The sequence below is a fragment of the Lysobacter sp. 2RAF19 genome (assembly GCF_052115395.1).
Lineage (GTDB): Bacteria > Pseudomonadota > Gammaproteobacteria > Xanthomonadales > Xanthomonadaceae > Noviluteimonas.
In genome coordinates this window covers 331,580-443,082 of the sequence record NZ_JBFRGO010000003.1, presented here as the reverse complement: position 1 = coordinate 443,082, position 111,503 = coordinate 331,580, and the positions used below count along the sequence as shown (strand labels likewise).

Annotated in this window: 107 protein-coding genes and 1 tRNA gene (2 of these 108 running past the window's edge); 53 read left to right on the top strand and 55 right to left on the bottom strand. The window is 64.9% G+C overall.

Going from position 1 to position 111,503, the window contains the following annotated elements:
• From AB4059_RS13580 to AB4059_RS13560, 5 genes are all read left to right on the top strand, one after another.
• Positions 1-73: the end of a cupin domain-containing protein gene (locus AB4059_RS13580; protein ID WP_498979575.1), read on the top strand. It extends 347 nt beyond the left edge of the window; 73 of the gene's 420 nt are visible here — the last part of the coding sequence; its start codon lies off the left edge, out of view; it ends in the stop codon at positions 71-73.
• A 61-nt stretch (positions 74-134) separates the two neighbouring features.
• Positions 135-1,025, top strand: a complete 891-nt coding sequence (locus AB4059_RS13575) for an RNA polymerase sigma-70 factor (protein WP_498979573.1) — start codon at positions 135-137, stop codon at positions 1,023-1,025.
• Between the two features lie 128 nt (positions 1,026-1,153).
• A complete protein-coding gene (locus tag AB4059_RS13570; RefSeq protein WP_498979571.1) occupies positions 1,154-1,975 on the top strand; it encodes an alpha/beta fold hydrolase in 822 nt (273 codons plus the stop codon).
• 514 nt (positions 1,976-2,489) lie between these two features.
• Positions 2,490-2,864: a hypothetical protein gene (locus AB4059_RS13565; protein ID WP_498979570.1), complete on the top strand. Its 375-nt coding sequence runs from the start codon at positions 2,490-2,492 to the stop codon at positions 2,862-2,864.
• A gap of 78 nt (positions 2,865-2,942) precedes the next feature.
• Positions 2,943-3,314, top strand: a complete 372-nt coding sequence (locus AB4059_RS13560) for a hypothetical protein (RefSeq protein ID WP_498979569.1) — start codon at positions 2,943-2,945, stop codon at positions 3,312-3,314.
• Here AB4059_RS13560 and AB4059_RS13555 read toward each other — a convergent pair.
• From AB4059_RS13555 to AB4059_RS13540, 4 genes are all read right to left on the bottom strand, one after another.
• The gene (locus AB4059_RS13555) at positions 3,311-5,926 is read right to left on the bottom strand and encodes a M14 family zinc carboxypeptidase (RefSeq protein ID WP_498979567.1); all 2,616 of its coding nucleotides are present in this window, start codon (positions 5,924-5,926) and stop codon (positions 3,311-3,313) included. The two genes, AB4059_RS13560 and AB4059_RS13555, sit on opposite strands and share 4 nt — an antisense overlap.
• 105 nt (positions 5,927-6,031) lie before the next feature.
• Entirely contained in the window at positions 6,032-7,222 is a 1,191-nt protein-coding gene (locus tag AB4059_RS13550) for a BaiN/RdsA family NAD(P)/FAD-dependent oxidoreductase (protein ID WP_498979566.1), read from the bottom strand.
• Between the two features lie 15 nt (positions 7,223-7,237).
• Positions 7,238-7,795, bottom strand: a complete 558-nt coding sequence (locus AB4059_RS13545) for a YaeQ family protein (RefSeq protein WP_498979564.1) — start codon at positions 7,793-7,795, stop codon at positions 7,238-7,240.
• 61 nt (positions 7,796-7,856) lie between these two features.
• Positions 7,857-9,668: a hypothetical protein gene (locus AB4059_RS13540; RefSeq protein ID WP_498979563.1), complete on the bottom strand. Its 1,812-nt coding sequence runs from the start codon at positions 9,666-9,668 to the stop codon at positions 7,857-7,859.
• Here AB4059_RS13540 and AB4059_RS13535 point away from each other — a divergent pair.
• Positions 9,667-10,413 (top strand): hypothetical protein, encoded by a 747-nt coding sequence (locus AB4059_RS13535; protein ID WP_498979562.1) that lies wholly within the window; start codon positions 9,667-9,669, stop codon positions 10,411-10,413. The two genes, AB4059_RS13540 and AB4059_RS13535, sit on opposite strands and share 2 nt — an antisense overlap.
• Positions 10,414-10,506: 93 nt before the next feature.
• Positions 10,507-12,705, top strand: a complete 2,199-nt coding sequence (locus AB4059_RS13530; protein ID WP_498979560.1) for a TonB-dependent receptor — start codon at positions 10,507-10,509, stop codon at positions 12,703-12,705.
• Here the strand turns inward: AB4059_RS13530 and AB4059_RS13525 are convergent.
• On the bottom strand, positions 12,657-14,597 hold the full coding sequence (locus AB4059_RS13525) for a winged helix-turn-helix domain-containing protein (protein ID WP_498979558.1): 1,941 nt from the start codon (positions 14,595-14,597) through the stop codon (positions 12,657-12,659). The two genes, AB4059_RS13530 and AB4059_RS13525, sit on opposite strands and share 49 nt — an antisense overlap.
• Positions 14,598-14,710: 113 nt before the next feature.
• On the opposite strand from AB4059_RS13525, the gene AB4059_RS13520 reads away from it, so the two are divergent.
• The 4 genes from AB4059_RS13520 (at position 14,711) to AB4059_RS13505 (ending at position 17,755) form a co-directional block, all read left to right on the top strand.
• A complete protein-coding gene (locus AB4059_RS13520; protein ID WP_498979557.1) occupies positions 14,711-15,190 on the top strand; it encodes a hypothetical protein in 480 nt (159 codons plus the stop codon).
• A gap of 13 nt (positions 15,191-15,203) precedes the next feature.
• The gene (locus tag AB4059_RS13515; RefSeq protein WP_498979556.1) at positions 15,204-16,148 is read left to right on the top strand and encodes an FG-GAP repeat domain-containing protein; all 945 of its coding nucleotides are present in this window, start codon (positions 15,204-15,206) and stop codon (positions 16,146-16,148) included.
• Positions 16,149-16,268: 120 nt separating this feature from the next.
• Positions 16,269-16,826, top strand: a complete 558-nt coding sequence (locus AB4059_RS13510) for a hypothetical protein (RefSeq protein WP_498979555.1) — start codon at positions 16,269-16,271, stop codon at positions 16,824-16,826.
• A gap of 71 nt (positions 16,827-16,897) precedes the next feature.
• Complete coding sequence (locus tag AB4059_RS13505; RefSeq protein WP_498979554.1) at positions 16,898-17,755, top strand: PA4780 family RIO1-like protein kinase; 858 nt, start codon at positions 16,898-16,900, stop codon at positions 17,753-17,755.
• 190 nt (positions 17,756-17,945) lie between these two features.
• Here the strand turns inward: AB4059_RS13505 and AB4059_RS13500 are convergent, their stop codons facing one another.
• From AB4059_RS13500 to AB4059_RS13490, 3 genes are all read right to left on the bottom strand, one after another.
• Positions 17,946-18,425 (bottom strand): hypothetical protein, encoded by a 480-nt coding sequence (locus AB4059_RS13500; RefSeq protein ID WP_498979553.1) that lies wholly within the window; start codon positions 18,423-18,425, stop codon positions 17,946-17,948.
• 21 nt (positions 18,426-18,446) lie between these two features.
• Positions 18,447-18,935 carry a hypothetical protein gene (locus AB4059_RS13495; RefSeq protein ID WP_498979552.1) on the bottom strand — a complete coding sequence of 163 codons (489 nt, stop codon included), beginning with the start codon at positions 18,933-18,935 and terminating at the stop codon, positions 18,447-18,449.
• Between the two features lie 92 nt (positions 18,936-19,027).
• On the bottom strand, positions 19,028-20,773 hold the full coding sequence (locus tag AB4059_RS13490; protein WP_498979551.1) for a tetratricopeptide repeat protein: 1,746 nt from the start codon (positions 20,771-20,773) through the stop codon (positions 19,028-19,030).
• Positions 20,774-21,085: 312 nt separating this feature from the next.
• Here AB4059_RS13490 and AB4059_RS13485 point away from each other — a divergent pair, with 312 nt between their 5' ends.
• Complete coding sequence (locus AB4059_RS13485; RefSeq protein ID WP_498979550.1) at positions 21,086-21,724, top strand: dihydrofolate reductase family protein; 639 nt, start codon at positions 21,086-21,088, stop codon at positions 21,722-21,724.
• 171 nt (positions 21,725-21,895) lie between these two features.
• Here the strand turns inward: AB4059_RS13485 and AB4059_RS13480 are convergent, their stop codons facing one another.
• Positions 21,896-22,783: a pseudouridine synthase gene (locus AB4059_RS13480; RefSeq protein ID WP_498979548.1), complete on the bottom strand. Its 888-nt coding sequence runs from the start codon at positions 22,781-22,783 to the stop codon at positions 21,896-21,898.
• A 125-nt stretch (positions 22,784-22,908) separates the two neighbouring features.
• On the opposite strand from AB4059_RS13480, the gene AB4059_RS13475 reads away from it, so the two are divergent.
• Complete coding sequence (locus tag AB4059_RS13475; RefSeq protein ID WP_498979547.1) at positions 22,909-23,388, top strand: RT0821/Lpp0805 family surface protein; 480 nt, start codon at positions 22,909-22,911, stop codon at positions 23,386-23,388.
• A gap of 17 nt (positions 23,389-23,405) precedes the next feature.
• Entirely contained in the window at positions 23,406-23,780 is a 375-nt protein-coding gene (locus AB4059_RS13470; RefSeq protein WP_498979546.1) for an EF-hand domain-containing protein, read from the top strand.
• Here the strand turns inward: AB4059_RS13470 and AB4059_RS13465 are convergent, their stop codons facing one another.
• On the bottom strand, positions 23,781-25,457 hold the full coding sequence (locus tag AB4059_RS13465; protein WP_498979545.1) for an NAD(P)/FAD-dependent oxidoreductase: 1,677 nt from the start codon (positions 25,455-25,457) through the stop codon (positions 23,781-23,783).
• A gap of 82 nt (positions 25,458-25,539) precedes the next feature.
• Here AB4059_RS13465 and AB4059_RS13460 point away from each other — a divergent pair, with 82 nt between their 5' ends.
• The 5 genes from AB4059_RS13460 to AB4059_RS13440 all read left to right on the top strand — a co-directional run bounded on the left by AB4059_RS13460 (position 25,540) and on the right by AB4059_RS13440 (position 30,939).
• Positions 25,540-26,508 carry a quinone oxidoreductase family protein gene (locus tag AB4059_RS13460; protein ID WP_498979543.1) on the top strand — a complete coding sequence of 323 codons (969 nt, stop codon included), beginning with the start codon at positions 25,540-25,542 and terminating at the stop codon, positions 26,506-26,508.
• Between the two features lie 282 nt (positions 26,509-26,790).
• A complete protein-coding gene (locus AB4059_RS13455; RefSeq protein WP_498979542.1) occupies positions 26,791-27,333 on the top strand; it encodes a demethoxyubiquinone hydroxylase family protein in 543 nt (180 codons plus the stop codon).
• Between the two features lie 61 nt (positions 27,334-27,394).
• Positions 27,395-27,601, top strand: a complete 207-nt coding sequence (locus AB4059_RS13450; protein ID WP_498979540.1) for a VOC family protein — start codon at positions 27,395-27,397, stop codon at positions 27,599-27,601.
• A gap of 110 nt (positions 27,602-27,711) precedes the next feature.
• Positions 27,712-29,847, top strand: a complete 2,136-nt coding sequence (locus tag AB4059_RS13445) for a M36 family metallopeptidase (RefSeq protein ID WP_498979539.1) — start codon at positions 27,712-27,714, stop codon at positions 29,845-29,847.
• 108 nt (positions 29,848-29,955) lie between these two features.
• The gene (locus AB4059_RS13440) at positions 29,956-30,939 is read left to right on the top strand and encodes an MBL fold metallo-hydrolase (RefSeq protein WP_498979538.1); all 984 of its coding nucleotides are present in this window, start codon (positions 29,956-29,958) and stop codon (positions 30,937-30,939) included.
• Here the strand turns inward: AB4059_RS13440 and eptA are convergent.
• Positions 30,923-32,524 carry a phosphoethanolamine--lipid A transferase EptA gene (gene eptA, locus AB4059_RS13435; RefSeq protein WP_498979537.1) on the bottom strand — a complete coding sequence of 534 codons (1,602 nt, stop codon included), beginning with the start codon at positions 32,522-32,524 and terminating at the stop codon, positions 30,923-30,925. The two genes, AB4059_RS13440 and eptA, sit on opposite strands and share 17 nt — an antisense overlap.
• Positions 32,525-33,316: 792 nt before the next feature.
• Here eptA and AB4059_RS13430 point away from each other — a divergent pair.
• Both AB4059_RS13430 and AB4059_RS13425 read left to right on the top strand, forming a co-directional pair.
• Complete coding sequence (locus AB4059_RS13430; RefSeq protein ID WP_498979536.1) at positions 33,317-34,228, top strand: restriction endonuclease; 912 nt, start codon at positions 33,317-33,319, stop codon at positions 34,226-34,228.
• Positions 34,229-34,231: 3 nt separating this feature from the next.
• Positions 34,232-34,726, top strand: coding sequence for a hypothetical protein (locus AB4059_RS13425; protein ID WP_498979535.1), 495 nt, complete (start codon positions 34,232-34,234; stop codon positions 34,724-34,726).
• 154 nt (positions 34,727-34,880) lie between these two features.
• On the opposite strand, the gene AB4059_RS13420 is transcribed toward AB4059_RS13425, so the two are convergent.
• The 4 genes from AB4059_RS13420 to AB4059_RS13405 form a co-directional block, all read right to left on the bottom strand.
• Positions 34,881-35,612 (bottom strand): hypothetical protein, encoded by a 732-nt coding sequence (locus tag AB4059_RS13420; protein WP_498979533.1) that lies wholly within the window; start codon positions 35,610-35,612, stop codon positions 34,881-34,883.
• The gene (locus AB4059_RS13415) at positions 35,609-37,306 is read right to left on the bottom strand and encodes a hypothetical protein (RefSeq protein WP_498979532.1); all 1,698 of its coding nucleotides are present in this window, start codon (positions 37,304-37,306) and stop codon (positions 35,609-35,611) included. The genes AB4059_RS13420 and AB4059_RS13415 overlap by 4 nt, the downstream gene beginning before the upstream one ends.
• A gap of 75 nt (positions 37,307-37,381) precedes the next feature.
• The gene (locus AB4059_RS13410) at positions 37,382-38,266 is read right to left on the bottom strand and encodes a S1 family peptidase (RefSeq protein WP_498979530.1); all 885 of its coding nucleotides are present in this window, start codon (positions 38,264-38,266) and stop codon (positions 37,382-37,384) included.
• 2 nt (positions 38,267-38,268) lie between these two features.
• Entirely contained in the window at positions 38,269-39,564 is a 1,296-nt protein-coding gene (locus tag AB4059_RS13405; RefSeq protein WP_498979529.1) for a hypothetical protein, read from the bottom strand.
• Positions 39,565-39,947: 383 nt separating this feature from the next.
• Between AB4059_RS13405 and AB4059_RS13400 the strand changes: the two genes are divergently transcribed.
• Positions 39,948-40,619 carry a DUF1353 domain-containing protein gene (locus AB4059_RS13400; RefSeq protein WP_498979527.1) on the top strand — a complete coding sequence of 224 codons (672 nt, stop codon included), beginning with the start codon at positions 39,948-39,950 and terminating at the stop codon, positions 40,617-40,619.
• Between the two features lie 56 nt (positions 40,620-40,675).
• On the opposite strand, the gene AB4059_RS13395 is transcribed toward AB4059_RS13400, so the two are convergent.
• The 3 genes from AB4059_RS13395 to AB4059_RS13385 form a co-directional block, all read right to left on the bottom strand.
• Positions 40,676-40,846, bottom strand: a complete 171-nt coding sequence (locus AB4059_RS13395; RefSeq protein WP_498979526.1) for a hypothetical protein — start codon at positions 40,844-40,846, stop codon at positions 40,676-40,678.
• 315 nt (positions 40,847-41,161) lie between these two features.
• Entirely contained in the window at positions 41,162-41,620 is a 459-nt protein-coding gene (locus AB4059_RS13390; protein WP_498979524.1) for a hypothetical protein, read from the bottom strand.
• Positions 41,621-41,800: 180 nt separating this feature from the next.
• The gene (locus AB4059_RS13385) at positions 41,801-42,049 is read right to left on the bottom strand and encodes an XAC0095 family protein (RefSeq protein ID WP_498979523.1); all 249 of its coding nucleotides are present in this window, start codon (positions 42,047-42,049) and stop codon (positions 41,801-41,803) included.
• A gap of 310 nt (positions 42,050-42,359) precedes the next feature.
• On the opposite strand from AB4059_RS13385, the gene AB4059_RS13380 reads away from it, so the two are divergent.
• Positions 42,360-43,277 (top strand): ParA family protein, encoded by a 918-nt coding sequence (locus AB4059_RS13380; protein WP_498979521.1) that lies wholly within the window; start codon positions 42,360-42,362, stop codon positions 43,275-43,277.
• Between the two features lie 400 nt (positions 43,278-43,677).
• On the opposite strand, the gene AB4059_RS13375 is transcribed toward AB4059_RS13380, so the two are convergent.
• The 10 genes from AB4059_RS13375 to AB4059_RS13330 all read right to left on the bottom strand — a co-directional run bounded on the left by AB4059_RS13375 (position 43,678) and on the right by AB4059_RS13330 (position 53,603).
• A complete protein-coding gene (locus tag AB4059_RS13375; protein WP_498979520.1) occupies positions 43,678-44,181 on the bottom strand; it encodes a hypothetical protein in 504 nt (167 codons plus the stop codon).
• Between the two features lie 97 nt (positions 44,182-44,278).
• Positions 44,279-44,572 (bottom strand): hypothetical protein, encoded by a 294-nt coding sequence (locus AB4059_RS13370; RefSeq protein WP_498979519.1) that lies wholly within the window; start codon positions 44,570-44,572, stop codon positions 44,279-44,281.
• Between the two features lie 134 nt (positions 44,573-44,706).
• Complete coding sequence (locus tag AB4059_RS13365) at positions 44,707-45,798, bottom strand: hypothetical protein (protein WP_498979517.1); 1,092 nt, start codon at positions 45,796-45,798, stop codon at positions 44,707-44,709.
• A gap of 136 nt (positions 45,799-45,934) precedes the next feature.
• On the bottom strand, positions 45,935-46,426 hold the full coding sequence (locus AB4059_RS13360) for a hypothetical protein (protein ID WP_498979515.1): 492 nt from the start codon (positions 46,424-46,426) through the stop codon (positions 45,935-45,937).
• A gap of 68 nt (positions 46,427-46,494) precedes the next feature.
• Complete coding sequence (locus AB4059_RS13355) at positions 46,495-49,968, bottom strand: methylmalonyl-CoA mutase family protein (RefSeq protein WP_498979513.1); 3,474 nt, start codon at positions 49,966-49,968, stop codon at positions 46,495-46,497.
• 331 nt (positions 49,969-50,299) lie between these two features.
• A complete protein-coding gene (locus AB4059_RS13350) occupies positions 50,300-50,803 on the bottom strand; it encodes a hypothetical protein (protein ID WP_498979512.1) in 504 nt (167 codons plus the stop codon).
• Between the two features lie 49 nt (positions 50,804-50,852).
• On the bottom strand, positions 50,853-51,437 hold the full coding sequence (locus AB4059_RS13345; protein WP_498979511.1) for a hypothetical protein: 585 nt from the start codon (positions 51,435-51,437) through the stop codon (positions 50,853-50,855).
• Between the two features lie 197 nt (positions 51,438-51,634).
• Positions 51,635-52,120 carry a cupin domain-containing protein gene (locus AB4059_RS13340; RefSeq protein ID WP_498979510.1) on the bottom strand — a complete coding sequence of 162 codons (486 nt, stop codon included), beginning with the start codon at positions 52,118-52,120 and terminating at the stop codon, positions 51,635-51,637.
• Positions 52,117-52,920, bottom strand: a complete 804-nt coding sequence (locus tag AB4059_RS13335; RefSeq protein ID WP_498979508.1) for an MBL fold metallo-hydrolase — start codon at positions 52,918-52,920, stop codon at positions 52,117-52,119. The genes AB4059_RS13340 and AB4059_RS13335 overlap by 4 nt, the downstream gene beginning before the upstream one ends.
• Positions 52,917-53,603, bottom strand: a complete 687-nt coding sequence (locus tag AB4059_RS13330; RefSeq protein ID WP_498979506.1) for a glutathione binding-like protein — start codon at positions 53,601-53,603, stop codon at positions 52,917-52,919. Before AB4059_RS13330 ends, AB4059_RS13335 begins: the two co-directional genes overlap by 4 nt.
• Positions 53,604-53,684: 81 nt before the next feature.
• Between AB4059_RS13330 and pdxR the strand changes: the two genes are divergently transcribed.
• The 9 genes from pdxR (at position 53,685) to AB4059_RS13285 (ending at position 62,784) form a co-directional block, all read left to right on the top strand.
• The gene (pdxR, locus tag AB4059_RS13325; RefSeq protein ID WP_498979505.1) at positions 53,685-55,127 is read left to right on the top strand and encodes a MocR-like pyridoxine biosynthesis transcription factor PdxR; all 1,443 of its coding nucleotides are present in this window, start codon (positions 53,685-53,687) and stop codon (positions 55,125-55,127) included.
• 206 nt (positions 55,128-55,333) lie between these two features.
• Positions 55,334-56,434 (top strand): Glu/Leu/Phe/Val dehydrogenase dimerization domain-containing protein, encoded by a 1,101-nt coding sequence (locus AB4059_RS13320; RefSeq protein WP_498965309.1) that lies wholly within the window; start codon positions 55,334-55,336, stop codon positions 56,432-56,434.
• 67 nt (positions 56,435-56,501) lie between these two features.
• Positions 56,502-57,659, top strand: coding sequence for an isovaleryl-CoA dehydrogenase (locus tag AB4059_RS13315; RefSeq protein WP_498979503.1), 1,158 nt, complete (start codon positions 56,502-56,504; stop codon positions 57,657-57,659).
• A gap of 112 nt (positions 57,660-57,771) precedes the next feature.
• A complete protein-coding gene (locus AB4059_RS13310) occupies positions 57,772-58,947 on the top strand; it encodes a thiolase family protein (protein WP_498979502.1) in 1,176 nt (391 codons plus the stop codon).
• Between the two features lie 120 nt (positions 58,948-59,067).
• A complete protein-coding gene (locus AB4059_RS13305) occupies positions 59,068-59,460 on the top strand; it encodes a hypothetical protein (RefSeq protein ID WP_498979501.1) in 393 nt (130 codons plus the stop codon).
• Between the two features lie 220 nt (positions 59,461-59,680).
• A complete protein-coding gene (locus tag AB4059_RS13300; protein WP_498979500.1) occupies positions 59,681-60,052 on the top strand; it encodes a hypothetical protein in 372 nt (123 codons plus the stop codon).
• A gap of 111 nt (positions 60,053-60,163) precedes the next feature.
• Positions 60,164-61,771 carry a carboxyl transferase domain-containing protein gene (locus AB4059_RS13295; protein WP_498979499.1) on the top strand — a complete coding sequence of 536 codons (1,608 nt, stop codon included), beginning with the start codon at positions 60,164-60,166 and terminating at the stop codon, positions 61,769-61,771.
• Between the two features lie 135 nt (positions 61,772-61,906).
• The gene (locus tag AB4059_RS13290; protein WP_498979497.1) at positions 61,907-62,419 is read left to right on the top strand and encodes a bactofilin family protein; all 513 of its coding nucleotides are present in this window, start codon (positions 61,907-61,909) and stop codon (positions 62,417-62,419) included.
• Between the two features lie 2 nt (positions 62,420-62,421).
• On the top strand, positions 62,422-62,784 hold the full coding sequence (locus AB4059_RS13285; protein ID WP_498979495.1) for a hypothetical protein: 363 nt from the start codon (positions 62,422-62,424) through the stop codon (positions 62,782-62,784).
• 1 nt (position 62,785) lies between these two features.
• Here AB4059_RS13285 and AB4059_RS13280 read toward each other — a convergent pair whose 3' ends face one another.
• From AB4059_RS13280 to AB4059_RS13270, 3 genes are read right to left on the bottom strand one after another with little or no spacing between them, the layout of a single operon-like run.
• Positions 62,786-63,028 carry a DUF6587 family protein gene (locus AB4059_RS13280; protein ID WP_498979493.1) on the bottom strand — a complete coding sequence of 81 codons (243 nt, stop codon included), beginning with the start codon at positions 63,026-63,028 and terminating at the stop codon, positions 62,786-62,788.
• Entirely contained in the window at positions 63,028-64,875 is a 1,848-nt protein-coding gene (gene feoB, locus AB4059_RS13275; protein WP_498979492.1) for a ferrous iron transport protein B, read from the bottom strand. The genes AB4059_RS13280 and feoB overlap by 1 nt, the downstream gene beginning before the upstream one ends.
• Complete coding sequence (locus tag AB4059_RS13270) at positions 64,872-65,120, bottom strand: FeoA family protein (RefSeq protein WP_498979705.1); 249 nt, start codon at positions 65,118-65,120, stop codon at positions 64,872-64,874. Before AB4059_RS13270 ends, feoB begins: the two co-directional genes overlap by 4 nt.
• Positions 65,121-65,228: 108 nt before the next feature.
• On the opposite strand from AB4059_RS13270, the gene AB4059_RS13265 reads away from it, so the two are divergent.
• Genes AB4059_RS13265 through yeiP form a run of 8 tightly spaced genes read left to right on the top strand, consistent with a single transcriptional unit; the run spans position 65,229 to position 74,557 of the window.
• Positions 65,229-66,017 (top strand): enoyl-CoA hydratase-related protein, encoded by a 789-nt coding sequence (locus tag AB4059_RS13265; RefSeq protein ID WP_498979490.1) that lies wholly within the window; start codon positions 65,229-65,231, stop codon positions 66,015-66,017.
• Positions 66,017-68,026, top strand: coding sequence for an acetyl/propionyl/methylcrotonyl-CoA carboxylase subunit alpha (locus AB4059_RS13260; protein ID WP_498979488.1), 2,010 nt, complete (start codon positions 66,017-66,019; stop codon positions 68,024-68,026). Before AB4059_RS13265 ends, AB4059_RS13260 begins: the two co-directional genes overlap by 1 nt.
• Entirely contained in the window at positions 68,026-68,919 is an 894-nt protein-coding gene (locus AB4059_RS13255) for a hydroxymethylglutaryl-CoA lyase (RefSeq protein ID WP_498979486.1), read from the top strand. The genes AB4059_RS13260 and AB4059_RS13255 overlap by 1 nt, the downstream gene beginning before the upstream one ends.
• A complete protein-coding gene (locus AB4059_RS13250; RefSeq protein ID WP_498979485.1) occupies positions 68,916-71,399 on the top strand; it encodes a sensor domain-containing protein in 2,484 nt (827 codons plus the stop codon). Before AB4059_RS13255 ends, AB4059_RS13250 begins: the two co-directional genes overlap by 4 nt.
• A 40-nt stretch (positions 71,400-71,439) precedes the next feature.
• On the top strand, positions 71,440-71,877 hold the full coding sequence (locus AB4059_RS13245) for a GNAT family N-acetyltransferase (RefSeq protein WP_498979484.1): 438 nt from the start codon (positions 71,440-71,442) through the stop codon (positions 71,875-71,877).
• A gap of 1 nt (position 71,878) precedes the next feature.
• Positions 71,879-73,177, top strand: a complete 1,299-nt coding sequence (locus AB4059_RS13240) for a metal-dependent hydrolase family protein (protein WP_498979482.1) — start codon at positions 71,879-71,881, stop codon at positions 73,175-73,177.
• A gap of 38 nt (positions 73,178-73,215) precedes the next feature.
• A complete protein-coding gene (locus AB4059_RS13235; protein WP_498979481.1) occupies positions 73,216-73,986 on the top strand; it encodes an SDR family NAD(P)-dependent oxidoreductase in 771 nt (256 codons plus the stop codon).
• A 4-nt stretch (positions 73,987-73,990) separates the two neighbouring features.
• Complete coding sequence (gene yeiP / locus AB4059_RS13230) at positions 73,991-74,557, top strand: elongation factor P-like protein YeiP (protein WP_498979480.1); 567 nt, start codon at positions 73,991-73,993, stop codon at positions 74,555-74,557.
• Between the two features lie 3 nt (positions 74,558-74,560).
• Here the strand turns inward: yeiP and AB4059_RS13225 are convergent, their stop codons facing one another.
• A complete protein-coding gene (locus AB4059_RS13225) occupies positions 74,561-75,115 on the bottom strand; it encodes an NUDIX hydrolase (protein WP_498979479.1) in 555 nt (184 codons plus the stop codon).
• A 150-nt stretch (positions 75,116-75,265) separates the two neighbouring features.
• Between AB4059_RS13225 and AB4059_RS13220 the strand changes: the two genes are divergently transcribed.
• From AB4059_RS13220 to mtnC, 4 genes are all read left to right on the top strand, one after another.
• The gene (locus AB4059_RS13220) at positions 75,266-76,816 is read left to right on the top strand and encodes an amino acid permease (RefSeq protein ID WP_498979478.1); all 1,551 of its coding nucleotides are present in this window, start codon (positions 75,266-75,268) and stop codon (positions 76,814-76,816) included.
• 75 nt (positions 76,817-76,891) lie between these two features.
• Complete coding sequence (locus tag AB4059_RS13215; RefSeq protein ID WP_498979477.1) at positions 76,892-77,530, top strand: methylthioribulose 1-phosphate dehydratase; 639 nt, start codon at positions 76,892-76,894, stop codon at positions 77,528-77,530.
• Entirely contained in the window at positions 77,527-78,087 is a 561-nt protein-coding gene (locus AB4059_RS13210; RefSeq protein ID WP_498979476.1) for a 1,2-dihydroxy-3-keto-5-methylthiopentene dioxygenase, read from the top strand. The genes AB4059_RS13215 and AB4059_RS13210 overlap by 4 nt, the downstream gene beginning before the upstream one ends.
• A complete protein-coding gene (gene mtnC, locus AB4059_RS13205; protein WP_498979475.1) occupies positions 78,087-78,779 on the top strand; it encodes an acireductone synthase in 693 nt (230 codons plus the stop codon). Before AB4059_RS13210 ends, mtnC begins: the two co-directional genes overlap by 1 nt.
• On the opposite strand, the gene AB4059_RS13200 is transcribed toward mtnC, so the two are convergent.
• The 3 genes from AB4059_RS13200 to hisS are packed head-to-tail and all read right to left on the bottom strand — an operon-like array spanning position 78,776 to position 83,281.
• Positions 78,776-80,032 carry a calcineurin-like phosphoesterase C-terminal domain-containing protein gene (locus tag AB4059_RS13200; protein WP_498979474.1) on the bottom strand — a complete coding sequence of 419 codons (1,257 nt, stop codon included), beginning with the start codon at positions 80,030-80,032 and terminating at the stop codon, positions 78,776-78,778. The two genes, mtnC and AB4059_RS13200, sit on opposite strands and share 4 nt — an antisense overlap.
• Position 80,033: 1 nt before the next feature.
• Positions 80,034-81,917: an HAL/PAL/TAL family ammonia-lyase gene (locus AB4059_RS13195; protein WP_498979473.1), complete on the bottom strand. Its 1,884-nt coding sequence runs from the start codon at positions 81,915-81,917 to the stop codon at positions 80,034-80,036.
• Entirely contained in the window at positions 81,914-83,281 is a 1,368-nt protein-coding gene (gene hisS, locus AB4059_RS13190) for a histidine--tRNA ligase (protein WP_498979472.1), read from the bottom strand. Before hisS ends, AB4059_RS13195 begins: the two co-directional genes overlap by 4 nt.
• Before the next feature lie 168 nt (positions 83,282-83,449).
• Between hisS and AB4059_RS13185 the strand changes: the two genes are divergently transcribed.
• Positions 83,450-83,526 (top strand) — tRNA-Pro (locus tag AB4059_RS13185).
• A gap of 377 nt (positions 83,527-83,903) precedes the next feature.
• Here the strand turns inward: AB4059_RS13185 and AB4059_RS13180 are convergent.
• The 5 genes from AB4059_RS13180 to AB4059_RS13160 all read right to left on the bottom strand — a co-directional run bounded on the left by AB4059_RS13180 (position 83,904) and on the right by AB4059_RS13160 (position 92,634).
• Positions 83,904-84,605 (bottom strand): recombinase family protein, encoded by a 702-nt coding sequence (locus AB4059_RS13180; protein WP_498979471.1) that lies wholly within the window; start codon positions 84,603-84,605, stop codon positions 83,904-83,906.
• Positions 84,606-84,868: 263 nt separating this feature from the next.
• Positions 84,869-85,144 (bottom strand): hypothetical protein, encoded by a 276-nt coding sequence (locus AB4059_RS13175; protein ID WP_498979469.1) that lies wholly within the window; start codon positions 85,142-85,144, stop codon positions 84,869-84,871.
• Positions 85,131-88,559 carry an RHS repeat domain-containing protein gene (locus AB4059_RS13170; protein WP_498979468.1) on the bottom strand — a complete coding sequence of 1,143 codons (3,429 nt, stop codon included), beginning with the start codon at positions 88,557-88,559 and terminating at the stop codon, positions 85,131-85,133. The genes AB4059_RS13175 and AB4059_RS13170 overlap by 14 nt, the downstream gene beginning before the upstream one ends.
• A gap of 99 nt (positions 88,560-88,658) precedes the next feature.
• Positions 88,659-91,364 carry a hypothetical protein gene (locus tag AB4059_RS13165; RefSeq protein ID WP_498979466.1) on the bottom strand — a complete coding sequence of 902 codons (2,706 nt, stop codon included), beginning with the start codon at positions 91,362-91,364 and terminating at the stop codon, positions 88,659-88,661.
• A 193-nt stretch (positions 91,365-91,557) separates the two neighbouring features.
• Entirely contained in the window at positions 91,558-92,634 is a 1,077-nt protein-coding gene (locus tag AB4059_RS13160) for a site-specific integrase (protein ID WP_498979465.1), read from the bottom strand.
• Positions 92,635-92,940: 306 nt separating this feature from the next.
• On the opposite strand from AB4059_RS13160, the gene AB4059_RS13155 reads away from it, so the two are divergent.
• From AB4059_RS13155 to AB4059_RS13140, 4 genes are all read left to right on the top strand, one after another.
• A complete protein-coding gene (locus AB4059_RS13155) occupies positions 92,941-93,462 on the top strand; it encodes a hemerythrin domain-containing protein (RefSeq protein ID WP_498964152.1) in 522 nt (173 codons plus the stop codon).
• A 157-nt stretch (positions 93,463-93,619) separates the two neighbouring features.
• Positions 93,620-94,090 carry a 2,4'-dihydroxyacetophenone dioxygenase family protein gene (locus tag AB4059_RS13150; RefSeq protein ID WP_498979463.1) on the top strand — a complete coding sequence of 157 codons (471 nt, stop codon included), beginning with the start codon at positions 93,620-93,622 and terminating at the stop codon, positions 94,088-94,090.
• Positions 94,091-94,215: 125 nt separating this feature from the next.
• Positions 94,216-94,515 carry a hypothetical protein gene (locus tag AB4059_RS13145; RefSeq protein WP_498979462.1) on the top strand — a complete coding sequence of 100 codons (300 nt, stop codon included), beginning with the start codon at positions 94,216-94,218 and terminating at the stop codon, positions 94,513-94,515.
• 36 nt (positions 94,516-94,551) lie between these two features.
• Positions 94,552-94,944: a hypothetical protein gene (locus AB4059_RS13140; RefSeq protein ID WP_498979460.1), complete on the top strand. Its 393-nt coding sequence runs from the start codon at positions 94,552-94,554 to the stop codon at positions 94,942-94,944.
• Here AB4059_RS13140 and AB4059_RS13135 read toward each other — a convergent pair.
• From AB4059_RS13135 to AB4059_RS13105, 7 genes are all read right to left on the bottom strand, one after another.
• Entirely contained in the window at positions 94,941-95,996 is a 1,056-nt protein-coding gene (locus AB4059_RS13135) for a sulfate/molybdate ABC transporter ATP-binding protein (RefSeq protein ID WP_498979459.1), read from the bottom strand. The genes AB4059_RS13140 and AB4059_RS13135 overlap by 4 nt on opposite strands.
• 6 nt (positions 95,997-96,002) lie before the next feature.
• Positions 96,003-96,863 (bottom strand): sulfate ABC transporter permease subunit CysW, encoded by an 861-nt coding sequence (cysW, locus tag AB4059_RS13130; RefSeq protein ID WP_498979458.1) that lies wholly within the window; start codon positions 96,861-96,863, stop codon positions 96,003-96,005.
• Positions 96,856-97,707, bottom strand: a complete 852-nt coding sequence (gene cysT, locus AB4059_RS13125) for a sulfate ABC transporter permease subunit CysT (protein ID WP_498979456.1) — start codon at positions 97,705-97,707, stop codon at positions 96,856-96,858. The genes cysW and cysT overlap by 8 nt, the downstream gene beginning before the upstream one ends.
• A 3-nt stretch (positions 97,708-97,710) precedes the next feature.
• Entirely contained in the window at positions 97,711-98,712 is a 1,002-nt protein-coding gene (locus AB4059_RS13120) for a sulfate ABC transporter substrate-binding protein (RefSeq protein ID WP_498979455.1), read from the bottom strand.
• Positions 98,713-98,723: 11 nt separating this feature from the next.
• Positions 98,724-100,187 carry an OprO/OprP family phosphate-selective porin gene (locus tag AB4059_RS13115; protein ID WP_498979453.1) on the bottom strand — a complete coding sequence of 488 codons (1,464 nt, stop codon included), beginning with the start codon at positions 100,185-100,187 and terminating at the stop codon, positions 98,724-98,726.
• Positions 100,188-100,253: 66 nt separating this feature from the next.
• Positions 100,254-100,364: a DUF2292 domain-containing protein gene (locus tag AB4059_RS13110; RefSeq protein WP_498964134.1), complete on the bottom strand. Its 111-nt coding sequence runs from the start codon at positions 100,362-100,364 to the stop codon at positions 100,254-100,256.
• A 65-nt stretch (positions 100,365-100,429) separates the two neighbouring features.
• Positions 100,430-100,873 carry an RrF2 family transcriptional regulator gene (locus tag AB4059_RS13105; RefSeq protein ID WP_498979452.1) on the bottom strand — a complete coding sequence of 148 codons (444 nt, stop codon included), beginning with the start codon at positions 100,871-100,873 and terminating at the stop codon, positions 100,430-100,432.
• Between the two features lie 122 nt (positions 100,874-100,995).
• Between AB4059_RS13105 and AB4059_RS13100 the strand changes: the two genes are divergently transcribed.
• Positions 100,996-101,337: a hypothetical protein gene (locus AB4059_RS13100; protein WP_498979451.1), complete on the top strand. Its 342-nt coding sequence runs from the start codon at positions 100,996-100,998 to the stop codon at positions 101,335-101,337.
• A 9-nt stretch (positions 101,338-101,346) separates the two neighbouring features.
• On the opposite strand, the gene argH is transcribed toward AB4059_RS13100, so the two are convergent.
• The 8 genes from argH to AB4059_RS13060 form a co-directional block, all read right to left on the bottom strand.
• Positions 101,347-102,627: an argininosuccinate lyase gene (argH, locus tag AB4059_RS13095; protein WP_498979450.1), complete on the bottom strand. Its 1,281-nt coding sequence runs from the start codon at positions 102,625-102,627 to the stop codon at positions 101,347-101,349.
• Positions 102,624-103,595 carry an N-acetyl-gamma-glutamyl-phosphate reductase gene (gene argC, locus AB4059_RS13090; protein ID WP_498979449.1) on the bottom strand — a complete coding sequence of 324 codons (972 nt, stop codon included), beginning with the start codon at positions 103,593-103,595 and terminating at the stop codon, positions 102,624-102,626. The genes argH and argC overlap by 4 nt, the downstream gene beginning before the upstream one ends.
• On the bottom strand, positions 103,592-104,191 hold the full coding sequence (locus AB4059_RS13085; RefSeq protein WP_498979448.1) for a GNAT family N-acetyltransferase: 600 nt from the start codon (positions 104,189-104,191) through the stop codon (positions 103,592-103,594). Before AB4059_RS13085 ends, argC begins: the two co-directional genes overlap by 4 nt.
• A complete protein-coding gene (locus AB4059_RS13080) occupies positions 104,188-105,522 on the bottom strand; it encodes an acetylglutamate kinase (protein ID WP_498979447.1) in 1,335 nt (444 codons plus the stop codon). Before AB4059_RS13080 ends, AB4059_RS13085 begins: the two co-directional genes overlap by 4 nt.
• Positions 105,519-106,613, bottom strand: coding sequence for an acetylornithine deacetylase (locus tag AB4059_RS13075; protein ID WP_498979704.1), 1,095 nt, complete (start codon positions 106,611-106,613; stop codon positions 105,519-105,521). Before AB4059_RS13075 ends, AB4059_RS13080 begins: the two co-directional genes overlap by 4 nt.
• Complete coding sequence (locus AB4059_RS13070; protein WP_498979446.1) at positions 106,606-107,808, bottom strand: argininosuccinate synthase; 1,203 nt, start codon at positions 107,806-107,808, stop codon at positions 106,606-106,608. The genes AB4059_RS13075 and AB4059_RS13070 overlap by 8 nt, the downstream gene beginning before the upstream one ends.
• Before the next feature lie 29 nt (positions 107,809-107,837).
• Positions 107,838-108,866 (bottom strand): N-acetylornithine carbamoyltransferase, encoded by a 1,029-nt coding sequence (locus tag AB4059_RS13065; protein ID WP_498979445.1) that lies wholly within the window; start codon positions 108,864-108,866, stop codon positions 107,838-107,840.
• 240 nt (positions 108,867-109,106) lie between these two features.
• A complete protein-coding gene (locus tag AB4059_RS13060) occupies positions 109,107-109,565 on the bottom strand; it encodes a hypothetical protein (protein ID WP_498979443.1) in 459 nt (152 codons plus the stop codon).
• A 90-nt stretch (positions 109,566-109,655) separates the two neighbouring features.
• Between AB4059_RS13060 and cysS the strand changes: the two genes are divergently transcribed.
• The 3 genes in view from cysS to AB4059_RS13045 are tightly spaced (each overlapping or abutting the next) and all read left to right on the top strand, a layout consistent with a single transcriptional unit that may run on beyond the window.
• The gene (gene cysS / locus AB4059_RS13055) at positions 109,656-111,032 is read left to right on the top strand and encodes a cysteine--tRNA ligase (protein WP_498979441.1); all 1,377 of its coding nucleotides are present in this window, start codon (positions 109,656-109,658) and stop codon (positions 111,030-111,032) included.
• Positions 111,029-111,478, top strand: coding sequence for a SufE family protein (locus tag AB4059_RS13050; protein ID WP_498979439.1), 450 nt, complete (start codon positions 111,029-111,031; stop codon positions 111,476-111,478). The genes cysS and AB4059_RS13050 overlap by 4 nt, the downstream gene beginning before the upstream one ends.
• A protein-coding gene (locus AB4059_RS13045; RefSeq protein ID WP_498979438.1) for an MFS transporter crosses the window boundary here: on the top strand, positions 111,475-111,503 show its 5' end (the start). The gene runs 1,204 nt beyond the window's last position; the window shows 29 of its 1,233 coding nt (coding positions 1-29); the start codon lies at positions 111,475-111,477; its stop codon lies off the right edge, out of view. Before AB4059_RS13050 ends, AB4059_RS13045 begins: the two co-directional genes overlap by 4 nt.

The window sequence follows — 111,503 nt, the reverse complement described above, 5'->3', positions numbered from 1 at the left end:
GGACAAACCGGCGAAATTCGTCGTGACCCTGATCAAGGACCGCGACAAGCCGGCGCTCATACCGGTGGAGTGAGCGGCGCGCCCGCCGGTCGCGACCGATGTCACAATGCGTCTTTCCAGATCGTCGATCCGGAATGGAAGACGCCACCGCACTTTTCGGCCAACTGCGGCCGCGCCTGGTGGGCGCGGCCTATCGCATGCTCGGCTCCTCGGCGGAAGCCGAAGACATCGTGCAGGACGTTTGGCTCCGCTGGCACGACGCCGACAAGGCCGCCATCGAGAACCCCGAAGCCTGGTTGATCGCCGCCACGACGCGCCGCGCCATCGACCGCCTCCGCGCGGCGCATGCGCAACGCGAGCAGTACGTCGGCATGTGGTTGCCCGAGCCGGTCCTCACCGACGGTCCCGCGACGCCCGAACAGGTCAACGAGATCTCCCACGACCTGTCGATCGCCTTCCTCACCGTGCTCGAACGCCTCGCGCCCGACGCGCGCGCCGCCTTCCTGCTGCATGAAGTGTTCGAGGCCGACTACGCGGACATCGCGCAAACCCTCGGCAAGACCGAAGCGGCGACGCGGCAGATCGTGCATCGCGCCAAGCGGCAACTGGCCGAGGACCGCAAGCGTTACCTGGTCACCGAACAGGCGCACCAGAGCCTGATGCGCCGCTTCGCCGATGCGCTCGCGCGCGGCGATCTCACCGGCCTGAAGGCGATGATGTCCGAATCGGCCGTACTCGTCGGCGACGGCGGCGGTTTCGTCAACAGTTTCCCGAAGCCCATGGTCGGCGGCGATCGCGTCGCGCGACTGTTGTTCGCGCCCACCTTGCGCCGCGCGGAAAACGACCTGCGCATCGAGCTTGCGGAAATCAACGGCACCATCGGCGTGCTGCGCTACATGGATGGCGAACTGGAGTCCGCGCAATCCTTCGTCAGCGACGGACAACGCATCCAGCGCGTCTACGTGCAGCGCAATCCGGAGAAACTCGCACGCATCCGCGCGCACCGGTCCTTGCAGGTCGCCTGAGTTTCACTCATCCGTTTCATTGATGCGCTGCGCGCAATGCATTGCATCACGCGCCATGGCTACCGATGGTCACCTCGCGGGATTACGTTATCCGGGTCGCCCCACGCGACCTACCCGAGGAAATGCACATGTCCTATGTCACCACCCAAGATGGTACCCAGATCTTCTACAAGGACTGGGGCCAGGGCCAACCCATCGTCTTCCACCACGGCTGGCCGCTGTCCGGCGACGACTGGGACGCGCAGATGCAGTTCTTCCTGCTGCAGGGCTACCGCGTGATCGCGCACGACCGCCGCGGGCATGGTCGGTCGTCGCAGACCTCCGGTGGCCACGAGATGGACACCTACGCCGCCGACGTCGCCGCGCTCGTGCAGAAACTCGACTTGCGCGACGCAATCCATGTCGGGCATTCGACCGGCGGTGGTGAAGCGGTGCATTACGTGGCCAGGCACGGCAAGGACCGCGTGGCGAAGCTCGCGATCCTCGGCGCCGTTCCGCCGATCATGGTGAAGTCCGACAAGAATCCGGGCGGCACGCCGCTGGAAGTCTTCGACGGTTTCCGCAGGGACCTGGCCGCGAGCCGCGCGGGGTTGTACTGGAACGTGCCGATTCCTTTCTACAGTTTCAATCGCGAGGGTACGCCGATCATCGAGGCGGTCCGCCAGAATTGGTGGCGGCAGGCGATGATGGGTGCGACCAATGCGCATTACGAGTGCATCAAGGCGTTTTCGGAAACTGATTTCACCGATGATCTCAAGAATATCTCGGTGCCGACGTTGGTGATGCATGGCGACGACGATCAGATCGTGCCGATCGCCGATTCGGCGTTGTTGTCGAGCAAGTTGCTGAAGAACGGGACGCTGAAGGTCTACAAGGGGTTCCCGCACGGGATGGCGACGACGCATGCGGACGTGATCAACAAGGATCTGCTGGCGTTTTTCAAGAGCTGACTTGATTGGCCCCTCTCCTCACTCGGGGAGAGGGGCTTTGTAGTAACGCCCGCTCGAAAACCTATTGGCGCGTCGCCCGAACGTTGATGGTTCCAAATTTTTTTGGAAAAAAAAATTTGAAACCATCAACGCTGGGGCATCACCATTCGTCGTCGCTTCGATCAGGGCGCTTTCGCTCGAGCGCTCATTCGGGGCTGCAAAGCAAGCTTTGCAGGGAGGCGATCGTTTTCGCAAAGCATAAAAGCAAAAAAGCACAGCGGTGCCTCCCCCGCTCTCAATGATCGGCTCCCTGCAAAGCTTGCTTTGCAGCCCCCAGCGACTGCCCCGGCGAAACCCCCTTGATCGAAGCGACCCGCAAGGTGATGCCGCAGCGTGGAGAGTTTCGAATTTTTTTCCCAAAAAAATTCGGAACTCTCCGCGTTCCCGGCGGCGCGCCAATGGGTTCCAGGCGGGCTCTACTACGCCCCCAAATCAGCGACCTCCAACCGCGCACCCGATGCCATAAAATACCCGGATGGCCATCCTCTTCCGCCTCTCCGACGACGCGCGCATGTTCGAAGTGCGTTACGTCGGCGCACTCGATTACGCGATGCGCACGCGCGCCGTGGAGGCCACGCAGCGGCGGCTGAAGGATTGTTGGGTCAAGCAGATCCTGATCGACTTCACCGACTCCTGGACCGTGGACACCCCGACCGAAGACGAGATCGAGCACTTCCGCAAGACGCTCGCGCGCGCGACCTATCCGCGCGGCTCGCGCATCGCCTTCCTCAACCCGCCGGCGCAATACGACGAGCAGGCCATCCAGGTGGGGCGCGCGTCGGCGCACTTCGTCGGCCGGCGCTTCCACGACCGGTCGCATGCATTGGCGTGGTTGCGCGGGCGGCTCTGACCGCGCGTGGCGCGGTGGCCGCTGGCTGCGGCTGCTTGCGTCAAATGGGGTTCAGTCTCCGCGGGCAACGATCCCTTGATGACCACGCTGCTGCGCCTGTCCGATGACGCGAAGTTGTTCGAGGTTTGCTACATCGGTGAAATCGATCACCGCGTGCGCGTGCGCGCCGTGCATGAGATGCAGCAGCGCCTGAAGGATGGCTGGGTCAAGCAGTTGCTGATCGACTTCACGCGCGCGATGCCGACCGGCCCGGTCGACACCGAGCACGCCGATGCCGTTCGCGAGGCGTGGCAACGTTCGACCTTTCCGCGCGGTGCGCGCATCGCGCTGCTCAATCCGCCCGACGATTACGACGGGCCGATGATGCAGGCCGGCGAAACCGCGCACTTCACCCTGCGTCGGTTCCACGAACGCCGGCATGCGCTGGCGTGGTTGCGTGGAACGCTCTAGTAGGGCTGATTCTCGTACGGCGCCACCGACCATGCAGGGCTGACCGGCGCCACCGCCTGCGTCGTGGCGTTGGATCCCTTCTTCCAGATCACGTTCTGGCCGGTCTGCGGATGGCGCCAGAGGATGTCGGCGAAGCGATCGCCGTCGTAATCGGCCACGTTCGCCACGCGCCATGCCGTGGCCACGCTCGCCACCGCGGTCGTCGTCGCGCTGTTGCCGGCGCGCCAGATCGTGTTCGCGCCCGTCGCGGTGTTGCGCCAGAGGATGTCGGACGCGCCGTCGCCGTCGAAGTCGCCGATACCCACCACTTTCCAGTCCAGGTTGGTGGTCGACACGGCCTGTGCGGCGCCGCTGTTGCCCGTGCGCCAGATGACGTTCGCACCGGTGCTCGTGTTGCGCCACAGGATGTCGGCGATGGCATCGCCGTTGAAGTCACCCACGCCGGCGACGATCCAGCCCGCGGCGACGGCCGCGACCGCGCGCGGCGTCGCCGCATTGCCGGACAACCACAGGGTGTTGGTGCCGTTGGGGTGGTGCCACAACACGTCGGTGCGGCCGTCGGCGTTGAAATCGCCGAAGCCCGCCGGTTCCCAACCGCCGGCGACGGCCCTCACCGCGATCGTCGCCGCGCTGTTGCCCGAGCGCCAGATCACGCTCTGCCCGGTCGAGGATTGGCGCCAGAACAGATCCGAATGTCCATCGCCGTCGAAGTCGCCCTGCCCCGCCAGGCGCCAGCCCGCGGCGGTGGCGGTCACGGCGGTCGTGGTGGCGTTGTTCGCGCGGCGCCAGATCTGGTTCTGGCCCGCGGTGCTGTGCCAGAACACATCGGAGCGGCGATCGGCGTCGTAGTCGTCATCGGGAATGTGGCGACGCACGGTGAAATACACCGCGCTCGGCGTGCCGAATTGCCCGGAGGCATCGGTGCCGCGCATGTACACCACGTGGCGCCCGTACGACAGCGCGCTCGTGTCGATGTTGGCCACCGACAGTTCGCGCGAGGTGTTGAACGCGCCATCGAAGGCGCGCATCGCCAGCGGCGCGGCGCCGCTCGCCCAGGGCGCGGCGTCCAGGTAGGCGGCGCCGCTGGTGACGGCCTGCACCGCCTCGGCGCCATTGCTCTGGTTGTATCGCGAGTCGTCGAACCACGCCGAGGCGGCGAAGGCCTGCCCGCGCTCGACCGATTTCGCCGAGGCGCCGACCGACGTCGTATCCGGCCCGCCGGGCGAGGTGTAGGGATTCATCAGGTTGCGCGCCGCGTACTTGAGCGCGTTGAAATTCTGCGGATACGTCGAGGATTCGAACGTCGAGCAGTCCTCGAAGAATTCCTGCCCCAACTCGATGGTGTAACTCGGCGCGCCGCTGACGCCGTACACGGTGTCGGTATTCGTGCCATCGGCCGCGTACATGCCGATCCACTGCACCGGGCGATAGTTGTTGAAATACGCCAGGCGGCGACCGAGGGTGCGCAACGCCGGCCCATTGGGCGCATTGGTCTGCGTGTTCGCCCACGGCCACAGCACCAACTGCGAGAAGCTGTGGATGTCGAGGAACATGCCGCGATAGTCCGCCGGCGCCACGCCCGTGTCGGTGCGACGGTCGGGGAAGATGCCGCCGCTGTAGGTGCCGCCCGCGCCCGGGGTGCCGAGGATGTAACGCACCGCGTTCGCCACTTCGTTTTCCGACTGCGCCGACGGGCCGCGGTAGGTCACGTTGCACGGATCGGGGCTGGATCCATTGGCCACCGTGCCGAAGCTCCAACCGAAATTGCGGTTGAGGTCGACGCCGTAGGCATTGGCGCTGCACGGGCCGTTGTCGGTGTCGGTGTTCTTGCGCCAGGAGAGGCCGGACTCGGCCTTCTTGCGCCCATCCGGATTGGCCTGCAGCAGGAAGTGGAAGCGGAAGTTGTCGAGCATCCACGTCGCTTCGGGGTCGGTGCCGTAGCCCTTGACCAGCCATTCGGCGAAACGCGTGGTGAGTTCGGCGGTGGTGTATTCGCGCGCATGGATGGCGGCGAGCACGACCATGTTCGGCTTGTCGGGGATCGTCGCGTCGGTGGCGGCGTTGTTCAAGCGCAGCACGCGCATGCGATAGCCCTGCGCGCCGCCGGTCTTCGCCCACATCCAGGTCGGGCCGATGTCGACCACGCTGGCGAGCGCGGGATACTTCGCCGAGAGCTGGTCCATCGTGGCGTAGGTTTCCTCGACGGTGCGATAGCACACGAACCCGGGAATGGCGTTCTGCGAGGTCAGGGTCGCCTGCCCCGCCAAAGCCTTCGCCATCTTCGACTCGCCCATGCGCATCTTCTGCGTGGCGGCATCGTCGATGTCCGCGCGCAGGCCCATGCCGCGCAGCATCGCCAGGTCGGCCGCGTTGGCCTCCACCTGTGCGACGTGGCGCTTCTCGTCGATCCGCAGGTGATCGAAGCGGCCGGCGATCTGCTGCAACTGCGCCCGGTCGGCCCAGTGCACGTTGACCAGGACCAGACGATCGGGATCCCCGTTGAACCCGTCGACCGGCGTGGCTGCGGTGAGCAGCCCGACCGCGGGGACCAGGGCCAGGGCGGCCGCGATGCGAGCGGCGAGGAAGCGGCGACGGGGCTGGGGAGCCGGCATGCAGGGACGTCCGCGGGAGGGTGCAGGGGCACGTACTCTTCCGCTGAGCTTGGGAAAGCCAGGTGAAAGCGGCGCCGACCCCGTTCAGGCGGGCGTGGCCGGGCCCTAGACCGCGTTGCCGGCGGCATGCCCCGAGGCCCACGCCCACTGGAAGTTGTAGCCGCCCAGCCAACCGGTGACGTCGACGACTTCGCCGATGAAATGCAGGCCGGGCACGTGCCTGGATTGCATCGTGCTCGACGAGAGTGCGTCGGTGTCCACGCCGCCGAGCGTGACTTCCGCGGTGCGATAGCCTTCGGTGCCGCTCGCGACCAACGCGAAGTCGCCGAGCACTTGCGCGATTTCCCGCAGTTGCGGCGCGTTGAATTGTTTCATCGGCCGATTGGGGAGCCAGTGTTCGCACAGGCGTTGCGCGAAACGCTTGGGCAGCACATCACCCAGCACCGTCTTGAGTTCCGCGGCCGGGCGATCGCGCTGCCATTGCTGCAGTGCTTCGAGTGCATCGCGGCCCGGCAACAGATCCAGGCGCAGGTCGTCGCCGGGTTGCCAGAACGAGGAGATCTGCAGGATCGAGGGACCACTGACACCGCGATGCGTGATCAGCAAATAGTTGCTGAAGCTGGTCCCGTTGCATTGCGCAGTCACCGGAAAGGCAACGCCGCTGAGATCGGCCATGCGCTCCTGGTGTTTGCCGCTGAGCGTCAGCGGCACCAGGCCGGCGCGCGTGGGCAACACCGCATGGCCGAATTGGCGCGCGAGCTCGTAGCCGAACCCGGTAGCGCCCATGCTCGGAATCGACAAGCCGCCGCACGCCACCACCAGCGCCGGCGCGGAAAACACGCCATGCGTGGTGTGCAGGCGGAAGCGCGCCTCGTCGCTGTCGCCGTGCCCCACGCGCTCGATGCTGCAACTGGTGTCCACGCGCACGCCGGCGGCATCGCATTCGTCGAGCAACATCTTCACGATCAGCTTCGACGAGACATCGCAAAACAACTGACCCAGTTCTTTCTCGTGGTACGCGATGCCGTGCCGCTCGACCATCTCGATGAAGTGTCGCGGCGTGTAGCGCGCCAACGCCGATTTGCAGAAATGCGGATTGGCGGACAGATAGTTGTCGGGCGCGGCGCCGGTGTTGGTGAAATTGCAGCGCCCGCCGCCGGACATCAGGATCTTCTTGCCGACCCGGTTGGCGTGCTCGACGACCAACACGCGCTTGCCGCGTCGGCCCGCGGTCAACGCGCACATCAGCCCGGCGGCGCCGCCGCCGATGATCACGACGTCGAAATGCCCGGCCATGCGCGCGGCCCGCGATCAGGCCGCTCTCGCAGCCGGGGCCATGCGAACGCGCGGGCGCAGGTTCACCGTGCCCGCATCGCCCATCAATTGCAGCTCGCCGTCCTGGATCAGCGCGTTGAGTTGCATGCTGCGCTGGAACATCGCGGCCAGCGCGTCGACGGTCGCGCCATCGATGTCCAGGACGGTGAGATTGCCCACGCGCGAGAGCCCGCCGGAAATCTTGTCCCACCACAGGTCGGCGGCGCGGCCGGCGTAGTTCACGACGATGACCTGCCGCGCGCGGCCGCAGGCCTTGCGGATGCGCGATTCATCGGGCTGCCCGAGGTCGATCCACTGTTCGATCTGTCCGGTGTAATCGCGCCGCCACAGATCGGGTTCTTCCTCGTTGCTCAGGCCGCGCCCGAACTCCAGGCGCTCATCGGCATACAGCGCGAAGGCGACCAGCCGCACCATCAGCCGCTGGTCGGTCTCCGAGGGATGCTGGGCAACGGTGAGCGGATAGGTCGCGTAGTGGTGCCGGTCCAGGTCGCTGAGCTGGAGCTCGGCCTTGACGACAGTGGCCTTGAGCGCCATGGGCTTGGGTGCTTTTGCGGGAAACGGGACGCGGAGTTTAGACGCTCGGGGGTGAGGGTGCTCACTCCGCCCACCCCATCATCTCCGGCGATCCATCCGGCCGCGCGTGCCAGAGGACGTCGTTGATGCCGCCCGCGCAGCCCACGCCCGTGTCGGAGGTCGCCAGCACGCCCATCGCCGAGGTTCTCTTCGCCCGGAAGCAGCTGGCGAGCGAATCGACGAACGAATACTCGCGCCGCGACAGCCAACCGCTGTCGGTGCCGGCGAGGAAATCGTGGAAACGCTCCCCGTGGAAGTGGTCGTGCAGGTTGCTGGTGTAGTGCGTGGCGCCGCGCCAGTGCTCTGCGCGGATGTCGCGGGTCTGGTCGGCGAGGACCGCGCCCTGGAGATACGCGCCCCAATAGCCTCCCTCGTCCGTCGGCTCCATGTGGCCGGTCAATGCGTAGAACAGCTGCAAGGGCTGATGGAGCGAGCGCGCGTCGAGCGCGATGATCGAAGCGCCGGACATGCGGACGCTGACTTGGTCGGCCCAGCTGTCCAGCACGGTGTATTGCGCGTAGCCGCGGTAGTTCGGATACGTATCGCCATCGACGTACAGGGCCTGCCAATTGTCGAAGCGGTTGCGCCCCAGCACGCGCGTGGTGATCAGCCCCTCGCTCGTGTCGACGTTGCCTTCGGTCATCCAGGTGCGGTCGTTGTGGGTGACCACCGTGCCCTGCAACACGTCGCCGGTGCGCGTGAACGACTGCGCGCCCGTCGGGCTGGCGATCGCCGGCGCCATGACGTAGGCGGTGAGTTTCCCGGGCACGATCGCGCGCTTGGGATCGCGATAGATGAACATCTTCCCGCTCAGCGTCGCGTTCGACGTGAACGACCCGGCGGTGTCGCCGAACACGCGCAGCGTCAACATGTGGCGCGTGCCGGAATTGAGCAGCGCGGCGAAGGGCGTGATGTCCACGTGGTAGGGCATGAAATTGAGCGCCTGCACGGCGGGCAGCGGCGGATCGAGCGTGTCGGGGAACCGCCGATGCACGTTGTTCGGCAACCACGGCATCAAGGGCGCGGTGCCGACCGGCGCGCCGTCGATCAGCACGATCACCTGTCGATAACTGCCACCCCCGCACCCGTTGTCCGAGCTGCTGAGCACGCCGCCCCAGACATCGCCGATGGCGAAGGGATTCATCAAGCCCGGATGCGTCGCCAGCACGCGATCGGGCAGGCAGGTGTACCAGTAGCGATCGCTGCCGACCGACTCGGTGTCGTCGATCCCTTGCGCGATCACTTCCACGTAGGCGCGCACGATGTTGCGCGGCATCAGGTACGGGAACCCATCGGCGAGCACCGCGTCGGGAACGCGCGGCGCGGGATTGGCGACGCTCGGCGGATAGAACAGGATGCGGGCGCTGCCGACCACTTCGTCGTCGTCGATGCCCACGCCGCTGTTGTCCCAGGTGTGCGAGACCGAACCGAAGAGGTCTTCGGGTTCGGCCAGCAACGCCGCGTAATGCGTGAGATCTCGTTCGACGTGCCATCTCGGCGTGGTCGCACTGATCTGCGGCGCGCCGACGAAGAGGTCCCAGTGGCGCGAGTAGAACGTCGAGCCGACGAGCTCGGCGCCACCGTCCAGCGAAATCTTGATGTTGGCGATGGTCCCGGTGCGGCGAACGGGCGTCATGTCCATCTCGAGCACGATCTTGGACCACGGGCGCGGGCAATCCGCCGGCGGGCTGTAGTCGAAACCCGGATAACTCATCAGGTTCTCGTCGGTGAACAAGGTCACGACGCACGGCTTGGTGTCGGGCCGCGGCACGGTGGGTTCGACCGAGAGCGGGCCCGTCGGCGAACTCAGGATCTCCGCGACGGTGCCGGTCATGCGCGATGGCGCGGCCGGCGTGCGCGGCGTGGCGACTGCGCTTCCCGCAGTGGTTTTTGCACTCGGTGCATCGCCATCGCGAAATGCCGCGAACGCAACGGCCGCCACGATTCCTGCGCATGCGCATGCGAGCGCGGCGCGCACCATTGCATTCATGTTCACTCCTGCCCGCGGTGCGGAACGATTGCCTAGTCCGCACAACGCCGCACTCGGGGCGCGGCGGTCAGGGGTGAACGATTTTCAACAGGGTGAGCTCGGCGCTTGGGCTATGTTGCATGCACGCCCTTCCGGTAGCCTGCGCAGGGTTCAACATCAAGGGGAAGTCATGCGCGTCATGAAAATCGGGTTGTCCCTGCTGCTGTTCGGCACGGGCACGGCCATGGCATCGGTGAATTGCGAAGGTCCCGCGAACCAGGCGGAGACCGCCGCCACCGCGCGCGATCGCGGCGTTCCGCAGGCGATGTTCACGGCGAAGATGCCACCGCTGGACGCCAATGCGTCGGGCCCTACCAAACAAAGTTGGGCGATCCTGCGCGACGTCTACACGCTCAAGGAGCTCGACCCTGCGACGCACACCTTCGTGCGCGCCCGGATTTGCGAACTCGGGGGCGAGTCGACCTCGGCCGCCGATTTCGACAAGTCGGTGAAAAAGGCGATCCTGGATTGCCAGTCGGACAACGCCGATCCCGGCGACCGCGCGGCCTGCATCCGGGACGCGATCCCCGAAAGCGCCGTCTCCGGCTGACCGCCCGCAGCCACCACCGGCCACTGGCCGAGGCCGATGCCAGCCCCCGTTCCTAGTGGACTGTTGGAACCCCTGGCCTTCGGAGAACGTCCCGTGCGCAAGCGCACAGGTGGCTGGATCGCCGCACGACGCGTCTTGCCACTGTTGGCATTCGCGCTCGCGCGCGTTGCACTCGCGCAGGACACCGCGCCTGCGAAGACCGACGCGAACGCAACGCCCGCCGAACTCGACCGCGTCATCGTCACCGCGCGGCGTCGCGCGGAGGATCTGCAGGACGTTCCCATCGCGGTTACATCGCTGGACGGCAACGAATTGCGATCGCGCGCGGCGGAGGATCTGAGCGCGCTGTCCGCGGCCACGCCGAACCTCGTGCTGTACAACGCGCGTGCGTTCAACAGCGCGGTGACGGCGACCATTCGCGGCGTTGGGCAGTTCGATCCGGTCTGGGGCGTCGAACCCGCGGTGGCGATCTACATCGACGATGTCTATCTCGCGCGACCCCAGGCCGCGTTGCTCGACATCCTGGATGTGGAGCGCATCGAAGTGCTGCGCGGTCCGCAGGGCACGCTGTACGGCAAGAACACCATCGGCGGCGCGATCAAGTACGTCACGCGGCCGCCGGAACCGTATTTTTCCGGCAGCGTGCAAGTCACCGCGGGCAGCTACGCTCGCCTCGACGGAAAAGCGCTGCTCAACATTCCCCTCGGCGACACCCTGCGTTCGCGCTTCGCCTTCGGCCGCTACACGCGCGATGGCTACGGCAGCAACCTGGTCACGGGCGAAGACGTCTCCGACCGCGACGCAAGCGTGATGCGTGCGACGTTCGACTGGTTGCCGGCGGAAAGCGTCGACGTGCGACTGGCCTGGGATCGCTATCGCGATCGCTCCCACGCGATGGGCGCGCGGCGCATGCTGACCAGTCCGTTTCCGCCGTACACGCCGCCCGACCCCGGCCGTTTCGACGTGCGCAGCGATGCCCCCAATCGCGATGACACCGATGCGCAGGGCGGCGCGCTCACCGTCGACTGGGCGATCGACGCGACGTGGCACTTCAAGTCGGTCACTGCGCGGCGCACGGGCGATTCGTTCGGCTACATCGATTTCGACACGCTGCCGCTCCCGCTGGCCACGCTCAATCGCGACTTCCACGACGAACAGACCTCGCAGGAATTCCAGCTGCAATTCAACCGCGGCAGCGCGCACGCGGTGGCGGGCCTGTACTGGTCGGACGGCGAAGCGGCCGGCGCCGGCTACGTCAGCGGCCGCGGACAGTTCGGCGTCAGCAGTGGCGCCGTCTGGACACGCACCAACGCGCTGTATGCCGATCTGACCTGGGACATGACCGCGCATGCGACCGCGGAAATCGGCATGCGCTACACGCGCGAGGACAAACGCGCGGCGGTGATCACGCGCGGCACCGATGCCTCGTTCCTGCACACCTTCGGCTTCCGTGCGTACTTCAACGACGCGACGAATTTCGATGCGTTTTCGCCGCGCATCGCGCTCACCTGGAAGCCGACCGATGCGGCGATGTATTACGTCCAGGCCACCCGCGGCTTCAAGGGCGGCACGTACAACATCCGCGCGGACACGGTCGCCGTGCCCTCGTCCGCCCTGCCCTTGCAGGATGAGAACGCCACCTCGCTCGAGCTCGGCGCGAAAACGCAATGGCGCGAGGGGCGCATCACCCTGGACGCCGCGCTGTTCCACACCGACTACCGCGACATCCAGCTCAGCGCGCTGGTGCCCTTCGACAGCGATGGCGACGGCGTGGACGACGACGTGTTCGGCGACTTCCGCAATGCGGGCCAGGGCACGATGCAAGGCGTCGAAATCGAGACCTCGGCGCGCGTGGGCGCATCCCTGCGCCTGCTCGGGCACGTCGCCTACCTGGACACGCGTTACGACGAATACATCAGCGGTGGCATCGACATCTCCGACACCGCGCGTTTCCCCAACGCGCCGGAATGGACGGCAGGTGCGAGCGCGATCGGCGAATGGGCGCTCGCCGGCGGCAGCAGCTTCGACGCGCGCCTCGATGTCAGTTTCCAGGGTGCACTGTACCCGACGACCGACGTCAATCCGAATGTCCTGCAACCCGGGCACACGGTGTGGAACGCATCGCTCACATGGCAATCGCCGGCGCACGATTGGGAAGTGGCGTTGATCGGACAGAACCTTTCCGACAAGGCGTACCGGACGGGGAGCTTCTGGTTGCCCTACCTCGGTCTCGGGACGGCGTACTACGGTGCGCCGCGCACCTTCGCGCTGTCGATCACGTATTCCTTCTGACCGGGCGCCAGCGTGGGCGGTGGATCCAGCGCGCGGTCGCCGGTGAAGTTCATGCGCGCCATCAACGCGACGAACCGCGCATCCTTTCGCAAGTTGTCCCAGGTCGGGTCGGCGGCGAGGAAGGTCATGCGCACGTCGCGTTCGCGATACCCGCGTTCGAGTTGCGCCAACGCCCCCTCCCTGTCGCCCAGCGCGTTGTAGACGATCGCAAGGTTGCTTCCCGGGATGTAACCGGTGCGTGCGCGTGCGTCGAGCGCATCGCGGATGCGCTCGGCAGCGGCACGATCGCCCGCGGCCAACTGACCTTGCACGAGTCCGGCGAGCGCCAGCGAGCAGTCGGCGCACAACACCACCGCTTGGCGAATCTGCGCCAGCCCGCCCGCGCGGTCGCCCTGCTGGATCTTCATCATGCCGCGCCCGACCATGGGGACCCAGTAGTCCGGTTCGATCTCGAGCGCACTCTTGCGAATGCGTTGCGCCTCCTTCGCGAACCCGGCCTCGTCGAGGAACGAGGACGACAACATGCCGACCAGTGGTGAAAGCGGATTGAGCGCATACGCCTGCCGGGCCTGCACCGCCGATTCCTGGTGGCGCCCGATGTTCGACAGCAAGTGCGCATAGGCCAGGTGCGCCTCGGCGAGGCTGGGATTGAGTTCGATCGCGTGCTTCAGCGAGGCCTCGGCGGCCTGCCAATCCCAGTCGTACCAGAACTGCACGAAGCCCCGCGACGAATACGCTTCGGCGAGCCGCGGATCGATGGCCAGCGCGCGCGCAATGGCGGCCTGCGCCAGCGGGAAGGCTTCGCGCGGATCGGCGTCGCCGGTCATCACCGAGGCGCGATACGCATACGCCATGCCGGCATACGCGCGGGCGCAGGTCGGATCCAGGTCGATGGCGCGATGGAACGAGGACAGCGCCTGCCGCATCCGCGGTCCGCTCGGCCGATCCAGTTGATAGCGGCCCTCGAGATAAGCGCGATAGGCCACCGCATTTTCGCCGTCGCACGGGCTGTGCACGGCGACGTCGGTGCGCGTGAGCGCGAGCGCGTCGGTCATCGCCGAGGCGAGTGTGTCCTGCAGCGTGAAGACGTTGCCGGAGTGTTCGTCGAACGTGCCGGACCAGAGCGTGCGTTCCCTCTGCACGTCGATCAGGCGCGCGCTCACCCGGATGCGATCGCCACCGCGTTGCGTGGTGCCTTCGACGACGTAACGCGCGCCGAGTCGGCGCCCCGCGTCCAGCGGATCGGCTTCGCCGAAGCGTCGGCTCGAAGCCAGCGAGCGCACCTGCAGCGACGTCGAACTGCCGATGCGCGTGATCAGCGCATCGGCCAGGCCGAGCGACAGCATCTCGTCCTGCGGCCCGGTCGACAGCGAGCGGAACGGCAACACGGCCAGCGTCGCGTTCGCCTGCGCAGGCTCGACGCCTGGCGTCCGCAAGCGCCACGCGGCGACGCCGCCGATGGCGGCCACCAGCAGCAGCGCGACACCGATGAGCATCGGACGTGCAACGCGCCTGGCGCTCGGGGCCGGAATGGCAGAGATGGCGTGATGCGCCGCGGCCTCCTCGTCCTGTACGTCGGCGACGAACCGGTAGCCGCGTCCGGGCACCGTCACGATGAAGCGATGCTCTCCGCCTTGCGTGCCCAGTGCGCGGCGCAATGCCGCGATCGCCTGCGTCAGCGTGTTTTCCTCGACGACGCGCCCGGCCCAGACCGCACCCAGCAGTTCGTCGCGCGTGACCACGTGGTCGCGGTGCTCGATCAGGAAGACGAGTGTGTCGAAGGCTTTCGCCGTCAAGGGCACGGGCGCGCCATCGCCCTCGCGCAGTTCCCGGGACCGGGTGTCGAGGCGGTACGTCGCGAAGCGGTAGCGCCGGGCGGTCGCGGGAGGCATGGATTCACCTGATTTCAGATTCTTTCACCGGAAATCGATGGCGATGCAGGCCAGCGCGGGCGGACCTTCGCCCAGCGCCGAACGGCGCCCCTGCCCTCCTGTGGAGATCGACCATGTCACCGAAAGTCGTCCTGCTCGGCCTCGTCGCGGCCGCCACCGCAAGCACTGCCCTCGCTGGAGACCCCTGGACCACCGGCAGCCTGGCCACCCCGGCCAACCATATCGTCGGGCTGTGGCGCACGCAGGCGGCGGTCGGCCCCTGCGGCAGCGGCGTGTACCCGATCCAGATCCGCAACACGCTGCAGTTCCATGCCGGCGGCACGATGATCGAAAGCGTCCCGCCCAACCCGGTGCGCGTCGAAGGCCTCGGCACCTGGAAATACAACCCGAACACGCGGCAATACCGCATGCACCTGTTGTTCGACTGGTACCTGCCCGATGGCACCTACGACGGCTACCAGACAGTCGACCGCGTGCTGCTGATGAGCAACGACGGTCGGCGGATCGCCGGTCCCGTGCACGCCGTGCGCCACGCCGCCGACGGCAGCGTGATGGGCGAGTTGTGCGGCCACGCCGTTTCCACCCGGCAATAGCGGAGGCCTTGCAATGGACACCAGACATGCATTCTGGATTGCAGCTGCACTGGCCGGCGCCTGTTTCGCCGCGCATGCACAGCCCACGGCCGACATCCTGTGGCGCAACACCGCGACCGGCGCCAACATCCTCTGGAAAGGCGGCGACCACCTGCAGAGCAAACCGGTCGCGAACATGACGCGCGACTGGCAAGTCGTCGGCACGTCGGTGTCCAGCTTCAATGGCCTCACGAGCGTGATCTGGCGCAATCGCGTGGATGGACGCAACGTGGCGTGGCCGTCGGCCCAGGTCGATGCGGCTTTCACCTTGCCGACCGTGCCCAAGCAGACCTGGACGCTCGCGGGCATGGGGTATTTCGATACCGGCACCCACCTGTTCGACCTTCTGTGGCGGGACGCCGCGACCGGAAGCAACGTGCTGTGGCGCATCGGGATCGGCAAATACGACGACGTCCTTGTCACGGCCCAGCCGGACTGGACGATCGCAGGCGTCGGCGACTTCGACGGCGACGGCTACACCGACATCCTCTGGCGCAATCGCGTCACGGGCGCCAACACGATCTGGTTGCGCGGGAACGCACGCACGTTGCGGGCGACGACCACGATCGCCAACCTCGCCTGGCAAGTCGCCGGTGTCGGCGATTTCGACGGCGACCACGCCACCGACATCCTCTGGCGCAACGCGAAGACCGGACTGAATGTCCTGTGGCATCGCGGGCGCTCCAGCGATGCGGTGGCGCTGCGGACGGTGTCGAGGCTGAGCTGGAAGGTCGTGGGCATCGCCGACTTCGACGGCAACGGCACGGCGGACGTGCTCTGGCGCGACACCGCCGGCGGACGCAACGTGATCTGGCCGTCGGGCAACGCGGCCGCGCAGATTCCCCTGGCGACCGTCGCCGACCCGGCCTGGATCGTCGCGGCCGTCGCCGATTTCAAACGCGATCCCTGGGCGTTCTGAGCAAGGCGCGCGCGCCACGGATCGCTGCACCCGCAGCGATTCGTGGCCGCTCGTCGCCGGCATGGCCGGCCATGGCGACCCTGCATCGTTGACTCGATCGGGCCCGCACGGGGAACGACGATGCGCCGCACTGCGTTGTTGGCGATGGCGACACTCATCGCCTGTGCTTTCAGCACTGCGCTGTTCAAGGTCGAGCCGGGGCCGGTGGCGGTCGGCCCGCAAACCGTTTCCGGATCGTTTCGACTGATCAGTGCGCCCGACGGCGACCTGGAGGCGCTGATGCCCGATGGAAAACCGGGCGTCACCGGTGGCGGTTGCCTGGTGTTCCAGGATGCGCTCGCGCAGCGCACCTGCACGTCGCAGGGGGCGGAGTGCGACAGTCAAAAACCCGCCGCGGCCGGTTCTGCGTATTGCGATTACGGTGCGACGGCAGCGCCGAAAGGGACCTGTTGGTTCAGGCCGACGTCCGATCCCTGTTACAGGTCGAAGCTCGATCGTCTGCGCGTGGACGAAGCCCACGCGCTCACGAGCAACGCTTCGCCATTGCCGCCTCCCGCGAAAGTCCGTTGGCGCTTGATGACCTGCCAGGGTTTGGCGGCCGGTGGATGCGGGAAACCGGACCACGTCGAGAATCTCGACTACCGACTGCGCTGGGGGCCGGTGAGCGAACCGCAATGACGCGTGGCGGACGTGAGACCGGCGCAATTGCCGGTAGGGGATAATGCGCGCCCATTCCAGCGCGCGCGCCCATGAAAACCCCCGCTGGACTGCAAGCCCTCCTCGACGATGGCGTGATCGACGCCGTGGTCCGCCAGCTCAAGAGCGGCAAGGAAGCGTCGGTCTACGTCGTGCGTTGCGGCGAGCAGATGCGCTGCGCGAAGGTCTACAAGGACATGGCGCAGCGCAGTTTCCAGGCCCGTGCGCAGTACCAGGAAGGTCGCAAGGTGCGCGGCAGCCGGCAGGCGCGCGCGATGGGCAAGGCCAGCAAGTACGGCAAGAAGGCGCTGGAAGAAGCGTGGAAGAACACCGAGGTCGATGCGCTGTACCAGCTCAGCGCGGCGGGTGTGCGCGTGCCCAGTCCGTTCGGGTATTTCAACGGCGTGCTGGTCATGGAGTTGGTGGTCGACAGCGATGGGCACAGTGCGCCGCGGTTGAGCGAGGTGGAGCTGGATGCGGAGCGTGCGCGCGAGTTTTTCGTGTTCCTGGTGCGGCAGGTCGTGCGGATGTTGTGCCTGGGGATGATCCACGGCGATTTGTCGGAATACAACGTGCTGGTGGATGCGCACGGGCCGGTGATCATCGATCTGCCGCAGGCGGTCAGCGCGGCGGGCAACAATCACGCGCGTGCGATGTTGTTGCGGGATGTCAACAAGTTGCGTTCGGCGCTCGCGTTCTTCGCGCCGGAGCTGGACATGTTGCATTTCGGGGAGGAGATGTGGGCGTTGTATGAAGCCGGCGAACTGCAGCCGGAGACGGCGCTCACCGGGAAGTTCCACTTCAGTACGCACGAGGCGGACGTGGGGGCGGTGTTGATGTCGATCGAGGATGCGCGGCAGGAAGCGGTGATTCGGCAGCAGGGGCGGGAGGCTGCGGAGAGCGATGACTGATTCGATCGAAAGCGCGCTCCTCCATCATTGGCGCGCCGCCCGAACGTGGTGCGTTCCAAATTTTTTTGGGAAAAAAATTTGAAACGCACCACGCTGGGGCATCACCTTGCGGGTCGCTTCGATCGGGGGTTCGCCCGAGCCGTCATTCCTGGCTGCAAAGCGTGGCTTTGCAGGTCGCCGATCGTTTTTCTTAGGGGCACTCGGGGGCGTTGTAGCTCAGGGACGAGGGGTTGGTGAGCGAGGAGACGTTGTTCGTCAGATCCGTCAGGGTGATGTTGGTGAAGACGGCGGAGACCACGCCTACGACCTGGTTGCCGGGGCACACCAGGTTGCTTGGCGGCGCGGGGATGATCAGGGCGCCGGTGACCCGTCCGTTCTTGTCGACATCGTAGGTGGCGCCCACCGAGACGTTGGACAGTACGTCGGCCTTGTTCGAGGCGGCCGGGCAATTGTTGCCGCGGTTGACGCACTGGTAGCGGGCGGCGGCGGTTGCGCTGGCGGTATAGCTGACGCTGTCGATGCCGCCGAGTCCGACTTCGGTCCATCGCACGATGACTTTCGGCGAGCCGAGCGAGGCGCTGGGTGCGCGCAGGAATTTCGGGTTGCCGGCGATGACGGCTGTTGCGACGAGGCCCAGGCCGATCAGGCCCAGCGTGCGTTTGAATTTCATTTCATGCTCCCTTGCTGCTTGCTAGGGACATTCAGGCCCGTTGTATGCCAGCGACGACGGGTTGGCCGGCGACGAGATGTCGTTGGTCGTGTCCTCCAGGGTGATGTTGGTGAAGACGACGGAGGCGATGACCACGTGCTGGTATTGCGGGCAGACGAGCGTGCTTTGCGGCGCCGGGATGATCAGCGTGTCGCTGATCTTGCCGTTCTTGTCGACGCTGAACGTGCCGCTGACGTGGACGTTGTAAAGCACTTCTTCCTTGGCGCCCGGCTTCGGGCAAACGTGGCCGGTCTTGACGCATTGGAATTTGGCGCCGGCCGTTGCGCTCGCGGTGTAGGTGATGCCGCTGCCCGTGTTGCCCAGGCCGGCTTCGGCCCAATTGATGATCACCTTCGGCGAGCCGAGTCGCGCACTGGGGGCGCGGAGGAAATGGGGATGACCCAAGGCGAATGCCGCCGCCGTCGCGATCAGGCCCAGCCCGAGCAGGCAGAGGGTGCGTTTGACTTTCATGTCGTGCTCCGGGCTGCGCGAGAGAGGGTCCAATCAATAACAACGATGGAACCGCGCAGGTGGGACTCCCCCGATCGGGTGGGGTTAACCCGTCACGCCCCCGGCTTGGGCACTTCGATCCGGATCGCCGAGAGCTGCTCCGGGGCATACCCGATCTTGCGCAGGAACGGCGGCCAGCGCGGGTCGTCGCGCAGCGAGTCGGTCAACACGTCGAAGGCCACCGACGTCGCGGCCGGATCGTGGATGCGCGCCGCTTCGTCCAACCAATGGAAGGCGTTGTCGCGATCGACGCGGTAGCTGTAGGCGAGCGCGACCAGCGTGGGCTGCTGGTCCCCATACGTCCTGATCAGGCCTTGCAACGCCGCGTCGGATTCGCGCGTGCGGCCCAGCGCGTGGAAGGCCAGCGCGCGCACCTGCAGCCGCGAGGCTTCATCCGGTTCGCCGGCGATCTCGCGCAGCGCACCGGCGGCATCGCCCTTCCCCACCAGCAGCGAGACGGCGATGCCGTTGCGTGCGCCGACGAAGGCCGGGCTCAGGCGCAACGCGGTGCGGAAGTCGTCGATCGCCGAATCCCATTGCCGCGCGTAATAGCGGGTGATGCCGCGATTGTTGTAGGCGGTCGGGTTGGCGGGATCGTGTGCGACGCGATAGTCGTACAGCGGCAGCGCATCTTCGAAGCGGCCCACGTTGCTGAGCAGGATGCCGAGCGTGTTGATCGCCACCAGGTTGTTCGGTTCGATCTGCAACGCCCGCTTGTTGTAATCGGCGGCAGCCTGCGCGTCGAAGTCGAAGTCCGCGGCCAGGCGCGCCAGGCCGGTGATGGCGATGACGTTGCGCGGATCGATGCGCAGCGCCTTGTTCAGCGCTTCGCGCGCCAGCTTCGCCGCTTGCGCCGGCGGCATTTCGCTGTAGATGGACTGGTTGATGTACACACGCCCCAGGCCCGCCCATGCGCGCGCTTCGTTCGGCGCGATCGACAATGCCTGCCTGAACACCAGCAGCGCCTGCGCGCGTCCTTCCTTGCTCTGCTGGTCGAGCAGTGCCTGCGCCTGCAGCACCAACGGGTAGACCCGAGGATCCACGGGCGTCACGGTGGGCGCCTTGAGCAGCTTGATCTTCAGTTGGTCGACGACGGACGCGGCGATCTCGTCCTGCACCTGGAAGATGTCGTCGAGGCTGCGGTCGTAGTTTTCCGACCACAGTTGCGTGCCATCGGTGGCGCGCACCAGTTGCACCGAGATGCGCACGCGGCTGCCGGCCTTGCGCACGCTGCCCTGCAGGATCGACGCAACGTGCAGGCGGCGCGCGATATCGGGCACGGACAGGTCCTGGCCCTTGAACGCGAAGCTGGAGGTGCGCGCGATCACGCGCAGTTCGGGCACCTTGTTCAGCACGTTGAGGAGTTCTTCGGAGACGCCGTCGGAGAAGTATTGCTGCGCTTTGTCGGCGCTCAGGTTCTCCAGCGGGAGCACGGCGATCGAGGGGTCTTTTTCGATCGTCGGGATGCCGTTGTCGGCGGTGGTCGCCGCCGTTGTTTCCGAGGTGGTGCGGACGGTCTGCCACAGCCAGGCGCCGCCCACGATCACGACGATGGCGATCAACGACACTTCCAGGCGCGTGACTTTCTGTTGGCCGCGTTCGCCCTGGAACCATGCGACGACCAGGGTGATGAAGAAGCCGAGGACGGCGAGCGCCACGCCCACGCGCATCGGCATGGCGGACCAGCCATAGGTGCCGGCCAGCATGCCCACGCCCTGCAGCAGGGCCCATGCGACGGCGGTGTAGCCGAGCACCCATTGCGCGACTTTGCGTTTGCGGAGCTGGCGGATGGTCAGCATGGGGGTGTGCTGGGGGTCATTCGGACTGGAACGCAGCAAGCGGCTGAAACGGGCCGCGGGCTTTGGTGGTTTCCGTGTCGGCTCCGGGGCTCGAGAGCATTTCTCCAGTATTGGCGCGCCGCCCGAACGTCGAGGGTTCCAAATTTTTTTGGGAAAAAAATTTGAAACCCTCGACGCTGGGGCATTGACCTTGCGGGTCGCTTCGATCAGGGGGCTTTCGCTCGCGCGTTCATCGGGGGCTGCAAAGCACGCTTTGCAGGGGGCCGATTGTTTTCGGGGTAGGCTCTGCGCGAACTCTCGAGGGGGAAATCAATGACCCAGGTTTTCGTGAATATCGGGCTGAGTCTCGATGGCTACATGGCGCCGGAGGGCATGGCCATCGCGCATTGGGAGACGCCGGAGTACCTGGGCTGGGGCGCCAAGTGGGGGGCGTTGATGGGGTGGCTGCTCAAGCAGCAGGCCTTTCGCGAGAACCATGGGTTCGGCGCGGGGGGCGAGACGGGGCCGGTCAACGACATGGTGCGTCAGACGATGGAGCGCATCGGGGCGAACATCATGGGCAAGCGGATGTTCGAGCAGGGGGCGGCTTCGTGGCCGGAGGAAGCGCCGTTTCACACGCCGGTGTATGTGTTGACGCACGAGCGGCGGGAGCCGTGGGTTCGGCCGGGTGGGACGACGTTTTATTTCGTGAACGACGGGGCCGAGCGTGCGCTTGCGCTGGCGAAGGCGGCTGCGGGTGGGCGGGATGTGCGTATTTCGGGCGGGGCGGATGTGGTCCAGCAGTATTTGAAGCTGGGGGTGGTGGATGCGCTCGAGATTGCGTTGGTGCCGGTGATGTTCGGCGGTGGGCGGCGGTTGTTCGAAAACCTCGGTCCGTCGGTGCCTGGGTTCCGGATCGATCGGGTGATCGAGAGTCCGGACGCTACGCACTTGCGTTATGTGCGTGCGTGACTTGATTAAAAGCACTCCACCCTCGTTGGCGCGCCGCCCGAACGTGTGAAGTTCCAAATTTTTTTGGGAAAAAAATTTGAAACTCCCCACGCTGGGGCATCACCTTGCGGGTCGCTTCGATCAGTGGAGTTCGCTCGGGCGTTCATTGCTGGGTGCGAAGCACGCTTCGCACTAGCCGATTGTTTGCGGGCTCGAAAAGCTGCGCTCGATGCCGCTGCGCGGATCGACGAACGCGATCCGCCTGGCCAGTAGTTGCAGTGGCGCGGTGTAGTCCCCTGCCCCGCGGTGGCGCAGCGATGGATAGAGCGGGTCGTTTTCGATTGGCGCGCCCAGTGCGGCCATGTGCACGCGGAGTTGGTGCTTGCGGCCGGTGATCGGGGTCAGTGCGTAGTGCCAGTGTGTGTCGCCGCGTGCGATGACGTCGATCCGGGTTTCGCTGTTCGGCGGTCCTTCGATTTCCTGCATGCGGAAGAAGGGGTCGCCGGCGACGATGCGGCTGGAATGCGTACGGGGGAATTCGACATCGGGTAACGCGGGTGCGATGGCTTCGTAGTGTTTTTCGATGCGTCGTTCGCGGAACAGGGCCTGGTACAGCGCGCGGGTTTGCGGGTTGGTCGAGAACAACACCACTCCGGCGGTCTCGCGATCGATGCGGTGCAGTGGGACCAGGTCGTGGTTGCCGGTTCGGCGGATCAGGCGGCCCAGCAGGGTTTCGTGGACGTGCGCGCCGGTGGGTGCGACGGGGAGGAAATGCGGTTTGTCTGCCACCAGCAGGTCGGCGTCGGTGTGTAGTACGACTTCATCGAAGGGGATGGGCGCTTCGTCGGGGACTTCACGGTAGTAGTGGACTTCGAGGCCCACGCGGTACGGGGTGTCCGGCAGCAGCCAGGTGCCGTTGTTGTCGACGACACGGCCGCGTTCCATGCGTTCCAGCCATTGCGTACGCGCGATCGACGGGAAGCGCTCGCACAGGCAATCCAGCACGGTCGGCCATGGGCCCGGCGGGAGTTGCAGTGTGCTGGCCGGCAGACCGTCGAGGGTGGGGGGACGTTTGCGCATGTCGGAAGTGTGGCATCCGATCAAGAACCCGTATTTCCTACGTAGTTTTACGGAGGCGGAAAACACGTGGACTTAACCGCGCGGCTGGAACATGACCACGTCATGCGCGGCCCGGAGTCATGGCCATGAAACAGCGATTGCAACACGTCCTCGTGCTGGCCACCGCGCTCGCCCTGACGGCCTGCGCCAGCGATCCGGGGACCCGCGAAAGCCAGAAGCAAGGCGGTTCGGTCGTCGCCGGTGCGGTGGTCGGCGGGCTGGTCGGCAACATGTTCGGCAGCGGCACCGGCAAGGTGTTGATGACGGCGGCGGGCGCCGTGGCCGGCGGGTTCGTCGGCGACCATCTGTACAAGAAGCATGCGAAGTCCGAGTACGAAAAGGACGCCGCGCAGCGTGCGCTCAACAATGGCGCCTCCGGCCAGAAGATCACCTGGACCGACCCGCGCACGCAGGAGTCGGGTTACTTCGTCGCGCTGGATACCAAACGCATGTCCGATGGCCGGCTGTGCCGGGACTTCCGGCGCGGCCTCAGCGTAGGCGGCGAGCCGGTCGACGAGACCACCGGCACCGCGTGCAAGCAGTCCAACGGCGCGTGGGACGTCTGACCGAAGGAGTGGCGATCATGATCAAGCTGGCCCTTGGCTTCGCCCTTGTCGTCGCGGCCGCGCTTCCGGCGGCGGCGCAGGTCAAGCCGGACCCCCAACCGGCGCGTTTCGACGTCGCCGACGCCAATCACGACGGCAAGGTCGATCGCACCGAGTACGGCAACTACGTCGAAGAGGTGGTCCTGCTCCACGACGAAGATCGCGACGGCAAGTTGTCGCGAAGCGAAGTCGCCGACGCGCCCGACCCGAGCAAGTTCGACACGATCGACGCCAACCACGACGGCTTCCTGGCGCCCGAGGAAGTGACCGCCTACTCCGACAGCGATTTCAAGGCCGTGGACGCCAATGCCGATGGCGCGATCGATCGCACGGAGAGCGCGCAGCGGAAGTAACTACGCCGCGCGCGTGTTGCGCGACAGCATGTCGAGCGCGACCGCTTCGGCCGTGCGGATGCCATCGACGCCGGCCGACAGAATGCCGCCCGCATAGCCCGCGCCTTCGCCGGCCGGGAACAAGCCGCGTGTATTGAGGCTATGGCCATCTTCGCCGCGCGTGACGCGCACAGGCGAAGACGTGCGGGTTTCGACGCCGGTCAAAATCGCGTCTTGCATCGCGAAGCCGCGGATTTGTTTGTCGAAGGCCGGCAGCGCTTCGCGGATGGCTGCGATCGCGTACTCCGGCAGCGATTCCGCGAGATCACCCAAACGCACGCCGGGTTTGTACGAGGGAAGCACGTTGCCGAAGTTGTTCGACGCGCGGCCTTTGAGGAAGTCACCCACCAATTGTCCCGGCGCCTCGTACTCGCCGCCGCCGAGTTCGAACGCATGCGCTTCCCAGTGCCGTTGCAGTTCGATGCCGGCGAGCGGGCCTTCGCCGTAGGGCGCGTAATCCTCGGGCGAAATGCCGCAGACGATGGCTGCATTCGCATTGCGTTCGTTGCGCGAATATTGGCTCATTCCATTGGTGACCACGCGCCCGGGCTCGCTGGCCGCGGCGACCACCGTGCCGCCGGGGCACATGCAGAAGCTGTACACCGAACGCCCGTTGCGGCAGTGATGCACGAGTTTGTAATCGGCCGCGCCGAGCAGCGGATGCCCGGCTTGCGGGCCGAAGCGCGCGGCATCGATCAGGGATTGCGGGTGTTCGATGCGGAAGCCGATCGAGAACGGTTTGGCTTCGACGAAGACGCCGCGCGCATGCAGCATCGCGAAGGTGTCGCGCGCACTGTGGCCGAGCGCGAGTACGACGTGGTCGGCGCGCAGTTGTTCGCCGCTTTCGAGCGTCACGCCGCGCACGTGGCGCGTGCCGGCGCTGTCGGTTTCCACGAGCAAATCATCGACGCGCTGGCTGAAACGGATTTCGCCGCCGAGCGATTCGATCGTCGCGCGCATCTGCTCCACCATCGACACCAGGCGGAAGGTGCCGATGTGCGGCTTGCTGACGTAGGCGATCTCTTCCGGCGCGCCGGCGATGACGAACTCGTCGATCACCTTGCGCCCGTAATGCTTCGGGTCGCTGATCTGGCTCCACAACTTGCCGTCGGAGAACGTGCCCGCGCCGCCTTCGCCGAACTGCACGTTTGACTCGGGGTTGAGCACCTTTCCGCGCCACAGGCCCCAGGTGTCCTTGGTGCGTTCGCGCACGGCCTTGCCGCGCTCGAGCACGATGGGCCGGAAGCCCATCTGTGCGAGCACGAGGGCGGCGAACAGGCCACACGGCCCCATGCCGATCACGAGCGGGCGCAGCGGAAGATGGTCGGGCGCGCGCGCGACGAACTTGTAGTTGGTGTCGGGCGTGGGCATCACCTTGCCGCCCTCCCCTGCGCGCGCGTACTGCGCGGCTTCGGCGTCCAGGTGCAGGCGTTGCAGGATGTCGGCTTCGCGCGGGGTGTCGACGTCGACCGAATAGATCAGCACGATCGCGCCGCGCCGGCGTGCGTCGTAGCTGCGCTTGGCGACGGTGAAGCCGGTGAGCTCGTCGTTGGCGATGCCCAGCCGCGCCAGGATCGCCTTGCGCAGCGCGTCCTCCGGGTGGTCGAGCGGGAGCTTGAGGTCGGTCAGTCGCAACATGCGGCGGATTCGATTACGGGTTCGTGGCGGGCATTTTAGGCGGCAGGAGTCGATAACATCGTGTTTCCCGAGGAGACCGGCCATGCATGCACTGACTTTCTCGCGTTTCGGGGGACCCGAGGTCCTGGAATGGACCGCCCTGCCCGATCCGCAGCCCGGCCCGGGCGTTGCGGTCGTGCGCACGCAGGCCATCGGGCTGAACTTCGCCGACATCTATCGGCGCCAGGGGCGTTATCACTTGGCGGGGTCGCCGCCTTGGATCGCCGGTTACGAGGGTGCGGGGGTGATCGCTGCGCTCGATGCGCAGGATGTCGGCCGTGGGTTCGTGGTCGGGCAGCGTGTCGCGTTCGCCGACTGTGCGTTCGCCAATGCCGAATTGGTGGCGGTGCCGTTGGATCGGTTGATCGTGTTGCCCGACGACATGGACGCGGAGACGGCGGCGGCGTTGTTGTTGCAGGGGCTGACGGCGCAGTTTCTGCTCGAGGACAGTCATGCGGTGCAGGCGGGTGAGACCTTGTTGGTGCACGCGGCGGGTGGGGGTGTCGGGCAGTTGTTGGTGCAGTTGGCGACGGCGAAGGGGGCGACGGTGATTGCGCTGGCGTCGTCGGAGGAGAAGCGGCGGTCTGCGCTTGCTTCGGGTGCGCGGCATGCGCTGGATTCGGGGGATGGCTGGGTCGAGCGGGTGCGTGCTTTGGTGCCGGATGGCGTGGACGTGGTGTACGACGCGATCGGGCGGACGCTCGGGGACAGTTTGGGGTTGGCGCGGACTGGGGGGACGGTGGTGTTTTACGGGATGGCGGCGGGGGATCCGGATGCGGTGGATCCTCGGGTGTTGATGGATCGGTCGCTGACGTTGGTTGGAGGCGATCTTTGGAATGTGTTGACGACTGCTCAGGTGCGTCAGAAGCGGGCGGATCGGCTGTTTGATGCGGTGCGTGCGGGGCAGTTGCGGGTGGGGGTTGCTGCGCGGGTTCCGTTGCGCGAAGGGGCGAAGGCGCATGCGATTCTTGAGGGGCGCGGGAGTGCGGGGAAGGTGTTGTTGATTCCGTAGTGATGCGCGGCACTCCAGCATTGGCGCGCCGCCCGAACGTGTGAAGTTCCAAATTTTTTTGGGAAAAAAATTTGAAACTCCCCACGCTGGGGCATCACCTTGCGGGTCGCTTCGATCGGGGGCTTTCGCCCGGGCGTTCTTTGGGGGCTGCAAAGCGCTGCTTTGCAGGTAACTGATTGTTTTCGGGTTCGCGAAGAGCGGGGGCAGCCTAGGTTTCAGTTGCTGCCTGGATGGTCCGTCACTACTCTGGGCTTTGCTCAATGGGTCCCGAGGCCGGCAGTCATGGACGCAGTTGCTGGACGCGTTGCGAACCAAAGCCTTGGTGACCGGATCCTCAAGGTCAATCACGCTGGCGAGCAAGGCGCCATTTGCATTTACACCGGGCAGATCCACGCGGCTCGGCTGACTGCGCCTTCGATGATCGGGGAGCTCGTTGAGTTTCGCTCCCATGAGCAAGGGCATCGCGCGATCTTCTGGGCCGAGTTGCAGCGTCGTGGCCGGCCGCGTTGCCGCAGCTATTGGCTCTGCGGGATCGGCGGGTACGTGCTCGGGTTGGTGACCGGTCTCTGCGGTGCGGGTGCGATTGCCGCCACGACGGTTGCTGTGGAGCGCGTCGTCCTGCGCCATTTGCAGCAACAGCTCGTGGAATTGCACGACAACGACGCGCCTGCGGTTGCGGCGATCTCCGCCATCGTCGCCGAGGAGCAACAGCATCACGACCGCTCGGTCGCGCACGCGCAGGTCGGTAGCGTCTGGCTGAAGGTGCTGGGGCCGGTTGTTTCCGCCTCCACGGAGGCGGTCATTTGGATGGGTATGCGGTTGTGATGCCGGGGCCGTCGGGCTAACACACAGCTCGCGCGCACTGTTGGCAGAAGCGGAGGCTCAAATGATGCAGTCGAGCAACGCGATCATCTCGGTCATGCTCGCCGTTCCAAGCGCGGCGGAGGCCACGGCGTGGTATCGCCGGGCATTGGGTGCGGAAGTGTCGTGGGATCTCGGCTCGGTCGTCGGTCTGACGATTGCAGGTGCGCCGGTGTTTCTCGCTAGCGCCCTGTTGCAGATGAGTTCGCGCGACAACAATTCCGGTCCGTAGTCCTGCCCTTCACCGGGAACTTACGAACCCGGTCGCCCAATCGCGCGACGCGGCTGCGGGGAGGTGGTCGTGTTCGTTCGCGATCCCCCACCACTTCGGGAGTCTCCTCCATGAAAGTCCTTGCAACGACCTGCGCGGTCGGCTTGCTCTCCGCCGCCGTCGCCCTCGCCGTCCAGGCGGCGGCCGTGTCTCCGTCGGCGCGTGATGACCGCGCCGCCACGCACATCACCCGCGCTCCGAATGGACAAGCGCTGACCGCGCCGTCGCAAGCCGCGGCGTCGACCATCGTTTCCAACTTCCTGCGCGGCAAAGGCCACGGCGCCGGCGCCGTCAACGCGTTGCGCGTGCGCTCCGATGCGCGCGACAGCAAGGGCGTGCGCCAGTTGCGCATGCAACAGGAAGTCGGTGGCCTGGAAGTGCAAGGCGCTTACGTCAAGGCCGCGATCGGGCGCGATGGTCGGCTGCTGAGCGTGGTGGAAAATCTCGCGGCCGTTCCGGCCACCGGGCTGCAGGCGGCGCGTGTCGATGAAACTGCCGCGCTGCGCGTCGCGCTCGTCGCGCGCAACATCGCCGGCGCTGCGCCGGCGCGCGTGCAGAAGATCGGTGCCGCGACGAAGTTCGCGAAGACGCAGGGCTTCCATGACCGTCCGATCGTCACGCGCGTGGCTGTGCCGTTGTCCGATGGGCGCCTGCAAGTCGGGTTCCGCGTCGAGACCTGGCGCGAAGCCGGCAACGACCTAGTCGAAACCTTGGTTTCGGGCGACGGCCGCGTGCTCGATACCAGCCACCGCACGGCGCGCGACGACTATCGCGTGTTCACGGTGGATCCGATCAAGACGCCGCAAGCCATCATCAGCGGACCGACGAACTGGTTGTTCAACGGCAGCCACCTAAGCGACAACATCACCGGCAACAACGTCCATGCCTACCTGGACACCAACAACGACGGCCTGCCCGACGCCGGCGGCACGCGCGTGTCGAACCGGCGTTTCCTCGCGGTCTTCAACGCCGCCACGCAGCCCTTTGACGGCAACAACCCCGACGTCGCGGTGCAGAACCTGTTCTACCTCAACAACGTCATCCACGACCGTCTGTATGCAGCGGGCTTCGACGAAGCCGCGGGCAACTTCCAGGAAAACAACTTCGGCCTGGGCGGCACCGGCAGCGACTCGGTGAACGCCGAAGCACAGGACGGCGGCAGCACGGACAACGCCAACTTCGCCACACCGCGCGACGGACGCAATCCGCGCATGCAGATGTACCTGTGGTCTTCGCCGCAGCCCGATCACCAGGTGATCGCCGGCGGCGTGACCTACCCCGCACGTCGCGCGGAGTTCTCGCCGCCCTTCACGCCGACCGGCCTGCAGGGCACGGTGGTCGCCGCGCTCGACAGCGGCGGCACCAGCAACGCCGATGGTTGCGAAGCCATCACGACCAATGTCACCGGGCGCATCGCACTGGTCAATCGTGGATCGTGCGATTTCGTCGTCAAGGCGACCAACGCACAAGCCGCGGGTGCCGTTGCGTTGATCGTGGCGAACAACGTCGCCGGCGATCCGTTCGTCATGGGCGGCACGAGCCCGCAATTCCCCGCGGTCATGGTAACGCAGGCGGCGGGCGCCACGCTGCGCGCGGCCTCGCCGATCGCAGCGACGATCCGCGTGATCGATCCGCCGCTGATCCAACGTGATGGCGACCTCGACTCCGACATCGTGTGGCACGAGTACGGCCATGGCCTGACGTGGCGCATGATCGGCCGCATGGATGGCCCGCTGGGCGGCGCGATCGGCGAAGGCATGAGCGACGTGCTGTCGGTCATCGTCAACAACGACGACAAGGTCGCCGAATACGCCACGGGCCTGGCGAACGGCCTGCGCAGCGAACCGTACGCGAACTACTCGCGCACCTACGGCGACGTCCAGGGCACCGAAGTGCACTTCGACGGCGAGCTGTACGGCGCGATCGGCTGGCAGGTGTGGAAGAACTTTCAGGCGGCAGGGTTCACCGCCGACCAGACGCTGGCGGTGCTCGTCGATGGCATGAACTACACGCCGGCAGAGCCGACGTTCGAAGACATGCGCGACGGCATCCTCGCCTCGCTCACCGACGTGGGCCAGGAATGCCTGGTGTGGCGTGCGTTCGCGAAGTACGGCGTCGGCGTCGGCGCACGTGGATCGGCGCGCGGGACCAAGGTGGTGATTCGCGAATCGTTCATGCTGCCTGCGGTGTGTGCGGCGCCGAAGTAAGCGACGGAAGCCGTTGCCAAAGACGGCAAGTGGCTGAGACGGTACATTCGGGGCGACGGACACGACCGTCGCCCCGTTTATTTGCCGTACCCGCCAGGGAGGCCCGCGATGCGCACGCGTGAGATTGCTGCCTGCTTGCTGTTGACGCTGATGGCCCTGGCCGCCTGCCAACGGCACGGCGACGGCACGTCGGCGTCCGGCGCGGCAGACGAAGGCGACCCGATACCGCAGCGCTTCCGCGTCAACGTGTTGAAGCCCGTGAGCGTGGTGCCCAGGCCCTGCAGCTTCACCGTCACCTATCTGGGCGCCTCGATGCTGCTGGTCGATGACGGTCAAACGCAGTTGCTCATCAACCCGTTCGTGAGCCGCGCCACCGACGCGACCACGCGCGCCGATGACGCGCGCATCGACGAAACCTTGGAAACGGTGCAAGCCACGCGCCTCAAGGCGATCTTCCTCGCAGGCGCGAACGATCACATCCGCGACGCGGCCTACATCGCGCACAGGACCGGCGCGACCGTCTACGGACCGAGCGCATCGCTCGAGGTCGCGCGCGCCGACGGCGTGCCGCAACAACAACTCGCCGCGTACATCCCGGGCGGCGCCATCGAGGTCGGGAATTTCCGCATCGCGCCGATCGCGTCAATGGCGGCGCCCGTGCCGAAGGACACGTCAGGCCGAACACCGCCCGGCGGCAGCGCCACCGATTTCCTCATCCGCAGAGGCACGCGTTCGATCCTGGTCAAGGCGTCGACGAACTTCGTGCCCGGCGCGCTGGATCACGTGAACGCCGACGTCCTGTTCCTTCCCACCGGCGGCCTGGCCGAGCAAAGCGACTCCTTCCAGGACCAGTATTTCCGGCAGACCGTCGACCAGGTGCATCCGGAACTCGTGATCCCGTTGCAATGGGACGACACCGCGCGGCCGCTCAGCCACAAGCTGAGGCTGGCGGAGGGAACGCCGGCTGCGTTCGATTTCCTGATCGATCGCCTGCGACAGCACCGGATCAAGTTCGGGTTGCTGCAGGGGTATCAGACGACGGAGTTGTTTGACGCGAAGTCGTGTCCGGCTCCGCTCACTCCGCAGGGTTGAACAAGTCCAACCGCGGCTTGTAGACCGCACTGCTGCCGCCGAAGGCCCCCACGACACTGTGGAAAATGTTGTCGTCGCCGAAGGGCGCCTTCGCTCGCATGTCCTCGGCTGACACCTGCCTGGAGGCACTGAACCCGGGCGACATCCAGACGATCAACGGCACGACGCGTTGGACATCGGGCGCGATCGCATTCGGAACGCCGTGGAGATAGAGGCCGTGTTCTCCCAACGACTCGCCGTGATCGGAGATGTAGAGCATGGTGGCGTCGCTCTCCGGCACCGCCCGCAGGATCCCGATCGTTTCGGCCAGCACGTGATCGGTGTAAAGCAGCGTGTTGTCGTAGGCATTGACGAGTGAAGCGTGGCTGCACGCGCCCACGTCCACCGATTCACAGACCGGCTGGAAACGCGCGAATGCCGCTGGCACCTTGCGGGAGTAGCTCGGCCCGTGACTGCCGGCCAAGTGCAGCACCACGAAGATGCGTCGGGACGTGGCGTTCGACAACATGTCCTGCAGCCCATGGAGCAGCACCTCGTCGTGGTCGAGATGTTCGCAGCCATCGCCGGTGCACGTCTTGCGGATGTCCTCCGCACGCTGATACAGCCCGACTTCCAGCGGCGGCTCGCCCCAGTTGTTGGAGCGCCAGACGACTTGCACACCGTAGCGCTGCAGATAACTGGGCAACGTTTCCTGACCGACACGCGCCGACGCATCGCTGCCCATCGGCGACAACATGCAGCGGATCGCTGCGATCGTGTACGTGGCGCATGCGCGCGCATCGGGCAGCGCGATCACGCCGGCCCTGGCGAGTTCGGGATTCGTATCCCTGCCGTAGCCATAAAGTGAGAAGTGGTCTGCGCGCGCCGATTCACCGATCACCAGCACGACGATCGTCTTGCGTGCCGCATGCGTGTCGTCGACGAAGTGCAGCGGCGGCAACGGCGCCTGCCGACGATGGGCGGCAGCGGTGTCCTCCAACAGGCGCGCGGAGTTCGCGAGATAAGCCCACGGCAACATCAACCCGCCCAGCTGCCTGGCATGTTTGTCGAACCAGAACCACGTCGGCGAACCTGCATACACCACGACGCATCCGAGCACGCCGGCGACCAGCAGCACGCGCAAGCGCCTGAGCCGCGTGGAATCGACGATCGCCGTCCGGGCGACGACCCATGCGGGGAGCAAGCCCAACACGAGCAGGTACGCGACGAGCTTGGGATGGAAGAGCTCGAAGGCCTCTCCGCGGTCGACGTCGAAGACGTTGGCCATCATCGTCTTGTCGAGCAGGACGTTGTAGGTGTCGATGAAATACAACGCGAGGGCGTTGGCGATGAGCAGGAGGATGCATAGGGCTTTCATTGCCCGGAGGGAGAGCAGCGAGACTGCGGTGAGCGCGATCACCAGGAGGATCGCTTGCAGGAGGGTCAGGACCAGGAGCGCCGAGATCCCGGACCAGGCGGTGGCGTGGAGGGTGGAGAGGGCGAAGGTGTAGAGGGGCCAGGCGAATAACAATAGATTCGCGGCGGTTGAAGCTGCCAGGAAGGGAGGGTAGCGGCAGGTGAAGCGGTTGGGGAACGACCGGTTCATGCACTCGCCTCGAGCGTGACGCTGACCATCAGGGGCCACCGTTCAAGAGCGTTACACCATTATTGGCGCGCCGCCCGAACGTGTGAAGTTCCAAATTTTTTTGGGAAAAAAATTTGAAACTCCCCACGCTGGGGCATCACCTTGCGGGGTCGCTTCGATCGGGGGCTTTCGCTGGGGCAGTCATTGGGGGCTGCAAAGCGAGCTTTGCAGGGAGCCGATCGTTTCATGGAGGTCAGGGGTGAGCGATGTTCAACAGTGCTAGCTGTGCAGATTGAGCGCAATGGCCGCGCCCTGTCGCGCCCCGCGTTGCTGAGTGCGTTGCAAGCGAACGCCGGTTTCCGGAGCAGTGCCAACACTCAACCAAGCAACACAACGAGGAGTCAATTCAGATGCCGCGACCAGTCAGTCAACTAATCGGAGTCGCAGGTAAAGTTGCCAAGGCAGGCGCCTATACCGTGGTCGATTACACGGGGCCCGTCCAAATCTACGACAGTAGTTGGCGAACGGATCCAGACGTCAAGTTCGTCCTTCTTCCATCCGCCAAGGCTCCAGTCATGGCGTTGTTCGCCGCGGCGATTGGCAAGACGCTGGAGTTGTCCGGCAGCTTCCTACAGGATGACCCGCCAGGAACAACTGTTCGCGCCGACTCTGTCATCAACGTCATTGTCGGATGACAATGGGATTTGGCGCGTGTCGCGCGTCGCGTGACTCTGGGTCACCACGTGACCGCATGCGTCCTCCTCGACGAAAGCCTTGGTAGGATGGGGACAGCTGAATCCTGCAGGGGGCAGGATGTCTCTCAAACGTGTTTCCCAAAGGCGCGACGACGCGCTTGCCCGCACTGACTGGGCAGAAGTCGAGCGCCTGCTCGCCAAGCACTACGGCTACGCCGGCTACGAAGTCGACCACTGCGGCACCGGCAGCGGTGGGGCTCGTTACGACGGTGGCATCGACCTCAAGCTGCGACGCAATGGGGAATACGTCATTGTCCAGTGCAAACACTGGAACGCGATGAAGGTGCCTCACAACGACGTTCACCAGTTGATTGGGGTGATGGTCAATGAAGGCGCGACCGGTGCGATCCTGGTCACGAGCGGCGAATTCACTCGCGCAGCGGTCGAAGCGGCGACGAAGCAAGGTCATGTGCAGTTGGTCGATGGCGACGATCTGCGCGCTATGTTGGGACCGCTGCCCGAGCCGTTGCCTGCGCCACCTTCCGGGTTCACGGACTCGATGACGTCGAAGCTTGGGCCAAACGCAAAGGGCGCCGCGGCTTATATCGGCGGGCGGTTGCTCAGCGCTGCTGAAGACCGGATCCGCGGCGGGGGCACGAAATCGGTGGCGTCCAGGTCAGTTGGCTTCACCGCGAAGGCCTTCATCTTGAAGGTGTTGTTTTTGGTCCTCGTACCTTTCCTCATCGTGCTTCTCTTCATGACTTGGATGAAGCACGTCTTCGTACCCGACTACCTGATGCCGATGGCGCCCGCTGCGGCCGATCGGATCCAGCAGCAACGACGTGCGGTGCAGCCGCAGCCGATGGTCGTCGAGCAAGTCGAGACGGCGCCGCCCTCCTACACGATACGCACGCCCACCCCGGAAGAGATCCGCGAACAGCAACGCAAGGCCGAGGAATCAATCAAGGTCCTAGAAGCCAACACGCCGGAGTTGTACGAAGGGCGGCCTGGTCAAGTGCGGGGGCAGTAAGCCATGAAGGAATGGACCGGGGTGGAAGTCCTCGAGGAGCGAAGGCGCCTGGAGCGAGATGCCGCGACGCTTCTCGGAATGATGATCTTCGAGTACTCCCGCTTGGAGATGGACCTCGGCTTGTTTCTGGCCTGGTCAGATGACGGAGTCTCACTTGATCAGCTAACGAAACAGCTGGAGCCACTCACCTTCAGCAAGCGCATTGATTTTTTGGAGAAGACCGTAGCGGCCAAGTTCCAAGAGTCGCCAGAAACACTGGCCCTTTACGCAAACTGGGTTGCCGACGCGCAGTCCGTTCGAGGCCTGCGGAACGACTTGTTTCATGGGCGCTGGGGGGTTGAGACAATCAATCAGCAGGTGGTCAATGTCGTCGGCCTTCCGACATCGCCCGACCAGAAGCGCACGCCCTACTCCATTACCGATCTTCAGGCCGCTCTGGATCAGATGCGGGATGTGCGGGCGAGGCTACAAAAGCTGAGGTCTTCATTTCCCGTGTGACGTATTACGAGGCGACACACGAGCCTGCGTCTGACGAGATCCGCGACCGCAATGCAAGGCCGAGGAGGCTATCAATCGCCTAGAAGCCACCACTCCGGAGCTGTGCAAGGGCGGCCTGCGCAATTGCGCGAGTCGCAAGGCGAGAGGTTGCTCACTAGGGCGGATTCCACGAAGGTGAGTCAAGGTCGAAGCCACAATAAAAGCCCGCGAAAACGCCTAAGCCAACGCTCACCCCGAACGAGGCAGAAAGCGATTGGATTCCCTCGTCACCAGAGAACGCAATGGTGACGATCGGGGTAACAACCAGCATCTGGCTTTGACAGAGGTTCGTGCTTGTTACCGCTTCTTTCTTCGCGCCCCCAATCTCAAGACTTGGCCCAATCTTTCCAACCACTACGCCCAACCCCAATACCGGGGTGAAAACGCCTACAACGCCCTGCATTGCAACGCCGGTTTCCTCATTCATCGATATTTCTACCGCGCCTCCGGCTGCAGCGCCGACGCTCATCCCTACACCTGCCATGAGCGCGCCGCCGAAACCGACCCCGACGTCATAACTGGCACCGGACGCGCCCGACGCGTCCCCAGAGAGTCGACGCCTATCGTCCTGGCGCGCCGGTTTGGATTCTTTGGCGGGTGAACCCGGGTCGTGGTCTGGCCCGTCTTGCGGGTAGTGATCAAAATCAAAATGGCCTCCATCCGAATCGTTGGAGTCCATTTTTTCGGCGTGAGCCGAACTTGAACCGTCAGGGCGGTCGTGGTCATTCCCGTAGTGGTCGGAGAAATTCGAACCACTCTGCCCGTCTCCGTCATCCGAAGAGTCATCGTCGCCGTCGCCTCGAGCAGCCTTGCCGCTGGCACTGACGAATCGCGCTCGACCGATCATCTTGAGTCGTACCGGTATCCACTCATGAACAAATCCAAGGACACATCCGATAGCGAGTTCGCATTGGCCCCAGACGACGATGGCCCAAAAATAGAAAGCTCGAAAGACGTGTCGTTATCCGTTCCATCCGACCAAGAAATTGGGCTCCTATTACGCAACCGCGATGTCCCCGCAACGTCTGCAGGACGCGGCGACGAACGCGTGCTGATTCTTCCGAGTTCGGACGCAACCCCCGGTTGAAAGACCTCAGATTTACGACCACTAGCGCTGGACACAAGCGCTCGGCGTGGCAAATGCAACTCACCACGCCATACTCCGACATTCGCTTCATTCATCCCAACCGCGTAGCACGACACACCTCTTAGTCGAATTCCCCAATAACTTTCGACAGCAGACTCTGGCAAAGAAAACCGCACGGTCAAACGTGATCCTTGTATGTTCTCTGTAGCTTCCTGCCATTTTTGCTCCCCGATCAGGGCTCGAATGGAAAGCGGGAACGTTATTGACTCTTCGCGAGGAAGCTCGGATGCCACGCGTCTTTCGACTTCGATCATCCATTTCCATATGGCGTCCAGAAATGGGCCTTGAGAGTCATCCCAGGACTCGGGAAGGGGGATTTCAGGCAGGGCGCTCCAGCCCCACAAGTGCTCGAGCCCCGACCGAACAGAAATCGCTCTTGAGAGCAGCTCAACGAGCTCCTCGACAAAACACGTCTTCAGCGACATCAGGCGAGCGCCCCAGTTCGATGGCCCGTTATCGGAACTCAAACAACTCCTTCGGAGATCGTTCGCCGCTAGTGTGAGCTCCGATCGCCGCCTTCTGAAATCAACGTCTTCGTAATTGAATCTGGCAGTCACGAGTTTTGCGGCTAGGAGCTTGGTTGACATGCCCAACGCGCCCTCGGAGATCGCTAGCTGACTAGCAAACCCCGATTGGTAGCTCGCCAATTCCGAGGAGTAGGCCCTTTGTGAAAGTGAGTACACCCAGTCATACACTGGCCTTGGACCGAATTCGGCACCGGTCGGATCCTGCGGCATATACGGTCCTGGGTTCTCGATCGGATCGAGCGCGAAAGCAAAGTTTCGAGGGTGGTACGGTTGCGTTGGGTGTGTAAGTTGATCCTTATGCGATTTCCAATAGGGCGTCATCATGGCAGCAGTGGAAAGCCAAGCACGTTGCGCGGCTTCGGAATGAAAGTCGGTCATCGTGAAGCCGGGCGTTTCCAGTACATCTTTGTAGGCTTGGTAAGCGCGAGCAGTCGCTCCGCTCCACGCCCATTGCGCCCGCAACTCATAGTTCGAAGTCCGCCACTGAAGTTCGTACCAGCCCGCCGCCACTTCATCTCTATGTATAAGCTCGGAGCCGTCGAGCTGAAACTGCTCGATCAGCGCCGCCGAGTAACGCTGATTCGCGTCTGCGAATTGGCGGCGCATTCCGTCCAGAAGACTGAGCTTGGGACGTAGCTCAGAAAGGTAGACATCCGCCCAAGACGTCAAGAGAAGTGCGGCACTGTTGTTTAGCGCAAGATCGGACAAAGCAGGCTCTGCATTAAGCGAATGATCGATTGGAGCGAACCACCCAGCATCGACAGTGGGCAGGCGCCCACCAGCCGTTAGTTTCCTCGCCACGCGAGGAATTTCGGCGGGCTCCAGTCGCGATAGGGGCTTTCCAATTCGCGGAATTGCACTCTTCATGGCGCAAATGCCTCCACGGTAATCGCGAGCTCGGACCGCTGGCATGCCTTTCGGGTCCGATACTCACGCAGCAACCTAGTTGCGACGAAGCGCTGTGATTTGCCTTCGAATCCACGCTCGAGCGGCCGGGGTCAGCCGTTCGTAGACCCCACCGTCTCCGCAAGCCATTTGCGCGTCCCCAGCGGCTCGCGAAGTGACGCCAGCCAGGAAGAGTGAGTCGGAAGGGACACGTACCGTGCTTCCCCCCGTCGCGGAATACAACGGGCCGCCGCTGTCGCCACTGCAAGAGTCAGGCGACAACCGACGACCCGCCACTATTTCGCTGCCAGGAAGGCATCCCAATTCTGTCGCGGCGTCGCCGAGACAGTCGTTCGTAACAGCGGGCACGTCCGCCTCGCGCTTTTCGTAAGTGAACACCTTGCCCTCGGCGTCGATGGCGCCAAAGCCCACCACTCGATAGAACGCCGCTTCATCAACCTGAGCGTCAGTTGCCAACTTCGCAGGCAGAACATTGTTGACGTTTTCCTTGAGTTTCAGGAGCGCGATATCGCGACCTGTTCGAAGGCCGTCCCCGCAACCAAGAGCCGCAACCCAGCGAGTCACCAAGTAGTACCCCTCGCGCGCCTTGGGGTCGATCTTCCTGGGGTTGTGACCGACAAATATGTTGCCCCGCGCGCCACTACATGCACAGTGGCCCGCGGTCAGAACGACGTCAGGCTCGATCAACGTGCCGGTGCAGACTGGAAAACGCTCTGTCCCCCGCGTGATGCCGACTACCGCCCGAAAGTCGCCTGGCGCCACTGGCCGCCCCTTGTAAACCAGAGCTGCACCCGTGCCCAGACGTTGAATCTTGAGCTGACCCTGAGTCTTCGCAGGAGCAGGCGCTTCCCCTCGCTCACAGGCAACCAGGACGAACAGCGCCAGAAGAAGCAGGCAGTACCTACGGTGTTGGTTCCCCATGACTACTTGCTCGGCGCGTTGGCTTTCTGCACTTCTCGTATCGAATGGTAGCCGCCGTGTACGGCCACATGTCCCGACGCGATGATCCCGTCACTGGCAGGATCGATGAGAGCGTAAGAGATCGTGGATGCACCAGTCGTATAGACGGGAGGTCCACCAAAAAAGGTCCAAAGATTCTTTTTCGAATAGAGCTGCGCCGCGGATGCCCCATCCATTGATAGCACCAGCGCATTCGCTTCGGTTGCGACAAGCACCTTCTTCTGGCGGAGGATGCGGGCAAACAGCGGCGTGATGTTTGCGGCCTTTGGGTCCGCTGCCACTGCATCAACCAAGGCGTTGTACGCCTCAAGGGCCTTGGTCGCCACCGCATCGGAAGCCTCGTATCGCTTGGCCGCCAGCTCTTTACCTGCTTCACGAAGCTTTGCCGCTCTCGCCGTCGCGATCGTCTGTTCGGACGCGACCTCCAATGCCTGCGCGTCGAGCCGGGCTAGCGGTTCAAGGATCAGTTTTGCGTCCCGCGGTAATAGATGTCCGGAAACCTGGACCAAGCGCGTAGGGAAGTCCTGCTTTGCCTTGCCCGCGATGTGATCGGCAACCGATACGGCCGGATACGTCGCACTGTCAATGGCCTGAAAAGTGTAATTAGAGAGAAAATAGCTTCCCAACTTCGAAAGCCCACCCGTAATGGCGCCTAGCTTGCTGATCCCAACCATTCTTGGCCCAGGCTTTCCTTCTTCCTTCCCCGTACCGGGATCTTGGTCGGAAGCCGACTTGAATTTGGCTTGAGCAAGCTTGAACGCATTTTCGATAAGCGTGACCTTGATGTCGAATAAAACAGCGTCGGGAGCTTCGACATCGGACGGGGCCGTAAGCACAAGCAGCGATTGGTTTGGCCGTGCCTCGATGGATGGCTTCAAGCGTGCATAGATCGTGTCAGCCGAATCCAACGCTGAGCGACTCACCAGAATGATTGCTTCCGGCTTGCCAGTGCCTACTCCAAGGGTGACATCTCCCGCGATACCAGTCTGCCCATCAACTGCATACTTGGCACCGAAGGCCTTCTGCTGAGCGGTGATCATCGCCGATTCGGCATTCGCCGCCGCCTCCTGTGCCTTATATGCAGCCTCCTGCGCGGCAGCGGCAGCCTGCACGGCGGCCCAATCTGTTTCGGAACCTACGGGGCTGGACGACTGCGCATAGACAGATTGGGCTGCGAAAAACTGCAGAGCGACGGCAAGGGAGATGAGACATGTTGCGACCTCGACCTTGCGTGCTTGCTCGAAGAAATTCCTGTCCATCGTGAACACTCCTGGCGACGATGCCTTTCGTGCATTACGCGAGTGAAGGCAACGACCAGACGCCGACTGCTCGGACAACCGTTTGTCGGATTGGGCTGAAGCGCTCACCACGAGAGTTGTGGTAGCCACGCTTGCTATTGCTCTTCACCCTCGGAGCAATTGCACGAAAACGTTCCCGATAACGCGCGTACCCCAATCAAGACTTGAATGCCGCGATCGGGGCGGCTTCATGACCTTCAATGTACAGAACCGTCTGTCTTCTGACATCGACGTGCGCGCGTTTGGTCTTGGGTCGGTCACCCATCGCTTGGCCGCTTCAGATTCGCGCCGGCGTTGGCGTCCATGTCGAAGGGCAGCGCTCAACACCGCCCGGGGAAAATGTCATGGATCAGTACCGCCGAACGTTCCTGCTGTCGACTGCTGCAGTCGCAGCGACGATGTTTTCAAGGCAGACGCTGTCACAAGATGGAGTGCCTGTAGACACAGCGAAACGGGACTTCATCAAGCGCATCAACGAAGAAGCGTCAAGAGAGCTTGAGATAGCACTGGCTGCAGCCAAGGAAATGGAGAAGCGCGGGGTATTCGCCAGCCTAATGCCTCCGCAACAGTTGGTCCCCTTCAAAGACTGGGACTACTACTACCTCAAGGGCATGCCGTCCGTGTGGAGTCCGAATCCCGGGCAGAAGTACAAGCGCGTCGTTGTGCCGGTCGGATTCGTCACTGACCTGACCAGTGTGCCGCAGTGGGTCTGGAGTTCCGGAATCCGACCCGAAGGACCGTATGCATTCGCTGCAATCATTCATGACTACCTGTATTGGACGCAGGAACGCCCGAAAGCCGAGGCCGATGAAATCTTCCTCTTCGCAATGCAAGACTCGAAAGTAGACAAGAAGTTGAGGGATCGAATCTATACAGCAGTCAAGAACTATGGCGGGAATGCCTGGGTCAACAACGCGAAGCTGAAGAAGGCGGGCGAGCGTCGGATCCTCCGTCGCTTCCCTGATGACTTCACCGTCAGCTGGCAGGAGTGGAAGCGGCAACCGGGCGTGTTTTAAAGATTGGAAGGTGCGCGCCCATTGGCCTAGTTCCTACTGACCCCTTGAATTAGTGATCAGCCGTCGGCATCGGCAACCATCGCCGCGACCGAGTCGAACGCTTCGACCCGGCCCGCGTAGCTCTCATCGATCGCCTTCTGCGTTTCCGCATTCGGCTCAAGGCGCTTTGCGTCGAACGGTAGGGCAAGTTGCGTCACGGCGGGCTTTGCTTTCACGGTGTCATTCATCCGCTCCCCACTCCGACGACCCGGTCACCGCAAAGTATCGATGAGGGCCTCACTGACATCGATGCCCAGGCAACGTCCATTGGGGACGGAAATTTCCTCTCCGACGCCCTTCCATCGGGCGCCAATGGACAAACCTCGTCCATTCGCGCCCACCAACTGGGCAACAGCGGCAGAACTTTCCCCAACAACGCACCTTTGAAGTCCGTTGCCGGGGAAATTTCCTCCGCCGATGCCCTTCCGAAGTGCATCAACGGGGAAATTTCCTCCATCGACGGCGTCGCAACGTGCGTCATTGGCCTCCGCGACGCCGTCGGCCTACTCCTTCTTCTTCCTGTTGCCGCCCTTGAACGTCCCACCCAGCGCCTTGACCAGCCCCTCCAGGCCAGCCGACAACCCCGACAACTGCAACTGCTTGTAAGCACTCCGCGCCGTGGCATACGAATCGCTACCAAGCGCGGCAATGGTGTCATCCAGGCGCTGCTGCAACTGCCGCACCCGCTCGAAGATCGGCAGCAACGCATCCAGCGCAGCCACATCCGCCTGCGCGCCAGCGATGTCCAGGTTGGGTGGCATGACGTCGGGGTTGTTGGTCGCGGCGCGGATGGTGGTGCGCGTGAAGTCCACGGACTTCGGGCCGGCGAAGGTCATCTTCTTGCGCTGCGGGGGCGCGAGCGTGATCAGGTCCTTCAGCACGGCCTCGATCTGCGCGAGCGCCTGCATGACGGTGGCCGCCTGCTCGGGGGTGATGGTGATCGAAACGAGGTTTTGCGACACGGGAAGACTCCGCTTTGGTTTGGGTGGGGAAGTCTTCGCATGCGCCGTGCGCGTCGAACATTGTTTCTTGGGGCAAACCGGACCTGCACTTCGGGGCAGTGCCGACGGGCGGTCGTGGTTGCCGCTGCATCGATCGGGTTGCCTCCAGGCCCCCGAGGAGGCACCCGATCCAATGGGCTTTCAGTTCAGCTGCGGTCTCCCCGCAACGATGACCGCGTCGAGGTCGCGCGCCAGGGACGTGAAGCACCACGCCATCGCGTCGGGGCGCAGGCTGTAGGCGCGATCGCTGGCGACGGTGCCGTGCTCGGAGAGGGACGCCAGCAGGCGCAGGTGGTCGCGCATCTGGATCAGGCACAGTTGCGCTGCGGGCGGAATGATGACGTTGGGCATCTCGCGTTTGGCGCGGGTGCGCGGGGACTTTCTGCGCATGGTGACCTCCATGTGGGTGGGCGCTTGCCTGGCGTTGCGCCGGCAAGGGTGTCGGGAGGTTAGAAGCCGCACAGAGACGGTGGGCGTATTTCCCTTTCGGGTCTTGCATTAGCCACCCTCCCGACGCAGCACATTGCAGCGTCAATGCGCCTAAGGAGTGGCGCATCTCTGTGTGGAGCTTCTACACTCCTCAAAGGCGAGGATTGACTGTCAGTGATCCGAGATCAACGAGATTCGTCCACAGTAGCGATCTACATTTCGCGCATCGACTAGAAGTTGCATCACTCACACCAATCACTCGGGAGGGGCCGTGAAGATTGTTTCAGTCATCAACTACAAGGGCGGAGTCGGAAAAACAACCACCACTGCAAACTTGGCAGCCCAGTTGGCTTGGGACGGATTGCGAGTACTCCTGATTGATCTCGATCCCCAAACCAGCTTGACGTTCTCATTCCTCTCCCCAGAGGCTTGGAACAAGGAGCTGGCTGATTCGAAAACTATCAAAGCGTGGTTCGACTCATTCGGCACCGGCGCTCCGATGAAGCTTACCGATCTCATTGTGTCGCCGAACAAGGTCAACAAGAAGTTGTCAGGTCGCGGGGTAATTCACCTGATTTCCTCTCATCTCGGATTGATTAACGTTGACCTAGAACTCGCCACAGAGCTGGGAGGAGCGAACCTCAAGCAGTCGAAGGCAAATTTCCTGAAGGTCCACCGTCGCCTTATTGATGGCCTTGCAGAGCTTAAGGGTTATGACGTTGTGCTGATGGACTGTCCGCCAAACTTCAACATCACAACCAAGAATGCAATTCTGGCAAGCAATCACATCCTCATTCCCGCGAAGCCTGACTACCTGTCAACGCTCGGTATCGACTACTTGCGTCGCAATCTCAACGAATTGGTCTCTGACTACAACGATTACGCCGACCTTGACCTGGGCGTTGTCACGCCGAAGGTGAATCCAGAAATTCTAGGCGTCGTATTTACGATGGTTGGGTTCTACGCGAACCAGCCAATCTCTAGCGAGAGGCCGTTCATCGCTCAAACTAAAAATTTAGGCATTCCCGTATTCGATCAGGCGCTGAGGGAGAATAAGACCATCTTCGCCGAGTCCCCAAGGGATGGCGTTCCGGTCGTTCTGAATTTGTACGGCAACAAGACTCACGATAATGTCGTGGCGGAGCTTGAGGCCTTTGTAAAGCAATTTCGTTCCAAACTTGGAGTCTGAGCCGTGGAAAAAAAACGCACGCGATCAGAGCATCTCGCCCTACTACTGATGCAACTTGCTAACCGGGTTGCGGAGATGAGCGACGCTGAGCTGTCCGATTTTTTGAGCAGCGCAGGGACTCCGGATCGAATCTCGAAAGAAAAGCGCCCTTCCAAGCCTGACTACACTTCACTTGTCGCTGAGCTCCGCGGTGCGCACGAATTGGGGCAAGGGGCAGCCCTGCTGCGACGAGCTGCGCCAACTAAGACTGACCTCGTCAATCTAGCCAGGCATCTCGATCTACCGGTCTCTAAACGCGACACGGTAGAGCAACTTTCAGATCGAATTGTCGATACGACCATTGGCTACAGACTTCGATCAGCCGCAATCCGCGGGAACAAGGCTGACTAAACGTAGATCGCTATGCCTTCGGAGCGTGATACAGCGGAAGAAACTTGTGCAGGACTCGTATCTCCAAACCTGTCCCAGTCTCCCGGTGCTTCGTTCGCCCCTCCAGCGCCCGACAAGGCGCCGGGTCTCGATTTCCATCTTTCGCAGTCAAGAAATCGAGCCAATCCGAAACACGGGTTACGGCGTTGTCCTTCTTGCAGTAGACAAGGAGACCGCCGCATTCGTCATTCGAAGCAGGCTTCCAATAACGCGTCGTCAGTTGTTCAAACCCACCGTACAGAATTCCGTTATCACCCAAAATTTTGGCCTCGCCAAGCCACGCAAATCCGCAAAAAGCGATGTTGATATCGCAATGGCCGTTAACGTAGCCATCGTGCGAAGCTGCGAAGCCGGTACCTCGTACTCCACATAGAACTCGATCGGTAATTTGGTCCTCTGTGAAGTCCTTGATCAGTGCAACAGAGGCGCTGGCGTCTGAATACGCTAGCTCCAGAGCATCTTCGACGAGCTCCACGAACCTCTCGTACCTGAAATCAGAGCATTGCTCAGCGCGAGCAATAAGCAACTCAAGACCGATGCGTTCACGAGGGTTGTGCGCGACAGCGCGAACGTCAGATAGCGTTTTCATCGCTATCCCGAAATTCTGAAGTTGGAGTGAAGTAAGGAGCTAAGAAATCCTCAGCCGGCGCTACAAGCTCACCGGTTCTGGGATCACAGATGGCCTTTGATCGGAGCGCATCTCTCGCCGTCGCATCGTCGACTTCGCTTTCGTAGTCACCTTCGATAAAAAGAAAATGCTGGTCAAGCACACCATAGGATCCGACAAGCGCCGCGACCAAACTGATAAGACCAGGATCCGTTTGGGACACCTTCGCAAGCGATGCGATGTCCGCAAATGTGATCATCTCAAATTCATTGGACCGCGCATTTGCCAATTGAGTCGCGACTAGGAATGCGGCCCGCAAGCGCGGGTCGTACTCCGAGTCGACTCGAAGGCGCTCGATACTCTGTTCGCGCGTAAGCTTTTCCACCGGGGCGTTTAGATGTGTTTCAGGAGCCGGGACCTGACTTCTGCGAACTCTGTATCACGAAGACACCCGAGAATCTCCGCGCTTCCGATAAACGGCGTTTTTGAGTGCAGCAGCCTTGCGGTTCCATTGAGCCCAAGTTCGACATTCGCGAGGTTTGCAGACTTCAGGGCCTTCGGAGGCCAACGAATTGCTACGCGGTAGGGGCTGATCGCACCGCCTACCGCAGCCGATCCTCCCAGGTGATATAGCTCTTTGCGCAGACACAGTCCGGCCTTCCGCATCTTCTCGTGCTTTAACGAGGCCGTGTGCGTCGCAAACGCCAACTCCGCAACCACGCCCTCATTTTTATCTTTGTAGAGGCTGCTCACCCCGTTGAAAAGGTTGAGTGGATGCACAGATACGGTGACACCTGCAAGGTCGGTGATTTGCCGTTGCGCGAGCATGTGGGCGGTTTCGATCGATTCCGGTGAGCTGCCAGGAACGGAGTCGACCGAGATTTCGAGTAGTTCATTGTCCAATATACGAACGCCGTCGATCGCGAGCCTACGCTCTCGAGTAATCACGATCAGATCAGAAACGTCGCCGTAGTTCTGGAGCCGCTCCTCGCCGAGATACTCGGGGTTGACGTGCTGCCTGACTTCAAATTCGCGGATGCTTGCCAAACTGAGGAAGTCACCAGCAACACTTTCCATTGCGTAAAATGGCTGCGGCGAGTCAGTCCTGGCGGTCGCGTTCGCTGCGGCAATCAATTCCAATCCTCGGGCAAGCGTTCCCGATTGCTGAGACTGTATCGCTGCCTTGATCGCCGAAAGTGCTTTGGGCGTGAACTTGTAGAACCGGACATCCTTGTTGTAGACGCGTGTGACCTCTAAAAGCGCCGCCTCCAACGTCTCCACCTTTGATTCATCAGCCTCCGAAAGCTTGTCGAGGAGATTAGTTGTCGTTTGCTCCCAGCCGAGCGAAGCGTGAAAGCCGGCGGCCTTAAGAAGGGCTCGAGCAGGTTCCCAATGAACGCGACTGCGCAGTTCTCCTAAAACTCCGGATAGGCGCTTGTGCAATGTTGGCCCGGCAGAGGGTTGTCCGCCTGAGTGCTTGTTCAATTCATTCCCCTTCGTCCGTATGCACTTGCGGATATGGTTAGGCCACTAGTGCATTCCGACCGCGGATCGGCCGGGACTCCTGTCGGAGCGAACGGTACAACAGCAGCGTATAGGTCACGAGGGATGTGACCAATAGTCAACGGGTGGGTGCGGGCTGACCACGAACCGCTCCGAACTGGTCCACGCGCCTCAGGCCCAGCCACTTGGCCCGCCCGTCGAAGGCGTCACCAACAAACTCGCCGATGTAAGCGTAGTAGTCATCGCACGCTTCAGGCGAGAGCATGACGGTCGGCCTGCGTCCCACCGCGCCCCACGCAGGCGCTGGGAATTTGGCATCGCCCTCGATCACTTCCAGTCGTCGCCATTCGCCTGCCATGCAGGAGTGCGCGCGCTTGTCGGTGATGCGCAGGAGGCTCGTGCGTACGACCTTGCCTTGATTGTCGCGCTCGACGAATCGCCATGTCTTGCCTGGCGCCCACGTGCTTGGCACGGCGACTTTGAGAGAGGGCGAGAGGTCTTCCATCGTGAGATAGGCGCTGGGGTCTTGCTCGGGCTTGGGCGCACTCGACTGCGTGCAGCCGACCATAGTCAGCGACAAGGCCAACAAGGCCACGCGTGTGTTCGGCATTCCGTCCCCCGACTAGTGCACCCCTCCCCAGCCCTCCCCTGCATTCGCAGGGGAGGGAGCAGAGCGCATTACATATTGCGGCGGTACTCGCCACCCACGTCATACAACGCGTGGCTGATCTGCCCCAGGCTATGCGTCTTGACGGCTTCCATCAACGAAGCAAAGACGTTCTGGCGGTCGCGAGCACTCTTCTGCAAGAACGCCAACCCCGTCTCCCCATTCCGCAGGGTCTGATAGTTGGCAACATTCTCAATCTGCTGCCCCTTCTCCCCCTCCGTCGACCGGATCAACTCGATCTCCGTCACGATGTCCCCGCCATGGTCCTTCGGCAGGAAGGTATTCACGCCGATCAACGGCAGCGAGCCATCGTGCTTCTTGTGCTCGTAGTACAGGCTCTCTTCCTGGATCTTGCCGCGCTGGTACATGGTGTCCATCGCACCCAGGACGCCGCCGCGTTCGCTGATCGCTTCGAATTCCTTGTACACGGCTTCTTCGACGATGTCGGTCAGCTTGTCGACGATGAAGCTGCCCTGCCAGGGGTTCTCGTTGAAGTTGAGGCCCAGTTCCTTGTTGATGATCATCTGGATCGCCACGGCGCGGCGCACGCTTTCTTCGGTGGGCGTGGTGATCGCTTCGTCGTAGGCATTCGTGTGCAGGCTGTTGCAGTTGTCGAACAGTGCGTACAGCGCCTGCAGCGTAGTGCGGATGTCGTTGAACTGGATTTCTTGCGCGTGCAGTGAGCGGCCGCTCGTTTGGATGTGGTACTTCATCATCTGGCTGCGCGGGCCGGCGCCGTAGCGTTCGCGCATCGCACGCGCCCAGATGCGGCGGGCGACGCGGCCGATCACGGTGTATTCGGGGTCCATGCCGTTGCTGAAGAAGAACGACAGGTTGGGCGCGAAGTCGTCGATCTTCATGCCACGCGCCAGGTAGTACTCGACGATGGTGAAGCCGTTGCTCAGGGTGAAGGCGAGCTGGGAGATCGGGTTCGCGCCGGCTTCGGCGATGTGGTAACCGGAGATCGACACCGAGTAGAAGTTGCGGACTTGCTTGTCGACGAAGTACTGCTGGATGTCGCCCATCATGCGCAGGGCGAACTCGGTGCTGAAGATGCAGGTGTTCTGCGCCTGATCCTCTTTCAGGATGTCGGCCTGCACGGTGCCGCGCACGGTCTTGAGGGTGTGTTCCTTGATGCGCGCGTAGGTGTCGGCGTCGATCACCTGGTCGCCGGTGACGCCCAGCAGGCCGAGGCCCAAACCATCGTTCGTCTCGGGGAGCATGCCGCTGTATTCGGGGCGCTTGCGCCCGACGAACATTTTCTCGATGCGGTCGTGGGCTTCGTCCCAGCGCGTCTGTTCTTCGCGCAGGTACTTCTCCACTTGCTGGTCGATCGCGGTGTTCATGAACATCGCGAGGATGATCGGCGCGGGGCCGTTGATCGTCATCGAGACGCTGGTGCTCGGTGCGCACAGGTCGAAGCCGGAGTACAGCTTCTTCATGTCGTCGAGCGTGGCGATGTTGACGCCGGAGTTGCCGATCTTGCCGTAGATGTCCGGGCGCACGGCGGGGTCTTCGCCGTACAGCGTGACCGAGTCGAAGGCGGTGGACAGGCGCGCGGCGGGCTGGCCGACGCTCAAATAATGGAACCGGCGATTGGTGCGTTCGGGCGTGCCTTCGCCGGCGAACATGCGGATCGGGTCTTCGCCGGTGCGGCGGTACGGGTACACGCCGCCGGTGTAGGGGTAGTCGCCCGGCAGGTTTTCTTTCTGCAGGAAGGTGAGCAGCTCGCCCCAGCTCTTGTAGGTGGGCGCGGCGATCTTCGGGATCTTCTGGTGCGAAAGCGATTCGCGGTAGTTGTCGACGCGGATGGTCTTGTCGCGGACCTTGTATTCGTTGAATTCGTCGGTGATCGACTTCAGGCGCGCGGGCCAGGTGCGCAGGAGTTTCAGCGCGTCGCTGTCGAGGGCCTGGATGGCGTCTTGATAGCGCTGGCGAAGCGTGAGCATGGAGCGGTCGATCCCGGCGTCGCCCTCACCCCGGCCCTCTCCCGGAGGGAGAGGGAGAAGGGCGTCGGTCGCAAAGAGGTCGAGGGCTTTCGGAAGCGCTTTGTCTTCGAGCGCCTGCAGCGATTGCCAGTACGCCTGCGCGCGGTCGGCAATTTCGCTCTGCGATTCGATGCGGGCGTTGATGCCCCTGCCCTGTTCGGCGATTTCAGCCAGGTATCGCACGCGGGCGCCGGGGATCAGCACGGTAGCGCGCGGTTCCTTCAGCGTGGTGTCGATGGTCGGCGTCCACTTCTCCGCCGGCAGGCCGAGCTTCTCGCGCAGCAGGCGCGTGAGGTTGGCGAACATCCAGCTGATGCCGGGGTCGTTGAACTGGCTGGCGATGGTCGGGTAGACGGGGACGTCTTCGTCCTTGGTCTGGAAGGCGACGCGGTTGCGCTTCCACTGCTTGCGAACGTCGCGCAGGGCGTCTTCGGCGCCGCGCTTGTCGAACTTGTTGAGCACGACCAGTTCGGCGTAGTCGAGCATGTCGATCTTTTCCAGCTGGCTCGGTGCGCCGAAGTCGCTGGTCATCACGTACATGGGGAAGTCGACGAGGTCGACGATTTCCGAATCGCTCTGGCCGATGCCCGCGGTTTCGACGATCACCATGTCGTAGCCGAGGGACTTGAGGAAGGCGATGCAGTCCTTCAGCACGATGTTCGTCGCCATGTGCTGGCGGCGGGTGGCCATCGAGCGCATGAAGACGCGCTTGCTGCGCAGCGAGTTCATGCGGATGCGGTCGCCGAGCAGCGCGCCACCGGTGCGGCGGCGCGTGGGGTCCACCGAGATCACGGCGATGCGCATCTCGGGGAACGATGCGAGAAAGCGGTTGAGCAGTTCGTCGGTCACTGAGGATTTGCCGGCGCCGCCGGTGCCGGTGATGCCGATGACGGGGGTCTTGCCGCCGGCCAGTTGCCATTGCTTGCGCAGGTGGGCGAGTTCGGTTTCGTCCAGGGCGCTTTCTTCGATCGAGCTCAGCATCGCGCCGATGGCGATTTCGTTGGTGAGGTCGACCTGGTGCGGGGTTTCGACGGGCTGGCGCGCGGAGGTCGCGCGGCGGACGACGTCTTCGATCATCGCCACCAGGCCCATGTGCATGCCGTCGTTGGGGTGGTAGATGCGTTCGACGCCGTAGTCCTGGAGCTCTTTGATTTCTTCGGGGGTGATGGTGCCGCCGCCGCCGCCGAACACGCGGATGTGGGACGCGCCGCGTTCGCGGAGCATGTCGACCATGTATTTGAAGTATTCGACGTGGCCACCTTGGTAGGAGCTCAGGGCGATGGCGTCGGCGTCTTCCTGGAGCGCTGCGCGGACGACGTCTTCGACGGAGCGGTTGTGGCCGAGGTGGATGACTTCGGCGCCCTGGCCCTGGATGAGGCGGCGCATGATGTTGATCGCGGCGTCGTGGCCGTCGAAGAGGCTCGCTGCGGTCACGAAGCGCAGGGGGCTGGTCTCGGTCTGGGGGGACGCGGCGACTTCGGTGGCGGGGGTGCTCATGGGCGGCGCTCAGTACGGTTTTGGCGAATTCCGCATTGTAGCTCCGCGGGCGTTAAAGGCCCTCTTGGGGTGGGTTCGTCGGGACAGCCCGCTCGAAGGGCGTTAACGCGCCGCCCGAACGTGGGGAGTTCCAAATTTTTTTGGGAAAAAAATTTGAAACTCCCCACGCTGGGGCATCACCTTGCGGGTCGCTTCGATCGGGGGCTTTTCGCCCGAGCCGTCACTGGGGGCTGCAAAGCGCAGCTTTGCAGGTAGCCGATCGTTTTCGAAGCGGAGTCCCTCTCCCACCGGGAGAGGGGTTGGGGAGAGGGTCCGGGGTGTCGCTGTCGCCTCAGGACACCCAGTCCATCTCCCGCTTCGTGACCACCCAGCCCGATGCCGTCTTATCGAGTTCGAAGGTCCAGCCGCCGGCGCTCAGGCCTGCTTCGTAGTAAGCGGCCTTCGCCTTGGCGTGGGTGGGTGACACGAAGTCGATGTCGCCTACGGAGAACTGGACGGCGGGTTCGTTGGTCTTGCGCAGTTGGAATTCGGGCATCTCCCGCGCGGCCTTGCCGGTTTTGCCGTCGGCGCAGCGGTGGACGCGGGGCGCGAGGTCGTGGAAGCGGGCCATGAAGGCGTCGTTCGGTGAGCGGTCGCGGGCGAAGCAGAGGACGGCGGGTTTGCGGTTCGCCATGTCCGTGGCGTCGGTCTTGCCCAGGAGCGAGCGAAAGACCTGTTCGGCGATGTCGAGCTTGTCGTCGTGGACGGCGGCGGCCGTGCCGGTGTCGGGTGCGTCGGGTGGCGTGGCGCAGGCGGTGAGCATCGTCAGCGACAAAGCGAGTGCGATGGTGCGCATGGTCCCCTCCCCAGGGTGCGTGGGGAGAGCGTACCTGAGGAATGGGGTCCTACGCCGCCGGGCATCCCTTCTCGAATCGGCTGCTGTGGAAGTGGTGCACCGTCGCCTGGATCCAGGTCTGCTTCGGCTGGGAGGGGGCGGTGTAGTACTCCAGCGCCATCTGCCAACCGATGGAATGCCTGGCCGCGTAATGCCGTATGTCCGCGAAGTACGCCTCACTGTCCTTGACCCACACGCCAACGCTGTCGGACTGCCCCTTCTCGGCGTTCGATCCCCGGAACTTCTGCGAGTACACAAGCTTGGACCGAATGTCGCGCGCCCGCGGCAACGGGAAATTCAAGATGGGTTCGGCCAGCGGGACCAAAAAGCGCGCGGCCTCGTTCGCCGTCTGCGACCACTCCTCGGCCTCTTCGAAATACACCACGAAACACTGCGTGCACACGTGCGAGGCGCCCATGTCCGAGACATCGCGGTTTCGATCTTCAAGATCGGGGATGCTTCGGTAGGCGTCCACCGAGAGACCGAGCAGCGCCCCACCACACAGCGGACAACACCGTCGCACCTCGGCGAGCGCCACAGACGGCAGTACAACGGACATCGCCGCGAGCCCCAACAAGAACGATCGACGGTTCATGTCCACCCCCTGTGCGACGAGCGTAACCCAACCCAGCGCGCAGAGCCCCAGCTGCGCTTTTGCCGTCCCGCCAACGATCGGCTACCTGCAAAGCTCGCTTTGCAGCCCCCGATGACGGCTCGGGCGAAAGCCCACTGATCGAAGCGACCCGCAAGGTGATGCCCCAGCGGCGCGCTGATCGGTTTCGAGCGCGGGCTTTACCCGCGCACCTCCAGCGAGTCCAGGTCGCGTGTCCGAATCCCCTGCTCCTGGCAATACCGAACGTACTCAGCACGTTGCGTACAGGCATTCGCAACCGACCGCACTTCCCCACCCGGCCCGATGAATTCCACTTCGCCGGTGACGACGACAAACGCCACCATGTCCTCGTCGCCGACCACCTTCCACCAGTCGACATTCCCCGCCGGCTCGTGCACATAGTCGCCGGGCCCGAGGATCTCTCCGCTGCACAACTGACGATGCCCAGTGAGCTGATGCACGTGCACTTCGCCGGTATGCCGATGCAGCGGCATGACGGTTCCAGGCGACATCCGCAACAGTTCGACGAAGCCGCGATCCCCTAGGAAATGCAGCGGCTTCGACCACTTCCCATCTTCCTGCGCAGGCACCCACGGCAGATCCGCCGTCGCCACCGCACGCGAAGGCAGCGCACCACGCAACGCATCGTGCAGGAACGCGTTCATGCCGCCACCACATGGAAGAACCGATCGAACGACGCTTCGACGACGTCGCGCCCGTTGCCGAGAATGTTGCGGCCACGCGAGAAGCCATAGACGTCCTGGTAATCGAACGGCTCGAGCAACGAACGCATGCGATGCACGGCCGACGGCTTCATCGGCGTGAAGTTCGGCACGCTGTGCATGAAGCTGACTTGCTTGCGATCCTGCGTGACATGCGGCGAATCGCCGGGGAACAGGGTTTCGCCGCGCGGCCCGCGTTTCCAATGCAGCGCAGTGCTGCCGGGAAAATGCGCGCCGACATTGATCAGCGTGACGTCGTCGGAAAGCGCGAGCGTGTCGCCTTTCCAGAATTGAATCGCCTTCGACGGGCGGCGCACCCATTCGCGGTCGTTCGCGTGCAACAGGATGCCAACGCCGCCAAGCGCTTCGCTCCATTCGATCATCGACGAATAGAAGTGCGGGTGCGAGATGACGATGCAGTCCACGCCGCCGGCGGCCTGCAATGCGCGCACGGCTTCATCGGTGACCATGCCCAGCGATTCCCACAGGATGTTGCCGCCGTCGGTGCGCAGGTGCAGCACGCGTTGCGGGATGGCGTAACCGGGCATGTCGATGCCGAGCAGGCCGGCGTCGTCGGCGATGCGCAGGGTGCGTTCGCGTTGCAGGGTCTCGTGGGTGGTCCATTGCTGGCCTTCCCAGTCGACGTACTGGCGGTCGTCTTCGCACACGGGGCAATGTGTCGGCGGCGCGTCGCTCGGTGCGTACTGCGTGGCGCAGGTGTTGCAGATCCAGGCGGTGCTCATGCGAGGGCCTCGTCGTCGAGCGCGAACTTGGGATGGGCGTAGACATCGACGTAATCGGCGAAGGCGCGTTGGGTCGCGGGGCGTGCGCCGATGGCTTCGAACCAGCGTTTGAGGTTCGGGAAGTCGTCGAGGTTCTGGCCGTGGCCGGAGTGCGAAACGATCCAGGGATAGCAGGCGATGTCGGCGATGGAGTACGCGTCGACGATGAATTCGCGCTCTTCGAGGCGGCGGTCGAGCACGCCGTACAGGCGATGGGTTTCCTTCGTGTAGCGCTCCATCGCATATGCATCGCGATGCTGCGCGTGCGTGCGGAACCAACCGGACTGGCCGGCCATCGGGCCCAGGCCGGCGACTTGCCACACCAACCACTGCTTGGTTTCGATGCGCGTGCGCGGGTCGCGTGCGAGCAGTTGGCCGGTCTTGTCGGCGAGATATTCCAGGATCACCGCCGATTCGAAGATCGGGAGCGGTGCGCCGCCGTCGGCGGGGGCGTGGTCGACGATCGCGGGGATCTTGTTGTTGGGGGAGATGGCGAGGAAGGCGGGCTGGTGTTGCTCGCCGCGCGAGAGGCGCACCAGGTGCCAGCGGTGTGCGGGCAGCGGTCCGCCAAGTTCGGCGAGTTCTTCCATGAAGAGCGGCAGCTTCATGCCGTTCGGCGACTTGGCGTAATACAGGTCGAGCATCGGGTCCTCCGATGGGGGTGCCTACGGAGCACAGGGTCGCGCTAATCTGGCCCACCGTTCAGGCCAGTTCCGGGAGATTCCATGGAACCAGTTTTACCCTTCGCCCCCGATTTGACGGGGTCAGCGGGTCATCTGGCCGGTTCGCTGCATCAGCAGCTGCGGGCGGCGATCCTCGACGGGCGCCTGGCCGCAGGCGCTGCCCTGCCCTCCACGCGCACCCTGGCGACCGAGCTGGGCATCGCGCGGAACACGGTGGTCGGTGCGTACGACTTGCTGGTCGCCGAGGGTTACGTGTTGCCGCGGCCGGGCGCGAAGGCGATCGTCGCCGACGTGCGCGGGCGGGCGATGCGCAAACCCGATGCGCCCTTGCCGGTGGAGGATGCGCGGCTCGCGCCGTTCTGGCGGACGCCCTTCATGCCGTCGCTGCCGGTGCGCGAGTTGCCGGAGTGCAGTTTCCGCCTGGGCGTGGGCGACCATCGGTATTTCCCGCACGCGTTGTGGCGGAGGTTGACCGCGCAGGCGTTGCAGGTGTTTTCGAAGCAACCGTTTCGTTATGCGCCGTCGGAAGGCTTGCTGCCCTTGCGTTCGGCGATCGCGCAACACGTGGCGTTCGCGCGTGCAGTGGCGTGCACGGCCGACGATGTGATCGTCACTTCGGGCGCGCAGCAAGCCTTCGATCTGTTGGCGCGCTTGTTGGTCACGCCGGGGAAGACGCGCGTGGCCGTCGAAAATCCGGGTTATCCATCGTTACGCGCTGCGTTCGCGGCGGTCGGCGCGGAACTGGTGCCGATGCGCGTCGACGACGAAGGGCTGTGCGTCGAATGCCTGGGCGAGAACGACGTCGACATCGTGATGGTTACGCCCTCGCATCAATCGCCGACAGGCGCCGCGCTGTCCTTGCGGCGGCGGATGGCCTTGCTCGATTACGCGCGCTCGCGCAACGCGGTGATCATCGAGGACGACTACGACGGGGAGTTCCGCTTCGGTGGCCGTCCGTTGGATGCGTTGCAGACGCTGGATCGCGACGGGATCGTGTTCTATGTCGGCACGTTTTCGAAGAGTCTGTTCCCGGCCTTGCGCAAGGGCTTCATCGTCGCGCCGCCGTGGGCGCGTGGGCCGTTGGCGCAGGTAAAGACGTGCGTCGATTCGCACAGCGACGCGATCACGCAGACGGTGCTGGCGCAGTTCATTCGCGACGGGCACATGGCGCGGCACGTGCGGAAGATGCGCGGGATTTATGCGGAGCGGCGTGCGGCCTTGTTCGCGGGGCTGGAGTCGCTGGACAAGTGGCTCGATCCGATTCCGTCGGAAGCGGGCATGCATACGGCGGCGCGGTTGCGGGATCCGGACAACGCGCACCGCTTCTTCCAGTTGATGCGCGAACACGCGCCGGGCGCGCAGTCGATCGCCGAGTACGCGATGGCGCCCCTGGCGGCGCCGGCGGTGGTGTTCGGCTACGGGGTGATCGATGCCGATGAGATCACGGCGCGCTTGGCGGCCTTGAAGGCCGCGCTGTCGCGCTAGCTCGGCGGCGGCCCGTACGGCGTCGTACGTCCGGGCCCCACACACGCCCGATCCGGGCGATTGGAGTAGACTGCGCCGCCTGCGGAGGGCGCCATCACGCGCCCGACGACCGCAGCGGCCAACGTACTCAACGACTTACCTCGACTTGTCGACGCTCCCGGGATGCGCATGCCGCGCATCGAAGGCGCGCCCGACCGGAGCTCCCGATGATTTTCGAAACGCTCGATACCTACGGCCACGAACAGGTCGTGTTCTGCCACAACAAGGATGCGGGCCTGAAGGCCATCATCGCGATCCACAACACCGTGCTCGGCCCCGCGCTGGGCGGCACGCGCATGTGGCCGTACAAGACCGAGGCCGACGCGCTCAACGACGTCCTGCGCCTTTCGCGCGGCATGACGTACAAGAACGCGGTGGCGGGCCTGAACATCGGCGGCGGCAAGGCCGTCATCATCGGCGACCCGGCGAAGGACAAGTCCGAAGCGCTGTTCCGCGCCTTCGGCCAGTTCGTCGAATCCCTCGGCGGCCGTTACATCACGGCCGAAGACGTCGGCATCGACGTCAACGACATGGAATACGTCTACCGCGAGACCGAGTACGTCACCGGCGTGCACCAGGTGCACGGTGGTTCGGGCGACCCCTCGCCGTTCACCGCCTACGGCACGCTGCAGGGCCTGATGGCCACGCTCAACAAGAAGTACGGCGACGAGGAAGTCGGCAAGTATTCCTACGCCGTGCAGGGCCTCGGCCACGTGGGCATGGAGTTCGTGAAGCTGCTCAAGGAGCGCGGCGCGAAGATCTTCGTCACCGACATCAACAAGGCGCTGGTCGACAAGGCCGTCAGCGAATACGGCGCCGAAGCCGTGGGCCTGGACGAGATCTACGACGTGCCGGCCGATGTCTACTCGCCGTGCGCGCTGGGCGCCACCGTGAACGAGCAGACCCTGCCTCGCCTGAAGGCCAAGGTCATCTGCGGTGCGGCCAACAACCAGCTGGCCAACACGCAGATCGGCGACGAAGTCGAAAAGCGCGGCATCGTTTACGCGCCCGACTACGCGGTCAACGCCGGCGGCGTGATGAACGTGTCGCTCGAGATCGACGGTTACAACCGCGAACGCGCGATGCGCATGATGCGCACGATCTATCACAACCTCGCGCGCATCTATGAAATCAGCGACCGCGACGGCATCCCGACCTACAAGGCCGCCGACCGCCTCGCCGAAGAGCGCATCAGCGCGATCGGCAAGCTCAAGCTGCCGCTGGGCCGTGCGCAGCCGCGCTTCCAGGGTCGAATCCGCGGTCACTAAGTTGTAGATTCCAGAACGGGGCTTCGGCCCCGTTCTGCTTTTCCGAAACAGGCAATCCGGAGTCGTGATGCGCGTTTTTTCGCTGGGTGAAGACATCGATGCACTGCGCGAGACGGTCCGCCGTTTCGCGGACGCCGAAATCGCGCCGCGCGCGGCGAAGATCGACGAAGAGAATGTCTTCCCGCAGGACCTGTGGCCCAAGCTCGGCCAGATGGGCCTGCTCGGCCTGACGGTGCCGGGCGAACTCGGCGGCAGCGACATGGGCTTCCTCGCGCACCTGGTCGCGATGGAAGAGATCTCGCGCGCATCGGGTTCGATCGGCCTGTCCTACGGCGCGCATTCCAACCTGTGCGTGAGCAACCTCTACGCCAACGGCACGCAGGCGCAGCGCGAGAAGTACCTGCCCAAGCTGTGCAGCGGCGAATTCAAGGGCGCGCTGGCGATGAGCGAGCCGGGCGCCGGTTCCGACGTCGTCGGTTCGATGCAGTGCCGGGCCGAGCTGCGCGGCGACGTGTGGGTCGCCAACGGCAACAAGATGTGGATCACCAACGGCCCCGAAGCCGATGTGTTGATCGTCTACATGCGCACCGCCGGCAAGGATTCGGGCAGCGCGTGCATGACCGCCTTCCTCGTCGAAAAGGGCATGAAGGGGTTCAGCACGGCGCAGAAGCTCGACAAGTTGGGCATGCGTGGTTCGAACACCTGCGAGTTGGTGTTCCAGAACTGCGAGATCCCGAAGGAAAACGTCCTCGGCGAAGTGCACAAGGGCGTCAAGGTCTTGATGTCGGGGTTGAATACCGAGCGCTTGGTGCTCACCGGTGGTCCGATCGGTTTGATGCAGGCCGCAATGGACATCGCCCTGCCCTACGTGCGCGAGCGCAAGCAGTTCGATGCACCGATCGGTACGTTCGGGATCATGCAGGCGAAGATCGCGGACATGTACACGGCGCTGCAGTCTTCGCGCGCGTTAGCCTACCAGGTCGGGCGGGATTTCGACGCGGGGCACAAGTCGCGCATCGATTCGGCCGCGTGCCTGTTGCACGCCACCGACGCCGCGGTGCAGGTCGCCCTGGAGGCCATCCAGGCCCTCGGCGGCAACGGCTACATCAACGAATACGCGACGGGGCGGATCCTGCGCGACGCCAAGCTGTATGCGATCGGCGCGGGCACCAACGAGATCCGCCGGATGCTGATCGGACGCGAGCTGTTCGACGGGAAGTCGTAAGCCCCTGATTTGCGCGGCAAATCCATGAGGTTTGCCGCACCGCAACAAACGGACCTAGAATCGGGATCGTGCCGGCTCCATCTTGCCGGCCTGACCTCCACGAGACCGACTCATGTCCGACATCGTCATCGTCGGTGCCAAGCGCACCGCCATCGGCGCCCTTCTGGGCCAGTTCGCCGGTGTTCCCACCACGACCCTCGGCACCGCCGCCATCGCGGGCGCGCTCGACCATGCGGGCGTGGCGCCCGACCAGGTCGACGACGTCATCATGGGCTGCGTGCTCCCCGCCGGCCTCGGCCAGGCGCCGGCCCGCCAGGCCGCCATCGGCGCGAAGATCCCCACCTCCGCCGGCGCGATGACCATCAACAAGGTCTGCGGCTCGGGCATGAAGGCGGTGATGCTCGCCCACGACCTGATCAAGGCCGGTTCGGCGAACGTCGTCGTCGCCGGCGGCATGGAGTCGATGACCAACGCGCCGCACCTGCTCAATGGTTCGCGCACGGGCACCAAGTTCGGTGCGGTCACGATGCTCGACCACATGCAGACCGACGGCCTGGTCAATCCCTACGACGGCCAGGCGATGGGCGTGTTCGGCGAAACCTGCGTCGGCAAATACAACTTCACGCGCGAAGAGCAGGATGCGTACGCGGCCGAGAGCGTGCGTCGCGCGCAGGGCGCCGTGCAGTCGGGCGCGTTCAAGAATGAAATCGTCCCCGTCGTCGTCGCCGGTCGCAAGGGCGATGTCACGATCGACACCGACGAACAGCCCGGCAAGTGCGACATCACGAAAATCCCCACGCTTAAACCTGCGTTCAAGAAAGACGGCACGATCACCGCCGCGAGCTCCTCTTCGATCAACGACGGCGCCGCCGCAACGGTGCTGATGTCGTCTGAAGAAGCCGTTAAACGGGGCCTCACGCCGCTCGCACGCATCGTCGCGCACGCTACGCATTCGCAAGCGCCGGAGTGGTTCACCACCGCGCCGGTGACTGCGATCGCGAACGTGCTTGGGAAAGCGGGCTGGAAGGCCGAGGAGGTGGACCTGTTCGAAGTCAACGAAGCGTTCGCGTGCGTGGCGATGGCGCCGATGCGCGAGCTCGGCATCCCGCACGAAAAATTGAACGTCAACGGCGGCGCGGTTGCGCTCGGTCATCCGATCGGTGCAAGTGGCGCCCGCCTGATCGTCACGCTGTTGCACGCGTTGAAAGCGCGCGGCGGCAAGCGTGGCGTGGCGGCGTTGTGCATCGGTGGCGGCGAAGCGACCGCCATCGCCATCGAGCTTGCGTGAAGAGCGTAACGACGAAGCTGAAAGGTTCCGGCCAAGACACTTGACACGCGACAACCGCCGGTTGAGATTGATATTGGCGCGCAGAAGCGCGTTGCCATCCTAACGACGAGGAAGAACGACATGTCCATCAATAAGGCTTTGCTTGCCATGGCTATGGGCCTTGCCCTGGCCGCGTGCACGAACTCCCAGCAGGCTGCCGACTCCGCCGCCGAAGCCCAGAAGGCTTCCGGTGAAGCCCAGCAGGCTGCCGACAACGCCGCCGCCACGGGCGACGCCACGGCTGCCGACTCCGCGCAGGCCGCTGCCGACACCGCCGCCGCCGCCGCCGACGCCGCTGCCACCCAGGCCGACGCTGCTGCCGCCAACCCGACGGCCACGGGCGCCGACGACGCCGCCGACGCCGCCGAGAATTCGGCCGACGCCGCTGCGCAGGCGCAGGACTCGGCTGAAGAAGCCGCGGCCGCTGCCGATGCGAAGACCAACAACGACGCCAAGACCCCGGCCAAGAAGTAATCGGGCGACACGTCGTAGACCCCATTCACGCAGGCCTTCACGGGGCTGAATTGTGGTTACAATGCGAAGGCCGCCGGTTCGCCGGCGGCCTTTTCTTTACCGAACACGCAGTCGTAGTCAGTGAACGAATGAAGCCGGCCGAAACGCGACCGGACTGCCGCGCGCACTGGCGTTGCCTGACCCGTTAGCATCCTTCAGACAACTCCTCAGGAGAGATTCCATGAACACGAAGCTCGTTGTCCTCCTCGCCGCCGGCGTCCTCGCTCTCGCCGCCTGCAAGAACGACACCCCGACCGCCCAGGCCGAAGCCGCCCAGGCCGCCGACGCCACCGCCGCTGCCGGCGACCAGGCCGCCCAGGCTGCCGACGCCGCCGGTACCGCCGCCGCTGAAGGCGTCGACGCCGCTGCCGCCGCCACCGGTGAAGCCGCCGCCGAAACCGGCGCCGCCGTGACCAACGCCACCGACGCCGCCGCGACCGCCGCCAGCAACGCCGCCGCCGCGACCGCCGAAACGGCCAAGGACGTCGCCGGTTCGGCCGAAGCCGCCGCGACCGAAGCCAAGACCGAAGCCAAGGAAGAAGCGAAGAAGTAATTCTTCGGTTTTCCAGCAAGACCCGGAAACCCGCCGCAAGGCGGGTTTCTTTTTGGCCGCGGCAAAGTCGCGGCCGGTTATCCTTCGACCATTCATCGCAAGCGACGCACCATGCCCGCACTCGCCTCCAGCCTCGATCCCCGTTCGCAGGACTTCCAGGACAACGTGGCCTTCCACCGCGCCCTGGTGGACGAACTCGATGCCCGCCTGCAGCGCGCGGCCGAAGGCGGCGGCCCCAAGGCCCGCGACAAGCACACCGAACGCGGCAAGTTGCTGGTGCGCGATCGCATCACGGCCCTGCTCGACCCGGGCTCGCCCTTCCTCGAGATCGCGCCGCTCGCCGCCGAAGGCATGTACGACGGCGCCGCACCCGCGGCGGGTATCGTCGCCGGCATCGGCCGCGTGCACGGCCAGGAAGTGGTGATCGTCGCCAACGACGCGACGGTCAAGGGCGGCACCTACTTCCCGATGACGGTGAAGAAGCATTTGCGCGCGCAGGAAGTCGCACGCGAAAACCACCTGCCCTGCGTCTACCTCGTCGACTCCGGCGGCGCGTTCCTGCCCCTGCAGGACGAGGTCTTCCCGGACAAGGAACACTTCGGCCGCATCTTCTACAACCAGGCGCGGCTGAGCGCGGAAAACATCCCGCAGATCGCCGTGGTCATGGGGTCGTGCACGGCGGGCGGCGCGTACGTGCCGGCGATGTGCGACGAATCGATCATCGTGCGCGAGCAAGGCACGATCTTCCTCGGCGGCCCGCCGCTGGTGAAAGCCGCGACGGGTGAAGTCGTCGATGCCGAATCGCTCGGCGGCGCCGACGTGCATACCTCGGTCTCCGGCGTGGCGGATCATTTCGCCGAAGACGATCGCGATGCGCTGCAGATCGCGCGCAACCTCGTCGCGCACCTCAACCGCAACAAGACCGTGCCGGTCACCACGCAGCCTGCGCGCGAACCGCTGTTCGCGGCCGAAGAGCTGTACGGCATCGTGCCGAAGGACACGCGCCGGCCCTTCGACATCCGCGAGGTGATCGCGCGCATCGTCGACGGCAGCGAGTTCCAGGAATTCAAGGCGCGCTACGGCAAGACGCTGGTGTGCGGCTTCGCGCACATCCACGGCTATCCGGTCGGCATCATCGCCAACAACGGCATCCTGTTTTCGGAGAGCGCGCTCAAGGGCGCGCACTTCATCGAGTTGTGCAACCAGCGCGACATCCCGCTGGTGTTCCTGCAGAACATCACCGGCTTCATGGTGGGCCGCAAGTACGAGAACGCGGGCATCGCGAAGGACGGCGCGAAGATGGTGACGGCGGTGGCGTGCTCGCACGTGCCCAAGTTCACCGTCGTCATCGGCGGCAGTTTCGGCGCGGGCAACTACGCGATGTGCGGCCGCGCCTACGGCGGTCGCTTCCTGTGGATGTGGCCGAACGCGCGCATCAGCGTGATGGGCGGCGAGCAGGCGGCCTCGGTGTTGTCGACGGTGAAGCGCGATGGCATCGAAGCCTCGGGCAAGTCGTGGTCGGCCGATGAGGAAGAAGCGTTCAAGGCGCCGATCCGCGACCAGTACGAATCGCAGGGCAATCCCTATTACGCCAGCGCGCGCCTGTGGGACGACGGCATCATCGATCCGGCCGATACGCGGCGCGTGCTCGGTCTGGGGCTGGCGGCGGCGCTCAATGCACCGATCGAGAAGGGCCGTTTCGGCATTTTCCGAATGTGATCGCTGCACCTATGAATGCGGCAAACCGTGAAATCAAGCTGTCCGCCGCCTGAAGCAAATGCCCTTCGAGGCAGCGTCAAAAGCGCGTGACGAGTGCTAGCCTCGGTTTCCCCAATGCAGCAGGATTTCTCGACCATGGCCCTTTGGAAAGATCAGGCTCCCGCCAAGCCCGCCACCGGCAACCCGCCGCCGCCGTCGTCGGAGCCGGCGCGCTTCCAGCCGGAAGTCGCATCCCCGCCGACGGCCGCCGCCGCGCCTGCGCCGACGCCGACGCCCGCTCCGCCGCGCCCGGCCGCGCGCCAGGTCGGTGAATCGGTGATCGCCGCCGACATCACCATCGAAGGCAAGATCCACGGCACCGGCCACGTGCGCATCGCCGGCCAGTTCAAGGGCGACGTCAACGTCGAAGGCGACCTGACCATCGAGAAGGGCGCCAAGCTCACCGGTGGCGTCAAGGCGCAGAAGATCATCATCGCGGGCGAACTCGACGGCAACGTCGAAATGGCCCAGCGCGTGGAGCTGCTGGAGACCGGCGTGCTCAACGGCGATCTCAAGGCCCAGTCCTTCACCGTCGCCGCCGGCTCGCGCATGCGCGGTTCGGTCGAATTCGGTTGGGACGACAAGGGCCGCAAGGGCGACGACGCCTGAGCATGAGCGCCGCCCGCCCGGGAACGGCAGGTGCCACGCGCACCTGTCCCCACTGCAAGGCGACCATCCTCGAAAGCGCCAGCGTGTGCCCCGCCTGCCGGGGCCACCTGCGTTACGACGAGGCCGCGCTCGCGCGCGCGAAGACGGCGATCCAGCCCCTCCAGGTCGAAGGCACGATCTCGCCGCCCGACGGCGACACGGTGTTCGAATATTCGATGGTGCTTTCGATCCGCAACGACCGCGGCGAGGAAATCACGCGGCAAGTCGTGGGTGTCGGCGCGTTGCAGCCCGATGAGAAGCGCACGTTTTCGGTCGTCGTGGAGATGATCGAAGCCACCGGCGCGAAGGCCAAGCGCCGCCACTGATTCAGTGCGGCGAGCACCCGTCGCAACCGCCGTCGCCGCACGCGGCGGCGTTGCGCACTCTCGGCGCGATCCACGCGCCGACTTTCCGCACCCACCTCGGCCGCGCCTCGCGCACCAGCGGCACCGCGCATGCAATACGCAACTTGCGCACGCCCGCGGGCCAACGCGAATTCAACACGTACACGCCGCTCGCGGCGACCGCGATGCCGACGGCGACATACTGGATGGCGATTCCGGCGTGCATCACCCCGCTCCCATCGCAACCGCGACCTGGTAAGTCACCAGCGACGCAAGATACGCCAGCGCGAACAGATACCCCGCGCTGATCGCCATCTGCTTCCACGAGCCGGTCTCGCGCTTGATCGTCGCCAGCGTGGACAGGCATTGCGGCGCGTAGATGTACCAGACCAGCAACGACAACGCGGTGGCCAGCGACCAACCGCTCGCGATGATCGGCGACAGGGCGGCCGAGGCCGCGGCGTCATCCGCCGCCTGCAGCGCATACACCGTCGCAAGCGACGACACCGCCACCTCGCGCGCCGCCAGGCCCGGGATCAGCGCGATGCAGATCTGCCAGTTGAAGCCGATCGGCGCGAAGACGGTTTGCAGCGCGCGGCCGATGTGCCCGGCGAAACTGTTGGTGATATCCGTGCCGCCGTGCGGGAAATACAGCAGCACCCACAGCAGGATCGTCATCGCCAGGATGATGCCGCCCACGCGCTTGAGGAAGATCGCCGCGCGCTCCCACAGCCCGAGCGCGAGATCGCGCGGATGCGGCATGCGATACGACGGCAGCTCGAGCATCAGCGGATGCTCGCTCTTGTCGCGGCGCCACTTCTTCATCACCCAGGACACCGCGAGCGCACTGAGGATGCCCGCGACATACAGCCCGAACAACACCAGGCCTTGTTGGTTGAACCACCCGATCCTGCGCGCGGGAATGAACGCGCCGATCAGCAGCGTGTACACCGGCAGCCGCGCCGAACACGTCATCAGCGGCGCGACGATGATCGTCGCGAGGCGGTCGCGTGGATCCTGGATCGAACGCGTCGCCATGATCCCGGGGATCGCGCAGGCGAAGGACGACAGCAGCGGAATGAACGAACGCCCCGACAGACCCGCCTTCGACATCACCCGATCGAGCAGGAACGCCGCGCGCGGGAGATAGCCGGATTCCTCGAGCGCGAGGATGAAGAGGAACAGGATCAGGATCTGCGGCAGGAACACGATCACGCCGCCGACGCCCGAGATGATCCCCTTGTCGAGCAGGCTGTTCAGCGGGCCGGGCGGCAAGGTGGTGTGCGCGAATTCGGCGAGCCACGCGGTGCCGGCGTCGATGCCGTCCATCATGGGCTTGGCCCACGCATACACGGCCTGGAAGACCAGGAACATCACCACCGCGAACGCGGCGATCCCGAAGATCGGATGCAACAACCAACGATCCAGCGCGTCGTCGATCTCCGCGGTGCGGCGCGGCATGGTCACCGCGAGCGAAAGCAGGCGACGGGTTTCCGAATGCAGCGCCTCGGGATCGACATCGGTCGGCGACGACGCGGGCGCCTGCGTGGACGACATGGCATCGAGCATCGCCACCAGCGCGCGCGCACCATCGCGTCGCACGGCGATCGTGGGAACGACCGGGACACCGAGTTCGCTTTCGAGTTTCGCCAGGTCCACTTCGATGCCGCGGCGCTTGGCCGCATCCATCATGTTGACCGCGAGCACCATCGGCTTGCCGAGCGCGCGCACTTCCAGCGCGAAGCGCAGGTGCAGGCGCAGGTTGGTCGCGTCGACGACGCAAACGATGACGTCGGGCGCCGGTTCGCCGGGATAGAAGCCGCGGCACAAATCGCGCGTGATCGCTTCGTCCAGGCTCGCCGCCTGCAGGCTGTAGGCGCCGGGAAGATCCAGCAGCGCATACGAGCGGCCCGACGGCGCGTGGAAGCGGCCTTCCTTGCGTTCGACGGTGACGCCGGCGTAGTTGGCCACCTTCTGCCGGCTGCCCGTGAGCAGGTTGAACAGCGCCGTCTTCCCGCAATTGGGATTGCCGACGAGCGCGACGCGCAGCGGTGTGGCGAGTGCGGCGCTCATGCGACCACCCCGTCGCGGCGCACGACGATGCGCTGCGCCTCGGCGCGTCGCAGGGCGAATCGCGTGAAACCGACCTGCACCAGCAGCGGTTCGGCCCCCAAGGGCCCTGCCGCCACCACTTCCACGAGTTCGCCCGCGACAAAGCCGAGTTCGCGCAGGCGGCGCGCGATGGCGTCGTTGGGCGCGTGGTCTTCGACGCGTTCGACGGCGGCGGCGATGCGGCGCGGCAGGTCGGTCAGCCTCACGGGGGCGGTACTCACTTGGCAGGTGCCGGGCGAATAGGAATTGTTCTCAAGAATACCACTGCGGCCGGCCGGCTTATCATTCGGCTCCTTTCCCTGACGGACGGCCCGATGCGCGACAGCCTGCAGTTGCTCCGCGAGGGCGCCCTCGCCCGCCTGCGCCTGGCCCGGCCGCAGCTGCACAACGCCTTCGATGCCGCGCTGATCGCCGATCTGACGGCCGCGCTGGAGGAGATCGGGGCCGACCCCGGCGTCCGCGTCCTGGTCCTGGAAGGCGACGGCGCCTCGTTCTCGGCCGGCGCCGACCTGAACTGGATGCGCGAGATGGGCGCGGCCAGCGAGGCCGACAATCGCGCCGACTCGCTGAAGCTGGCGCGCCTGATGCGCACCCTCGACCAACTCCCCAAACCCACGATCGCCCGCGTCCACGGCGCGGCCTTCGGCGGCGGCGTGGGCCTGGTCGCCTGCTGCGACATCGCCATCGCCTCGGCCAACGCCACCTTCGGCCTGACCGAAGCCCGCCTGGGCCTGCTGCCCGCGGTGATCTCGCCTTACGTGATCGCCGCCATCGGCGCGCGCCAGGCACGGCGCTGGTTCGCCACCGCCGAGCGCTTCGACGCCAACGAAGCGCATCGCATCGGCCTCGTGCACCAGGTCGTTGCGGATGAAGCGGCACTCGACGCCGCCGTGCGGCAACAGGTCACCCTGCTGATGCAGGCCGGCCCCGTCGCCGCCTCGACTGCGAAGACGCTCGTGCGCCGCATCGCGGACACACACGACGCCAACACCCTCGACACGGAGAATGCGGCGCTCATCGCCGGCCTCCGCGTTTCGCCCGAAGGCCAGGAGGGTCTGTCGGCCTTCCTCGGCAAGCGCAAACCCGCCTGGACGGAAACCTGATGTTCGATACGGTCCTCATCGCCAACCGCGGCGAAATCGCCTGCCGCGTGATCCGCACCTGCCGTCGACTCGGCATCCGCACCGTCGCGGTCTTTTCCGAGGCCGACGCCGATGCGCAGCACGTGCGCCTGGCCGACGCGGCGTATCCGATCGGCGGCCCGCGTCCGCAGGACAGCTATCTGCGCGGCGATGCGATCCTCGAAGTCGCGAAGCAATCCGGCGCGCAGGCCATCCACCCCGGCTACGGCTTCTTGAGCGAGAACGCCGACTTCGCCGATGCGGTCGAAGCCGCCGGCCTGGTCTTCATCGGCCCGCACGCGGCTTCGATGCGCAAGATGGGCAGCAAGGCCGGCGCGAAGGAATTGATGCAGGCCGCCGGCGTGCCGGTCGTCCCCGGTTACACGGGCGAAGACCAATCGCCCGACGTGCTCGCGCGCGAAGCGGCACGCATCGGTTTCCCGCTCATGATCAAGGCCGCGCACGGCGGCGGCGGCAAGGGCATGCGCATCGTGCGCGTGCTCGATGAATTCATGGCCGCGCTCGAATCCTGCCAACGCGAAGCGAAGAACGCCTTCGGCCGCGATCGCGTGCTGCTCGAACGTTATGTCACCCGCCCGCGCCACATCGAGATCCAGGTGTTCGCCGACACGCACGGCAACACGCTGCATCTGAACGAACGCGAGTGCTCCGCGCAGCGTCGCTACCAGAAGGTGCTCGAAGAATCCCCGTCGGTCGTGTTGACGCCCGCGTTGCGCAAGCAGATGGGCGATGCGGCCGTCGCCGCCGCGCGCGCGATCGATTACGTCAACGCCGGCACCTGCGAATTCATCGTCGAATCCGGCGAAGACGGCGTGCCGACCGGCTTCTACTTCATGGAGATCAACACGCGCCTGCAGGTGGAACATCCGGTCACCGAGATGGTGACGGGATTGGACCTGGTGGAATGGCAGCTGCGCGTGGCCGCCGGCGAAGCACTGCCGCTCGCGCAGGACCAGATCGCGCAGAACGGCCACGCCATCGAAGTGCGCCTGTACGCCGAAGACCCGGAAGCCGGCTTCCTGCCGGGGTCGGGCAAGCTCGAACGCCTGCGCCTGCCGCAGGCGAGCGAACACGTGCGCATCGATTCGGGCGTCGTCGCCGGCGACACGGTGACGATCTTCTACGACCCGATGATCGCCAAGCTGATCGTGCACGACGCCGACCGCGCGTCCGCCCTCGCCCGCCTGCGCGATGCGCTCGCGCAGTGCGAGATCGGCGGGCCAAAGTCGAACATCGAGTTCCTCGAACGCCTCGTGCGCCATCCGGCCATCGTCGGCGGCACGATCGATACCGCGTACCTGGATCGCCACCTGGATGAATTCATGCCGCCCACGCAGGTCGACCGCGACCTGCTGCTGGCCGCCGCGACCGCGCAATTGCTCGCGCAGGAACGCGCCGCGCGCGACGCCGCCGCGGCCTCCAGCGACCCGACCTCGCCCTGGGCCATCGCCGACGGCTGGCGCCTCGGGCACGCGAGCAAGCGTGACCTGGCCTTCCTGCATCGCGGCGATCGCCTGGTGCTCGCCGCGCACGGCAGCGGCGGCGAATACCGGATCGAACACGACGGGACGACCCACGTCGTTTCCGGCGCCCGCCTCGAGGGCGATGCGCTGAGCGCCCGGATCGACGGCCAGGGCCGCCGCTTCACCATCGACCTCGATGCCCAGCGCACCGTGGCCCACGACGGCCAGCGCCGCCTGCGCCTGGAGCCGGTCGAGGTGTATCGTCGGGATGCGGGTGCGGCCGCCGATGGCGGCAACCGTGTCCTCGCGCCCATGCCGGGCCGCGTTGTCGTCGTGAAGGCGCGCGCCGGCGACGAGGTGCGCGCAGGCGAAGAGGTCCTCGTGATCGAAGCGATGAAGATGGAATTGAGCCTCAAGGCGCCGCGCGACGGGCGCATCAGTGAAGTGCGCGCGGCCGCCGGCGATTTCGTCGACGCCGACGCCGTGCTCGTGACGCTGGAGACCTGATGTCCGACCACGTCCGCATCGTCGAAGTCGGCCCGCGCGACGGGCTGCAGAACGAAAAGACGCTGGTGCCCACGCCGGCGAAGATCGAACTGATCGATCGCCTGACGGCCACCGGCCTGTCGACGATCGAAGCCACCAGCTTCGTCAGCCCGAAGTGGGTGCCGCAGCTCGCCGACGCGGCCGACGTCTTCGCCGGCATCACGCGCAAACATGGCGTGCGTTATCCGGTGCTGGTGCCGAACGAACAGGGCTACGACCGCGCGCGCGCCGTCGGCGCCGATGAAGTCGCGGTGTTCACCGCCGCATCGGAAGCCTTCAACCAGAAGAACATCAACGCGACCATCGACGAATCGATCGAACGCTTCCGCCCGGTGCTCGAACGCGCGAACCACGAAGGCGTGCGCGTGCGCGGTTACGTGTCCACCGTGCTCGGTTGTCCCTACCAGGGCGAAGTGCCGGTCGCCGACGTCGTGCGCGTGGCCAAGCGCATGCATGCGCTCGGCTGTTACGAGATCTCGCTGGGCGACACGATCGGTGTCGGCACGCCGGCCAAAGCACGCGCCATGCTGCACGCGGTCGCGCAGGAAGTGCCGATGCGCGCGCTCGCCGTGCACTTCCACGACACCTATGGGCAGGCCTTGCCCAATCTGCTCGCGTGCGTGGAAGAAGGCGTGCGCGTGGCCGATGCCTCGGTTTCCGGCACCGGCGGCTGTCCCTATGCGAAGGGCGCGAGCGGCAACGTCGCGACCGAAGACGTCGTGTACATGCTGCACGGCATGGGCATGTCGACGGGCATCGACCTGGACAAACTCGTCGACACCGGCCGCTGGCTCGCCGACCTGTTGGGCCGCGCGACCAGCAGCAAGGTCACCCAGGCGCGGGCGGCCGCGTGAAGGACGACGCGCTCCGCCGGAAACTCGCGGATGCGCAGGCTGCGCTGCAAGCCGCCAACGCGGCGCTGGAAGTGGAACGCAATCGTTTCCGCGCGTTGTTCGACGCGGTGCCCGACCCCGTCAGCATCCTGGATTGGGAAGGCACGGTGCTCGACCTCAACAAGGCGGGCATCGCGGCCTACAACCGTCCGCGCGGCGACATCGTCGGCAAGAACATCGACATCCTCAATCCCGACCTGCCGCGCGACCATCTCGCGCCGGTGTGGGAAGTGCTCAATCGCGGCGGTACCTACGTCGTGGAAGTCACCAACATGCGCGCCGACGGCACGCGCTTTCCCGTCGAAGTGCATTCGGCGGGTTTCGATGATCTCGGCGAAACGCGCATCGTCGCGGTCGCGCGCGACCTCAGCAAACGCCACGAAGCGGAAGTCCGTTATCGCGAGCTGATGGAAGTCATCGACAAGGGCATCCTCGTGCGCAAGGCCGATGGCCGCGTCGCCTACGCCAATCCGGCGGCGATGCGCATCCTGCGGATTCCGAAAGGCGCGAGCCTGGTGGAAGAGCTCGCGCTCGACCATTGGCGCATCTTCGACGAGCACGGCAAGGAACTGGACAACCAGGAACTACCTTCCTTCCGCGCGCTGCGCACGGGCACGATTTCGCCGAGCACGGTGCTGGGCTTCCTCAACCTCGCCACGCGCCGGCTGACCTGGCTGTCGATCACCTCGGTGCCGCAGTTCGCGCCGGGGCAGGATCATCCGCAGCAGGTGTTGTCGCTGTTCTCCGACGTCACCGGGTTCAAGCGCGACATCACGCTGTTCGATCGCGTGCAGGACCTGGCGCATGTCGGCGGCTGGGAGTGGGACGCCAACAACGAACACGTGTATCTCACCGGCGAAGCGCAGCGCATGCTCGGGCTGGCGCGCGCGTCGGCGAGCATGGGCGAGTTGCAGGCCTGCCTGCGCGAATCCGAACGCAAGCGCTTCCACGACGCGCTGACACGCGCGGTGGAACACGGCGAAGGCTTCGAGATGGACCTGCAAGGCATCAGCGCCGACGGGCACACGCTGTGGATCCGCATCATCGGCGAGGCCGAGGCCGGCGACCCGACGGGCACGCGCCTGACCGGCACGTTCCAGGACATCACCGAATCCAAGCAGGCCGAAGAAACCCTGCGCGTGCAGGCGCGCACGGACCCGTTGACGATGTTGCTCAATCGCGACGCGGTGCTCGAAGAACTGCAGACGCGACTGGCCGACCCGTCGCATTCGGACGTCGCGGTGCTCTACATCGACCTGGACCGTTTCAAGGTCGTCAACGATGTGCTGGGCCACGCCGCCGGCGACCAGGTGATCGCGAGCGCCGCGCGCCGAATCCAGCGCGCGGTCGCGACCGAAGGCTTGATCGCGCGCTTCGGCGGCGACGAATTCCTCGTGGTGTGCCAGACCGGCGACGACGCCGAACGTCCGCAACGTCTGGCCGCGGCGATTCTCGAAGCCTTCGGCGATGCCTTCCGCATGGCCGGCGAAGAATTCACGATCACCGCGAGCATCGGCATTGCGCGTGCGCCCGAACACGGCGACCGCCCGCAACTGCTGATCCAGAACGCCGACGTGGCGATGTACGACAGCAAGCGCCGCGCGCGCAACGGCTGGCAGGATTTCAGCCAGGCGCTGGCCGACCAGCAACTGCAGCGCCTGCAGATGGAAACGCACCTGCGGCGCGCGGTCGACAACCGCGAATTCAAGTTGGTCTATCAACCGCAGGTCGAACTGTCCACGGGCCGCATCGTCGGCGCCGAAGCGCTGATCCGCTGGCGCAACGACACGCTCGGCGAAATGCGGCCGGATCATTTCATCGGCCATGCGGAGAACACCGGCGACATCGTGCGCATCGGTGGTTGGGTGTTGCGCGAAGCCTGCCAACAGATGCGGCGCTGGCGCGATGCGGGCCTGTCGATCGAACGCGTGGCGGTGAATGTCTCCTATCGCCAGTTCCTGGCCGAAGACCTCGCCGAAACCGTCGCCGAAGCGCTCGCGAGCGCAGGACTGCCCGGCGATGCGCTCGAACTGGAATTCACCGAACGCGTGCTGATCGAAGATGCGCCCGATACGCTGACGACCTTCGCGGGGCTGCGCATGCTCGGCGTGTTGTTGAGCATCGACGATTTCGGCGAAGGCTACAGCGCACTCAATTACCTGCGCCGCCTGCCGATCCACGGGTTGAAGCTCAGCCAGCAATTCCTGTCGGGCGTGCCGCACAACACCTCCGACGTCGCGATCTGCCAGGCCGTCGCCGGCATCGCGCAGAGCCTGGGCCTGGGCCTGGTGGCCGAAGGCGTGGAAAGCGATGCGCAGCGCCAATTCCTCATCCGCCTTGGCGTGAAGATCGGCCAGGGCTTCCTTTTCGCGCCGGGCCTGACCCCGGACGAACTCGCCCTGCGCATCGCGCACCACGCACCCACGAGAGCCCATGCCTGAAGTGTCCGTTCGTCCAATCCAATCGCGCGACGATGCGCGCATGGCGGAAATCATCCGCACCGTGATGCCGGAATTCGGCGCGTGCGGCGCGGGGTTCGCGATCAACGATCCGGAAGTCGACTGGATGAGCCGCAGCTACGCGCAGCCGCGCAGCGCGTATTGGGTGGTCGAACGCGACGGCATCGTGGAAGGTGGCGGCGGCGTCGCACCGCTCGAGGGCGGCGATCCCGACACGTGCGAGTTGCGCAAGATGTACTTCCTTTCTTCGTTGCGCGGCTTGGGCGCCGGTGCCGAAGTGATGCGTTTGTCGCTCGAAGCGGCGCGCGCATTCGGCTTCAAGCGCTGCTATCTCGAAACGCTGTCGGGCATGGACTCGGCGATGCGGCTTTACGAACGCACCGGCTTCAGGCGCATCGACAAACCGATGGGCGACACCGGCCACGGCGGCTGCAACACGTTCTACCTGCTGGAGCTCTGACATGCGTGGATGGCTCGGTGCGTTGCTGGCGTTGTCGTCCCTGCAGACCTTCGCCGCGGACGCGCCGAAGCCTGCCTACCTGCTGCAACCCGATCGCGTGTGGACGGGCGAAGGCGCGGCGCATGCCGGCTGGGCCGTCCTCGTGCGCGACGGCGCGATCGTCGCCGTCGGCGATGCGAACACCATCGATGTCCCCGGCGATGTACAACGCATCGCCCTGCCCGGCGCGACGCTCGTGCCCGGCATGATCGACCTGCATTCGCACGTCTTCCTGCATCCGTACAACGAAACGCTCTGGAACGACCAGGTCCTGAAGGAACCGGAAGCCGAACGCGTCCTGCGCGCCGCGCGCCACGCGCACGACACGCTGCAGGCCGGCTGGACGACGCTGCGCGACCTGGGCACCGAAGGCGCGAACTATGACGACGTCGCGATCAAGCATGCGATCGAAAACGGCTTGATCGACGGCCCGCGGATGTTCGTCGTGACCAAGGCGATCGTCGCGACCGGCAGCTACGGCCCCGGCCCTCGCGGCTTCCGCGACGACCTCGCGCTGCCGCGCGGTGCGCAGGAAGTCAGCGGCGTCGACGCCGGCATCGCCGCCGTGCGCGACCAGGCGGGCCACGGCGCGGACTGGATCAAACTCTATGGCGACTACCGCATCGGCACCGACGGCAGCACGCAACCCACGTTCACGCCGGCGGAGTTGAAGGCGATGGTCGAAGCCGCGCATTTGTCCGGCCGCCCCGTCGCCGTGCATGCGATGACCGACAAAGCGGTGCGCATGGCCGTCGACGCGGGCGCCGACACGATCGAACATGGGTACGAAGTCTCCGACGAAACCTTCCGCCGCATGCGCGAGCGCAACGTCGCCTGGTTGCCGACGCTGACGGCGACCGAAGCCTACGGCGAATACTTCGAACACTACGTGCCCGGCCAGTCGCAGCCGACGCAGGAGATGCGCGATGTCGCCGCCGCCTTCGCCCGTGCGCGCAAGGCCGGTACGACGATCGCCTGCGGCAGCGACGTCGGCGTGTTCCGCCACGGCGACAACTATCGCGAACCCGAATGGCTGGTTCGCCTCGGCATGACGCCGGTCGAAGCCCTGCAGGCCTGCACGACCGTGGCCGCCAGGGTGCTGCGCCAGGACGCGCACTTCGGCGCGATCCGCACCGGCCTGCGCGCCGACCTGGCCGCCTTCACCGGCGACCCGACGCAGGAGATCGGCGCATTGCGCCATCCGGTGTTCGTGATGAAGGACGGGGCCGTGGCCCGCGGGCCTGGCGCGCCCGCGCCATAGGCTAAAATCCCGCTTCTTTTCCGCCGCAGGGATTCCCCATGCAACTGTCCTCCACCCGCGCCATCGTCACCGGCGGCGTCTCCGGCCTGGGCTTCGCGGTCGCGCAGCACCTGGTCGCCCACGGCGCGAAGGTCGCGCTGTTCGACGTCAACGAAGAAAAGGGCGCGGCCGCCGTCGCGCAACTGGGCGCCGCGAACGCGATCTTCTTCAAGACCGACGTCAGCGACGAAGCGGGCGTGGTCGCCAACGTCGCCGCCGCCAAGGACTTCCTCGGTGGTTTGAATGTCGCGATCAACTGCGCCGGCATCCTCGGCGCGGGCCGCGTGCTTGGCAAGGAAGCGCCGATGCCGCTGTCGCAGTTCTCCACCACCGTGATGGTGAACCTGGTCGGCAGCTTCAACGTGGCCAAGGCCGCGGCCAACCTGATGCAGCACAACGAGCCGGGCACCGACGGCGAGCGCGGCGTGATCATCAACACCGCGTCGGTCGCCGCCTACGAAGGCCAGATTGGCCAGGCCGCGTATTCGGCGTCGAAGGGCGGCGTGGTCGGCATGACCCTGCCGATGGCGCGCGAACTGGCCCGCTTCGGCATCCGCGTGATGACCATCGCCCCGGGCATCTTCTGGACGCCGATGGTCGACGGCATGCCGGAAAACGTGCAGCAATCGCTCGCCGCATCGATCCCCTTCCCTTCGCGCCTGGGCAAGCCGGACGAATTCGCCGACCTGGTCGCCTACATCCTCGGCAACACCTACCTCAATGGCGAGACCATCCGCCTGGACGGCGCCACGCGCCTCGCACCGAAGTGATCCCATGAAGGCTTACGACATCAAGAAAGGCAACGTCGTCGAACACAACGGCGGCGTTTACCAGGTGCGCGACATCGAACGCAGCTCGCCGCAGGGCCGCGGCGGCAACGTGCGTTTCCGATTCGTCATGTACAGCATCCCCGGCGCCAACAAGCTCGATGCGAGTTTCGACGGCGACGACGACCTGCGCGAAGTCGACATGAGCCGCCGCCAGGCGACGTACTCGTACAAGGACGGCGATGCCTTCGTGTTCCTCGACGACGAGGACTACACGCCGTACACGCTCGATGCCGACGCCATCGGCGATGCGGCCGGTTACATCGTCGACGACCTCACGGGCATTTACGTGCAGCTGATCGACGACGCGCCGGTGGCCATCCAGCTGCCGCAGAGCGTGGCGATGGAAGTGATCGAAACCCCGCCCGAACTCAAGGGCGGCACGGCGACCAAGCGCCCGAAGCCGGCGAAGCTGACCACCGGCATCGAGATCATGGTTCCCGAATACATCGGCACCGGCGAGAAGGTCTGGGTCAACACCACGACCGGCGAATTCGGCGGCCGCGCCGAATAAGCGTCAGCGCGACAGCCACTTCGAAGCCATCCGCCGCACCGACGGATCCATGGCTTCGTCGTCCGGCAGCGACGCAATCGCTCGCCATGCCAGCGCGTGCGATTCGTCGCTGACGACGAAGGCTTCGTTTTCTCCCGCATGCACGATGAAGCGCACGTCGTAGTGGATGTGCGCCGGCACGCCCTTGTGCTCCGGAATTTCGTGCGCATCCAGATCGAAGATGCCCGCCTCGACGGTCAGGCCCGTCAGCCCCGACTCCTCTTCGGCTTCGGTCAGGGCCACGCGCGCGAAATCGCGATCGCCGTCGGCGTGCCCACCCAGTTGCAACCAGCGATCGAGCTTGCGGTGGTGCGTCATCAGCACGCGTTCGCCCGCACGGTCGACCAGCCAGGCCGAGGCGGTGAAGTGGCCAGCCAGCCGTTCGCGGCGGAAGGGATCCTCCGCGTCGTCCAGCAGTTCGAGGAATCGGTCGACGGTCGCCGATTCAGCCAGCCAACGTCGGCGATAGTCGGCCAACGCTCGGCGCGCCGCTTCGGCGGCGTTCGGGTCCATGGACATGGGGCGGTTTCTTGCGGGGAAGGGGCGGATTATCACCGCCCCCGAATGTTACTTGTGCCACCGCGCCGCCGCGGGGTATGTTCGCCGGCGGCCCACGCCCGTCTTCACGGCACCCGTGGGGTCATCTAATCGCTCTCCGGGGAGAACCAAATGCTGTTCTGGCGTGTCAAGCCTCTGGATTTAATCCTGAAGACGGCCGAGAAGAAGGCGCTCAAGCGCCAGCTCGGCGCCTTCCAGCTGACGATGCTCGGCATCGGCGCAATCATCGGCACCGGCATCTTCGTGCTGACCGCCGAAGCGGCGCAGAAGGCCGGCCCCGGCATGATGTTGTCGTTCGTGATCGCAGGCTTCGTCTGCGCGGTCGCGGCGCTGTGCTACGCCGAACTCGCGGCGATGGTGCCCGTCTCCGGTTCGGCCTACACCTATTCCTACGCGGTCCTCGGCGAGTTCGTCGCCTGGCTCGTGGGCTGGGCCCTCATCCTCGAATATGCGGTGGCAGCCAGCGCAGTGTCGGTCGGATGGTCCGGCTACCTGGTCGGCCTGCTCAAACATTCGTTCCTGCACATCGAGATCCCGGCCGCGCTGGCGACCGGCCCGTACGCGGGCGGCGTCATCAACCTGCCGGCGGTCTTCATCGGCCTGCTGGTCACCGTGCTGCTGATCCGCGGCACCAAGGAAAGCGCGGTGGTCAACGCCTTCCTGGTGACGGTCAAGGTGCTCGCGCTGGCCGCGTTCATCGCCCTGGCGATCCCGGTGATGAAGGACAGCAACTTCCACCCGTTCACCCCGCTGGGCAATGCCGGCATCGTGGGTGCGGCCGCTTCGATCTTCTTCGCGTACGTGGGCTTCGACGCGGTGTCCACCGCCGCCGAGGAAACCAAGAATCCGCAGCGCAACATCCCGATCGGCCTGATCGCTTCGCTGATCGTGTGCACGATCTTCTATCTGCTGGTGGCGGCCGGTGCGATCGGTTCCTACGGCGCGCAGCCGGTGTTCGCCGCCGACGGCTCGCCGCTCTCGCCCGGTTCGATGGAACTGGCCGCCCGCTGCAGGGAGCTCGCCACGGGCGAGAACATGCCGCTGGTGTGCTCCAGCGAAGCGCTGGCGCACGTGCTGCGCATGATCGGCCACCCGATGGTCGGCAACCTGCTCGGCCTGGCCGCGTTCATCGCGCTGCCTTCGGTCATCCTGATGATGATCTACGGCCAGACGCGCATCTTCTTCACCATGTCGCGCGACGGCCTGCTGCCGCCGATCCTGAGCAAGGTGCATCCGCGCTACAACACCCCGCACGTCGTGACGATGATGACGGGCCTGGGCGTGATGGTCGCCGCCGCGTTCCTGCCGGTGGGCAAGCTCGCCGACATCTCGAACTCGGGCACGCTGTTCGCGTTCCTGGTCGTGTCGCTGGCGGTGATGATGCTCCGCCGCAGCGACCCGACCCGCCACCGTCCGTTCCGCACGCCGCTGGTGTGGGTGATCGCGCCGATGTCGGTCATCGGCTGCGTGGTGCTGTTCCTGTACCTGCCGCGCGACGCCAAGCTCGTCTTCCCGATCTGGGCGGCGATCGGCCTGTTCTTCTATTACATCTATGGCTACCGCAAGAGCCACATGCGCCCGGGCAATGCGCCGGTGGACGACGACGCCCCGGTGCTCCCGGCCGCGCCGGTCTTCCATGAAGGCCCGGAGCCGGGCCCGTAAGGCCCAGCGACAAGCGATACACGGAACGGCGCGGGCAACCGCGCCGTTTCCTTTGGGGCGGGTAAACTCCCCCGCATGAACGCCCCCCTCCCCTTCGACCGCGAAGCACTGCGCCGCGCGGCCGGCGAAATCATCGCCAACGTCACGCAGCTCGCCGCGCGCGGCTGGACGCCGGCGACCAGCAGCAATTTCTCGCGCCGCATCGATGCGCAGCACGCCGCCATCACCGTCTCCGGACGCGACAAGGGCCACCTGACCGAAGACGACATCATGGTCGTCGACCTCGAGGGCCAGCCGGTCGCCACCGACCAGCGCTCCTCCGCCGAAACGCTGCTGCACACCCAGCTTTACAAGCGCTTCCCGGAGATCGGCTGCGTGCTGCACACGCACTCGCAGAACCAGACGATCGCCTCGCGCCTGTTCGCCGGCAAGGGGCAGCTGCGACTGGACGGTTACGAATTGCTCAAGGCCTTCCGCGGCAACGACACGCACGAAACCGAAGTCGTCGTGCCCGTGCTGCCGAACTCGCAGGACATGCATACGCTCGCCGCGCAGGTCGATGCCCTGCTCGACCGCCGCCCGATGTGGGGCTATCTCATCGACGGGCACGGCCTCTACGCGTGGGGCACCGACATGGCCGAAGCGCGCCGCCACCTGGAAGCCTTCGAATTCCTGATCGGCTGCGAACTGGAACTGAGGAAACTGCAACGATGAGCCGCCTGCGCATCTTCGAAGAAGAACATCCCGACCAGCCGGTCGTCGTCGCGCGCACGCTCGAAGAGATCGCGCGCGAACTCAAGCCGATCAACGTGTCGTTCGAACGTTGGGAAGCCACGCAACCGGTGAAGGCCGGCGACGCGCCCGAAGCGATCCTCGCCGCCTACAAGGCCGACATCGATCGCCTGGTCTCCGAGCGCGGCTTCCGCACGGTCGACGTGGTGAGCATCGCGCCCGACAATCCCAACCGCGCGGAAATGCGCAAGAAGTTCCTCGACGAACACTTCCACAAGGAAGACGAGGTGCGCTTCTTCGTCGATGGCTCAGGGCTGTTCACGTTGCATGTCGACGGGCGCGTCTACGAATTGCTGTGCGAAGCCGGCGACCTGGTCGCCGTCCCCGATGGCATGACGCACTGGTTCGACATGGGGCCCGAACCGCAATTCGTCGCGATCCGCTTCTTCACCGAGCCGGACGGTTGGGTCGGGCATTTCACGGGCGCCGACATCGCCACGCGTTTCCCGCGCTACGAGCCCGGGCAGGCGCGCGAGTGATGACCACGCGCATCCTCACCGACATCGAAGGCACCACCAGCAGCATTTCCTTCGTGCGCGACGTGTTGTTCCCGTATGCGCGTCGTGCGCTGCCGGGCTTCGTGCGCGAACACGGCAAGGATCCCGAAGTGCGGCGCTGGCTCGACCAGGTCGCGATGGAAAACGGCGGCGTGTGCAGCGACGAGATGATCGTGGAAACGCTGCAGGGCTGGATCGACGAAGACCGCAAGCACACCGCGCTCAAGGCGCTGCAGGGCATGGTGTGGGACGCCGGTTACCGCAATGCGGACTTCACCGCGCCGCTGTATCCCGACGTCGCGCCGGCCCTGCGTGCGTGGCGCGATGCGGGGCATCCGCTGGCCGTGTATTCGTCGGGCTCGGTCCCCGCGCAGAAGTTGTTGTTCGGGCACACCGATGCGGGCGATCTGACCGGGATGTTCACCGTCTGGTTCGACACCGCGGTCGGGCACAAGCGCGACGCGGACAGCTATCGCCGCATCGCGGCCGAGTACGGCGGGAACGCGGGCGACATCGTCTTCCTGTCGGATATCGTCGAAGAACTCGATGCGGCACGCGATGCGGGCATGCGCACGGTGTTGCTGGATCGCCGCGAGGATTACCCCTCGCCGCGCACCGGCGAGGCGACGCATGGCCACGCGCGCGTGGAATCGTTCGCGGAGATCGCGCTCTAGCGCTCGTCGAGGCGGTAGGTGGTTTTCGCGCGCGTCTCGCCGCGCCACGTATCGAACGCACGCACTTCGACCACGTGCTCGCCGGCATCGAGCTTGGTCGGCAACGCGCCGCGCCACAGATGCGTCGAGGGTGTCGCTTCCGGCGAACGATCGAACCCACGCAAGCGGTCGGCCGTATCGTCGCGCACGTTTTCTTCGACCAGGCGCGGATCGGGCTGCGCCACGTGCTGCATCGGCATCCAGTCGCCATCGTCCACGCGATACTCCACGCGCGTGCCGGCGTGTCCCATGTAGACGTTCGCGTACACGCCCCACGCCGGCCACGCCCCGCGACGCAGCACCTTCGGCGCATGCAGCGCGATCTGCGTGTCGGCCGGGTCGCGCGCCGGATGCCAAGCGAGCGTGTAGCTGCCGTCGCCCTGCACGTCCATCGTCGCGAAACCATTCGGTGTGCCGTCGCTCATCGTCGCGTCGGGAATGCCCTGCGCATCCGGCGCGCCCGACCAGAACGCGCCGCAGGCCGCACCGACGTTGTATTCGTGCAAGGGTTGCGCGCCCTGCCACCCGTCTTTCGCATCGTGGAAGAAGTGCTGCTGGTTGTGCGTGTGTGCGCTGAGCAACAGCACGTGCGGGAAGGGACGCAGCAATTCGAACAGGCGCTTGCGATCGGCCGAACGGAAGCTTTCGATCCCTTCGACCGTCGAAGTCTCGAAGAACGGGATGTGCGCGGCGAACACCAGGAGTTTGTCGCGCGGCAGATCGCGCAACCAGCCTTCGAGCTGCCTGAACTGATCCTCCCGCAGACCGCCGACATAACCGGGCGTCTTCCCCGGCAATGCGATCACATCATCGAGCACGATGACATTCGCCGAAGCGAACTTGCGCAGGTAGGTATCCGCGCCGAAGGCCTTGTGCCACTGGCCCAGCGCCGATGCGTCCGATTCGGCGCCGGCATCCATGTCGTGGTTGCCGGGCGCGAACAGCACGGGAGTGCCGAGGCGCTTCATCGCCCCTTGGATGCCCGGGTACAACGCGGGCGCATCGTTGGCGATGTCGCCGAGGACGATCGTCGCGGCGCTCCCCTGCGCCATGGGAGCCGCCGGATCGACGATGTCGCGCCTGAAGTAATCGATGTCCGTTTCCGACTTCGGCTGCGGATCGCCGAAGACGAGGAAGCGTTGCGGTTGCGCGGCGTGCGACGGCGCCAGCAACACCGTCGCCAACACCGCCGTGCACCACAGGCTCGCGCGCATGTCAGTCGTTCAGGGCTGCACGCGCGGCATCGAGCACGACGTTCTCCGCCACCAGCCGCACCGCCATCGCGACATCGCCGTCGAGCGCGCGGTCGCGCGCCATCGGCTCGATGCGCGTGCGGATCGCGGCATGCGCCGCTTCCACCGCGCGGCCCGGGCGGAAATCGGCCGCCTGCGCGAGTTCCGCGCGCAGCCCATCGACTTCCGCGAGGAAACGTGCGCGCTCGGCCGCGTCCTTCGGCGGGCCGCCCTGCACTTTTGCCGCGAAGCCTTCGGCATCCGCGCGATCGGCGAGCGAACGCGCGGCGTTGATCATGTCGCGGCGCAGATCCAGCGCCTGCGCGGCGGTCATCAGTTCCAGCCCCAGCACCTTGGCCAGGTCGGCGACCATCGCGAGCACGTGGCGCGCTTCGTTCGCGCCCATCGACACATGGTCTTCGGCATTGGCGCTGGTCGGGATCGAATACACCGATGCCGGCATCGCGCGGCTCGCCAGGTCGTTGACGATGGCCGCGGCGGTGTACTGCACGATCATCAGCCCGGATTCGGTACCGTCCTCGTTGCCGATGAGGAAGGCCGGCAGGCCGTCGTTGGTCGCCGGGTCGAGCAGCTTGTTGAGGCGGCGCTCGCTGATCGAAGCGAGCACCGGGATCGCGGCCTTGACGTAACTCATCGCCAGCGCGAGCGGCATGCCGTGGAAGTGGCCGGCGGAGATCACCTGCTCCTCGACGTGTTCGGCCTGCGCATCAGGGAAAACCAGCGGATTGTCGGTGACCGAATTGAGCTCGACGTCGAACACGCGCTTGGCCTGCTCCACAGCGTCGCGCACGGCGCCATGCACCTGCGGAATGCAGCGCAGCGAATAACTGTCCTGCGGCTGATGCTTCTTGCCGCCGCGGAACGGGCGGAAACGTGTGTAGAACTTCTCGCGGCCGTGGCGCGCGGTGAACGGCACCCAGTTCCAGGCGATATCGAACGCATGCGCGTGCGACGCCTCGTCGTCCCACGCATCGGGCGCCCACGTGCAGAACTTCGGCACGAGGTGATACGGGATGTCGGAGAGCGTCGAACCTTCGAGCAACTGGCGCAGATGCGTCGCCACGTGCACCTGGCCCGGATGCGGGCGCAGCGCGTGCACTTGTTCGGCGAAAGCACCCAGGCGACCGGCGAAGGCATCGATCGTCATCGCCGCGGCGATGTCGGCCGTGTCGAGCAATTCTTCCAGGCGCTGCAGGGCGAGCGCACCGCACGCGAGCATCTGCGCCGTGCCGTTGTTGAGCGCGAGCCCTTCCTTGTACGAGAGCGTCACCGGATGCAGGCCCTTGCGCCGCAGCGCCTCGCCACCGGACACGCGTTCGCCGTCGACGAAGGCTTCGCCGCCGCCGATCAACACGATGGCTAGGTGCGACAGCGGTGCGAGGTCGCCGGACGCGCCGACCGAACCCAGCTGCGGCACGACGGGCACGACCCCCGCATTGAGCAGCGCGGCCAGGGCCTGCAGCGTCTCGACGCGGATGCCCGAATGCCCGCGCAGCAGCGTGTTGATGCGGATGCACAACATCGCGCGCACCACTTCGCGCGGGAAGGGTTCGCCGACGCATACCGCGTGCGTGACGATGAGGTTGTTCTGCAGTTCGCGATGCAGCGAGCGACCGGCATCGGCCTCGCGCACCGGATGGCCGCCGAGCAGCTTGTCGGCATTACTGCCGAAACCCGTCGACACGCCATAGATCGGTTCTTCGCGCGACACCTGCTCGGCGAGGAATTCCGACGCGCGAGCGACGGCCTTCAGCGAATCGACGTCGAGTTCCACGATCGCGCCGTGCGCGACTTCCACCAACATGCGTTGCGACAGCGAGCGGCCATCGAGGCGAACGGGTCTCATCGGATGGTCTCCTGCAACTTTGCCGGCAAGTCTGCTTCGGCGAGCTCGAATTGGTCGCCGCTGCGCATGTCCTTCACCGCGACCACGCCGCGGGCGATTTCCTCTTCGCCGCGGATGGCGACGAAGCGGATGCCGGCGCGATCGGCGTATTGCAACTGCTTGGCGAGCTTGCGCGGCTCCAGTTGGGTTTCCACGTTCAACCCCGCGCCGCGCAGGCGCTGCGAAAGCGCGAGCGCATCGGGCAACTGCGCGTCGTCCATCAACGAGACGAGCACGTCGACCGAGCTCGCCGCCGTCGACACCAGCCCGGCCTTCTGCAATTGGTAGAACAGGCGCGTCAGGCCGATCGAAATGCCGACGCCCGGCAACTTCGACTTGGTGTAGTGGCTGGCGAGATTGTCGTAGCGACCGCCCGAACAGATCGAACCGATCTGCGGGTGCGCGTCGAGGAAGGTCTCGTAGACGATGCCCGTGTAGTAATCCAGGCCGCGTGCGATCGAGAGATTCAAGGCGTAGCGGTGTTCGGGAACGCCGAGGGCCTGGAGTTGCGCGAGGATCGCGCGCAGTTCGGCGCGGCCTTCCTCGAACAGCGCCGTTCCCTGCGGAAAGGCATCGAGTTTCGCCAACGCATCGGCATGCCCGGTCGAACGCACCTGCGAGAACGCCATCAGCGCATCGACCACTGCCTGCGCCAACCCGTAACCCTCGCCCAGCAGCGTGGCGCGCACCGCATCGGGGCCGCGCTTGTCGAGCTTGTCCAGTTCGCGCAGCACGCCGGTCTGCTGCTCGCCATCGCCGATGCCCAGGCCTTCGAAATAGCCGCGCAACAACTTGCGATGGTTGAAGTGGATGGTGAAGTCGCCGATGGCCAGGTGTTCGAACACCGACGCGATGACCGCCGGGATCTCCGCATCGAAGCGCGGCGACAGCGAATCCTTGCCGATCACGTCGATGTCGCACTGGTAGAACTCGCGGTAGCGCCCGCTCTGGGCGCGTTCGCCGCGATAGACGCGCTGCATCTGGTACCGGCGGAAGGGGAAGGCGAGGTCGTGTTCATGTTCGGCCACGTAGCGCGCCAGCGGGACCGTGAGGTCGAAGCGCAGCGCCAGCTCCGGCCGCCCTTCCTTGCCTGCGTTGTCGAGCGCGCCGGTGGACTGGACGAAGTAGACCTGCCGCTCGGTGTCGCCGCCGGATTTGGTCAGCAGCACGTCCGAGAGCTCCATCACCGGGGTTTCCACCGGCAGGAAGCCGAACTGCTCGAAGGTCCGGCGGATCGTGTCCAGCATGCGCTGGAAGGCGATCTGGTCGCGCGGCAGCAGTTCCATGACGCCCGATGGCGTGCGGGGCTTGATCGGCGTGCTCAAAGCGGGCTCCAGGGGTCGAAGGAGGCCGGCACCGGGCAATCCGCCGCGGCCGGCCGCAAGCCGCATAGTCTAGCGGCTGGGCGCCACGCCCCTCGACCACCGCATATCCGCAGCATCCAAGGCTTGCCTCGACCTCGGGCGCCCCGCTAGAATTCGCGGCTCGGCTGTCGGGGTGTAGCTCAGTCTGGTAGAGCGCTACGTTCGGGACGTAGAGGTCGCAGGTTCGAATCCTGTCTCCCCGACCAATTAAATCAAGCCGTTAGCAAAAGCCGCCGAAAGGCGGTTTTTTGTTGGTCAGCACTTGGTCAGCAAAACGCGGTTCCGCTGCCAATTTTCGCGCTCCGCGCCCATTGCTCTGGCTTAGTTTTTCCCGTCGCGTCGCTCGGCGGGACGTTTGATTTCCTCCGATTGTTTTTCTATTCGTCTCTAGATTAGGCGGGCTACACTCAGGCGCGACCGAGACGAGGCGGCGTTTTCCTTATTGCCGCGGGAGCTCGCACCAGACTACTGATCTGCGCTGTTACCAATGGCGGCCTTTTACAGCGTCGGAAAACGCCCGACCGTCGGACCGTCTGACCTGACCAGTCGTACAAGCCCGTCCGACTTGGGTAGCAGGACCAGTTCAGAACGCGGGCAACGTCGGCCTCGCGCAGCCACGTCTCACGAAGAGACCGAATCTATGACGCACGAGGGCCACGTCGAGCTGGTCGCCAGGTTCCAACAAGACGCGATCTGTCTGGATGGACTTCAACTCGTGGCGCTTGAGGCGGCCCTTCACTTCGCCATCCTCGGACACCAACACGCGCTGGAGCGCGAAATCTGGCATTCCGCCCATGTGGTAGCCGCGACGGGCAAGTAAGCACTTTCCCGCGTGAACCTTGCGACCAAGCTCACGGCTGAACTCCGCCGCCATCGCGCGCTTCACGCTCTTAATGACAACCGACATCGGCCCAGGCACATCCCCGAATGGCTCGGCGCAGTACACAACCTCCACGCCTGCCCGCCTGCATACGAATTCGTAGTACGCACTCTCGTCGACATCTTGAAAACGCCCCCACCGGCTCACATCGAATGCGATGACTGCCTTGAAGCGACGCACGGGGCTGTGAACGTCTGCTAGCAGTTCCTGCAGCGCAGGGCGCTCTGCCAACGTGAGACCGCTCCTACCACTGTCCTCGTACGTACGCACGACCTCCATACCGTGTTGCTCGGCGTATTTCGCAATTGCCTCGGCTTGGTTCGTCGTGGAATACCGCTGGTGCTCCGTGGACATACGCAAATATTGCGCGACGGGTATAGGTCGCTGAGTCGATGACGTGCCCACGGCCCGACGCTATCGCGTATCGAAGAAAACTGAAATGACCCGAGATGGGCCTTGGAATGCAGCGCGACTTAGCGCGTGCTAGTGCGTTTTTAGGCGCTGTTCGCGAGCTGCGTTTGCGTCTCCGAAATGCGCGTCACGGCTTTGAAGCATTGGCCAGAAACGAACATTTCAGAACAGACGGCGCTCGATGGCGGCGTGCTACGCCCCGGTACAGAAATATCCATTCTGTTGCCTCTCTCGCTTTGGACGGCGGGCAACCCGGATCACCGCCACCATGCCGACAAAAGAATGAGCACGAGTCCCAAATGAAACAGCATCGTCGCCACAAAATAGAGAATGAACACGACCCGATGTCTATGCTCGATCCCGCCACCTGCCAGCGTAAGCAGGCGGAAATGAAGAAGGTCGCTGTAATAGATGCGTCGTGGGGATCCGGCCTTCTCGAACACTCCGGCCTCCTTGAGCGCGTCGATGACGCGCCCACGCAGCACCACGGACACCAGCCCAAAGAACAGCGTCATCAAGCTAATGAGTGCCATCTTCGACTTCCATTGCCTCAACTTCGAGCGCGTTAATTGTAACGGTCGGCAGCACGATGATCGGGTTGCTGTCCACTAATTGCTGGCTGACGCTAACGCCGAAAGCGCCTGGCCCAACGTTGATGCCCCAAGTACCGTCCGTACCCGATTCGTACGAAAATGTAAAAGCGGGTGTGACCACGTTTGTAACCATTGCCGTCCCGCCCGGCTGCCCGTTAGTCAGGCCAACTTGCCAACCCAAGTCGGCCGAGAGCCCGCCTGCCCACTGCATCGAGTCGGACTGGCCGGCCGTCGAGGCGGACCCTCCAAATATGTTGATCATCGCCGCCTTCTGCTCGTAGACGGTCACGGGTTGATTCGCGGCAAGCGGAATATGGACACCAACTGAGCCTTGCACCGAACCGCTACTGAAGTATGGGACACCGCCCGCAAGGCTGCCCCCGACTGAAGCCGTCAACGCAAGGGTCGACGACGGCGTGGCTTGGCGATGCACGATGTCGGCCGCATCCTGCGGAGTGCGGGGCAAGACTGTGGGCGTGCCAGCGGGTATTTGGAACGGATTCTGACCGCGACCATCTGGGTCGACGTTGTTGTAAGGACTGTTGCCGGCGTACCAGTAACGATTGAATCCTGCACCGGTCGCCTTGTCCGCCGCAATCGGATCGATGGACAGGAACGCGCCGATGCTTGGGTCGTAGTACCTCTGCTGCATGTACGTCAGCCCCGTCTTCTCATCCATGACGTGCCCAGTGAAACCAGGCGCATCCGTGAAGACGCCATCCAGTGGCGAGCCGTACGGCTCGTAGTCCTTGCGTGAAACCAACGTGCCGGCCGCGTTGGTGGTCGCGACCGGGCTGCGAAGCGCATCTGTATGCAGGTATTCGATCGTCGCGGCGCCGCCACCGATTGGCAGCAAGCGCTTGGCGATCAGGCTCCGTCCCAAATACACGTAGCCGATTGCCTGACCACGACGATTCGAGAATTGATACCGCAATACGCCGTTCTGATCGTATTGCGAGCGCAAGATCGTCGCATTGTCGGCGGACTTCCACGAGAAGACGCGACGCCGGTTGCCGTCGTATCGATACTCTTCGATCTCGTCGCTACCATATCGCACCGTCATCAACCGGTTGCCGATGTCGAACTCATAGTGCGTGCCGTTCTTGTTGGTCCGGTTGCCCTGCGGATCGTAGTCCATGCCTACGACGCTGGCGCCGTCTGAATCGCGCACGTTGGTGAGGTGATTACTGCCGTCGTACCAGTACGTTTGATCGCGGCCCGGCGCCCTCACAAAAATGAGGTTGTCCACACTATCGTATCCGTAGCGTGCACCTCCGGCACCGAACATCGGCGAATCCACCTCGATAAGGCGATCGAGATCGTCGTAGGTCATGTCGCGATTACCGTATCCCGAGCGCGCGGCATCCGTGATCGCGATGACATTGCCGAGCGTATCGTAGTCGTAGGTGTCGTCGAGGATCACCGTCGTGCCAATATCGCGGCTGCGCTCCGGCAAGCCGCGCATGTTCTGCGCCATTGTGTGGACGATGCCGTTGCCGTAGGTGAACTGACGCAGAGCGCCGTTCGCAAAGAAACTGACATTTGATGCATACGTCGCGTACTGACTCGAAACGCTGGTCGGCTGACCCAACGCGTTTGGCGAATTGTCGATCATCTCGCCGTCAGGCTGAAGGACGCGCGCCAGGTTGCCATTTCGGTCTGGAAAGTAACTCAGCCCCCATGTACTACCGTCAGGTTGCGACACCGTCTCGCCGATGGCCAATCTGCGCCTGTTGTAGGCATACGTATTGACCACCGTTACCCCGGGGTTCTGCGCCTCGACCCGGCTGGGCAAACCATCTTTTTCGTACTGCCATGACTGATCACCGATACCGTCCGGGAACTGCATCGTCTTCAAGCGGTTTAGCGCGTCGTAAGTGCGGTGCACGACGCGTCCGGACGCCTGCGCGACAGCCTCGTCAGACGCGCAGTTAGTGGCTGCTGTCAACGGCAGGCCCGTCGCGCTCCAATCGACATTGCCACTTGAATCGTAGTGGAACAAAGTTGCGCCCGACTCTGGCTCGATCACTTTGCAGACCCGCTGGTGGGCGTCGTAGACGTAGCGTCTCACCAAACTGACATTGGCCGGTGGCGGGGAGGGAGGCGTAACCGTGATGAGAGAGGCGCCCGTCGTCGTCATTCCGCCCATATTGTCGATAGCACGGGCGGTGATGGCATGGCTGCCGACCTTCGCGGCCCACGTCACCGAGTACGGCGCCGAGTTGTCCTCTCCGACTTCTACGCCATCGACCAAGAATTCCACGCGCTGGATGCTGCCATCGACGTCGCTCGCAGTCGCTGTCATCGGCACTGCCGAGCCAGCGGATACGCTGGCTCCGCTTGCCGGCGACGTCAATGCGACACTCGGCAGATTGTTCGTACCAGTCACAATCACGGCGTCGCTCGCAACGCTTGCGCCGCCGTCGTCGTAAGCCTTCGCAACAACGGAATGCGTGCCCATTACGACGGTCCATACGGCCGAATACGGCGCGGTCGTGTCCTGCGCGAAGAGTGCACCATCGACCCAGAACTCCACCCGTTGGACGATGCCATCGCTGTCGTTTGCAGATGCCGAGAACGCCATCGCACTTAAGGTCGGCTGTGTTGCGCCATTCACCGGCGCGGTGAGTGCGACGGTCGGAGGCGTGTTGGGCGGCGGCAGAACATTGAAAGTGACCGCCGCCGTGGAAGTCATCGTCGAGCCCGCAAAAGCTTTGGCGACGATAGTGTGAGAACCGAGGGTTGCAGTCCACGTAGCCTGATAGATGGGATATGCATCCTGGGCTACCAGAACACCATCGATCCAGAACTCGACGCGTTCAACTCCGTTGAAAAAGTCCGCGTCCGCGGTCAACCAGACCGTCGACCCCACTGTGTACGTCGCGCCGTTTGCGGGCTCGGTCAGGGATACCGATTGCGTTGCATCAGAGTAGACGTTGATGACCACGTTTGGCGTCGTTGCACCGAACCACGTGGTTCCGCTCAACGTACGCCATTGGAAGTTGTAGGCGCCAGGCGTCGACGGCGCGACGATGGTTAGAGGAAAGTTGCCGACCTGGTTCGCACCGGTAGTTGCAGAGACGTTGGCGCGGTTGACGCCCCAGACCAGGTTGTCCTGCGGATTCTGGGATCCGATCTGAATCGCAGTGCTCCATGACCCGAATGCCGCCGTGTTCCTCATCTGCACCAGGGCCGAGTAAGTTCGACCCACTACCATGCGTGTGGGCACACTTTGCCCGACGAATTGGGAGTTCTTCATCTGCGCTCGCGCAGGTTGCGAGCCCAGAGCCAGGAACAGTGAAATGGCAATTATCGCCAGCAACTTCCCCAGCACCGACGAGTTTCCCGAGTCCATTCCAGTTCGCATGCTCATCCCCTGGGCGCCGCGAGAGCGCCATGATGAAGTCGCCACTTCCTATTGGCCGGACGCCCCCGCGACCGGATTCACTTCGCTTCAGCCGCCCGTGCCCGACCGCGTCAGCGCCGTCTCGTTTCCAAAGATGTCGCGCGTGATCGTCGTCATGACACCCTCGGGTTGCGCGATGACCAACGGCTTGTCATAGGCCGAGCCATCCAAGGAGAAGAACGTCGTGGTGGTTTGTTTCTGCCGCGCGTTCGTTACCATCGTCTTGAAACCCGCCTGATATTCGGTCGTCGTCGCAAGGCGCCCGACGTCGGAATCCTGCTCAGTTCGCACAACGCGTCCCAGCGCGTCGTAGAAGGTGTAAGTCCCCTTCAGCGCCGGGTCTGTATACGCACCCAGGCTCGCAACGGGGTACGACTCGAACGCGAGCCTCCCAGCGATGTCGTACCGCCTGATGACATAGCTCGCGGTCGCGATTTTCGTCGCGGCAGTCGTGTTGTCGTAACGCTCTTCGACGACTGGGCGCCACTGTGCGTCGAAATGCACGTTCGTCACGGCCTTGTCCAAGGTCGAGGTCTGGATCCAATGGTTCGGCGGCAATCCAAATGCCGCGGCGCCAGGCCCGAAGGTGATGACACGCTTGTTCCAATCAGATGTGCTACAGGAATTGGCTGCGCTTTCAGTGGGATAGGTTACCCCTGACAGTCGGCCCATCGCGTCGCGGTCAAAGCATTGCTTGGAGCCGGTCTCGTCGATGACCCACGCTACCGAACCATCGTTGTTGATTTCGGTCGTCTGTTGGGCACCCGCGGGCGCTTCGTCAGTGACGGGATAGTGGATAAGGCGCGGCTGTCCGCGATACCAGTTGCCGTAGGTGGTGACGAATCCGCGCGCGTCAGTCGTGCTTGCGATCGTGCCGCGCAGCCCACTGGCAAGGCTTGAGGACAAATCGTAGGAAAGTAGTTGCTGTAGTAGTCCTGGCTCCGCGGGCGTGCCCGGGCCGTAGGTCTTCCACCGCATTCCGTTACTGTCGTATTCGACGCGCGAGAGTACGACGTTCGGCGAAACGCTTGTTGTCGTGACTGATGCCACCTGCCCGAGGATCCATTTCGATGGATTATCGTAGTAGGCTGTCACGTCCGTCCGCGCCAAGCCTTGCGATGTCGACAGGGTTTGGCTCGTCGGCCGACCGAGTGCGTCGCGGGCGTTGACCGTGCTTGTGAAATTCACACCGTCGCGCGTTGTTGTCGTTTGGTTCTCAACGCGCTCGTGAAAGGCAAAGTAGTTGTCGCCGGCAAGTATCCAGAATCCACCGACGGCAGGCAGGAAGGCGTGTGACGAAACACGGGATTCCAGGATCGACGCACTCGTGGCACCTCGGTCAACTCGGAGAATCGCTCCGTCATTGTCGTGATACTTGTTGCCGACGGTGAAGCGTCTGTAGCCGTCCGGACCAGTCACCTCGACGGTGCGGGTGGTCGGCGCGTTCGCCGCGCACGGCTGGGAAGGCTGGAAACCGGTGCCAGCCCACACGTAGCAGTCGTTCGGCGGGCCATATGTCATCGTCCATGTTTGCGTCGCAATCCCGGGGCCGGAGACGGTTTTCGAGTACACCGCGATCCCTTCCTGCACCTTCGGCGTATAAATGCACCATGCGCCTCCTGCTATGCCGTGGTATGGCACGTATGAGACGCCGCGCAACAGCCCGGCGAGCCTGTAGGTCGCCACCGCGCCCGACGGATGTTCGATAGTCAGGTATCGCTCACCGCTGTAGCGAGGCACCCACGCGTAGTCGCAATCCTGCTGGTTCCTACTGATTCCAACTCCGCTGAACGAGGCGCGCCAAACACTCAGGTCCGGGTAAGTCACCTTAAGACCGCTGGTGTAGTCGTAGGTCCATGTACGCGTACCGTCACTGACAGTGGAGAGACGGTCGAGCGCGTCGTACACGAGCGTCAGCTGACGGCCGTCGTTGGACTGGATCGACGTGAGCAACTTCCCGTTGTAGGTGTACGTCACCCAGTTGCCGAACCGATCCTCCACGCGCGAAGGCAGCATGCGGAATTCGTTGCGCGCCAAGTAGGCCATTCCGCCCTGCCAGGCGGGCTTCTTAATACTTGTCGCTGACTCCCACACCACGAGGCGATCGAACCAATACTTGGTGCCGTCCGGCGAACGAGCGAGGAACCCCTCTCCTGCAGCGCCATTGGACGTCGCTCCTAGGCAAGAGACGTACCAGTGCGACTGGGTGACCCACCGATAGACGTCACCATCGGAAGGCCCCTGCCCCGAACTCGGATTCACGGCCTGCAGCAACTGAGGGCCACTACTCGGCAGATTGAGGTAAACGCCGTGCCAGTATTCCTCCGGGAAGAAGCGATCAGGCTTTCCGGCCGACTGACCGACCTCGGGCGCCTGACCGTAGGTGCAACGCGCATTCGGGTCTTGCGTGTTGTCCCCCTGCCAACCGCTGATCTTTCGATATAGGCCGCTCAGATAAGGGATGTCGTAATCAGTCCACTGCAACATTCGCACGCCATCGTCCGAGGCATGGAAAGTGCGCTGGAGCGAAACGGGCAGCCCATTGTTGCCCGGCAGACTCACATCGGTGACCTTGATTGTTAGCCCACCAGAGCCGTAGTCGATGTTGTCGCCGAACAAGTCACTATCGAGCGGCGAAACTTTGCCGGCGCCGATGGTCTGGGTGTCGTAGTCATCCGTAACGGTGCGATCCTCTTGCGCCATCGCCGTCGAGCTCAGCGCCACGCACAACAGCGCCACGATCCATCGCGACATACGACGTTCCCCTTGAGTTGTCCCCGGTGCGACACTCGCGGGCATATGAAAGCCCTGTCAACTCATCGCTTTGCCGTTGCCGAATGCACGGCGAAAAGCTGTCTACATGCGGGCGCTACGCCACCGAAAGCGGGCAGACGCACGCCTACTTTCGGTAGACGCGCCACCGAAAGACACGCCCTTTGGCAACGAGTCATTGGTGCGCCGCACTAGAAACCAGTCGCCCGGCACCTGGTTTCGACACGCCGTTTCGACCTTCACGGGTGGGGGATCGCGGACCAGTTGGATAACCTGTTCTAAGTCGTGACATCGACGTGCTAGTGAGCGTCATGGTGACAGGCCCGGCCAGGGCTTCTGAATTGAGTGGCAGATGCCGCGCCCTACCCGACTTCGCCGAGGTCGCGCGAACCGTTAGCACCTTCGCGGAGAGGTTGATGTCCTCCCTGTTCAGTGAAGTCAGCTCGCCCCGCCGCATCCCAGTGTTGAGCGCGAGCAGCGTCATGGGCATCAGGTGATCCGAGTAGCCTCCTGGGGCGGCTTTTAAGGCGGGCTTTCCTCGTTCCGCCCTCCACTTCGCGCCACTGACGCGGCGGGCCTGAAACCGCCTCTCACGCGCGTCCAATGCCTTCCGGAGCGCGGCTTCCTCTTTGGTCGTCAGGTAGCGGACCCGTTCTTCGATTCCCCGCTTGATTCGTTTAACCCCTCGCAACGGGTTCTCGGCGAGTAAGCCCCACTCGACGGCCTGGGACAACGCCGCCTTGAGCCGGTCCATATCCCGATTCACGGTCGAGGGATGCGTGCCCGCGCTTAGCCTTTTGGCTTTGAAGTCGTCGAAGTCTGCGCGGGTGACTCCAGCCAACGGACGGTCGACCAAGAAACCAAATTGGGCATTGATGGCGGCCAGCGTCTCGGCCCCCGCCTTGTTGACTGCCAGAAGGTGGGGTCCATAGCGTCGGGTGACGAACTCGCCGAACGTCGAGGCCTTCCCGAGCCCACCCTCCACGGTGGCCAGCGGCGCCCCGTGCTCCTCGGTCTCACCAAGGGCGCGAAGGGCCGCCGACCTCGCGCCTTCCAACGTCATTGCGCCATGCGTGCCAAGGACGACTGCCTTATTCCGCCCCCAGTGCAGTTCGTAGGCCTTTCGCCCGGTTGGCCGGACCCGCAGGGCCAGACCGGGCACCTTGGCGTCCCAGACGCGAAACGAGCTGGATTTGGGCTTGATCCCATCCACCAGGAGTTTGGTAAGGACTTGGCGCCGGACTACGGGCATGGCCGCTGGTCAGCAAGTGGTCAACAAATCCGAGCATGGCAGCGAATGCGGGCGGACCCGTGGGGACGGCAATTCAGGCACTTGGCCTAAATCCACATGCCCGCCGGACACCTATCTGTACGTTCGGGACGTAGAGGTCGCAGGTTCGAATCCTGTCTCCCCGACCAATTTTTCATTCGCCGATCCAAAAACCGCCCGCGTGGCGGTTTTTTTGTGCCTGTCGATCGCAGTCACGTTCGCGGAGTCACGCATCGTCGACCGCCGGGGGTCCAGCATCCTTGCGTGCAGTTCAACCGGAGGACCCCGATGGCACGCGACATCCTGAAGACTTTGAAGGAAGAACACGACGCATTGCGCGCGTTGTTCGAACAGATGAAGGACACGACCGACCGTGCCGTGAAAGGCCGCATCGAGTTGCTGGACAAGATCGAGGACAGCCTGATCCCGCATGCGAAGTGGGAAGAACAGGTGTTCTACCCCGCGTTCAAGGAACGCGCCGACCGCGAAGGCATGCAGACGCTCGCCGAAGCCATCGCCGAGCACCATGCCGTCGAGCATTCGGTGATCCCCGAAGTGCACCAGGCCGAACCCGGCACGCCCGAGTTCGCCGGCCGCGTGAAAGTGTTCGGTGAGTTCATCGACCACCACGCCAAGGAAGAAGAGAAGACGATGTTCAAGATGGCGCGCGAGATGTTCAGCGCCGAGGAACGCGCGCAGATGGACGAGGATTACGCGTCCTGGAAGGATTCGGACGTCGCGATGAAACTCGTCGTCAGCGAAAAGGCGAAGGCCGCCAGCGGCGCGGCGCGCCAGGCCACGCGCCAGTAAGACCGGCACACCGGGCAGGCGTGGGTCGGACGACCCACGCCTGTGCGTCCGGGTGATGAAGAAGATACCTCCCGCTTGGGCAATTTCCTCGGCACAGGGTCGCGTGGTGAGCGCTAGATTGATCGCGCGCAACCCACCAACCAGAGGACGTTCCCCCATGCTCCACAAGTCCATCGAAACCGCCGTCATCGCCGACGAATCCATTCCGTGGATTCCCTTCGCGCCGTACAGCAACGAGGTGATGGTCAAGTACTTCAAGCTCGACCCGATCCGCGGCGAAGTCATCGCCATGCTCAAGGCGCCGGCCAGCACGGTGATGCCGCGCCATTACCACTCCGGCACCGTCATCGTTTACACGCTCCAGGGCCGGTGGAAATACCAGGAACACGACTGGGTCGCCACGCCCGGCAGCATCGTGTACGAAACCGCCGGTTCCGCGCACACACCGCAGGCCTCCGACCACGACGGCGAAGTGATCGCACTGAACATCGTCACCGGCGACCTGGTGTACATGGACGAGAACGACCGCGTCGTGGCGATCGAGAACTGGAAGACCGCGCTGGAACGCTACATGGCGTACTGCAATGCCAACGGGATCACACCCCGGGATCTGACCGCGTTCCAGTAACGCGCGTCGTCTTCACGTCGCGCACGCATTGCCTCGACCTTGCTGAATGCGTTGGGGCGCATGCATTTTCCGACCACGCGGCTTTTGGCAGAATCCTTCGCGAGACCCTAGCCAATGCTTTGCGTATGACTTCATCGGACAAGCGCGTCATCGTCACTTTCGTCGGCGGGCCGTTGCACGGCCTGCAACAGGAACTGGATGCACCGCCGGCGCAGTTCTGGCGCGACCTGCCGAATGGATCGGCGCTGTTGTACGGATGCCGGTGGCGTTCCGACGCCACCGGCGGCCACGCCGTCTACAGCCCCGTGGGCATGTCCCCGCATGCCTATCGCGAGTTGTTGCAGACCGTGGACCTGGAACGCCACGGGCCGGTGGCGGCCGCGTTGCAGGATGCGCGGGGCAAGCAGGCCCGAGGCACGAGCTGATTCGAAGTCACACCCCGTCGCAACGGAAAGGATTCCATGCCCCATTCGATTCATACATTGGATGACAGCACCATCGAGGTGCGCTACACCGGCGTCGTCGGTTACCTCGAACGTGCGCAAGCCGTCGAAGTCGCCGCGCGCGCGTTGTTGGCCGAGAAGGCCGACCGCCTGCTCATCGACTTCACGCACGCCACGCCCGTCGAGGAAGACAAGGCGAACCGCGCCGACTTCATCGCGCGCACCATCACCCATCTTGCGATCCCCACGGCGCGCGTCGCCCTCGTCGGGATTCCCACCGTCTTCGCGTTCCCGACGGAACTGGCGTGCGAAATCCGGCACATTCCGGCGCGCACCTTCGATACGCGCGCCGAAGCGCTCGAATGGCTCGGGCGCGAAACGCTCGTAGCCGCGCCGGCGAAGACCCCCTAGCCGGCCCGGTCGCCCGGATACACCGACGCCCGCAACGGGCGCACGCGCACCACGTCGCCGACGCGCGGCACCTGCGCATCCTGCGTGTCGGGCATGTCGAGTTCCATGGTCTGGGGTTGGCCCGCGCATTCGAGTTCGGCGGTGATGCGGTCGGCGCGACGGAACAGGTCGACCACCTTCGCCGCGAACCCTTCGCCTTCGCCGACGATCGCCAGGTCGTGCGGACGCGTCATCAGCACCGCGGGGCCTTCGTAATCGCCTTCCATCGGCAGTGCCAGTGCCTGTCCCTCCATGTGGAAGCGCCCCTCGTGCACCTCGCCCTCCAGGCGGTTCGCGCGACCGATGAAGGCGAACACGAAGGGCGAAGCGGGCGCACGATGGATTTCGTCGACCGACGCGACCTGCTCGATCCGGCCGTTGCGCATGACGACCACGCGATCGGCGAGCTCGAGCGCTTCTTCCTGGTCGTGCGTGACGAAGACCGTCGTCTGCCCGGTTTGTTCGTGCAGGCGCCGCAACCAGCGACGCAGTTCCACGCGGACCTTGGCATCGAGCGCGCCGAAGGGTTCGTCGAGCAACAGCACGCTCGGCTTGATCGCCAGCGCGCGCGCCAGGGCGACGCGTTGTTTCTGGCCACCGGAAAGTTGGTCGGGATAGCGCCCGCCGAGTTCGGGCAACTGGATCAACACCAGCAACTCGTCGACGCGCTTGGCGATTTCCGCGCGCGAGGGCCGCTGCGCGCGCGGCCGGCTGCGCAGGCCGAAGGCGATGTTCTCGGCCACGGTCATGTGGCGGAACAGCGCGTACTGCTGGAACACGAAGCCGACGTTGCGTTCGCGCAAGCGCATCGACGTCGCATCGGTTTCGCCGAAGTGCAATCGGCCCGCATCCGGATGCAGCAAGCCCGCGATGACGCGCAGCAATGTCGTCTTGCCCGATCCCGAGGGGCCGAGCAACGCGACCAGTTCGCCCGATGCGATGTCCAGGTCGACGGCGTCCAGCGCCGCGACGCCGGGGTAATGCTTGGCGATGCCGTTCAGGTGCAGGTCCATGTCCGCTCAGTGTCTCCGATGGGCGCGCGCGAGCGCATCGCCGTGCCGCGCTTCCAGCCAGAAGCGCACGACGAGCGTCACCAGTGCGAGCCCCGCGAGCAGCGAGGCGACCGCGAAGGCCGCGGTGGAATTGAATTCGTTGTAGAGGATTTCGATGTGCAGCGGCAAGGTATTGGTCAGCCCGCGGATGTGGCCGGAGACCACGGAGACCGCACCGAACTCGCCCATCGCGCGCGCACCGCACAACAACACGCCGTACAGCAGCGCCCACTTGATGTTGGGCAAGGTGATGCGCCGGAACATCTGCCACGGCCCTGCCCCGAGCGAGCGCGCCGCGAGTTCTTCTTCGGTGCCCTGCTGTTCCATCAGCGGAATCAACTCGCGCGCGACGAAGGGAAAGGTGATGAACATCGTCGCCAGGATGATGGCCGGGCGCGCGAACAGGATCTGCAGCCCGTAGTGATCGATCAGCGGCGCGAACCAGCCCGTGCGCCCGAACAACAGCACCAGGCACAGACCCGCCACCACCGGCGAGACCGCGAACGGCAGGTCGATCAGCGCCAGCAGGATGCGCTTGCCGCGGAATTCGAAGCGTGTCACCGCCCACGCGGTGGACAGGCCGAAGAAGGCGTTGAGCGGAATGACGACGGCCGCGGTGACGAGCGTCAACTCCAGCGCCGAACGCGCGTCGGGCTCGGTCAGCGCGGCGAACCACACCTTCACGCCTTCCGAGAACGCCGCGCCGAGCACCATCGCCAGCGGCATCACGAGCAACAAGGCCATCACCAGCACGGCGAGCGCGGTGAGCCCCCAGCGCAGCCAACGCGGCGCCTGCAGCGGGTCGATGGGCGCGCCCTTCTCAAACATCGCGCTTCCTCGCGAACAGGGCCGGGATCAGCGTATTGATCGCCAGCAGGCACACGAACGAGGCGGCAAGCAACAACGCTGCGATCGCGACCGCGCCGTCGTAGTCGTATTCCTCCAGGCGGATGGTGATCAGCAGCGGCGCGATTTCCGTCTTGAACGGCAGGTTGCCGGCGATGAAGATCACCGAGCCGTATTCGCCCAGCGCGCGCGCGAAGGCGAGCGAAAACCCGGTGAGCAATGCGGGCGCCAGTTCGGGCAGCACCACGCGGCGGAAGGTCGTGAACCGGCTCGCGCCCAGCGACGCCGCGGCTTCTTCCTGGTCGCGACCGAGCACTTCGAGCACCGGTTGCAAGGTGCGCACCGCGAATGGCAATCCGATGAACACCAGCGCGATCACGATGCCCGCCGGTGCGTAGGCGATCTTGTACCCGTGGGGTTCGACGAAACGCCCGACCCAGCCGTTCGCCGAATAGATCGCCGTCAAGGCGATGCCGGCGACTGCCGTCGGCAACGCGAACGGCAGGTCGACGAGCGCATCCATCAAGCGGCGACCGGGGAAGCGATAACGCACGATCACCCAGGCGATGAGCGCGCCGGCGAGCGATGCGATCACCGCGGCGACGGCCGATGCGCTGAAACTCAACACCAGCGAAGCGCGCACGCGCGGGTCGGCGAGCACGCGCATCCAACCCGCGCCGCCCAACTCCGCCGACCGCACGACGAGCGCGGCCAGCGGCAGGAGCACGATCAACCCGAGCCACGCCATGCCCAGGCCGAGGCTCAGGCCGAAACCGGGCAGCGGATGGCGCATCCGCCGCGCCAGGCGCGTGGCGACGATCGACATCGATCAGCCGCCCGGACGATAGATCTGGTCGAAGAAGCCGCCGTCGGCGAAGTGCGTCTTCTGCGCGTGCTTCCAACCGCCGAAGGCGTTGTCGATGGTCACCATCGGCAGCTTCGGGAAGCGCGCGAGCCCGGCGGCCGACACGCCCGCGGGTTCGGCCGGGCGATAGAAATGCTTCGCCACGATCTGCTGGCCCTGCGGCGTATACAGGAAGCGCAGATACGCTTCAGCCTGCATGCGCGTGCCGTGTTTGTCGATGTTGGCATCCAGCCATGCGACCGGCGGTTCGGCCTTGATGCTGAGCGACGGCACGACGATCTCGAACTTGCCGCGCGTCTGCGCGTCGTTCTGCGCCAGCAGGGCTTCGTTTTCCCACGCGATCAGCACATCGCCGATGCCGCGTTCGACGAAGGTCGTCGTCGCGCCGCGCGCGCCGGTGTCGAGCACGGGCACGTTGCGGAACAACTTGCCCATGTAGTCGACCACCTTCGGGCCGGTGCGATATTCGCGGGATGCCCACGCCCACGCGGCGAGGTAGTTCCAGCGCGCGCCGCCGGAGGTCTTCGGATTGGGCGTGATCACCGCAACGCCAGGGCGCGCGAGATCGTTCCAGTCCTTGATCTTCTTCGGATTGCCCTTGCGCACGAGGAAGACGATCGTCGAGGTGTAGGGCGCGCTGTTGTGCGGTAGACGCGTTTGCCAATTCGCCGGAAGCAGCTTGGCCTTTTCGGCGATGACGTCGATGTCCGCGGCGAGCGCGAGCGTGACGACATCGGCGCCCAGGCCGTCGATCACCGCGCGCGCCTGTTTGCCCGAGCCGCCGTGGGACGTGCGCAGGTTGAGGTCTTCGCCGGTCTTCTGTTTCCACTGCGCGGCGAAGGCGACGTTCACGTCTTCGTAGAGTTCGCGCGTGGGGTCGTAGGACACGTTGAGCAGCGTGGTCTTCGCCGATGCCACGCCGGTGAGCAGGACAAGCGCGAGGGTCGCGAGGAAGGTCTTCGTCATGACGGGGGGCCTCAGAAGGAGAACTGCGCGCGGGTCAACAGGAGGTCTTCGGCATCGCGTTCGAAACCGCCGGGGGCGGCGTCGAAGGTCGTATGCAGGTAATCGGCGACCAGTTTGAAGTGCGTGTTGAAGTACCAGTTGAAACCGACGCCCCAGCTGCGCGCGCCGGCTGCCGCGCTGACGGGATTGGCGAAGATCGGGAAGGCGCGATCGTCGATGTCCAGCTCGCCGTAACGCGCGGTGAGCTCCAGTGCGCCCCACCCGCTTTCGCCGAGTGCGAAGGGATTGTCGGGTTTGACGATGCCCTGGTAACTGGTCGGTTCGCCGGTCACCGCGAAGCTGGTGCTGATTTGCCAGGCGCGGTTGTCGATCGTGTCGCTCGCGCCGTTGCGCGCCACGTCCTGGCGCGAGGCGATGTATTCGCCCAGCACGCCGAAGCGGCCGGCATACCAATACAGTTGCGGCGACCAACGATCCTGCGTGCCCGCGGCGGCGACGTCGTTGCGATAGCTGAAGAACGTCAGCTGCCCCGGCGTGCGATAGCGCGGGAGGAAGTCGTTGCCGAAGCCGTTCTTGTCGCCGTGCGTGGCCGCCAGGCCGAAACCGAGGCCCGACAACGCACCGTCGCCGCCCTTCCACGGTTCGAAGAACACGCGCGCGGCGAGTTCGAAATCACCGTCGGGATTCGTCGATGCGCCATCGCGCCCGTCGACCGTACCGTTGTACACACCCAGTGCGTACGACAGCCCCGGGCCATCGAACTTGCCCTGCAACTGCACGCCGATGTCGCGGCCGGGCGCGAGTTCCGACGGCAGGCCATTCTCGACCTGGTTGGTCGTCGCACTGGATTGCAAACGTTCCAAACCCAGCGGAACTTTGGTCTTGCCCACGCGCACCGTCGCACGCGGATCGAAGCGCACGTCGACGTAGGCATCGACGGTGCTCGCCGAATCACCCGCGAACTGCCCGGTGAAGCGATACGCGAACAACGGTCCGAAGTTGCCTTCGATCGTCGGTTCCAGGCGGCGCAGGAGGAAGGTGTCGTCCTGCACGAGGTTGTCGTCGAACCAATGGCGGCCGTCGTACTGGAACAAGCCGCGCAGGCGCAGTTCGGAGCCACCGCCGACGGTGGATTTCCACGCGATGCCTTTCTCGTCGAAGGTGAAGGTCGGCGATTCCGCGGCCTTCGTTTCTTTCGCCGACGGTGGCGCTGGTGCCGGCGTAACGGCCACGGCCGGCGGTTGCGCGGCGAGTTTTTGCTCCAGCGCGCGCAGTCGTTTGTCGAGCGTGGTCAGGTCGACCGGGGTCTGCGAAGACGGCGGCGTTTCACCGAGCAAGGCTTCGAGGCGACGCACGCGCGCTTCGATGTCCTGCAGGGTGGGCGCGTCCTGCGGCGTCGGTGGATCGGCGGCATGCGCCTGCGGCGTGGCAAGGCAGGCGAGCGCGAGAGTCAGCGGAACGAAGGCTCGGACCATCGGGGGTTGCTCCCTTGTGGGTGGGATCGCCTCCGGTGGTCCGGTCGGCCGGTTGTGGGCAGCGCGTCAGCGCTGGTCGAATCGGGTCTTCTCGCTGCGGACGATCTGCACGATGCGCGAACCGTGCACGGTCACCTCGATGGTGCCGAACGCGGTGTCGCGGATGGCGCGCAGCACCTCCGCTTCCGGGTCGGGAAGGGTCGTTGGTGGAACATTCGCTGGGCGTGATGGCGCGATGGGGGTCATGCGACGGAGTCCACTGCGTGGAGGGGATGCGCGCGGTCGTGCAGCGCCTGCAGCGTGCACGTATCGAGCACCGAGGCGAGCGCTTCGCGTGCTTCACGCATCAGCCCGCGCACGGCGCAATGTTCGGGATCCTTGCAATCGGCGCAGGGCGCGTAGGCGGTGACGCTGGCGCAGCGCACCGGCGCAAGCGGGCCGTCGATGGCACGGATGACGTCGCCGACGACGATCGACTCGGCCGGCCGCGCGAGCGCATGCCCACCGGCTTTGCCGCGCGCGCTGTTCACGAAACCGGCGCGTCGCAGGTCGACGAGGATGGCTTCGAGGAACTTCAGTGGAACGTCGGCGCGGGTCGCGATGGCCTTGGCCTGCAAGGATTCGCCGCGCGCGCCCGCCAGCGCGCACATCGCCCGAATCCCGTACCTGGCCCGGTTGGTCAGCATTTCCTATTTAATTGATAGGAAAAGCCGCCGAGCGTCAAGCGCCTCTCGTCGGATCGCTCCCCTCTTGCCTACCCGGCCCCGGGCGGCGTATTGCTGACGGCCACGCAAAGGAGGGCCGGATCATGCGCGCTTGGCGATGGGTGGCAGTGCTGTCGGTGGCCGGTCTCGCCGCGTGTTCGGGCAACGGCTACATCACGGTGCGGGGTGCATTGATCGTCCCGCCGCCCGGGGACAGCCAATGCCGCCTCTCGCTCCCGCAGTTCAAGGGGACACCGGACGAAGGCGACTACACGCGCAGCCTGAAGGGCGCGCATTTCCAGGAATCCTTCCCCGTCGACAAGAAGGTGCGCGACTACGAGCTCGTGATCGCCTGCGCCGGCTATCAGCCGATGACGCGGCAGGTGCACCTGGACCAGGGCGTGTTCGCGGTGGACCTCGGCAACGTGGTGCTCACGCGCGAGTAACACCGCGCCTTACCCCAGGCGCTTGCGCAATGCGTCCAGTTGCATCGCGCCTGCGCCGCCCGGCGAAACGCGCGCCGACAGGCTCGCCGCCGGATCGCCTTCCGCCCACTTCGCCGGATCGGCGGCCTGTTTGTACGCATCGCGGAACGGCATGCCCTCGCGCGCGAGATCGACGGCCAGGTCGGTGGCGTACATCGACGGTTCCAACGCCTCGCGCATGCGCTCGACATTCCAGTCGAGATTGCGCAACAGGTCCGGCAACAAGGCGAGCGCGGCCAGGCCCTTTCCGAAGCCATGGAACAACGCACCCTTGGTGATCTGCAGATCACGGTGATAACCGCCCGGCAGCGACAGCAGGTGTTCGATTTCGCTGCGCGCCGCGGCCACGCTGGCGTAGGTGCCGCGCATCAATTCGACGACATCGGGATTGCGCTTGTTCGGCATGATCGAACTGCCGGTCGTGTACTGCGCGGGCAGGCGCACGAAGCCGTACTCGGCCGTCGTGAACAGGCTCAGGTCCCAGGCCAGGCGACGCAGGTCGCCCATCGCGCTGCCCAAAGCTTCCAGCGCGGCGAGTTCGAATTTCCCGCGCGAAAGTTGCGCGTACAACGGCGAAACCTGCATGCGCGCGAAGCCGAGCGCTTGCGTCGTGTGCGCGCGGTCCAGTGGCAGGTTCACGCCGTAGCCCGCGGCCGTGCCGAGCGGATTGGCATCGACCCACGCGCGCGTATCGGCTGCGCGCTGCGCGTTGTCGATGAACGCCTCGGCCCACCCTGCCCACCACAGGCCCGCCGAGGACACGACGGCGCGCTGCAGGTGCGTATACCCCGGCATCGGCAACGTGCTTTCCGCCTGCGCGCGATCCAGCGCGATGCCCGCGACTTCGCGGCACAGCGCCTGCACGGTTTCGAGTTTTTCCTTGAGCCACAGGCGCGTGGCGACCAGCACCTGGTCGTTGCGACTGCGTCCTGCATGGATGCGGCGGCCCGCATCGCCGAGACGTTCGGTCAGGCGCGCTTCGATCGCCGAATGCCCGTCTTCGAAGCGCGCATCCAGCACGAATGCACCGCTGCGGAAGTCTTCGGCCAGGAGCGCGAGTTCGCGTTCCAGTCCCGCAAGCTCCTCCGCCGTCAGCATCCCGATGTTCGCCAACCCCTGCGCATGCGCGCGGCTGGCGGCGATGTCGTGCAGGAAGAATTCGCGATCGAGCACCACGTCCTCGCCCGCGAGGAAGGCCTGGATCTGCGCGTCCACCTGGACGCCCGGCTTCTGCCACAACAGGTCGCTCATGCGGCCTCCGCGCGCGAGTCGAGGGGAATGCCGGCGTATTCGTCGAAACCGAATGCCAGGTTGAGATTCTGCAGCGCCTGCGTCGCCGCGCCCTTCAGCAGGTTGTCTTCGGTGGCGACGACGACCAGGCGATGCCCGTCTTCCGACAGCGTGAACCCGCCGAGTTCGACATGCTGCCGTCCGGCGATGCGGCTCACCCAGGGCGCGTCTTCCTGCACGCGCACGAGCGCTTCGTTCGCATATGCCTGGCGATAACGCGCCAGCACCGCTTCGCGATCGAAGGCCGTGCGCAGGTGCAGGTTCGCCGTGATCGTCAGACCGCGGAAATGCGGCGCGACATGCGGCATGAATTCGATTGGATGCCGCAACTGCGTGCTGACTTCGCGCTCGTGCACGTGGCCGGTCAAGGCGTAGGGCATCAGGTTGTCGCGCAGCTGTTCCGGATCGTTCTTGTCCGACGGCGTCGTGCCGGCGCCCGAATAGCCCGAGACACCGAAGCATTGCACCGGACCGTTCAGGAATTCGCGCATCGGAGCGATCGCAAGCTGCATGGCGGTCGCGTAGCAACCAGGGTTGCTGATGCGGCGCTGGTTCGCGTGCCACGGACGCGTGAGTTCGGGCAGGCCGTAATACCAGGCCGGATCGAAACGGAAGTCGGCCGACAGATCGACGATGACGGGATCGACGTTGGCGAAATCGAAGGCCGCCACGCATGCGGCCGCCTTGCCGTTGGGCAGCGCGAGCACCACGGCATCGGCGCCGAGCGTCGGAAGGTCTTCGGTCGCCGGCGCGCTGTAGCGCAATTCGCCGCGATACGCGGGCTCGAATTCCGACACCCGCTGCCCAGCCCGCTCGCGTGAGGACACATACGCCAGATCGAACTGCGGATGCCCGCAAATCAGCTTGATCAGTTCCGTGCCGACGTGACCACGCGCGCCGACGATGCCGATGGTCGTCTTGCCGCTCATGCGTAACGCCCCAGGCGGCCGATCAGGTTCTGCTTCACCGCGGCCCATTCGGCATCGATGATCGAGAAGTTCACCGTGTCGCGCAGCGTGCCGTCGCGATGGCGGACGTGGTTGCGCGTGACGCCCTCTTCCTTCGCGCCCAGGCGTGCGATGGCGGTGCGCGAAGCGAGGTTGAACCAACTGGTCTGCAAACCGACCGACGCGCAGTGCAGTGTTTCGAAGGCGTGCCCCAGCAACAGCAGCTTGGCTTCGGTGTTCAGGCCCGTGCGCTGCACGCTGGATGCGTACCAGGTGTAACCGATCTGCAGGCGCGGGACTTCGGGCGCCAGATCGTAGTAGCGCGTCGTACCGACGATCCGGCCCGCGCCGTCGCGCACGATGAAGGCGAGCTGGTCGCCCTTCGCCTGCTTCGCCAGTGCGCCGTCGATGTAAGCGTCGACGTCCTTCGCTTCGGGCACGTTCGTGTACCACAGCTCGTACAGGCGCCCGTCCTCCACCGCGGCGCGCAGGCCGTCGGCGTGCGCGGGCGTCATCGCTTCCAGCGACACGTGGCGGCCGCGCAAGGTCGGCGGCGTGGTCCAGTCGGCGGTCGTCATGCGGCGTCCTCGAGGGTGGCGGGGCGTGCGGCGCAATGATCGATGCAGCGCGCGATGGCGTCGAGCGCATCGATCCCGTACCAGTACACGTCCCATCGCGCCTGCTTCACGCACCCATCGCTTTCGGCGAAATAGAACGCGTTGACGGGATTGCCGCGGCGCGAGCGCCAGAACAGGCGCGGATTTTCCTCCCGCATCACGTTCCAGACCGCCCGTCCGAGGCCCTCGCCCTGCGCTTCATCGAGCACGGCGAACTTGTCGAGGTACACGCCGGCGTCTTCCTGCGTGAGGATGACCGCGACGCGGTAGTTCTCGCTCACGTACGCGCGATGCAGCGTGGTGCGCTCGAAGTAGTCCGGCAACAGCTTGCGGCCGAACGCCGATTCGATGAGCGGGCGCAGGCGCTCCAGGTCGAGTTCGTCCCAACGCGTCGCGGTGAGCACGCGTTCGCCGCGCCGCACCAGCGTGCCCGAACCGGTGTGCGTGAACAGCTCCTTCGCCAGTTCCGAGGGCCGCGTGATCGAGATCGACGAGGACAGCGGCAAGGTGTCGAGCAAGGCCTTGATCTGCTCGATCTTCACCTTCATGCCGCCATGCAGCCACGGTTGCGCGATGAGATGGTCGTATTCGGTCGACAGGTTGATCGAATCGATCACGTTGCCCGCATCGTCCAGCAAGCCGCCCGTGCCGGTCAGGAACACGATCTTGTAGGGCTGCAGCTTCTGCACGAGTTCGTTGGCGGCGAAGTCGGCGTTGATGTTGAGGATCTGCCCGCCGGCGGTTTCGCCCAGGCTGGCGATCACGGGGATCGAGCCGGCCTGCAGGCTCGCCTGGATCGGTGCGAGCTCAACGCGCTTGACTTCGCCGACCAAGCCGAGCGTCTCGCGATCCAGATAGTCGGCTTCGAACACGCCGCTGACGATCGACGTCGCGCGCGCATCCTGCGCCTGCAGCGCTTCGACGAGCTTGAGGTTCTGCGCATGGAAGACGCGGCGCACGATGGCCAGGGCTTCGGGCGAAGTCACGCGCAGTCCGTCGATCGTGCGCTTCTCGATGCCGGCCGCCGCGAGTTCTGCGTCCAATTGCGGCCCGGCACCGTGCAACACGATGGGCGTAAGGCCGACATCCTGCAGGAAGGCGAGCGACGAGGTCAGCGCTTCGAGATCGTCGCGCAACACCGCGCCACCGACCTTGACGACGGCGAAGCGCGCCGCGTCCAGTTGCGAGAAGCGCTTGAGGTACTGCGAGATCTCCTTCGCACCGGCCATGCTCGAAAGCAGTCGGACGATGGTCTGGCGGGTCTGTGGGTCGTGGATGTGCATGATGTTCATGCCTGGAGGATGCGCACGATGGAGTCCGTGTAACGTTGCAATTGATCGAGGGCGACCCATTCGTCGACCGTGTGCGCCTGCGCGATGTCGCCGGGGCCGTACACGAAGGCCGTCATGCCCGCGCGCGAGAACAGCGAGGCTTCGGTCCAGAAATCGACCGCGTTGCCGATGGGAAGGCCGAGTTCGTCGGCGAGGTCGCGCGCCTCGAGGCGGCGCGCCTCGGCCGCGGCGACGTCACCCGATGGCAAGGACGGACCACGGAAGGTTTCTTCGTAACGCGCGAGCGCGCCCGGTTCGGCGAGTTTGCCGAAGGCATCGTGCAACTGTTCGAACGCCATCGACGGCAAGGGACGAAAACCGAAGCGCACTTCGCCGCTCGGCGCGATCACGTTCGCCTTGATGCCGCCTTCGACGCGGCCGACGTTGAAGCGCAGGCCCGTGAGTCCACCGAAGCGCTGGTGCGATTGCGATTCGACATAGTCCAGCGCGCGGCTGCCCCAGCGCATCGCGTGGTGCAAGGCGCTCGAATGCAAGGCATCGGTGCCGGAGGCGTGGCCCGCCTGGCCCTGGAAACGCAGCAGGACCGAGCTGATGCCGCGATGGGCGAGCACCGCTTCGCATTGCGTCGGCTCGGCGATGATGGCTTCGGCGAACCCGTGGACGGTCCCGAGGAAGGCCTCGATGCAGCGCGGGTCGTTCGCCTCTTCATCGCTACTGAAGAGGAACGCGGCATCGCCCTTGGTCGCGTTGGCCGCGGCGACCAAACCGGCCGCCGCGCCCTTGATGTCGCAGGCACCCAGGCCTGTCGCGCGGCCCTTCGCCACCCACAGCCGATGCGGCGGGCGCGTCCAGCCGGCCGCGTTCGGCACGGTATCCAGGTGCACGTTGAACACGCGCCGCGGCGTGCCGCGCACGGCGAGCATCGACACCGCGCCTTCGCCGTGATCGGTCACCGTGCAACGGAAATCCGGCAACTGCGCGCGCAGGTAATCGAAGATGCCGCCGGTGGTGATCGCGCGAGGCGGATTGCGCGTGTCGAAGGACACGAGCGCTTCGAGATGGCGAAGGACGTGGTCGAGCACCTCAGCGATCCTTTTCGTTCACCTGGGCCCACAGGGTGCTGCTCATGCCGAACAGGCGGATGAAGCCTTCGGCCTCTTCCACGCCCCAGTCGGCCGATTGCGCGTAGGTGGCGCCCTTCGCGTTGAGCAGGTGCGGCGAGCGCACGGCCACGGCATCGACGCGGCCGCCCCGCGTTTCGAGCACGACTTCGCCGTTGACCATGCGCTGGCTGGAGGCGAGGAAGGCTTCCAGGTCGGTCTTCAGCGGGTCGTGGTAGAAGCCTTCGTACACCAGCTCGACCCACTTGCGCGCGACATCCGGCTTGAAACGGTTTTGCTGCTTGGTGAGCACCGCTTCCTCCAGCGCGCGATGCGCCGCGAGCAATGCGGCCAAGCCCGGCGCTTCATACACGATGCGCCCCTTCAATCCGATGGTCGTGTCGCCCGTGTACATGCCGCGGCCCACGCCATAAGGCGCGAACAGCGCGTTGAGCCTGGCGAGCAACTGCGCGCCCGGCATGGGCTTGCCATCGAGGGAAATCGCTTCGCCCTTCGCGAAGGCGATCGTGACTTGCAGCGCTTCGTTTGGCCATTGGTCGCGCGGCGCGCACCAGCCGCGCGCGCCTTCGCCCGGCGCTTCCCACTTGTCGATCTCGCCGCCCGACATCGTCAGGCCGAGCAGGTTTTCGTTGATCGTGTAGGCCTTCTGCTTGGCGCGCACGGCGAAGCCGCGTTCTTCCAGGTAGGCCTGCTCGTAGGCGCGCGTGTGCGTGTGTTGTTTCTGGATTTCGCGGATCGGCGCGACGATCGTGTAGTCGCCGCTCGCCTTCACCGCCAGATCGAAACGCACTTGGTCGTTGCCCATGCCGGTGCAACCGTGCGCGATCGCGCGCGTGCCGAGCGCATGCGCGCGGGCGAGCGTCGCGTCGACGATCAGGTAACGGTCGGAGACCAGCAGCGGATATTGGCCCTGGTAGCCCTCGCCGGCCATGACGAAGGGTTTGACGAAGCCGTCCCAGATCGCGGGGCCGCCGTCGATGGTGACGTGCGATGCAACGCCCAGTTCGGCGGCGCGGGCTTCGATCGTCGCGCGTTCTTCCGCGTCGACGCCGCCGGTGTCGGCGAACACGGTGTGGACGTTCCAGCCCTGTTCCTGCAGGTAGGGAACGCAAAAGGATGTGTCGAGGCCGCCGGAGAAGGCGAGGACGATGTCTTTGTTAGCCATGGGGGATCAGTTCCGGATCGAAAAGTGGATCAGCGACGCTGGCCGATGAGCGATGCCATGACGGCCTTCTGCACGTGCAGGCGGTTTTCGGCTTCGTCGATCGCGATGCAACGCGGGGAGTCCATCACCGCGTCGGTGGCTTTCACGTTGCGGCGCAGCGGCAGGCAGTGCGAGAACACGCCGTCGTTGGTCAGCGCCATCTTGGCTTCGTCGACGATGAAGTGTTGGTGCGCGTCGCGGATGGGCTTTTCCGGCGCCCAGTTGCCGAAGTACGGCAGCGCGCCCCAGCTCTTGGCGTAGACGACGTCGGCGCCGCGATACGCGCTTTCGATGTCGTGGCTGACCTGCAGCGAGCCGCCGCTTTCGGCGACGTTCTGCTCGGCCCAACCCATGTAGCGCTCATCGAGGATGTACTCGGGCGTCGGACACAGCAAAGTCACGTCCATGCCCATGCGCGTGGCGATGGTGAGCGCCGAATTCGCGACGGCCGTGTTGAGCGGCTTGGGATGGTAGGTCCAGGTCAGGACATACTTCTTGCCGCGCAGGTCGCTCGTGCCGAAGTGTTCCTGCAACGCGAGGATGTGCGCGAGCTCCTGGCAGGGATGGGTGATCGTCTCCATGTTGATCACCGGCACCGACGAATATTTCGCGAAGCCCTTCAGGACGCGATCCTCGCGGTCGGTCGACCAGTCGACGAATTTCGGGAACGCGCGCACGCCGATGAGATCGACATAACGCGACAGCACACGCGCCACTTCGGCGATGTGCTCTTCGGCTTCGCCGTCCATCACGGTGCCGAGGTCGAATTCGATCGGCCAGGCGTCCTTGCCCGGCTGCAGCACCACTGCGTGGCCGCCGAGCTGGAAGGCGCCGATTTCGAAGCTGGTGCGCGTGCGCAGCGACGAATTGAAGAAGACCAGCGCGATCGACTTGCCTTCCATCGAACGCAGGCCCAGCGGCCGCTGCTTGTACGCCGCGGCGAGCGCGAGCACGGCGTCGAGCTCGTCGCGCTTCCAATCCTGGGTGTTGAGGAAATGCCGGAGCGGAACCTGTTTCATGGAGCGTCCTGTGGGGTAGGAAATCGCCGGGCCATGAACGAAGAAACCCAGCGCGAGGGCTGGGTTTCTGGCGGATCCGATACGACGCGGCGCGCTACCCAGCGAAAATGTGGGGGAGCGGTCGGCGCGCGCGCGAGGTCATGCCCGCCGCCATGAAGGCGGAGGTCAGGATGTCGGCGTCGGCGCGAAGGGTCTGCATCGGGCGCGCATGGTCGCATCGGCGCGCGGCCGATGCAACGCCTAGGGCTTGCGCGGCGGGATATATGGGACGACGCTCACGCGCACGCGCAGTCGGTTGCCCGGGTCGTAGGGCAGGCGCGAGCGGTACTTGGTGCCGCGATAGACGTAGTCGACGTCGTAGGCGATGGGGCGGCGGAACTCGCGCTGCACCGGGATCATTTCGCAATTGGCCGTCTGTTCGGGCGGATCGGGCTTGCGCGACACCGCGCCCTTCACCGCGCCGACGATCTTCGCCAGGCCCTTGTCCTGCTCCCCGTCGCCATCGGCGGGGCAACGCGGCTCCATGCGCGTGGCGCGCAGCACCTGGTAGATCGGCTGCACCCGCATCACCTGGGCGAAGTCCATCCGCACGTTTTCGTTCTGCAGGACGGTGGTCCCGGCATCCTGCGCAAGCACGGGCATGCCGGCCATGGCGATGGACAGGGAGGCGATGCTCAGGAGGCGGGCAAGGAGGCGCACGCATTCAGTGTAAAGGCCGGACGCGGGCTCGGGCCTGAATCGAGGCTTTCCCGGCGGCTAGAATGGCGCGATTCCCCCATTTGCCGACCCATGGCCCTTCGCCTCCACAACACCCTGACGCGCCGGGTCGAGCCCTTCGCGCCGCTGGACCCCGTCGCCGGCCCCACGATGTATCTGTGCGGACCGACGGTCTACAACTACGTCCACATCGGCAATGCACGCGGCCCGGTGGTCTTCGACGTGCTGGCCGCCCTGCTCCGCCGCCGCTACGGCGCGCTGCGCTACGCGCGCAACATCACCGACGTGGACGACAAGATCAACGCGGCCGCGCGCGATGCCGGCGTGCCGATCTCCACCATCACCGAGCGCTACACCGCGGTTTACCTGGACGAGATGGCGGCGCTGGGCGTGCAACCGCAACCGCTGCAACCCAAGGCCACCGAACACATCCCGCAGATCATCGCGATGATCCAGCGCCTGATCGACAGCGGCCATGCCTACGCCGCCGAAGGCCACGTGCTGTTTTCCGTCGGCAGTTATCCCGATTACGGCAAGCTCTCGCGGCAATCGCCCGAGGACATGCTGGCCGGCGCGCGCATCGACGTGGCCCCCTACAAGCAGGACGCCGGCGACTTCGTGCTGTGGAAGCCCTCGACCGACGACCTGCCCGGCTGGGACTCGCCCTGGGGCCGCGGCCGCCCGGGCTGGCACATCGAGTGCTCGGCGATGGCCGAAGCGCACCTGGGCGACACCATCGACATCCACGCCGGCGGCATCGACCTCCAGTTCCCGCACCACGAGAACGAAGTGGCGCAGAGCGAATGCGCGCACGGCGGCAAACCGTTCGCACGCTTCTGGCTGCACAACGGCATGCTGGTGTTCGGCGGATCGAAGATGTCCAAGTCGCTCGGCAACGTCGAGCGCATCCACACCTTGCTCGAACGTTACCCCGGTCGTTCCGAGGCGCTGCGTTATGCGCTGCTGTCCGCGCATTACCGCCAGCCGCTGGATTGGACGCCGGCGCTGGTCGATCAATCGATCCGCACGCTCGACCGCTTGTACGGCACCTTGCGCGACCTGGCCGACGTCGAGGCCACGCCGGTGATTCCGCAGTCGATCGAGGACATGCTCGACGACGACCTCAACACGCCGCAGGCGCTGGCCGAAATCGCACGCCTGGCCGGTGAGGCCCGCAAGGCCGAAGGCGCTGACGCACGGCGCGAGGCCAAGTCCGCGCTGCTCGGTGCGGGGTTGGCGCTCGGCCTCTTGCAACGCGCGCCCGCCGAATGGATCGCCGGCGAGACGTCGAACGACGACGACGCGCGCATCCAGGGCCTGATCGACGAACGCATCGCTGCGAAGGCTTCGAAGGATTTCGCCCGCGCCGACGCCATCCGCAAGCAACTGGCCGACGACGGCATTCTCCTGGAAGACACGCCGCAGGGCGTACGGTGGAAACGCGCATGAATGCCGTGGCCGACCACCGCGTGTTTCCGCTGGAGCCCACCGCCGCCGATGCACAGGCGGCGATCGCGGAGGAATTCGCGTTCTTCGGCGATTGGTCCGAGCGCTACCAGTACCTGATCGACCTGGGCCGCAAACTGCCGCCCTTCCCCGATGCGCTCAGGAACGAAGAGCATCGCCTGCTCGGGTGCCAGTCGATGGTGTGGATCGTGGGCGAAGGCGATGCGCAGCGCCTGGATTTCCTGGCGACCAGCGATTCGGCGATCGTCGCGGGGCTGTGTTTCCTCGCACTGCGCGTGTATTCGGGACGATCGGCGCAGGAAATCCTGGCCACGCAACCCGATTACGTCGAGAAAGTCGGCCTGGCCAAGCATCTCTCGCCGACCCGCAGCAACGGCCACGCCGCGCTGCTCGCCTTCATCCGCGAGCGCGCGCAGGCCGCCGCGTGAGTGCACTGACGGCCGCAGACTCGCC

What these genes read in the sequence shown, in the direction of transcription:
- AB4059_RS13575 (WP_498979573.1), top strand. Translation starts at nt 135, where the DNA reads ATGGAAGACGCCACCGCACTTTTCGGCCAACTGCGGCCGCGCCTGGTG.
- AB4059_RS13570 (WP_498979571.1), top strand. Translation starts at nt 1,154, where the DNA reads ATGTCCTATGTCACCACCCAAGATGGTACCCAGATCTTCTACAAGGAC.
- AB4059_RS13565 (WP_498979570.1), top strand. Translation starts at nt 2,490, where the DNA reads ATGGCCATCCTCTTCCGCCTCTCCGACGACGCGCGCATGTTCGAAGTG.
- AB4059_RS13560 (WP_498979569.1), top strand. Translation starts at nt 2,943, where the DNA reads ATGACCACGCTGCTGCGCCTGTCCGATGACGCGAAGTTGTTCGAGGTT.
- AB4059_RS13555 (WP_498979567.1), bottom strand. Translation starts at nt 5,926, where the DNA reads ATGCCGGCTCCCCAGCCCCGTCGCCGCTTCCTCGCCGCTCGCATCGCG.
- AB4059_RS13550 (WP_498979566.1), bottom strand. Translation starts at nt 7,222, where the DNA reads ATGGCCGGGCATTTCGACGTCGTGATCATCGGCGGCGGCGCCGCCGGG.
- AB4059_RS13545 (WP_498979564.1), bottom strand. Translation starts at nt 7,795, where the DNA reads ATGGCGCTCAAGGCCACTGTCGTCAAGGCCGAGCTCCAGCTCAGCGAC.
- AB4059_RS13535 (WP_498979562.1), top strand. Translation starts at nt 9,667, where the DNA reads ATGCGCGATGGCGCGGCCGGCGTGCGCGGCGTGGCGACTGCGCTTCCC.
- AB4059_RS13540 (WP_498979563.1), bottom strand. Translation starts at nt 9,668, where the DNA reads ATGACCGGCACCGTCGCGGAGATCCTGAGTTCGCCGACGGGCCCGCTC.
- AB4059_RS13525 (WP_498979558.1), bottom strand. Translation starts at nt 14,597, where the DNA reads ATGCCTCCCGCGACCGCCCGGCGCTACCGCTTCGCGACGTACCGCCTC.
- AB4059_RS13520 (WP_498979557.1), top strand. Translation starts at nt 14,711, where the DNA reads ATGTCACCGAAAGTCGTCCTGCTCGGCCTCGTCGCGGCCGCCACCGCA.
- AB4059_RS13515 (WP_498979556.1), top strand. Translation starts at nt 15,204, where the DNA reads ATGGACACCAGACATGCATTCTGGATTGCAGCTGCACTGGCCGGCGCC.
- AB4059_RS13510 (WP_498979555.1), top strand. Translation starts at nt 16,269, where the DNA reads ATGCGCCGCACTGCGTTGTTGGCGATGGCGACACTCATCGCCTGTGCT.
- AB4059_RS13505 (WP_498979554.1), top strand. Translation starts at nt 16,898, where the DNA reads ATGAAAACCCCCGCTGGACTGCAAGCCCTCCTCGACGATGGCGTGATC.
- AB4059_RS13500 (WP_498979553.1), bottom strand. Translation starts at nt 18,425, where the DNA reads ATGAAATTCAAACGCACGCTGGGCCTGATCGGCCTGGGCCTCGTCGCA.
- AB4059_RS13495 (WP_498979552.1), bottom strand. Translation starts at nt 18,935, where the DNA reads ATGAAAGTCAAACGCACCCTCTGCCTGCTCGGGCTGGGCCTGATCGCG.
- AB4059_RS13490 (WP_498979551.1), bottom strand. Translation starts at nt 20,773, where the DNA reads ATGCTGACCATCCGCCAGCTCCGCAAACGCAAAGTCGCGCAATGGGTG.
- AB4059_RS13485 (WP_498979550.1), top strand. Translation starts at nt 21,086, where the DNA reads ATGACCCAGGTTTTCGTGAATATCGGGCTGAGTCTCGATGGCTACATG.
- AB4059_RS13480 (WP_498979548.1), bottom strand. Translation starts at nt 22,783, where the DNA reads ATGCGCAAACGTCCCCCCACCCTCGACGGTCTGCCGGCCAGCACACTG.
- AB4059_RS13475 (WP_498979547.1), top strand. Translation starts at nt 22,909, where the DNA reads ATGAAACAGCGATTGCAACACGTCCTCGTGCTGGCCACCGCGCTCGCC.
- AB4059_RS13470 (WP_498979546.1), top strand. Translation starts at nt 23,406, where the DNA reads ATGATCAAGCTGGCCCTTGGCTTCGCCCTTGTCGTCGCGGCCGCGCTT.
- AB4059_RS13465 (WP_498979545.1), bottom strand. Translation starts at nt 25,457, where the DNA reads ATGTTGCGACTGACCGACCTCAAGCTCCCGCTCGACCACCCGGAGGAC.
- AB4059_RS13460 (WP_498979543.1), top strand. Translation starts at nt 25,540, where the DNA reads ATGCATGCACTGACTTTCTCGCGTTTCGGGGGACCCGAGGTCCTGGAA.
- AB4059_RS13455 (WP_498979542.1), top strand. Translation starts at nt 26,791, where the DNA reads ATGGACGCAGTTGCTGGACGCGTTGCGAACCAAAGCCTTGGTGACCGG.
- AB4059_RS13450 (WP_498979540.1), top strand. Translation starts at nt 27,395, where the DNA reads ATGATGCAGTCGAGCAACGCGATCATCTCGGTCATGCTCGCCGTTCCA.
- AB4059_RS13445 (WP_498979539.1), top strand. Translation starts at nt 27,712, where the DNA reads ATGAAAGTCCTTGCAACGACCTGCGCGGTCGGCTTGCTCTCCGCCGCC.
- AB4059_RS13440 (WP_498979538.1), top strand. Translation starts at nt 29,956, where the DNA reads ATGCGCACGCGTGAGATTGCTGCCTGCTTGCTGTTGACGCTGATGGCC.
- eptA (WP_498979537.1), bottom strand. Translation starts at nt 32,524, where the DNA reads ATGAACCGGTCGTTCCCCAACCGCTTCACCTGCCGCTACCCTCCCTTC.
- AB4059_RS13430 (WP_498979536.1), top strand. Translation starts at nt 33,317, where the DNA reads ATGTCTCTCAAACGTGTTTCCCAAAGGCGCGACGACGCGCTTGCCCGC.
- AB4059_RS13425 (WP_498979535.1), top strand. Translation starts at nt 34,232, where the DNA reads ATGAAGGAATGGACCGGGGTGGAAGTCCTCGAGGAGCGAAGGCGCCTG.
- AB4059_RS13420 (WP_498979533.1), bottom strand. Translation starts at nt 35,612, where the DNA reads ATGATCGGTCGAGCGCGATTCGTCAGTGCCAGCGGCAAGGCTGCTCGA.
- AB4059_RS13415 (WP_498979532.1), bottom strand. Translation starts at nt 37,306, where the DNA reads ATGAAGAGTGCAATTCCGCGAATTGGAAAGCCCCTATCGCGACTGGAG.
- AB4059_RS13410 (WP_498979530.1), bottom strand. Translation starts at nt 38,266, where the DNA reads ATGGGGAACCAACACCGTAGGTACTGCCTGCTTCTTCTGGCGCTGTTC.
- AB4059_RS13405 (WP_498979529.1), bottom strand. Translation starts at nt 39,564, where the DNA reads ATGGACAGGAATTTCTTCGAGCAAGCACGCAAGGTCGAGGTCGCAACA.
- AB4059_RS13400 (WP_498979527.1), top strand. Translation starts at nt 39,948, where the DNA reads ATGGATCAGTACCGCCGAACGTTCCTGCTGTCGACTGCTGCAGTCGCA.
- AB4059_RS13395 (WP_498979526.1), bottom strand. Translation starts at nt 40,846, where the DNA reads ATGAATGACACCGTGAAAGCAAAGCCCGCCGTGACGCAACTTGCCCTA.
- AB4059_RS13385 (WP_498979523.1), bottom strand. Translation starts at nt 42,049, where the DNA reads ATGCGCAGAAAGTCCCCGCGCACCCGCGCCAAACGCGAGATGCCCAAC.
- AB4059_RS13370 (WP_498979519.1), bottom strand. Translation starts at nt 44,572, where the DNA reads ATGATCACATTTGCGGACATCGCATCGCTTGCGAAGGTGTCCCAAACG.
- AB4059_RS13360 (WP_498979515.1), bottom strand. Translation starts at nt 46,426, where the DNA reads ATGCCGAACACACGCGTGGCCTTGTTGGCCTTGTCGCTGACTATGGTC.
- AB4059_RS13355 (WP_498979513.1), bottom strand. Translation starts at nt 49,968, where the DNA reads ATGAGCACCCCCGCCACCGAAGTCGCCGCGTCCCCCCAGACCGAGACC.
- AB4059_RS13350 (WP_498979512.1), bottom strand. Translation starts at nt 50,803, where the DNA reads ATGCGCACCATCGCACTCGCTTTGTCGCTGACGATGCTCACCGCCTGC.
- AB4059_RS13345 (WP_498979511.1), bottom strand. Translation starts at nt 51,437, where the DNA reads ATGAACCGTCGATCGTTCTTGTTGGGGCTCGCGGCGATGTCCGTTGTA.
- AB4059_RS13340 (WP_498979510.1), bottom strand. Translation starts at nt 52,120, where the DNA reads ATGAACGCGTTCCTGCACGATGCGTTGCGTGGTGCGCTGCCTTCGCGT.
- AB4059_RS13335 (WP_498979508.1), bottom strand. Translation starts at nt 52,920, where the DNA reads ATGAGCACCGCCTGGATCTGCAACACCTGCGCCACGCAGTACGCACCG.
- AB4059_RS13330 (WP_498979506.1), bottom strand. Translation starts at nt 53,603, where the DNA reads ATGCTCGACCTGTATTACGCCAAGTCGCCGAACGGCATGAAGCTGCCG.
- pdxR (WP_498979505.1), top strand. Translation starts at nt 53,685, where the DNA reads ATGGAACCAGTTTTACCCTTCGCCCCCGATTTGACGGGGTCAGCGGGT.
- AB4059_RS13320 (WP_498965309.1), top strand. Translation starts at nt 55,334, where the DNA reads ATGATTTTCGAAACGCTCGATACCTACGGCCACGAACAGGTCGTGTTC.
- AB4059_RS13315 (WP_498979503.1), top strand. Translation starts at nt 56,502, where the DNA reads ATGCGCGTTTTTTCGCTGGGTGAAGACATCGATGCACTGCGCGAGACG.
- AB4059_RS13310 (WP_498979502.1), top strand. Translation starts at nt 57,772, where the DNA reads ATGTCCGACATCGTCATCGTCGGTGCCAAGCGCACCGCCATCGGCGCC.
- AB4059_RS13305 (WP_498979501.1), top strand. Translation starts at nt 59,068, where the DNA reads ATGTCCATCAATAAGGCTTTGCTTGCCATGGCTATGGGCCTTGCCCTG.
- AB4059_RS13300 (WP_498979500.1), top strand. Translation starts at nt 59,681, where the DNA reads ATGAACACGAAGCTCGTTGTCCTCCTCGCCGCCGGCGTCCTCGCTCTC.
- AB4059_RS13295 (WP_498979499.1), top strand. Translation starts at nt 60,164, where the DNA reads ATGCCCGCACTCGCCTCCAGCCTCGATCCCCGTTCGCAGGACTTCCAG.
- AB4059_RS13290 (WP_498979497.1), top strand. Translation starts at nt 61,907, where the DNA reads ATGGCCCTTTGGAAAGATCAGGCTCCCGCCAAGCCCGCCACCGGCAAC.
- AB4059_RS13285 (WP_498979495.1), top strand. Translation starts at nt 62,422, where the DNA reads ATGAGCGCCGCCCGCCCGGGAACGGCAGGTGCCACGCGCACCTGTCCC.
- AB4059_RS13280 (WP_498979493.1), bottom strand. Translation starts at nt 63,028, where the DNA reads ATGCACGCCGGAATCGCCATCCAGTATGTCGCCGTCGGCATCGCGGTC.
- feoB (WP_498979492.1), bottom strand. Translation starts at nt 64,875, where the DNA reads ATGAGCGCCGCACTCGCCACACCGCTGCGCGTCGCGCTCGTCGGCAAT.
- AB4059_RS13265 (WP_498979490.1), top strand. Translation starts at nt 65,229, where the DNA reads ATGCGCGACAGCCTGCAGTTGCTCCGCGAGGGCGCCCTCGCCCGCCTG.
- AB4059_RS13260 (WP_498979488.1), top strand. Translation starts at nt 66,017, where the DNA reads ATGTTCGATACGGTCCTCATCGCCAACCGCGGCGAAATCGCCTGCCGC.
- AB4059_RS13255 (WP_498979486.1), top strand. Translation starts at nt 68,026, where the DNA reads ATGTCCGACCACGTCCGCATCGTCGAAGTCGGCCCGCGCGACGGGCTG.
- AB4059_RS13245 (WP_498979484.1), top strand. Translation starts at nt 71,440, where the DNA reads ATGGCGGAAATCATCCGCACCGTGATGCCGGAATTCGGCGCGTGCGGC.
- AB4059_RS13240 (WP_498979482.1), top strand. Translation starts at nt 71,879, where the DNA reads ATGCGTGGATGGCTCGGTGCGTTGCTGGCGTTGTCGTCCCTGCAGACC.
- AB4059_RS13235 (WP_498979481.1), top strand. Translation starts at nt 73,216, where the DNA reads ATGCAACTGTCCTCCACCCGCGCCATCGTCACCGGCGGCGTCTCCGGC.
- yeiP (WP_498979480.1), top strand. Translation starts at nt 73,991, where the DNA reads ATGAAGGCTTACGACATCAAGAAAGGCAACGTCGTCGAACACAACGGC.
- AB4059_RS13225 (WP_498979479.1), bottom strand. Translation starts at nt 75,115, where the DNA reads ATGTCCATGGACCCGAACGCCGCCGAAGCGGCGCGCCGAGCGTTGGCC.
- AB4059_RS13220 (WP_498979478.1), top strand. Translation starts at nt 75,266, where the DNA reads ATGCTGTTCTGGCGTGTCAAGCCTCTGGATTTAATCCTGAAGACGGCC.
- AB4059_RS13215 (WP_498979477.1), top strand. Translation starts at nt 76,892, where the DNA reads ATGAACGCCCCCCTCCCCTTCGACCGCGAAGCACTGCGCCGCGCGGCC.
- AB4059_RS13210 (WP_498979476.1), top strand. Translation starts at nt 77,527, where the DNA reads ATGAGCCGCCTGCGCATCTTCGAAGAAGAACATCCCGACCAGCCGGTC.
- mtnC (WP_498979475.1), top strand. Translation starts at nt 78,087, where the DNA reads ATGACCACGCGCATCCTCACCGACATCGAAGGCACCACCAGCAGCATT.
- AB4059_RS13200 (WP_498979474.1), bottom strand. Translation starts at nt 80,032, where the DNA reads ATGCGCGCGAGCCTGTGGTGCACGGCGGTGTTGGCGACGGTGTTGCTG.
- AB4059_RS13195 (WP_498979473.1), bottom strand. Translation starts at nt 81,917, where the DNA reads ATGAGACCCGTTCGCCTCGATGGCCGCTCGCTGTCGCAACGCATGTTG.
- AB4059_RS13175 (WP_498979469.1), bottom strand. Translation starts at nt 85,144, where the DNA reads ATGGCACTCATTAGCTTGATGACGCTGTTCTTTGGGCTGGTGTCCGTG.
- AB4059_RS13170 (WP_498979468.1), bottom strand. Translation starts at nt 88,559, where the DNA reads ATGGACTCGGGAAACTCGTCGGTGCTGGGGAAGTTGCTGGCGATAATT.
- AB4059_RS13165 (WP_498979466.1), bottom strand. Translation starts at nt 91,364, where the DNA reads ATGTCGCGATGGATCGTGGCGCTGTTGTGCGTGGCGCTGAGCTCGACG.
- AB4059_RS13160 (WP_498979465.1), bottom strand. Translation starts at nt 92,634, where the DNA reads ATGCCCGTAGTCCGGCGCCAAGTCCTTACCAAACTCCTGGTGGATGGG.
- AB4059_RS13155 (WP_498964152.1), top strand. Translation starts at nt 92,941, where the DNA reads ATGGCACGCGACATCCTGAAGACTTTGAAGGAAGAACACGACGCATTG.
- AB4059_RS13150 (WP_498979463.1), top strand. Translation starts at nt 93,620, where the DNA reads ATGCTCCACAAGTCCATCGAAACCGCCGTCATCGCCGACGAATCCATT.
- AB4059_RS13145 (WP_498979462.1), top strand. Translation starts at nt 94,216, where the DNA reads ATGACTTCATCGGACAAGCGCGTCATCGTCACTTTCGTCGGCGGGCCG.
- AB4059_RS13140 (WP_498979460.1), top strand. Translation starts at nt 94,552, where the DNA reads ATGCCCCATTCGATTCATACATTGGATGACAGCACCATCGAGGTGCGC.
- AB4059_RS13135 (WP_498979459.1), bottom strand. Translation starts at nt 95,996, where the DNA reads ATGGACCTGCACCTGAACGGCATCGCCAAGCATTACCCCGGCGTCGCG.
- cysW (WP_498979458.1), bottom strand. Translation starts at nt 96,863, where the DNA reads ATGTTTGAGAAGGGCGCGCCCATCGACCCGCTGCAGGCGCCGCGTTGG.
- cysT (WP_498979456.1), bottom strand. Translation starts at nt 97,707, where the DNA reads ATGTCGATCGTCGCCACGCGCCTGGCGCGGCGGATGCGCCATCCGCTG.
- AB4059_RS13120 (WP_498979455.1), bottom strand. Translation starts at nt 98,712, where the DNA reads ATGACGAAGACCTTCCTCGCGACCCTCGCGCTTGTCCTGCTCACCGGC.
- AB4059_RS13115 (WP_498979453.1), bottom strand. Translation starts at nt 100,187, where the DNA reads ATGGTCCGAGCCTTCGTTCCGCTGACTCTCGCGCTCGCCTGCCTTGCC.
- AB4059_RS13105 (WP_498979452.1), bottom strand. Translation starts at nt 100,873, where the DNA reads ATGCTGACCAACCGGGCCAGGTACGGGATTCGGGCGATGTGCGCGCTG.
- AB4059_RS13100 (WP_498979451.1), top strand. Translation starts at nt 100,996, where the DNA reads ATGCGCGCTTGGCGATGGGTGGCAGTGCTGTCGGTGGCCGGTCTCGCC.
- argH (WP_498979450.1), bottom strand. Translation starts at nt 102,627, where the DNA reads ATGAGCGACCTGTTGTGGCAGAAGCCGGGCGTCCAGGTGGACGCGCAG.
- argC (WP_498979449.1), bottom strand. Translation starts at nt 103,595, where the DNA reads ATGAGCGGCAAGACGACCATCGGCATCGTCGGCGCGCGTGGTCACGTC.
- AB4059_RS13085 (WP_498979448.1), bottom strand. Translation starts at nt 104,191, where the DNA reads ATGACGACCGCCGACTGGACCACGCCGCCGACCTTGCGCGGCCGCCAC.
- AB4059_RS13080 (WP_498979447.1), bottom strand. Translation starts at nt 105,522, where the DNA reads ATGAACATCATGCACATCCACGACCCACAGACCCGCCAGACCATCGTC.
- AB4059_RS13070 (WP_498979446.1), bottom strand. Translation starts at nt 107,808, where the DNA reads ATGGCTAACAAAGACATCGTCCTCGCCTTCTCCGGCGGCCTCGACACA.
- AB4059_RS13065 (WP_498979445.1), bottom strand. Translation starts at nt 108,866, where the DNA reads ATGAAACAGGTTCCGCTCCGGCATTTCCTCAACACCCAGGATTGGAAG.
- cysS (WP_498979441.1), top strand. Translation starts at nt 109,656, where the DNA reads ATGGCCCTTCGCCTCCACAACACCCTGACGCGCCGGGTCGAGCCCTTC.
- AB4059_RS13050 (WP_498979439.1), top strand. Translation starts at nt 111,029, where the DNA reads ATGAATGCCGTGGCCGACCACCGCGTGTTTCCGCTGGAGCCCACCGCC.